This window comes from Pseudomonas fluorescens (genome assembly GCF_001708445.1).
Lineage (GTDB): Bacteria > Pseudomonadota > Gammaproteobacteria > Pseudomonadales > Pseudomonadaceae > Aquipseudomonas > Aquipseudomonas gorinensis.
The window spans coordinates 3,256,995-3,372,337 of sequence record NZ_CP015637.1; the positions used below are offsets into that span (position 1 = coordinate 3,256,995).

At 60.5% G+C, this 115,343-nt stretch carries 91 protein-coding genes, 1 tRNA gene and 1 pseudogene (2 of these 93 cut by a window edge); 62 read left to right on the plus strand and 31 right to left on the minus strand.

Going from position 1 to position 115,343, the window contains the following annotated elements:
- Positions 1 to 126, minus strand: partial view of a hypothetical protein gene (locus A7317_RS14450; protein ID WP_069076135.1) — the 5' end (the start) only. The gene continues 1,386 nt to the left of window position 1, outside the view; only the first 126 of its 1,512 coding nucleotides appear in the window; it begins with the start codon at positions 124 to 126; its stop codon lies beyond the left edge, outside the window.
- Between the two features lie 268 nt (positions 127 to 394).
- Here A7317_RS14450 and A7317_RS14455 point away from each other — a divergent pair, with 268 nt between their 5' ends.
- Positions 395 to 3,307, plus strand: coding sequence for a hypothetical protein (locus tag A7317_RS14455; protein WP_069076136.1), 2,913 nt, complete (start codon positions 395 to 397; stop codon positions 3,305 to 3,307).
- Between the two features lie 307 nt (positions 3,308 to 3,614).
- Here A7317_RS14455 and A7317_RS14460 read toward each other — a convergent pair whose 3' ends face one another.
- The 3 genes from A7317_RS14460 to A7317_RS14470 form a co-directional block, all read right to left on the minus strand.
- Positions 3,615 to 4,565 carry an alpha-E domain-containing protein gene (locus A7317_RS14460; RefSeq protein WP_010169366.1) on the minus strand — a complete coding sequence of 317 codons (951 nt, stop codon included), beginning with the start codon at positions 4,563 to 4,565 and terminating at the stop codon, positions 3,615 to 3,617.
- Positions 4,566 to 4,567: 2 nt separating this feature from the next.
- Entirely contained in the window at positions 4,568 to 5,977 is a 1,410-nt protein-coding gene (locus A7317_RS14465; RefSeq protein ID WP_024075570.1) for a circularly permuted type 2 ATP-grasp protein, read from the minus strand.
- A gap of 760 nt (positions 5,978 to 6,737) precedes the next feature.
- Positions 6,738 to 7,433, minus strand: coding sequence for a pirin family protein (locus A7317_RS14470; protein WP_069076137.1), 696 nt, complete (start codon positions 7,431 to 7,433; stop codon positions 6,738 to 6,740).
- A 218-nt stretch (positions 7,434 to 7,651) separates the two neighbouring features.
- Between A7317_RS14470 and A7317_RS14475 the strand changes: the two genes are divergently transcribed.
- Entirely contained in the window at positions 7,652 to 10,099 is a 2,448-nt protein-coding gene (locus tag A7317_RS14475; RefSeq protein ID WP_069076138.1) for a UvrD-helicase domain-containing protein, read from the plus strand.
- Positions 10,100 to 10,171: 72 nt separating this feature from the next.
- On the opposite strand, the gene A7317_RS14480 is transcribed toward A7317_RS14475, so the two are convergent.
- The gene (locus A7317_RS14480; RefSeq protein WP_024075593.1) at positions 10,172 to 10,444 is read right to left on the minus strand and encodes a DUF1652 domain-containing protein; all 273 of its coding nucleotides are present in this window, start codon (positions 10,442 to 10,444) and stop codon (positions 10,172 to 10,174) included.
- Between the two features lie 256 nt (positions 10,445 to 10,700).
- On the opposite strand from A7317_RS14480, the gene A7317_RS14485 reads away from it, so the two are divergent.
- The 4 genes from A7317_RS14485 to A7317_RS14500 are packed head-to-tail and all read left to right on the plus strand — an operon-like array spanning position 10,701 to position 14,474.
- Entirely contained in the window at positions 10,701 to 11,510 is an 810-nt protein-coding gene (locus A7317_RS14485; protein ID WP_024075592.1) for a helix-turn-helix transcriptional regulator, read from the plus strand.
- A 49-nt stretch (positions 11,511 to 11,559) separates the two neighbouring features.
- Positions 11,560 to 12,966, plus strand: a complete 1,407-nt coding sequence (locus A7317_RS14490) for an NAD(P)/FAD-dependent oxidoreductase (RefSeq protein ID WP_069076139.1) — start codon at positions 11,560 to 11,562, stop codon at positions 12,964 to 12,966.
- A gap of 26 nt (positions 12,967 to 12,992) precedes the next feature.
- Positions 12,993 to 13,334, plus strand: a complete 342-nt coding sequence (locus A7317_RS14495; RefSeq protein WP_024075590.1) for a cupin domain-containing protein — start codon at positions 12,993 to 12,995, stop codon at positions 13,332 to 13,334.
- Between the two features lie 60 nt (positions 13,335 to 13,394).
- The gene (locus A7317_RS14500; protein ID WP_024075589.1) at positions 13,395 to 14,474 is read left to right on the plus strand and encodes a polyamine ABC transporter substrate-binding protein; all 1,080 of its coding nucleotides are present in this window, start codon (positions 13,395 to 13,397) and stop codon (positions 14,472 to 14,474) included.
- Between the two features lie 115 nt (positions 14,475 to 14,589).
- Here A7317_RS14500 and A7317_RS14505 read toward each other — a convergent pair whose 3' ends face one another.
- Positions 14,590 to 15,375 (minus strand): helix-turn-helix transcriptional regulator, encoded by a 786-nt coding sequence (locus A7317_RS14505; protein ID WP_069076140.1) that lies wholly within the window; start codon positions 15,373 to 15,375, stop codon positions 14,590 to 14,592.
- Between the two features lie 200 nt (positions 15,376 to 15,575).
- On the opposite strand from A7317_RS14505, the gene A7317_RS14510 reads away from it, so the two are divergent.
- The 10 genes from A7317_RS14510 to A7317_RS14555 all read left to right on the plus strand — a co-directional run bounded on the left by A7317_RS14510 (position 15,576) and on the right by A7317_RS14555 (position 29,053).
- Complete coding sequence (locus A7317_RS14510; RefSeq protein WP_069076141.1) at positions 15,576 to 16,940, plus strand: APC family permease; 1,365 nt, start codon at positions 15,576 to 15,578, stop codon at positions 16,938 to 16,940.
- A gap of 9 nt (positions 16,941 to 16,949) precedes the next feature.
- Positions 16,950 to 18,053, plus strand: coding sequence for a P1 family peptidase (locus A7317_RS14515; RefSeq protein WP_069076142.1), 1,104 nt, complete (start codon positions 16,950 to 16,952; stop codon positions 18,051 to 18,053).
- Positions 18,054 to 18,425: 372 nt separating this feature from the next.
- Positions 18,426 to 19,859: a serralysin family metalloprotease gene (locus A7317_RS14520; RefSeq protein WP_024075585.1), complete on the plus strand. Its 1,434-nt coding sequence runs from the start codon at positions 18,426 to 18,428 to the stop codon at positions 19,857 to 19,859.
- A gap of 49 nt (positions 19,860 to 19,908) precedes the next feature.
- Positions 19,909 to 20,277, plus strand: coding sequence for a protease inhibitor Inh/omp19 family protein (locus tag A7317_RS14525; RefSeq protein ID WP_069076143.1), 369 nt, complete (start codon positions 19,909 to 19,911; stop codon positions 20,275 to 20,277).
- Positions 20,278 to 20,380: 103 nt separating this feature from the next.
- Positions 20,381 to 22,108, plus strand: coding sequence for a type I secretion system permease/ATPase (locus A7317_RS14530; RefSeq protein ID WP_024075583.1), 1,728 nt, complete (start codon positions 20,381 to 20,383; stop codon positions 22,106 to 22,108).
- Between the two features lie 97 nt (positions 22,109 to 22,205).
- The gene (locus A7317_RS14535) at positions 22,206 to 23,498 is read left to right on the plus strand and encodes an HlyD family type I secretion periplasmic adaptor subunit (RefSeq protein WP_024075582.1); all 1,293 of its coding nucleotides are present in this window, start codon (positions 22,206 to 22,208) and stop codon (positions 23,496 to 23,498) included.
- Between the two features lie 2 nt (positions 23,499 to 23,500).
- Positions 23,501 to 24,838, plus strand: a complete 1,338-nt coding sequence (locus tag A7317_RS14540; RefSeq protein ID WP_069076144.1) for a TolC family outer membrane protein — start codon at positions 23,501 to 23,503, stop codon at positions 24,836 to 24,838.
- A 40-nt stretch (positions 24,839 to 24,878) separates the two neighbouring features.
- Complete coding sequence (locus A7317_RS14545; RefSeq protein WP_069076145.1) at positions 24,879 to 26,303, plus strand: lipase; 1,425 nt, start codon at positions 24,879 to 24,881, stop codon at positions 26,301 to 26,303.
- Between the two features lie 479 nt (positions 26,304 to 26,782).
- Positions 26,783 to 27,967 carry a thiolase family protein gene (locus A7317_RS14550; protein WP_069076146.1) on the plus strand — a complete coding sequence of 395 codons (1,185 nt, stop codon included), beginning with the start codon at positions 26,783 to 26,785 and terminating at the stop codon, positions 27,965 to 27,967.
- A 129-nt stretch (positions 27,968 to 28,096) separates the two neighbouring features.
- A complete protein-coding gene (locus A7317_RS14555) occupies positions 28,097 to 29,053 on the plus strand; it encodes a DMT family transporter (RefSeq protein ID WP_024076610.1) in 957 nt (318 codons plus the stop codon).
- Here A7317_RS14555 and A7317_RS14560 read toward each other — a convergent pair.
- Complete coding sequence (locus tag A7317_RS14560) at positions 29,050 to 30,432, minus strand: class II fumarate hydratase (protein WP_041160987.1); 1,383 nt, start codon at positions 30,430 to 30,432, stop codon at positions 29,050 to 29,052. The genes A7317_RS14555 and A7317_RS14560 overlap by 4 nt on opposite strands.
- A 192-nt stretch (positions 30,433 to 30,624) precedes the next feature.
- Between A7317_RS14560 and A7317_RS14565 the strand changes: the two genes are divergently transcribed.
- The 7 genes from A7317_RS14565 (at position 30,625) to A7317_RS14595 (ending at position 38,338) form a co-directional block, all read left to right on the plus strand.
- Complete coding sequence (locus A7317_RS14565; RefSeq protein WP_010567461.1) at positions 30,625 to 31,143, plus strand: DUF2059 domain-containing protein; 519 nt, start codon at positions 30,625 to 30,627, stop codon at positions 31,141 to 31,143.
- A 6-nt stretch (positions 31,144 to 31,149) separates the two neighbouring features.
- The gene (locus A7317_RS14570; protein ID WP_024076608.1) at positions 31,150 to 31,446 is read left to right on the plus strand and encodes a BolA family protein; all 297 of its coding nucleotides are present in this window, start codon (positions 31,150 to 31,152) and stop codon (positions 31,444 to 31,446) included.
- Between the two features lie 118 nt (positions 31,447 to 31,564).
- Entirely contained in the window at positions 31,565 to 32,506 is a 942-nt protein-coding gene (locus tag A7317_RS14575) for a rhodanese-related sulfurtransferase (protein ID WP_069076147.1), read from the plus strand.
- Between the two features lie 3 nt (positions 32,507 to 32,509).
- Positions 32,510 to 33,145, plus strand: a complete 636-nt coding sequence (locus A7317_RS14580) for a DsbA family protein (RefSeq protein WP_024076606.1) — start codon at positions 32,510 to 32,512, stop codon at positions 33,143 to 33,145.
- A complete protein-coding gene (locus A7317_RS14585; protein ID WP_069076148.1) occupies positions 33,138 to 34,955 on the plus strand; it encodes an ABC transporter ATP-binding protein in 1,818 nt (605 codons plus the stop codon). Before A7317_RS14580 ends, A7317_RS14585 begins: the two co-directional genes overlap by 8 nt.
- A 71-nt stretch (positions 34,956 to 35,026) precedes the next feature.
- Positions 35,027 to 37,489 (plus strand): EAL domain-containing protein, encoded by a 2,463-nt coding sequence (locus A7317_RS14590; protein ID WP_024076604.1) that lies wholly within the window; start codon positions 35,027 to 35,029, stop codon positions 37,487 to 37,489.
- Between the two features lie 78 nt (positions 37,490 to 37,567).
- Positions 37,568 to 38,338: a TenA family transcriptional regulator gene (locus A7317_RS14595; RefSeq protein WP_205896045.1), complete on the plus strand. Its 771-nt coding sequence runs from the start codon at positions 37,568 to 37,570 to the stop codon at positions 38,336 to 38,338.
- Positions 38,339 to 38,360: 22 nt separating this feature from the next.
- Here the strand turns inward: A7317_RS14595 and A7317_RS14600 are convergent, their stop codons facing one another.
- Together A7317_RS14600 and lldD are read right to left on the minus strand one after the other, a co-directional pair.
- On the minus strand, positions 38,361 to 39,287 hold the full coding sequence (locus tag A7317_RS14600) for a GGDEF domain-containing protein (protein WP_069076149.1): 927 nt from the start codon (positions 39,285 to 39,287) through the stop codon (positions 38,361 to 38,363).
- A 281-nt stretch (positions 39,288 to 39,568) separates the two neighbouring features.
- A complete protein-coding gene (lldD, locus tag A7317_RS14605) occupies positions 39,569 to 40,711 on the minus strand; it encodes an FMN-dependent L-lactate dehydrogenase LldD (protein ID WP_069076150.1) in 1,143 nt (380 codons plus the stop codon).
- A gap of 100 nt (positions 40,712 to 40,811) precedes the next feature.
- On the opposite strand from lldD, the gene A7317_RS14610 reads away from it, so the two are divergent.
- From A7317_RS14610 to A7317_RS14650, 10 genes and pseudogenes are all read left to right on the plus strand, one after another.
- Positions 40,812 to 41,699, plus strand: coding sequence for a LysR family transcriptional regulator (locus A7317_RS14610; protein WP_069076151.1), 888 nt, complete (start codon positions 40,812 to 40,814; stop codon positions 41,697 to 41,699).
- Positions 41,700 to 41,783: 84 nt separating this feature from the next.
- A tRNA-Asn gene (locus A7317_RS14615) sits at positions 41,784 to 41,859 on the plus strand.
- Positions 41,860 to 41,980: 121 nt separating this feature from the next.
- Positions 41,981 to 42,302, plus strand: a pseudogene (locus tag A7317_RS30035) (ParA family protein); the annotation flags it as partial.
- 237 nt (positions 42,303 to 42,539) lie between these two features.
- Positions 42,540 to 44,261 (plus strand): ShlB/FhaC/HecB family hemolysin secretion/activation protein, encoded by a 1,722-nt coding sequence (locus A7317_RS14620; protein WP_081329204.1) that lies wholly within the window; start codon positions 42,540 to 42,542, stop codon positions 44,259 to 44,261.
- A gap of 33 nt (positions 44,262 to 44,294) precedes the next feature.
- Positions 44,295 to 56,858, plus strand: coding sequence for a hemagglutinin repeat-containing protein (locus tag A7317_RS14625; RefSeq protein WP_081329203.1), 12,564 nt, complete (start codon positions 44,295 to 44,297; stop codon positions 56,856 to 56,858).
- Positions 56,855 to 57,163 (plus strand): DUF3630 family protein, encoded by a 309-nt coding sequence (locus A7317_RS14630; RefSeq protein ID WP_024076596.1) that lies wholly within the window; start codon positions 56,855 to 56,857, stop codon positions 57,161 to 57,163. Before A7317_RS14625 ends, A7317_RS14630 begins: the two co-directional genes overlap by 4 nt.
- A gap of 361 nt (positions 57,164 to 57,524) precedes the next feature.
- On the plus strand, positions 57,525 to 57,977 hold the full coding sequence (locus A7317_RS30040) for a hypothetical protein (protein WP_024076595.1): 453 nt from the start codon (positions 57,525 to 57,527) through the stop codon (positions 57,975 to 57,977).
- A gap of 99 nt (positions 57,978 to 58,076) precedes the next feature.
- Positions 58,077 to 58,490: a hypothetical protein gene (locus A7317_RS30660; RefSeq protein ID WP_143036971.1), complete on the plus strand. Its 414-nt coding sequence runs from the start codon at positions 58,077 to 58,079 to the stop codon at positions 58,488 to 58,490.
- An 8-nt stretch (positions 58,491 to 58,498) separates the two neighbouring features.
- Positions 58,499 to 58,879, plus strand: coding sequence for a hypothetical protein (locus tag A7317_RS30665; protein ID WP_143036972.1), 381 nt, complete (start codon positions 58,499 to 58,501; stop codon positions 58,877 to 58,879).
- A 1,813-nt stretch (positions 58,880 to 60,692) separates the two neighbouring features.
- The gene (locus A7317_RS14650) at positions 60,693 to 61,151 is read left to right on the plus strand and encodes an Hsp20 family protein (RefSeq protein WP_024076590.1); all 459 of its coding nucleotides are present in this window, start codon (positions 60,693 to 60,695) and stop codon (positions 61,149 to 61,151) included.
- 290 nt (positions 61,152 to 61,441) lie between these two features.
- On the opposite strand, the gene A7317_RS14655 is transcribed toward A7317_RS14650, so the two are convergent.
- The 3 genes from A7317_RS14655 to A7317_RS14665 form a co-directional block, all read right to left on the minus strand.
- A complete protein-coding gene (locus A7317_RS14655; RefSeq protein WP_024076589.1) occupies positions 61,442 to 62,719 on the minus strand; it encodes a cation:dicarboxylate symporter family transporter in 1,278 nt (425 codons plus the stop codon).
- Positions 62,720 to 62,814: 95 nt separating this feature from the next.
- Positions 62,815 to 64,023, minus strand: a complete 1,209-nt coding sequence (locus A7317_RS14660) for a pyridoxal phosphate-dependent aminotransferase (protein WP_069076152.1) — start codon at positions 64,021 to 64,023, stop codon at positions 62,815 to 62,817.
- A gap of 11 nt (positions 64,024 to 64,034) precedes the next feature.
- On the minus strand, positions 64,035 to 64,697 hold the full coding sequence (locus A7317_RS14665; RefSeq protein WP_069076153.1) for an RraA family protein: 663 nt from the start codon (positions 64,695 to 64,697) through the stop codon (positions 64,035 to 64,037).
- 122 nt (positions 64,698 to 64,819) lie between these two features.
- Between A7317_RS14665 and A7317_RS14670 the strand changes: the two genes are divergently transcribed.
- Complete coding sequence (locus tag A7317_RS14670; protein ID WP_069076154.1) at positions 64,820 to 65,716, plus strand: LysR family transcriptional regulator; 897 nt, start codon at positions 64,820 to 64,822, stop codon at positions 65,714 to 65,716.
- A gap of 149 nt (positions 65,717 to 65,865) precedes the next feature.
- Positions 65,866 to 66,921 carry an NAD(P)-dependent oxidoreductase gene (locus tag A7317_RS14675; RefSeq protein WP_024076585.1) on the plus strand — a complete coding sequence of 352 codons (1,056 nt, stop codon included), beginning with the start codon at positions 65,866 to 65,868 and terminating at the stop codon, positions 66,919 to 66,921.
- 71 nt (positions 66,922 to 66,992) lie between these two features.
- Here the strand turns inward: A7317_RS14675 and A7317_RS14680 are convergent, their stop codons facing one another.
- A complete protein-coding gene (locus A7317_RS14680) occupies positions 66,993 to 67,643 on the minus strand; it encodes a TetR/AcrR family transcriptional regulator (RefSeq protein WP_024076584.1) in 651 nt (216 codons plus the stop codon).
- Between the two features lie 122 nt (positions 67,644 to 67,765).
- Between A7317_RS14680 and A7317_RS14685 the strand changes: the two genes are divergently transcribed.
- Both A7317_RS14685 and A7317_RS14690 read left to right on the plus strand, forming a co-directional pair.
- A complete protein-coding gene (locus A7317_RS14685; RefSeq protein ID WP_069076155.1) occupies positions 67,766 to 68,977 on the plus strand; it encodes an MFS transporter in 1,212 nt (403 codons plus the stop codon).
- Positions 68,978 to 69,115: 138 nt separating this feature from the next.
- Positions 69,116 to 69,913, plus strand: coding sequence for a DNA/RNA non-specific endonuclease (locus A7317_RS14690; protein WP_069076156.1), 798 nt, complete (start codon positions 69,116 to 69,118; stop codon positions 69,911 to 69,913).
- A gap of 26 nt (positions 69,914 to 69,939) precedes the next feature.
- Here A7317_RS14690 and A7317_RS14695 read toward each other — a convergent pair whose 3' ends face one another.
- The 4 genes from A7317_RS14695 to A7317_RS14710 all read right to left on the minus strand — a co-directional run bounded on the left by A7317_RS14695 (position 69,940) and on the right by A7317_RS14710 (position 72,629).
- Positions 69,940 to 70,119 (minus strand): DUF1289 domain-containing protein, encoded by a 180-nt coding sequence (locus A7317_RS14695; protein WP_024076581.1) that lies wholly within the window; start codon positions 70,117 to 70,119, stop codon positions 69,940 to 69,942.
- A gap of 33 nt (positions 70,120 to 70,152) precedes the next feature.
- Positions 70,153 to 71,064 (minus strand): CDF family Co(II)/Ni(II) efflux transporter DmeF, encoded by a 912-nt coding sequence (gene dmeF, locus A7317_RS14700; RefSeq protein WP_069076157.1) that lies wholly within the window; start codon positions 71,062 to 71,064, stop codon positions 70,153 to 70,155.
- Entirely contained in the window at positions 71,061 to 71,336 is a 276-nt protein-coding gene (locus A7317_RS14705; RefSeq protein WP_024076579.1) for a metal/formaldehyde-sensitive transcriptional repressor, read from the minus strand. The genes dmeF and A7317_RS14705 overlap by 4 nt, the downstream gene beginning before the upstream one ends.
- Positions 71,337 to 71,411: 75 nt before the next feature.
- Positions 71,412 to 72,629: an MFS transporter gene (locus A7317_RS14710; protein WP_024076578.1), complete on the minus strand. Its 1,218-nt coding sequence runs from the start codon at positions 72,627 to 72,629 to the stop codon at positions 71,412 to 71,414.
- A gap of 80 nt (positions 72,630 to 72,709) precedes the next feature.
- On the opposite strand from A7317_RS14710, the gene A7317_RS14715 reads away from it, so the two are divergent.
- On the plus strand, positions 72,710 to 73,921 hold the full coding sequence (locus tag A7317_RS14715; protein ID WP_069076158.1) for a YeeE/YedE family protein: 1,212 nt from the start codon (positions 72,710 to 72,712) through the stop codon (positions 73,919 to 73,921).
- Between the two features lies 1 nt (position 73,922).
- Here the strand turns inward: A7317_RS14715 and A7317_RS14720 are convergent, their stop codons facing one another.
- The gene (locus A7317_RS14720; protein WP_024076576.1) at positions 73,923 to 74,084 is read right to left on the minus strand and encodes a DUF2986 domain-containing protein; all 162 of its coding nucleotides are present in this window, start codon (positions 74,082 to 74,084) and stop codon (positions 73,923 to 73,925) included.
- Positions 74,085 to 74,249: 165 nt separating this feature from the next.
- On the opposite strand from A7317_RS14720, the gene panB reads away from it, so the two are divergent.
- Positions 74,250 to 75,065: a 3-methyl-2-oxobutanoate hydroxymethyltransferase gene (gene panB / locus A7317_RS14725; RefSeq protein WP_024076575.1), complete on the plus strand. Its 816-nt coding sequence runs from the start codon at positions 74,250 to 74,252 to the stop codon at positions 75,063 to 75,065.
- Here the strand turns inward: panB and A7317_RS14730 are convergent.
- The 3 genes from A7317_RS14730 to A7317_RS14740 form a co-directional block, all read right to left on the minus strand.
- Positions 75,053 to 76,441 (minus strand): PLP-dependent aminotransferase family protein, encoded by a 1,389-nt coding sequence (locus tag A7317_RS14730; RefSeq protein WP_069076159.1) that lies wholly within the window; start codon positions 76,439 to 76,441, stop codon positions 75,053 to 75,055. The two genes, panB and A7317_RS14730, sit on opposite strands and share 13 nt — an antisense overlap.
- A 315-nt stretch (positions 76,442 to 76,756) precedes the next feature.
- Positions 76,757 to 77,983, minus strand: a complete 1,227-nt coding sequence (locus A7317_RS14735; protein WP_069076160.1) for an MFS transporter — start codon at positions 77,981 to 77,983, stop codon at positions 76,757 to 76,759.
- Between the two features lie 212 nt (positions 77,984 to 78,195).
- A complete protein-coding gene (locus tag A7317_RS14740; RefSeq protein ID WP_024076572.1) occupies positions 78,196 to 79,236 on the minus strand; it encodes an alpha/beta hydrolase family protein in 1,041 nt (346 codons plus the stop codon).
- 245 nt (positions 79,237 to 79,481) lie between these two features.
- Here A7317_RS14740 and A7317_RS30670 point away from each other — a divergent pair, with 245 nt between their 5' ends.
- The gene (locus A7317_RS30670; protein ID WP_146015743.1) at positions 79,482 to 79,988 is read left to right on the plus strand and encodes a hypothetical protein; all 507 of its coding nucleotides are present in this window, start codon (positions 79,482 to 79,484) and stop codon (positions 79,986 to 79,988) included.
- A gap of 103 nt (positions 79,989 to 80,091) precedes the next feature.
- Positions 80,092 to 81,432, plus strand: coding sequence for a hypothetical protein (locus tag A7317_RS14745; RefSeq protein WP_155766403.1), 1,341 nt, complete (start codon positions 80,092 to 80,094; stop codon positions 81,430 to 81,432).
- A 23-nt stretch (positions 81,433 to 81,455) separates the two neighbouring features.
- Here A7317_RS14745 and A7317_RS14750 read toward each other — a convergent pair whose 3' ends face one another.
- On the minus strand, positions 81,456 to 83,477 hold the full coding sequence (locus tag A7317_RS14750) for a methyl-accepting chemotaxis protein (protein WP_024076569.1): 2,022 nt from the start codon (positions 83,475 to 83,477) through the stop codon (positions 81,456 to 81,458).
- Positions 83,478 to 83,891: 414 nt separating this feature from the next.
- Between A7317_RS14750 and A7317_RS30675 the strand changes: the two genes are divergently transcribed.
- From A7317_RS30675 to A7317_RS14800, 11 genes are all read left to right on the plus strand, one after another.
- Positions 83,892 to 84,398 (plus strand): hypothetical protein, encoded by a 507-nt coding sequence (locus A7317_RS30675; RefSeq protein WP_143036974.1) that lies wholly within the window; start codon positions 83,892 to 83,894, stop codon positions 84,396 to 84,398.
- A gap of 107 nt (positions 84,399 to 84,505) precedes the next feature.
- The gene (locus tag A7317_RS14755; protein WP_069076162.1) at positions 84,506 to 85,852 is read left to right on the plus strand and encodes a hypothetical protein; all 1,347 of its coding nucleotides are present in this window, start codon (positions 84,506 to 84,508) and stop codon (positions 85,850 to 85,852) included.
- A gap of 585 nt (positions 85,853 to 86,437) precedes the next feature.
- Positions 86,438 to 87,349 (plus strand): methyl-accepting chemotaxis protein, encoded by a 912-nt coding sequence (locus A7317_RS14760; protein WP_371128932.1) that lies wholly within the window; start codon positions 86,438 to 86,440, stop codon positions 87,347 to 87,349.
- Positions 87,350 to 87,358: 9 nt separating this feature from the next.
- Positions 87,359 to 87,727, plus strand: coding sequence for a response regulator (locus tag A7317_RS14765; protein WP_024076566.1), 369 nt, complete (start codon positions 87,359 to 87,361; stop codon positions 87,725 to 87,727).
- A gap of 23 nt (positions 87,728 to 87,750) precedes the next feature.
- The gene (locus A7317_RS14770; RefSeq protein WP_024076565.1) at positions 87,751 to 88,038 is read left to right on the plus strand and encodes an STAS domain-containing protein; all 288 of its coding nucleotides are present in this window, start codon (positions 87,751 to 87,753) and stop codon (positions 88,036 to 88,038) included.
- A gap of 41 nt (positions 88,039 to 88,079) precedes the next feature.
- Positions 88,080 to 90,113 (plus strand): chemotaxis protein CheA, encoded by a 2,034-nt coding sequence (locus tag A7317_RS14775; protein WP_069076163.1) that lies wholly within the window; start codon positions 88,080 to 88,082, stop codon positions 90,111 to 90,113.
- A 29-nt stretch (positions 90,114 to 90,142) separates the two neighbouring features.
- Entirely contained in the window at positions 90,143 to 91,801 is a 1,659-nt protein-coding gene (locus tag A7317_RS14780; RefSeq protein WP_069076164.1) for a methyl-accepting chemotaxis protein, read from the plus strand.
- Between the two features lie 36 nt (positions 91,802 to 91,837).
- A complete protein-coding gene (locus tag A7317_RS14785; protein ID WP_024076562.1) occupies positions 91,838 to 92,377 on the plus strand; it encodes a chemotaxis protein CheW in 540 nt (179 codons plus the stop codon).
- Between the two features lie 9 nt (positions 92,378 to 92,386).
- Positions 92,387 to 93,196: a CheR family methyltransferase gene (locus tag A7317_RS14790; RefSeq protein ID WP_024076561.1), complete on the plus strand. Its 810-nt coding sequence runs from the start codon at positions 92,387 to 92,389 to the stop codon at positions 93,194 to 93,196.
- Positions 93,193 to 93,696, plus strand: a complete 504-nt coding sequence (gene cheD / locus A7317_RS14795) for a chemoreceptor glutamine deamidase CheD (protein ID WP_024076560.1) — start codon at positions 93,193 to 93,195, stop codon at positions 93,694 to 93,696. Before A7317_RS14790 ends, cheD begins: the two co-directional genes overlap by 4 nt.
- Positions 93,689 to 94,768 carry a protein-glutamate methylesterase/protein-glutamine glutaminase gene (locus tag A7317_RS14800; RefSeq protein WP_024076559.1) on the plus strand — a complete coding sequence of 360 codons (1,080 nt, stop codon included), beginning with the start codon at positions 93,689 to 93,691 and terminating at the stop codon, positions 94,766 to 94,768. Before cheD ends, A7317_RS14800 begins: the two co-directional genes overlap by 8 nt.
- A 94-nt stretch (positions 94,769 to 94,862) precedes the next feature.
- Here the strand turns inward: A7317_RS14800 and A7317_RS14805 are convergent, their stop codons facing one another.
- From A7317_RS14805 to A7317_RS14820, 4 genes are all read right to left on the minus strand, one after another.
- Complete coding sequence (locus A7317_RS14805; RefSeq protein ID WP_069076165.1) at positions 94,863 to 96,113, minus strand: flavin-containing monooxygenase; 1,251 nt, start codon at positions 96,111 to 96,113, stop codon at positions 94,863 to 94,865.
- Between the two features lie 101 nt (positions 96,114 to 96,214).
- Positions 96,215 to 96,655: a type II 3-dehydroquinate dehydratase gene (locus tag A7317_RS14810; RefSeq protein ID WP_069076166.1), complete on the minus strand. Its 441-nt coding sequence runs from the start codon at positions 96,653 to 96,655 to the stop codon at positions 96,215 to 96,217.
- Positions 96,656 to 96,668: 13 nt separating this feature from the next.
- Positions 96,669 to 97,649: an NAD(P)H-quinone oxidoreductase gene (locus tag A7317_RS14815; RefSeq protein ID WP_069076167.1), complete on the minus strand. Its 981-nt coding sequence runs from the start codon at positions 97,647 to 97,649 to the stop codon at positions 96,669 to 96,671.
- The gene (locus A7317_RS14820) at positions 97,646 to 98,068 is read right to left on the minus strand and encodes a RidA family protein (protein ID WP_024076555.1); all 423 of its coding nucleotides are present in this window, start codon (positions 98,066 to 98,068) and stop codon (positions 97,646 to 97,648) included. The genes A7317_RS14815 and A7317_RS14820 overlap by 4 nt, the downstream gene beginning before the upstream one ends.
- Before the next feature lie 183 nt (positions 98,069 to 98,251).
- Here A7317_RS14820 and A7317_RS14825 point away from each other — a divergent pair, with 183 nt between their 5' ends.
- The 10 genes from A7317_RS14825 to A7317_RS14875 all read left to right on the plus strand — a co-directional run bounded on the left by A7317_RS14825 (position 98,252) and on the right by A7317_RS14875 (position 108,982).
- Entirely contained in the window at positions 98,252 to 99,226 is a 975-nt protein-coding gene (locus tag A7317_RS14825) for a LysR family transcriptional regulator (protein ID WP_069076168.1), read from the plus strand.
- Positions 99,227 to 99,926: 700 nt separating this feature from the next.
- Complete coding sequence (locus A7317_RS14830) at positions 99,927 to 101,051, plus strand: IS481 family transposase (RefSeq protein WP_069076169.1); 1,125 nt, start codon at positions 99,927 to 99,929, stop codon at positions 101,049 to 101,051.
- 555 nt (positions 101,052 to 101,606) lie between these two features.
- The gene (locus A7317_RS14840; protein ID WP_069076171.1) at positions 101,607 to 102,905 is read left to right on the plus strand and encodes an NAD(P)/FAD-dependent oxidoreductase; all 1,299 of its coding nucleotides are present in this window, start codon (positions 101,607 to 101,609) and stop codon (positions 102,903 to 102,905) included.
- A gap of 318 nt (positions 102,906 to 103,223) precedes the next feature.
- On the plus strand, positions 103,224 to 103,589 hold the full coding sequence (locus A7317_RS14845; protein WP_024074627.1) for a cupin domain-containing protein: 366 nt from the start codon (positions 103,224 to 103,226) through the stop codon (positions 103,587 to 103,589).
- A gap of 56 nt (positions 103,590 to 103,645) precedes the next feature.
- The gene (locus A7317_RS14850; RefSeq protein ID WP_069076172.1) at positions 103,646 to 104,305 is read left to right on the plus strand and encodes a response regulator transcription factor; all 660 of its coding nucleotides are present in this window, start codon (positions 103,646 to 103,648) and stop codon (positions 104,303 to 104,305) included.
- A gap of 85 nt (positions 104,306 to 104,390) precedes the next feature.
- Complete coding sequence (locus tag A7317_RS14855) at positions 104,391 to 105,212, plus strand: molybdenum cofactor biosynthesis F family protein (RefSeq protein WP_069076173.1); 822 nt, start codon at positions 104,391 to 104,393, stop codon at positions 105,210 to 105,212.
- Entirely contained in the window at positions 105,205 to 106,005 is an 801-nt protein-coding gene (locus A7317_RS14860; RefSeq protein ID WP_024074624.1) for an SDR family NAD(P)-dependent oxidoreductase, read from the plus strand. The genes A7317_RS14855 and A7317_RS14860 overlap by 8 nt, the downstream gene beginning before the upstream one ends.
- Positions 105,998 to 106,768, plus strand: coding sequence for an SDR family oxidoreductase (locus A7317_RS14865; RefSeq protein WP_069076174.1), 771 nt, complete (start codon positions 105,998 to 106,000; stop codon positions 106,766 to 106,768). Before A7317_RS14860 ends, A7317_RS14865 begins: the two co-directional genes overlap by 8 nt.
- A 173-nt stretch (positions 106,769 to 106,941) precedes the next feature.
- The gene (locus tag A7317_RS14870) at positions 106,942 to 108,003 is read left to right on the plus strand and encodes an aromatic ring-hydroxylating oxygenase subunit alpha (protein ID WP_024074622.1); all 1,062 of its coding nucleotides are present in this window, start codon (positions 106,942 to 106,944) and stop codon (positions 108,001 to 108,003) included.
- Between the two features lie 28 nt (positions 108,004 to 108,031).
- On the plus strand, positions 108,032 to 108,982 hold the full coding sequence (locus tag A7317_RS14875) for a PDR/VanB family oxidoreductase (RefSeq protein ID WP_069076175.1): 951 nt from the start codon (positions 108,032 to 108,034) through the stop codon (positions 108,980 to 108,982).
- Positions 108,983 to 108,988: 6 nt separating this feature from the next.
- Here A7317_RS14875 and A7317_RS14880 read toward each other — a convergent pair whose 3' ends face one another.
- The 5 genes from A7317_RS14880 to A7317_RS14900 form a co-directional block, all read right to left on the minus strand.
- Positions 108,989 to 109,702: a GntR family transcriptional regulator gene (locus A7317_RS14880; protein WP_024074620.1), complete on the minus strand. Its 714-nt coding sequence runs from the start codon at positions 109,700 to 109,702 to the stop codon at positions 108,989 to 108,991.
- A gap of 55 nt (positions 109,703 to 109,757) precedes the next feature.
- Positions 109,758 to 111,500 carry an acyl-CoA dehydrogenase gene (locus tag A7317_RS14885; RefSeq protein WP_069076176.1) on the minus strand — a complete coding sequence of 581 codons (1,743 nt, stop codon included), beginning with the start codon at positions 111,498 to 111,500 and terminating at the stop codon, positions 109,758 to 109,760.
- Positions 111,501 to 111,533: 33 nt separating this feature from the next.
- A complete protein-coding gene (locus A7317_RS14890) occupies positions 111,534 to 112,775 on the minus strand; it encodes a thiolase family protein (protein WP_069076177.1) in 1,242 nt (413 codons plus the stop codon).
- Positions 112,772 to 114,646: a feruloyl-CoA synthase gene (locus A7317_RS14895; RefSeq protein WP_024074617.1), complete on the minus strand. Its 1,875-nt coding sequence runs from the start codon at positions 114,644 to 114,646 to the stop codon at positions 112,772 to 112,774. The genes A7317_RS14890 and A7317_RS14895 overlap by 4 nt, the downstream gene beginning before the upstream one ends.
- Positions 114,647 to 114,708: 62 nt before the next feature.
- A protein-coding gene (locus A7317_RS14900; protein WP_024074616.1) for an aldehyde dehydrogenase crosses the window boundary here: on the minus strand, positions 114,709 to 115,343 show its end. It continues 814 nt past the right edge of the window; the window shows 635 of its 1,449 coding nt (coding positions 815-1,449); its start codon lies beyond the right edge, outside the window — the gene reads right to left on this strand; it ends in the stop codon at positions 114,709 to 114,711.

The window sequence follows — 115,343 nt, forward strand, 5'->3', positions numbered from 1 at the left end:
GCCGGGGACGTAGAGTCGATCCAGATGCTTCGGGTTGTCCTTTTTTTCCAGCGTCAGGGTGTTGTTTTCAGTCGCACTTGGCGCTTCTTCGAGTGCGGCTGCAGGCTGAGTCTTCTTGGTGGGCATGATTGATCTCCTGATAGGCATCAGTGCACGTGATCGCACGTCAAACGGTGCGTTTGCCGTCATCAGATACCGGAATAAATGCATGCGCTACTGTCAGAGTTGACAGGTAGCGACCAATGGTCCTGTCAGCGTCATGGCGGTTTTCGATGAATCGATCAGCGATCATTGACCGCCCGTCGCCACCTGTTAACTCTGACAGTAGGCAAGCCATCGCAGGGGGCGTTTGATGGAGGCAAACCACTCCCGCCCGCTTGCAAGGACTCTCACCATGTCCAAAAAAGATAAGTCGAAAGCTGCTCTCCTGCCTGCCATCGTGGTGCCGCTGACGGAGCCGCCTATCGCCGGGGATATTGACGCTGCCGACGGCGGCATCGGCTTGCGTCACACCGAGTCGGCGCTGGTGGTGTATCTCGTCAATCCCAAAGACGGTGTCAGTGCCGGCAGCATCGCCTCGCTCTACTGGGGGAACCGGAATGTGCCAGTGGCGTCTACGCCCATTCGCGAAGGCGAGGAGAACCTGGACCTTATCCCGCTGACGGTGCCTGCGCACCGGATCGTCGAGTTCTGGGCCAACCCGGTGTTGGGCAAGCTGCGGCGCGCCAGCGGTAATGAAACCTTCACCGAAGAGCGCAAGTACCGGGTCATGCTGACACGCCCCGCAGGGCGCGACCCCGACGACGCGCTCCCCGGGCACCAAGGCCTGTCCTACGTAGTGCCGCCGGAAGTGTTGCTCGATGGTGTCAACGAAACCAGGGCGCTGGCCGGGATCAAGATTCTTATCCACCATTGGCTGCACATGCATGCTTACGACCTGATCATTCTGGCCTGGGGGTCGCAGCAGGTGCTGCATCGGGTCCAGCCTGGGGAGGTGGGGCGCGATATCACCCTGACCGTTGACTACGCCACGATCAGCGCCGCCGGCAACAACCCCCTGACGCGCGTGGCTTACCAGGTCAAGAACGCCGTCGGCACTCTGCCGGATGAATGGGCGCGTTGGTCGGCGGTATCGCTGATCGATGTGCATCTGCACCAGGTGCGGCCAGAGGCGCCGTGGCTGGCGTTCCCCGACACTGACAGGGTGGTCGACCTGGCCGAACTGGGCGGTTGGGACGTGGAAATCGAAACCTGGGTGACTAACGCGGAAGCCGCCGCCTATGACTACGTAAGCTTGATCTGGGCCGGTGTCGACAGTGAGGGCAACCCGTTCCCCCATACGCCGATCAAACCGTTGAACAGAGCGGGGGTGCATTCCTTCGAGGTCCCCAACGCGCTGGTCGTCGCCATTGCCGATGGGACCGTCAGCGTGCATATGCTGTTCCAGAAAGGCGTGGTGGAGCAGCCCTCGGAAAAACTCTACCTCGAGATCGTCGGCAAGGTCGTAAGATGGCCGCCACCCACGATTGACGAGGATAAGGGCGGCAAGATTGAGCCGAGTAAAGAGGCGACTGTGCGGTTTCCTCTGCAAGGGAGCTGGCCGCCCGATGGTTATCTGGAGGTTATCTTCCTCGTCAGCAGCCCCGATAACACGATCGAGCACCGTGTTGGCCGCGAGGTCGACGATGTGGACCCCACACCGGAAGGCGACATGCTGTTCACGGTGTACCCCGCCGAGCTGCAGCGTTTCGACGGTCACCTGGTGGAGGTGTTTTACGCGCACACACGGCCAGGCGGACGGCCCCAAGAGTCGCTGCGGCTGAAAATCCTCGTGGGTGAGATTCAACGCACACTGCCTGCGCCGATCATTGAAAAGATCATTGGAAGCCAGTTGAACCCGGACGATATCGAGGGCTACGCCAAGGTGTTTGCACCGGCCGGCGATACGAAGCGTGGAGACTGGGTGCGCATGTACTGGAACGGGCCGCTTGTCCGCACCAATGTGCCGGTGCAGGTGGCGGTCGATAACAGCACCACCGAGCACGATATCGATGAGTTCTATGTCAATAACAACCTCAATGAAACCGTGGCGGTCTTCTACACCTTGACACGTGGCGACGAGCTGCCGCGTTATTCGCAAGTCACGGAGGTGCTGATCAGCCGCAACCTGGGTGAACTGCTGGCGCCGACATTGCTTGAGGCGCAGATAACCGGCCCCGACACCGCCGACCTGGAGCCGCTGCGAGTGCAGCAGGGCGCCCAGTTGGTGGTGCGTTATGTGGGCATGCGTGACGATGATTGGATCAAGCCTTATATGGAGGGCGGGAGCGATGACGGCTCGCCGGATATTCCGGCCAAGCCGGGTAATCGGGTGTTGCAGGAGGTGGTGTTCGATATTACGCGGGACGCGATTAGCGCCAACATTCGGGACCGTGATGCCACGGTGGTTTTCACGTATGCCGTGACCCGGGGTGACGACACGAAGCACTCGGCGAAGCTGACGGTGACGGTGAAGCCGATACCGCTGTCGGCTTTGCCACAGGTGATCATCCACCGTGTGCCCCATAACGGGCTGCTGGACTTGAACACTATCGTCGGCAACCCCTGGGCCGCCGTGCTCAAGTGGCCATTTATTGCCACCGGACAACGCGTGTGGATAACACTCAAGTCCAGCGGACATGAACCGTTGCCGGTATTAAGCAATTATCCGATTCTCTCATCGGAATTGAATGGACTGACGAACAAACCAGTGTCACGTGATTGGTTGCAGAAAATACTGCCTGACCATCCCATCTCCGTAGAGATCAAGGTGACACTTGATGGCAGTGTTTATATGGCGAGAGCGGTTAGTTTTGCGCCTACTACTTATAAGGTAAAAAGGGTGCCTGCAGTAGATAGGACCGATTTTAGCAATAATAACTGGAATGACTGGTTCAATGTTAGTACGGACGCAGTTCTTATAAAGGAGGGTGCAAATACATATTGGCGAAGCGTACAAACAGGGCTGTCTGCCCCCCAGATTCGAAAACAATATCGAGATGAAAGCTTTATAGTCACAAAGACCATCGAAGTATCTTGCGATTATAGGCATGAGTTTGGCGCGAACGATACACGTATTCGGGTGAGAATGCTTTCCTTGGGTCCTACTTATGAAAGCCCTACATTCCCATTTTCATCCACCTGGAGGAACATGAAATATACTATGAATGTTCCGAAAATTTTTGAATACATTAGTGTCTCTATATATGTTCTTGGATCAGAAGAAAATCCAATCTCCCTGGATAATTTAGTCGTGACAGCACTATAGTTTCCCGCATCGCTTAACAGCGAAACAACCGGGACGGAATAACCGGAGCAGACTGAGTTAACAAAATAACCGAGTACCTATCCACTGCCTCAAACGGATAGGTACTCGCTGCTTTTAACCCTGAATGTGTAAAAACGCCTGCCACTCTCTCTCGCTGCCGACCTCAAGCGGAGCAGAGTGTCAAGCTACCAAGATTGATCTAGGCGTAGCACCGCCAATACCGAGCGGATCCTGGTCCAGAATGTAGCTGATGTGTTTCGGTGATTTGCTTAACTGACGCAATCGGGAGCACGCCCCCTCCCACCGTTTACACGACCTCCAGATAAGAACTATGAATCGCCCGCGCCAACTCCCTCACCGTGTCAATAAACTCCGTCAACCGGCTATGCAAACCGTCCTCCAGAATCTCATCGATCCCCGTATACCTCAGCCGCGCCTCGAACTCTGCCGCCAACCGCTGCGCGGTACGCCCATAACTGCCGGGCAGGTCCGCGAGGATATGGCTCAATTCCTCAATACACGCATGCAGCGAACGCGGCACATCGCTGCGCAACAGCAGCAGCTCCGACACCGAGCGCGCATTCAACGCATTCGGGTACAGCTCGGTATACGCTTCGAACGACGACAACGCGCGCAGCAGGGCGCTCCACTGGTAATAACCGCGGGCCGACAAGTCGCTGACTTCTTCCGATTCCTCGCCAAACATCTCATAGCGCGCATCCAGCAGGCGCAAGGTGTTGTCCGCGCGTTCGACAAAGGTGCCCAGGCGAATAAACCGATAGGCGTCATTGCGCATGATGGTGCCGGATGTGGCCCCACGAAACAGGTGCGAACGTTGCTTGACCCAATCGCAGAAGTGGCTGATGCCATGCCGCGCCAGGCCGCCGGCGGCGATGCTGCGCATTTCCAGCCAGGTGGCGTTGAGGTTCTCCCACATGTCGGCGGTGATGCGTCCGCGTACCGCGTGGGCATTGCCCCGGGCGGCGCGCAGGCAGTTATAGATACTGGCCGGGTTTTCTTCATCAAGGGCGAAGAAGTGCAGCATGCGCTCGGCGTCCAGCTGCTGGTGGCGCTCCAGGTAACTGTCCAGGGTGCCGCTGCTGAGCAACGACATCGCCAGTTCATCCAAGCCATCACTGCGCCCGGCCTGGGGCATCAGCGACAGCGAGTAACTGACTTCAAGCATGCGCGCGAGGTTCTCGGCGCGCTCCAGGTAACGGGACATCCAATACAAATCCGCGGCGGTTCTACTCAGCATGGTCAGCCCTCCACCACCCAGGTGTCCTTGGTTCCGCCGCCTTGCGACGAGTTGACGATCAACGAGCCTTCACGCAGGGCCACCCGCGTCAGGCCACCCGGCACCAGGCGGGTTTCCTTGCCGGACAGCACAAAGGGCCGCAGGTCGATATGCCGTGGCGCGATGCCGTTTTCGACAAAGGTGGGGCAAGTGGACAGGCTCAGGGTCGGTTGGGCGATATACGCATGGGGGCGCGCCTTGATGCGTTGGCGGAAGTCCTCGATTTCGGCAGCGGTGGACGCCGGGCCGACCAGCATGCCGTAGCCGCCCGAGCCCTGGGTTTCCTTGACCACCAGTTCGCCCAGGTGGGCCAGCACGTGGGACAGTTCATCCGGCTTGCGGCATTGGAAGGTCGGCACGTTTTGCAGGATGGGCTCTTCATCCAGGTAAAACTTGATCATGGCCGGCACATAGGGATAGATCGATTTATCGTCGGCCACGCCGGTGCCGATGGCGTTGGCCAGCACGACGTTGCCGGCGCAGTAGGCGGCGACCAGGCCGGGCACGCCGAGCATCGAGTCCGGGTTGAACGCCTGCGGATCGAGGAACGCATCGTCGATACGCCGGTAGATCACATCCACCGCCTTGGGCCCGTCGGTGGTGCGCATGAACACCTTGAGGTCGTGCACGAACAGGTCGGCGCCTTCCACCAGTTCCACGCCCATTTCCCGCGCCAGGAACGCATGTTCGAAGAACGCGCTGTTAAAGCGCCCAGGCGTCAGCACCACCACATTGGGGTTGTCCAGGCGGCTGGCGCTTTTCAGGGTCTTGAGCAGCAGGTTGGGGTAGTGGTCCACCGGTGCGATGCGCTGCTTGGCGAACACTTCGGGGAACAGGCGCATCATCATCTTGCGGTCTTCGAGCATGTAGCTCACGCCGCTGGGGGTGCGCAGGTTGTCTTCGAGCACGTAGTAAGTGCCGTCGCCGTCGCGCACCAGGTCCACACCGGAAATATGGGAATAAATGTCGCGGTGCAGGTCCAGGCCGACCATGGCCTTTTGATAACCCTCGTTGCCCAGCACCTGGTCGGCCGGAATGATCCCGGCCTTGATGATGCGCTGGTCATGGTAGATGTCGGCAAGGAACATGTTCAGCGCCTTGACGCGCTGGATGCAGCCGCGTTCGATCACGCTCCATTCACTGGCGGGGATGCTGCGGGGGATGATGTCGAAGGGAATCAGGCGTTCGGTGTCTTGTTCGTCGCCATACAAGGTGAAGGTGATCCCCGCGCGATGGAACAGCAAATCGGCTTCGCGGCGACGCTGGGCCAGCAATTCCGGCGGCGTATTGGCCAGCCAGCGGGAGAAATCCTGATAGTGCGCACGGCACACGCCGTTTGCGTCATTCATTTCATCGAAGAAAGATCGAGCCATTCCAGTACCTTGTCAGTGCCGAGGACAACCTTGGGTGGCACTGCCGCTTAAAAAAACGCATTTTTTATGAGCCCGTGGCAGAGGGTGCCAACAGGCCTGGTCCTTACTTTCTTATGGGGTCGGCTCTGGGTCAGGGGGTAACGAATGTTCCTGTATCGGGGCAGATGAATGGATAAAGCAATGCCTGTGCCGGAACGCGCATACCGCGCTGATTTACCCTGGTGGCAAGCCCTGATGCCAGTCAGTCAAGGAGGCACACTGTAACGGTGGCGAGCGGGCTGGCCCCGCGTTGGGTTGCGCAGCAGCCCTAAAACCTGGCGATTTAATCGGCCTGGATAAATGCGGTGGCCTGATTGGGGCCGCTTCGCGGCCCAACGCGGGGCTAGCCCTAATGCCATTCAGTTAAGCGTACATCGCCTTCTGTAGGAGCGAGGGGGACGCCTAGTTCTTGCTCGCGAAAAACGTCAACGACGTTTTTCGCGAGCAAGAACTAGGCGTCCCCCTCGCTCCTACAGAAGGCGATGTACGCTTAACTGAACGGCATTAGGGCTTGCCCCGCGTTGGGCTGCGTAGCAGCCCTGACCCAGGCGCCGCGTTCCTTCAGGCAGAACTCATTGGCTGGTTTTGGGGCCGCTTCGCGCCCCAACGCGGGGCAAGCCCGCTCGCCACAACAATCAGGCTCGCCATTTGCCCGTTCTATCTCTTGACTGACGGGCATTGGGGCTTGCCCCCCCAGGTTTGATTCAGGCAGGGCGTCAGATCAGGCCAGGTCGACCAGCACGATTTCGCTGTCTTCTATCGCGGTCACGCGCAATACCTGCTCATCCTCTACCGCTACACCATCTCGAGCTTGCGCCCGCAAGCCATTGATCTCAATCACTCCCGTTGCCGGTACCAGGTAGGCGCGACGCCCGCTGTCCAGCCGGTATTCGGCACTTTCCCCAGCCTTCAGGGTGGCCGCCACCAGCCGTGCATCAGCCCGAATACGCAGGCTTTCGCTGTCACCGGCCTTGCCGCTGGCCAACGTGACAAACCCCTCGCGATCGCCCTTGGGAAACGGTTTGGCCCCCCATGACGGTGGCAATCCGGCCTCGTTCGGGATAATCCAGATTTGGAAAATCTTGGTCGGCGTGGCTTCCAGGTTGTATTCGCTGTGAGCGATCCCGGTGCCCGCGCTCATGACCTGTACGTCGCCGGCTTCGGTACGGCCCTTGTTGCCGAGGTTGTCGGCATGGCTGATGGCACCCTCACGCACATAGGTGATGATTTCCATATCGCGGTGCGGGTGCTGCGGGAAACCGGTACCCGGAGCGATGATGTCGTCGTTCCACACCCGCAGGTTGCCCCAGTGCATGCGCTTGGGGTCGTGGTACTCGGCGAAGGAAAAGTGATGATGGGCGTCAAGCCAACCATGATGGGCGCCACCCAGAGTGTTGAAAGGTCGAAGTTCAAGCATGACGGTCTCCTATTGATGAGCCTATCTTCCCTGAGCACATGATCGATAAAAAGCGTAAAAACTGCCTTATTCCTATCTATAAAGCCGATTGATTAGTGGCGTTTTGACTTTCACTTCATCGCCTAACTGCATGAGCGCAAAGCAATTGGCTGGAACTGCGCGCCGATTCCGGCGACCATGGCGCACTCGTCAAAGCCAAGCTCACCCCAGGAGTCCGCGTGCCGCAACAACAGCCTGAACTGCCCCCAGAACTTCGCCCTTTGGCTGAAATGCCGCTGCTGAAACGCCTGGCGGCCCGTTTGTTCGGCCACGGTTTGACGCGCCTGCGCGCGCAGCACCGGTTTTCCTGGTTGCATGGGCAGGCCGATGGCTTTCGCAGCGGGCATGAGGCGGGTGTGGAGTATGGGTATCGCGAGGGTAAGGCCGATGGCCTTGAGGAAGGCCGTCAGGTCCTGTTGATCCGTGATTTCCGCCCGGACGAACACCGTGCCCCCGGCGTGGACGACAACCTGTTCGACGATTGGCGCCTGCCCCTCACCGCCGAGCTGAAGAAGCGCATCAAGGCCGACGTGGCGCGCTTGCTGCCGGCCCATGCCCAACCCAGCACTGCCCAGTGGAAGATGATCTTCAGCGACACGCCGTCCACCTCGGTGATTGCCGGCGCCGGCGCGGGAAAATCCACCTCGTTGGTGCTGCGTATCCTGTTGCTCACCCATTACCTGGGCTATGAATTGAGCTCGATGACCGTGGTGACCTTTACCCGTGAGTCGCGCAAGGACTTCATTCAAAAGCTGATGGAGATTCTCAGCTTATGGGGCCAACCTATTGAAATGAAAGAAGCCAAAGCGGTGGTGCGTACCTTTCATTCGCGCATCCTACCCATGGTGCGCAGCCTGCCGGGCTTCGAGCGGCTGCAGGCATTCGAGAACCTCGGGGCCAGCGTCGAGGACGCCGACAGTAACCCGTTCGACCTGCGCATCAACCCAGCACAGCGCCATCAGTTGAACGCCTGTTATCACCAGTTGCAGGGGCGGCATCCACGTTTCCGCGAGCTGATCGCACCGCTGGCGCGCCATGGTTTGCAGCTCAAGGAGCTGGAGCGCGATCACCCGGATGTACAAAAGCGTATGGCGGTGACCGAACTGGCAGCCAAGCGCGATGAAGAGCTGTGCGATGTGATCGAGGACCTGTGGTTTCGCGCGGGCGCCTGGCCGATCAAAGGCATTGAACCCAACCGTCAGACCGTTGAGATCAATGGTGCGCAGTTTCATTGCCATGGCTATATCCCCCAGCTGGATGCCTGGGTGGTGCTGGGCTTCGACGCGCGGGAAAACGCTCAGGTCAGCCGCCCCAATGCCAAGTTGTCGGTACGCGCAGAGTGGGCAGTGAAGCGCACACTGTTTCAAGCTTTCTGCCGTAAGCCATTGATATGGCTGGATAGTTACCAATCATCCGAGCGGCTTCTGAGTAGCCTCGCCGGTGATGCCAGCGCCGGGCCCGGCTTTGATTACAAGGTCAAAGGTGAGTTGTCGTCGGCACCGCTGCTGGACAGTTTTGTCATGGCGGCGGGCTTTATCGAGAACCTCGGTCTGGACGTGCCCACCGCTGTCGGCCAGATGAGTTTCGCTAAGGACGATCCGGACCGCTTGTTTTTCGAGGCCTTGAGCATCTTCTGGAAAGCCCTGGAAGATCATCTGCTGGACCAGACGCCACCGATCATGACCTATAACCGGATGTTCTCGCTGTTCGGCGAAAACACCCCGGAAAACCTCAAGCTGCTGAGTGATCCGCTGTTGCGGCCGTTGTCGCACCTGATGATCGACGAGTTCCAGGACGTATCGCCGCAGATCGTGTCTTGGATCCGTGCCAGCCTGCGAGAAATCCGCAGCCGTGGACCGGCCATGCACGTGGGGCGTGCGGCTCAGCATTCCTCGCTGCTATGCGTGGGCGATGACTGGCAATCGATCTACGGCTGGCGCGGCAGTTCGCCCAAGTACTTCATGGCGTTCAACCAGGAATTCCCGTCACCGAGTACCACCCGCGTGATGCTCGGCGAGAACTTCCGCAGTCACCAGCACATCATTGATGCGGCTGAACATATCGTGCGGGCGGCGCCGGCCATTCCGGGCAAGAGGGCCAAGGCCAGCGGGGCGCCGAGGGCGTTGGTGCCGGTCACCGTGCTGGCGCGGGATGATGCCGCACTCGGACGCCAGTTGCAGGCGCATTATGAAAAGGGCGAGTCGGTATTAATGCTGTATCGAAAAAACAGCGATAAGCTACTGATTCAAGAGCATATTCAGTCTGTAGTTAATCTGGATTCCAGCTTGCCGCCCGCCGCGCGACGCCTCAAGCAACTGACGTATCACAGTGCCAAGGGGCTGCAGGCGGATACGGTTTTCCTGCTTGGCGATTGCCAGCACGTGACCAGCTCGCCCTACAAGAACCAGGTGTATCGCATGGCGGGCCTGGGCAAGGACGGTGACAGCGAGCCCTATGACACGGCACAAAAGGATGAGGTACTGCGCCTGGCCTATGTGGGCATCACCCGGGCGGTGAGCCACTGCTACTGGTACGTGGAACAACCCGAGGGCCAAGCGGTGAATGTGCCCAAGGCGTCGGAGCGGGTGGATGGCAAGAAAGCGTTTTTCGATGATCAACGCAATTAGCCGGTAAATGCACCTCAGATGTGGGGGGGACAGGCTCCCTCCCACAAGGGTTTGCCGTGTGCTGGATCGGCCTCAGGCCCTCAGCGACTGCGGCGGCACAAACGAGGCCAGTTCATCCTCCACCGCCTCGATGATGCGTTCGACATCGGCGGCATTCATCACCGTGGCACAGGGGATGCCGGCGATGGCGATCAACGTCTCGCCGCTGGCCCGATCGAACAGGCGCGCGACCATGCTGCCGGGCGCGTCCATGCTGCCCTCGAAGCCCATTGGATGAAAATGCCAGCGCATCAGCTGGCAAGCGTTGGGGAACGTCACTTTGCTCATGTTGCGCACCTTGTTCATTGAGCGCTTCCTTTAGCTCGCGGCAAGGGCCAGGACCGTCACTGGTCATGGCACGTGAGAGCTTAAAAGTAGCATCCGTTCACACCCACAATGTGAGTTTTTTCGATCCGTTCGGCGGTTCTTTTCCCATTGTTTGACGTGGGTCATGTCGTACTTGAGTCTGGGCAAAAGGCCATTAGTCTGAAGTGGCGGCTGCCCATTGAAGGCTGTGTCGAAATTCGGCAATCTCCACGGTTTTCCCGCCACAGAGCCGTTCATGCCCGACAACGCCCCTGACGATGATTGCCAGCACACCCAAGCCACGAGGGCGTTAGTGCTGCGTCACCACCTATGCTGGCGTCATCGGGACCTGGACGGGGTGATGTCCTACTATCACCCGCACATCCAGTACCACGATTTCTTCCAGAACCGTGTCGTCGATTACGCGCAGTTGCGTGAGTACCTGCAAGCCAGCATGCCACGTGGCCCGGATGAAGCCATTGAGCACATGGACCGTATTCGCGCCGATGGCGATACCGCGTTTATCCAGTACCGAATTACCTTGCGCGGCGGCCAGGGCCTGGTGTCGTTTCGTACCAGCGAGGCGATCACGGTGCGCGATGGGCTGATCTGGCGGGTCAATGAGTACGCTTCGCTGGTCCACGAACAGACGCCCCAAGCCACGCGCCCAACCGTCAGCCGCCTGGGCCTGTCACCTCAGCAACTGGGGCATATGGCCAATGACCTGCAGCAATACTTCCAGCAGCAGCAACCCTACCTGGACCCCGAGCTGGACCTGCAACGGGTCGCCAAGGAATGTGGCTATAGCCGCAATCAGATTTCCTACCTGTTGAACCAGGTGCTGGGGCAAAGCTTCTATCGCTACGTCAACCAGGCGCGGCTCCAGCATTTGCTCGTCGCGCTGGAACAGGCCGCGCCGCCGATCAAAGTGGATGACCTGGCGTTTGCCGCCGGCTTCAATTCGCTCTCGGCGTTCTACAGTGCTTTTCGCCAGCACACGGGCCAATCGCCGAAGGCCTACGTCAAACAAATTTCCCTGCGTGCACGCGCGCAAGACAGCCCCTGACACCGCGCTCTAGGATCCAGCCTATCGAAACGAGGTAGGGGAACCTGGCATGCCGGCATGGCGCAATATCAGTTTATGGATGGATCAACTGGACGACCCGCTGCAGGCGCGGCCGCCCCTGGTCCATGACCTGGACGTCAACGTTGCCATCATCGGCGCCGGTTACACCGGCCTGTGGACCGCCTATTACCTGAAGCGCCAGGCGCCCGAGCTGAAAATTGCGATCATCGAGGCGCAAACCGCCGGTTTCGGTGCGTCCGGGCGCAATGGCGGCTGGCTGATGGGCAACCTGTTGGGCGAAGACCGCCTGCTGGCGGGCCTGGCGCCGCAGCAACGCCGCGCCGCGTTTGACCTGTTGCATGGCATCCCCGATGAAGTGGCCCAGGTAGTGGCCCGCGAAGGCATCGAGTGTGACTACCGCAAGGGCGGTGCGTTGTATTGCGCGGCGCGTTACCCGGAGCAGGAAGGCAGCCTGCGCCGCTACCTGGAAAAGCTCTACGCCCAAGGCCTCACCGAAGCCGATTACCGTTGGCTGAACACGCAACAGCTGGCCGAGCAGATACGCATCGCCAAGCCCTATGGCGGCATCTACGCCCCCCATGTCGCGACGATCAACCCGGCCAAGCTGGTACGTGGCCTCGCGCGCGTCGTTGAAAGCCTTGGGGTGACCCTCTATGAAAACAGCCCGGTGACCCATTGGCAGTCCGGCAGCCTGCGCACGGCCCAAGCCAGCGTGCGCGCCGGCTGGGTGGTGCCGGCCATCGAGGGCTACGCACCGACATTGCCGCCCCTGGGGCGTTATCAGCTGCCGGTGCAAAGCCTGATCGTCGCGACCGAACCGTTGCCCGCCAGCACCTGGGATGAGATCGGCCTGAATCACGGCCAGGCCTTCGGCGAGAGCAGCCGGCAGGTTACCTACGGCCAGCGTTCGGCCGACAACCGCCTGGTGTTCGGCGCGCGCGGCGGTTATCAGTTTGCCGGCAAATTGCGCCACAACTTCGATTTGACCGACAGCGAAGTCGAGCTGCGTCGCTATCTGTTCGGTGAACTGTTCCCGCAGTTGAAGAACGTGCGGATTACCCATTCCTGGGGCGGCAACCTCGGCATGTCGCGACGTTTTCAGCCGCACATGCTGTGCGATCACAAGACCGGTATCGCGCTGTCCGGCGGTTATGGCGGGGAGGGCGTCGGCGCCACCAACCTCGGCGGCCGCACCCTGGCCGACTTGATCCTGGGCCGCGACACCCCGCTGACCCATCAACCCTGGGTGATCCGCGACCGCGGCCTGGAGGCGCTCAGGGCCTGGGAGCCCGAACCGTGCCGGTGGCTGGGCTACAACGCGATCATTCGTAGTTTTGTCCATGAAGACCAGGTATTGGCCAACCCCAATACCGCGCCCTGGCGCCGCAAGCTGGCGACCGGCGTGGCGGGCTTCATGGAAGGTTTCATGCACTGAGCCGTTTCACTCACACAGGTACACCCATGAGCATTACTCAATTCAAAGACGCGCTGAACACCCACCTGCCGGACTCGTCACCGGTCGCCGTACCCCTGGGGGAGCCCATCGCGGTGGCGTCGACCTTGAGCGTGGAACGCAGCGATGGCGTCGAAACCGGCATCTGGGCCTGCACCCCGGGCCGCTGGCGCCGCCAGATCAAATCCCAGGAGTTTTGTCACTTTATCCAGGGCCGCTGCACCTTCACCCCGGACGACGGTGAAGTCCTGCATATAGAAGCCGGCGATGCACTGATGTTGCCGGCCAACAGCACCGGAATCTGGGATATCCAGGAAACCGTGCGCAAGACCTACGTATTGATCCTGTAACGCTTTGATCCTTGATCGCCTGCCATAAAAACAGCCCTAAAACCGCCAGGAAATCGAACCATGAAAGCCATTGCCCTGTTGCCCTTGATGTTGGTGGCCTCTATCAGCCAGGCCGCCGAAACGGTGAAGATCTACAACTGGTCGAGCTACATCGCGCCGGACACCACGAAGAACTTCCAGAAACAAACCGGCATCGGTTTCAGCTACGACGTGTATGATAGCAACGAGACCCTCGATGGCAAGTTGATGACCGGTAATTCCGGCTACGACGTGGTGTTCCCGTCCAACCACTTCATGGCGCGGCAGATCCAGGGTGGCGCGTTGAAAAAGCTCGACAGGAGCCAGTTGCCGAACTGGAAGAACCTCAACCCGGTACTGCTCAAGGCCCTGGAAAACAACGACCCCGGCAACGCCCACGGTTTTCCGTACCTGTGGGGCAGCACTGGCATTGGCTACAACATCGACAAGGTCAAGGCCGTGCTCGGTGACAACGCGCCGGTGAACTCCTGGGACCTGATCTTCAAGCCCGAATACATGGAGAAACTCAGCAAGTGCGGGGTGGCAATCCTGGATAACGGCCCGGAACTGTTGCCGATCGCCCTCAATTACCTGGGGCTGGCGCCGCACAGCAAGAACCCTGAGGACTATAAGAAAGCCGAGGCGCTGCTGATGAAAGTGCGGCCCTATGTGGCGTATTTCCACTCTTCGAAGTACACCGGCGACCTGGCCAATGGCGACATCTGCGTCGCAGTGGGCTTCTCCGGCGACGTGCTGCAAGCCGAAAGCCGGGCCAAGGAAGCCAAGAATGGCGTGAATATCGGTTATCAGATTCCCAAGGAAGGCGCGGCGATCTGGTTCGACATGGTGGCCATGCCCGCCGATGCGCCCGATGAAAAAGCCGGCTACGCCTTCATGAATTACCTGTTGGAACCCCAGGTAATGGCGGACATCACCAACTCGGTGCACTACGCCAACGGCAACAGCGCAGCGGATAGCCTGGTAGACCCTGAGATCAAGGCGGACACCAAGATCTACCCGAGCGACGAAATGATGGGCAAGTTATTCGCGCTGGAGGCCATGCCACTGAATATCGACCGGATTCGCACGCGGGTGTGGAACACCATTCGCACGGGTCGCTGAAGAACTAATGTGGGAGGGGGCTTGCCCCCGATGAGGGCGTGTCAGTTGATGCATCTGCAACTGACCCACAGCTATCTGAGGCCCCCCCACATTTGGATTGAGTACAACCTCGGTCTCACGGGTTTTCCAGGTCATGCCCCAACGACTGGATAAACAACGAGAACAGCTCCGGCTGTGACGAGATGTCCAGCTTCGCGTACAAATGCCGACGGTGCACTTTCACCGTATCCGGCGAGATATTCAGGCGCTCGGCCATGGCCTTGGAGGAGAACCCACGCAGCACCAGGCGGGCGATTTCCAGTTCGCGGTCCGAGAGCACGCCGCAGCCGAACTGGCTCAATGCATCCCTGATCTGGCTGTCCATCGCCGGCGCACGCTGGGTGCTTTGCTGCCAATGCTGCTGCATCAATGGCAATACCCATGCCGCCAGGGTGGTCATCAGCCCGGTTTCGTCACCACTGAACCGCCGCTGCATGCCCAACGACAGCGACAACGTTCCCGCACCGGGCAGTTGCAGAATAAATTGCACCTCGTCTTCCAGCACGTTGTCGTGGAAGTAATTGAGGAAGTATTCACTCTGGCGAAAATGATCCGGCGCCACCTCTTCCAGGCGATACACCCCGCTGGCGTAGCCTTCGCGACAGGCCTGGAAGAACGGATCGAGCAGGTACAGGCCATTGAGGTACACCAGCATCGACGCCGGCTTGCTGCTGGGCTGTGCGTCGTACTCCTCCAGCGCCTGGGGCGGGCCCTCCAGGGGGTAGAAAATCGCCAGGGCGTTATCGAAGGGCAGGCATTGGTGCAACAACAGCACCAGCTGTTTCCAGAAGCGCTCGGTGCCGATGTGTGCCAGCGTGCGCCCCAGCCCCGCATGCATGCCGATTTCCCTGAACAGGCTCATGAATCAGGCTCCCGCCATCAAAAGATCGGCCAAGGGTTCGGCTTTTTACCGGGTGTCGTCAAGGGGAGTACGCCAATAGGGGAATTGGCTGACAAGCCCCCAGCCGATAACGTCGCCATCAGTCAACGGGGAACATATCCCGGACGATCATCATTTTTCGTTTCTGCCTCACACCAAAAACAACGACAGAGGATAACGATATGAGTACTTCTCCCGCGCCAGACGGCGTGCTCAAACCCACCCTGAGCGTCTTCGATGTGGTTGCCATCACCGTTTCGGCGGTGACCCCGGCCAGTTCCGTATTTGTCATCGCGCCGTTTGCCATCCAGCAGGCGGGCAGTGGTGTGTTCCTGGCGTTTGTGATGGCCGGTTTGCTCGCGCTGATGTTCGCCTTCTGTTACGCCGAACTGGGTCGGGCGCACAACAGTGCCGGCGGTGAGTACGTGTACGCCAAGCGCGTATTCGGTGGCATGGCCGGCTACGCGACGTTTCTGACGGTGCTGGTGATGTTGCTGTTTATTCCGCCGGTGCTGGCCACCGGTGCAGCGACTTACCTCAACAACGCCCTGGGCACGAAATTCGACGCGCAAACCGTCGCCCTGGTCATCGTGGTCGGCAGCTACGCCCTGGGCATCCTCAATATCAAGCTCAACGCCTGGATCACCGGCACCTGCCTGCTGTTGGAAGTGGCGGCCTTGCTGGTCATCGTGTTTATCGGCTTCGGCCACCCGGTGCAACCGGCCAGTGTGTTGTTCCAGCCGCAGATCGTCGAAAACGGTGTGTTGCACCTGGCGCCCTGGGCCCTGGTGATCGGTGCGGTGGGCATTGGCCTGTTCTCGTTCAATGGCTATGGCCCGGCGGTGTTACTCGCCGAAGACATGAAATGCGGCGGCAAGGGCGTACACAAGGCTGTGCTGTGGTCCCTCGGGCTGGTGGTGGTGATCGAGATTGTGCCGATCACCGCGCTGTTGATTGGCGCACCGTCCCTGAGCGCGATGATCAGCAGCCCTGATCCCATCGGCTACCTGCTCACCAGCCACGGCAATGAAACCCTGTCACGCCTGGTCAGCGCGGGGATCTTCCTGTCGGTGTTCAACGCCATTGTCGCCATCGTCATCCAGATCGGCCGCGTGGTCTTCAGCAGTGGTCGCGATGCGCTGTGGACGCCGCGCATCAACCAGTTGTTCACGCGCATCCATCCACGCTGGGACTCGCCGTGGTTGGCTACGCTGTTCCTGGCGATCCCCTCGGCGTTGTTGAGTTTCAGCTCCAACCTGGCGGACCTCACGTCGTTCAGCGTGCTGCTGATCATGCTGGTGTACCTGGTGGTGGCCTTGAGCGCGCTGATGAGCCGGGTGCGGCTGCGCGACCGCGAGCATCCCTATCGCATGCCTTTGTGGCCGCTGCCGGCGTTGCTCGCGGTGCTGGGCGCGGGGTACCTGCTGGTGACCTTGCTGGTGGCTTCCTCGGTTCGCGACATCATGATCATCATCGGTTTGCTGGCGGTGTCGGTGATCCTGTATTGCATCAGTGGCCGGCTGAGTCCGGCGTTTCAGAAATTGTAAGGAGTGGGTATGCGTGCACGTCAATTGGGCATTACGTTGGGGCTGGGCACGCCCGGCGAATTGAATGCCATCACCGATGTTCCCGGCGTTCGCGTCGGCCACAGTACGCTCAAGACCCGCATCGACGGCAAGCAGGTGCGCACCGGCGTCAGCGTGATCCAGCCGCGCGCCGGGGAGGCGCGGCAACAGCCGTGTTTTGCCGGTTACCACGTGCTAAACGGCAACGGTGACGCCACCGGTCTGGAATGGATCAACGAAGCCGGTCTGTTGACGACGCCGCTGGCGATCACCAATACCCACAGCATCGGCATCGTGCGCGATACGTTGATCGCCCTGGAGCGCGAACGCCTGGCGGACCCGGCGGTGTATTGGTGCATGCCGGTGGTGATGGAAACCTATGACGGCCTGCTCAACGATATCTGGGGCCAGCACATCAAGCCTGCGCATGTGCGCGAGGCGGTGAACAACGCCGAACCGGGCCCGGTACAGGAGGGCGCTGTGGGCGGCGGCACCGGGATGATCTGCCATGAGTTCAAGGGGGGCATCGGCACGGCGTCGCGCCGCTTGCCAGCGGAGCAGGGTGGCTGGACCGTCGGCGTGCTGGTGCAGGCTAACCACGGCAAGCGCCAGGAACTGCGGGTCGACGGCTACCCGGCAGGCCGCCATTTGATGGACATCCCGTCACCGTTTGCCGAGCGTGGCACGCCGGGCATGGGCTCGATTGTGGTGATCCTGGCCACCGATGCGCCGTTGTTGCCGCATCAATGCCAGCGCCTGGCACAGCGCGCCTCCATTGGCATCGCCCGTACCGGCGGGGGGACCGAGGACTCCAGCGGTGACCTGTTCCTGGCCTTCGCCACTGGCAACCAGGATTTGCCGCCCGCGGATTACGGGCGCAAGGGCCTGCCGTTCAGCACCGCGTTGCAGATGGTCAATAACGACCATATTTCACCGTTGTTCCTCGCGGCGGCGGAGGCAGTGGAGGAGGCGATCATCAACGCCATGCTGGCTGGCGAAGACATGACGACGGACGACGGTGTGCAAGTGCCGGGCTTGAACGGCGAAACACTGTTACAGGCATTGGGCAAAACCGGCTGGAGTGTGTCCCGGTAATAGGGGGCATGTACTTAATGATGTAAGTGTAATAACGGGCTAGATGAATAGTGCCAATGACACCGTGACAATACAGTGGATCCCTTAATGGGGTTTGCCGCTCTACTTGAGCGGCTTTACCCGTATTTAATATTTAAATAACAGCCCTGGTTATTTTGTCGGACAAAAGCAATCGGCCCCCAACAAACACGGCTTATGACTTCCCTAAGTTGCTCCTCTATGATTTTTCCACTGTGTAAATAGAGGTAGACGAAAGTTTTCAAATTGTGTCAGTTTCGATACGCCTTCAAAAGAGGCGAGTGATAGGACGATCTCGCCCGCGGGGTTCCTATCGATAAAAACTGATGCACTTGCAAACAAGGAAGTACGTTTATGTCAAAAGTAAAAGACAAGGCTATTGTGTCGGCGGCGCAAGCCAGCACCGCTTACTCGCAAATCGATAGCTTCAGCCATTTGTATGACCGTGGCGGCAACCTCACGATCAATGGCAAACCCTCCTATACCGTTGACCAGGCAGCCACCCAATTGCTGCGCGACGGCGCCGCGTACCGGGACGTTGACGGCAACGGCAAGATCGACCTGACCTACACCTTCCTGACCTCGGCCTCCTCGAGCACCCTGAACAAACACGGTATCTCGGGCTTCAGCCAGTTCAACGCCCAGCAGAAAGCCCAGGCCGCCCTGGCCATGCAATCCTGGTCGGACGTGGCCAACGTGACCTTCACCGAGAAGGCCAGCGGCGGTGACGCTCATATGACGTTCGGCAACTACAGCAGCGGCCAGGACGGCGCGGCAGCCTTTGCCTACCTGCCTGGCACCGGTGCGGGCTATGACGGCACGTCGTGGTACCTGACCAACAACAGCTACACGCCGAACAAGACCCCGGACCTGAACAACTACGGCCGGCAGACCCTGACCCACGAGATCGGCCACACCCTGGGCCTGGCGCACCCTGGCGACTACAACGCCGGGAACGGCAACCCGACCTACAACGACGCGACCTATGGACAGGACACGCGCGGCTACAGCCTCATGAGCTACTGGAGCGAAAGCAACACCAACCAGAACTTCAGTAAAGGCGGGGTTGAAGCCTATGCCTCCGGCCCGCTGATCGACGACATCGCCGCGATCCAGAAGCTCTACGGTGCCAACTACAACACCCGCGCCGGCGACACCACCTACGGGTTCAACTCCAACACCGGGCGTGACTTCCTCAGCGCCACCTCCAACGCCGACAAACTGGTGTTTTCGGTATGGGACGGTGGTGGCAACGACACCCTGGATTTCTCCGGTTTTACCCAGAACCAGAAGATCAACCTCAATGAAGCCTCGTTCTCCGATGTGGGCGGCCTGGTGGGTAACGTTTCGATCGCCAAGGGCGTGACCATCGAGAACGCCTTCGGTGGCGCGGGCAACGACTTGATCATCGGCAACAACGCCGCCAACGTGATCAAGGGCGGGGCCGGCAACGACCTCATCTACGGCGGCGGCGGTGCCGACCAACTGTGGGGCGGCGCCGGCAACGACACGTTTGTGTTCGGTGCCAGTTCCGATTCCAAGCCTGGGGCGGCGGACAAGATCTTTGACTTCACCTCGGGTTCGGACAAGATCGACCTGTCCGGCATCACCAAAGGCGCGGGCCTGACCTTCGTCAACGCGTTCACCGGGCATGCCGGCGATGCGGTATTGACCTATGCCTCGGGCACCAACCTGGGTACCTTGGCGGTGGACTTCTCCGGGCACGGCGTGGCGGACTTCCTCGTCACCACGGTCGGCCAGGCAGCGGTCAGCGATATCGTCGCGTGATACAAGGGCGCGGCGTTTCGGCGCCGCGCCTGTTGGATGGAGCGTGAAGATGCAGCGTTTTTTCAACTTGATCGCCTGCGTGTTGCAGGCGATGGTCATGTCGGCAGGAGCCCACGCAATGGCGAGCAGTCTTGTTTTACCCACGAGCGCCCAATTGGCCGGGCATTGGCAGTTGCACCAGCAGGACCAGGTGTGTGCCCTCGACCTGCTGGAACCGGCCAATGCCCTGGGCGGTGATGTGGCTTGTGTGACGCAATGGCTGGGTGACAAACCCCTGAGCTGGTCGCCGACGCCCGACGGTATCTGGCTGATGAATGCCGAAGGCACCGGGATCACCCATTTGAATCGCCAGAAGGATGGCGAATACAAAGGCCGCACACCCTCCGGAACGGAAGTGGTATTGCAACGCGCCCCTTAGTTATTGGTTATAACTCGATCACTCGATGTTATTAGTTGGCTGGCCCTGACCGGGGGCTCGGGCAACTTATGCGCGTAATTTGATTCAGGGAAGAACAAGAGATATGGCCAAACCCCAAGGCGTTGCACCCTTATTCAAGGCGCTGGGTGAATACAAGAGCATTTTGATCAGCGTGGGTTGTTTTACCGCCTTGATTAACCTGCTGATGCTGGTGCCGTCCATTTATATGCTGCAAGTGTATGACCGCGTGTTGTCTTCCCAGAATGAAACGACCCTGGTGATGTTGACGCTGATGGTCGTGGGGTTCTTTGCGTTTATTGGCACACTGGAAGTCATCCGCAGTTTTATCGTGATCCGCATCGGCAGCCAGTTGGAGCGACGTTTCAACTTGCGCGTTTATAAAGCCGCGTTCGAACGCAACCTGCAACGTGGCCAAGGGCATGCCGGGCAAGCCCTGGGCGACCTGACCCATATCCGCCAATTCATTACCGGGCCGGCGCTGTTCGCTTTTTTCGATGCGCCGTGGTTTCCCATCTACCTGTTTGTGATCTTCCTGTTCAACGTGTGGTTGGGCGTCTTGGCGACGGCCGGCGCAGTGTTGCTGATTGCATTAGCGTGTCTTAACGAATACCTGACCAAAAAGCCGCTGGGGGAGGCCAGTGGTTTCTCCCAGCAATCCACCCAACTGGCCACCAGCCATTTACACAACGCCGAGACCATCCAGGCCATGGGCATGCTCGGCGCCCTGCGCCAGCGCTGGTTTGCCGTGCACTCGCAGTTCCTCGGCTTGCAGAACCAGGCCAGTGACACCGGCTCGGTGGTCACCTCAGTGAGCAAATCCCTGCGCCTGTGCCTGCAATCCCTGGTGCTGGGCCTGGGTGCGCTGCTGGTGATCCGCGGGGATATGACCGCCGGGATGATGATCGCCGGTTCTATCCTGATGGGCCGCGTGCTCAGCCCCATCGACCAACTGATTGCGGTGTGGAAGCAATGGAGTTCGGCCAAGCTGGCCTATCAGCGCCTGGATGAATTGCTGCGCGAGTTCCCGCCTGAAGTCGAGCACATGGCGTTGCCCGCGCCCAAGGGCCAGCTGAGTTTTGAGCAGGTCAGTGCTGGGCCGCCAGGGCGACGCATCGCCACCTTGCATCAAGTCAGTTTCAACCTGGGCGCCGGTGACGTGCTGGGGGTGCTCGGCGCCTCGGGCTCTGGCAAGTCGACCCTGGCTCGCGTACTGGTGGGCGTGTGGCCGACCCTGGCCGGTACGGTGCGCCTGGATGGCGCGGATATCCATCGCTGGGACCGCGGCGACCTGGGCCCGCATATCGGCTATTTGCCCCAGGACATTGAGCTATTCAGCGGCAGCATTGCCGACAACATCGCGCGCTTTCGCGATGCCGACCCCGAGCGTGTGGTGAAGGCTGCGCAACAAGCCGGTGTGCATGAATTGATCCTGCGCTTGCCCCACGGGTATGACACGGTCCTGGGCGACAACGGCGGCGGCCTGTCCGGTGGCCAGAAACAACGGGTGGCCCTGGCCCGTGCACTGTATGGCGAGCCGCGCCTGATTGTGCTCGATGAACCCAACTCCAACCTCGACACCGTCGGCGAAGCCGCCCTGGCCAGCGCCATTGTGCAGATGAAGGCCCAGGGCAGCAGTGTGATCCTGGTCACCCATCGGTCCTCGGCGCTGGCCCAGGCTGACAAGTTGCTGGTGCTTAACGAAGGGCGTTTGCAGGCATTCGGGCCAAGCCAGGAAGTACTGCGGGCGTTGTCCGGCCACAGGGAGCACCCGCCCCAAGGTAGGAGCGAGCTTGCTCGCGAAGGGCGTTAACGATGACGCGCCCTGATTGGATACACGCGGTGACGGTGAGTTTTTCGCGAGCAAGCTCGCTCCTACAGGTTTTGCGTCAAGCAGTAAGGATGTCAGCATGATTCATGAACAACGCGACGCCCGGTTCTTCGCGCGCATGGGCTGGCTGCTGAGCGTGGTCGGTGCCGGTGGCTTTTTCCTCTGGGCCAGCCTGGCGCCCCTGGACCAGGGCATCCCTGTGCAGGGCACGGTGGTGGTGTCGGGCAAACGCAAGGCGGTGCAAACCTTCAGCCCCGGCGTGGTCAGTCGGATTCTGGTGCAGGAAGGGCAGTGGGTGAAGCAAGGCCAGCCGCTGTTCCGTCTCGACCAGACCCAGCACCAGGCCGACGTGCAGTCCCTGCAAGCCCAGTACCGCATGGCCTGGGCCAGCGTCGCGCGGTGGCAGAGCGAACGCGACAATCAATCGGCCATCACCTTTCCCGCTGAGCTGAGCAACAGCCCCGACCCGGCACTGGCGCTGGTCCTCGAAGGCCAGCGCCAATTGTTCAGCAGCCGCCGCGAAGCCTTTGCCCGGGAACAGGCCGGGATTCGCGCGAATATCGAGGGTGCCAGCGCGCAACTGAACGGCATGCGCCGTGCGCGCAGCGACCTGACCGCCCAGGCCCAGTCCCTGCGCGACCAACTGAGCAACCTGCAACCCTTGGCCGACAACGGTTATATCCCGCGCAACCGCTTGATGGAGTACCAGCGCCAGTTGTCCCAGGTGCAACAGGACCTGGCGCAGAACACCGGCGAAAGCGGCCGGGTGGAGCAGGGGATCCTCGAATCGCGCCTTAAGCTGCAGCAGCACAGCGAGGAATACCAGAAGGAAGTCCGCAGCCAGCTGGCCGACGCACAGTTGCGCAGCCTGACCCTGGAGCAGCAACTCACCTCCGCCGGCTTCGATCTGCAACACAGCGAGATCAACGCACCGGCCGACGGCATCGCGGTCAACCTCAGCGTGCACACCGAGGGCGCCGTGGTGCGGGCCGGTGAAACCCTGCTGGAAATCGTGCCCCAGGGCACGCGCCTGGAAGTCGAAGGGCATTTGCCGGTGCACCTGGTGGACAAGGTCGGCACCCACTTGCCGGTCGATATCCTGTTCACCGCCTTCAACCAGAGCCGTACCCCCCGCGTGCCGGGGGAAGTGAGCCTGATTTCCGCCGACCAGATGCTCGACGAAAAAACCGGCGCCCCGTATTACGTGCTGCGCACAGCCGTCAGCGAGGCGGCCCTGGAGAAACTCCACGGCCTGGTGATCAAACCGGGCATGCCTGCCGAGATGTTCGTGCGCACCGGCGAACGCTCGTTGCTCAATTACCTGTTCAAGCCGTTGCTCGATCGCGCCGGCTCCGCGTTGACCGAGGAATGAGCATGAAGCCAGTGTTCATCACCTTGCTGCTGGCCTGCGCCAATGCCCAGGCCGCCATGGGCCCGTTCGATGTGTATGAACAGGCGCTGCGCAACGATCCGGTGTTTCTCGGCGCCATCAAGGAGCGCGACGCCGGCCTGGAAAACCGCACCATCGGCCGCGCCGGCCTGCTGCCCAAGCTGTCGTACACCTACAACAAGGGCCGCAACAACTCCCAGGCCACCTTGCCCGATGGGCGTGGCGGCAATTATCACGATGACCGCAACTACAACAGTTACGGCTCCACGTTCAGCCTGCAACAGCCGTTGTTCGACTACGAGGCTTACGCCAACTACCGCAAGGGCGTGGCCCAAGCGTTGTTTGCCGATGAGAGTTTTCGCGACAAGAGCCAGGCGCTGCTGGTGCGGGTGCTGAGTTATTACACCCAGGCACTGTTTGCCCAGGACCAGATCGATATCGCCCGCGCCAAGAAAAAAGCCTTCGAGCAGCAGTTCCAGCAGAACCGGCACCTGTTCCAGCAAGGCGAAGGCACGCGGACCGATATCCTCGAAGCCGAATCGCGCTATGAACTGGCCACCGCTGAAGAAATCCAGGCGCTGGATGAGCAGGACGCCTCGTTGAGAGAGCTGGGCGCCTTGATCGGCGTACAGAGCGTCAATATCACCGATTTGGCGCCCCTGAACCCAAGCTTCGCCGCCTTCACGCTGACGCCGGCCAACTACGACAGCTGGCATGAACTGGCGGTGAGCAACAACCCCACACTCGCGTCCCAGCGCCAGGCCCTGGAAGTGGCGCGTTACGAAGTGGAGCGCAACCGCGCCGGGCATTTGCCGAAGGTCATGGCGTATGCCAGCTCGCGCCAGCAGGAGTCCGACAGCGGCAACACCTACAACCAGCGCTACGACACCAACACCATCGGCGTCGAAGTCAGCCTGCCGTTGTATGCCGGTGGCGGTATTTCGGCGTCCACCCGCCAGGCCAGCCGCGCCATGGAGCAGGCCGAGTACGAACTGGAAGGCAAGACCCGCGAAACCCTGATCGAGCTGCGTCGGCAGTTCAGTGCCTGCCTGTCCGGTGTCAGCAAACTGCGCGCTTACCAAAAGGCCCTGACCTCGGCGCAAGCGCTGGTGGTGTCGACCCGGCAAAGCATCCTCGGTGGCGAGCGGGTCAACCTCGATGCGTTGAACGCTGAGCAACAGCTCTACAGCACGCGGCGCGATTTGGCCCAGGCGCGCTACGACTACCTGATGGCCTGGACCAAATTGCATTACTACGCCGGCAACCTGCGCGACACCGACTTGGCCAAGGTGGATGAGGCGTTCGGGCCGGCACCGCAGTAATTGACTTTCTCGACAATTCCAACAACAGAGAGGCAAGACCATGGGCGTGTTTGACTATAAAAACCTCGGGGCCGAAGGCTCCAAAGCGTTGTTCGCCGATGCCATGGCGATCACGCTGTATACCTACCACAACCTGGATAACGGCTTTGCCGTGGGCTACCAGCACAACGGCCTGGGGCTCGGCTTGCCTGCCACGCTGGTCGGTGCTCTGCTGGGTAGTACGGATTCCCAGGGCGTGATCCCCGGCATTCCCTGGAACCCGGACACGGAAAAAGCCGCCCTGGACGCTGTGCAACAGGCCGGTTGGACGCCCATCAGCGCGAGCGCCCTGGGCTATACCGGCAAGGTCGACGCCCGAGGCACGTTCTTCGGCGAAAAGGCCGGCTACACCACGGCCCAGGTCGAGGTACTGGGCAAGTACGATGACGCCGGCAAGTTGCTGGAAATCGGTATCGGTTTTCGCGGTACTTCAGGCCCTCGGGAAACGTTGATCAGCGACTCCATAGGGGATCTGGTCAGCGATCTGCTCGCCGCTCTGGGCCCCAAGGATTACGCGAAGAACTATGCCGGCGAAGCCTTTGGCGGCCTGCTCAAGAACGTCGCCGACTATGCCAGCGCCCACGGCCTCAGCGGCCACGACGTGGTGGTCAGCGGCCACAGCCTGGGCGGCCTGGCGGTCAACAGCATGGCCGACTTGAGCAGCGGCAAATGGGCGGGTTTCTACCAGGACGCCAACTACGTGGCCTACGCCTCGCCGACCCAGAGCGCCGGCGACAAGGTGCTCAATATCGGTTATGAAAACGACCCGGTATTCCGTGCACTGGACGGCTCCTCCTTCAATTGGTCGTCGTTGGGCGTGCATGACCAACCCCATGAATCGACCACCGACAATATCGTCAGCTTTAACGACCACTACGCCTCGACGCTATGGAATGTGCTGCCGTTTTCCATCACCAACCTGCCGACTTGGATCTCGCATTTGCCCACGGGGTATGGCGACGGGATGACGCGCATCGTGGAATCGGGTTTCTATGCGCAGATGAGCCGCGATTCGACGATCATCGTCGCCAACCTGTCCGACCCGGCGCGGGCCAACACCTGGGTGCAGGACCTTAACCGCAATGCCGAGGCGCACAAGGGCAACACATTCATTATTGGCAGCGACGGCGATGACCTGATCCAGGGCGGCAAGGGCGCGGACTTTATCGAGGGCGGCAAGGGCAATGACACGATCCGCGACAGCAGCGGCCACAACACGTTTCTGTTCAACGGGCATTTCGGCCAGGACCGGATTATCGGCTATCAAGCCACCGACAAGCTGGTGTTCACGGATGTGCAGGGCAGTGCGGATTATCGTGATCACGCCAAGGTGGTAGGCGCGGATACGGTGATCAGTTTTGGCGCGGATTCGGTGACGTTGGTGGGGGTGGTCGGGCTATCGGGGGAGGGGATTGTTATCGCTTGAAACTGTGGGAGGGGGCTGTTGTGGCGAGCAGGTTTGTTGTGGCGAGCGGGCTTGCCCTAATGCCGTTCAGTTAAGGCTTTTTTGTAGGAGCGAGCTTGCTCGCGAAAAACTCAACGCGGGTTTCTTTTTGGTTGGCATACATGCACCTCTTACTCATGTTATGCCCGAACACAAAATTTCTGACACCCCCAGCGGGCTTGCCCCGCGTTGGGGCGCGAAGCGGCCCTGACCCAGACGCCGCGTTTCTCCAGGCAGAACTCATTGGCTGGTTTTGGGGCCGCTTCGCAGCCCAACGCGGGGCAAGCCCGCTCGCCACAACAAGCGCTCTCCCCCACAACAAGCCCTCTGGCCACAACAGGCCGACTCACCACCGATTTATGTTCGTCACCATGTTTTTGCATACGCCGGGTGAATGATCGTCGCAGTGGGAGAGGACTGGATTTATTCTCGATCCAACAACCACAAGATCGAGGTAGCCCATGCGTGAAGTAGTGATCGTCGACAGTGTGCGAACCGGCCTGGCCAAATCCTTTCGCGGCAAGTTCAACCAGACCCGCCCGGATGACATGGCGGCCCATTGCGTCAACGCGCTGCTGGCCCGCAACGGCATCGACCCGGCCACGGTGGAGGATTGCATCGTCGGCGCCGGCTCCAACGAGGGCGCCCAGGGCTACAACATCGGGCGCAACGTGGCGGTGCTTTCGCAATTGGGTACCGGCACGGCAGGGATGACGCTCAACCGCTTCTGTTCGTCGGGCCTGCAGGCGATCGCCATCGCCGCCAACCAGATCGCCTCGGGGTGCAGCGATATCATCGTGGCGGGCGGTGTCGAGTCGATCAGCCTGACCATGAAAAGCGTCAACACCGATAACCTCATCAACCCGCTGCTCAAGGCGCAGGTGCCGGGCATCTACTTCCCCATGGGCCAGACCGCTGAAATCGTCGCGCGCCGCTACAACGTGAGCCGCGAAGACCAGGACCTCTACGCCTTGCAAAGTCAGCAGCGCACGGCCCAGGCCCAGACCGATGGCCTGTTTGACGATGAAATCGTGGCGATGGCGGTCAAGTACAGGGTCGAGGACAAGAACACTGGCGCCGTACAAATCCTCGACGGCGTCGTTGATCGCGATGACTGCAACCGCCCGGACACCACGTTGGCCAGCCTGTCTGGGTTGAAGCCGGTGTTTGCCGAAGACGGCTCGGTGACGGCGGGTAACTCGTCGCAGCTCTCCGATGGCGCCTCGATGACGCTGGTGATGAGCCTGGAGAAAGCCCTGGAACTGGGGCTCAAGCCCAAGGCGTTTTTCCGCGGTTTCACCGTGGCAGGTTGCGAGCCGGATGAGATGGGCATCGGCCCGGTGTTCTCGGTGCCCAAGCTGCTCAAGGCGCGAGGCCTGCAGGTGGCGGACATCGACCTGTGGGAACTCAACGAAGCCTTCGCTTCCCAATGCCTGTACGCGCGTAATCGCCTGGAAATTGATAACGACAAGTACAACGTCAACGGCGGCTCGATCTCCATTGGCCACCCGTTCGGCATGACCGGTTCGCGCCAGGTCGGGCACCTGGTGCGTGAGCTGCAGCGGCGCAATTTGCGTTATGGCATCGTCACCATGTGCGTGGGCGGCGGCATGGGCGCCACGGGACTGTTCGAAGCCGTGCGCTGATAAGTGTGGGAGGGGGCAAGTCGAATCGTCGCACCGCCCCCTCCCACAGGTATGCAGCGCCATATCCCAATGCGTCCACTTGCCCCTAGAATAGCCGCTCCTCCACCTCTGGCATTTTCTGGGGCACTCATGCACATCTCTTCCGGCCGCTGGGTCTACGGTTTTTTCCTGACCCTGCTGACCGCGCTGCTCTGGGGCATTCTGCCGATCAAGCTCAAGCAAGTGTTGCAGGTGATGGACCCGATCACCGTCACCTGGTTTCGCCTGATGGTGGCCGGCAGTTGCCTCTTCGTGTACCTCGCCGCGACCAAGCGCCTGCCCAGTCGTAAAGTGCTCGGCCCCAAGGGCGGCTGGCTGGTGGCGATGGCCGTGTGCGGCCTGGTGGGCAACTACGTGTTGTACCTGGTGGGCCTGAAACTGCTCAGCCCCGGCACCGCGCAGTTGGTGGTGCAGATGGGGCCGATCTTCCTGATGATCGCCAGCGTGTTTGTGTTCAAGGAACGTTTCAGCGTGGGTCAGAGCGTGGGCCTGGTGGTGCTGATCGTCGGCTTCGGTCTGTTCTTCAACCAACGCCTGGAGGAACTGCTGACGTCCCTCGGCGCTTATACCGCCGGTGTGCTGACGATCCTGCTCGCCACGTCGATCTGGGTGTTCTACGCCTTGGGCCAGAAGCAGTTGCTGACCGTCTGGAATTCGCTGCAAGTGATGATGGTGATCTACCTGTCGTGCGCCGTGCTGCTGACGCCTTGGGCGCATCCGCTGGAGGCCCTGCAACTGAGCCCGCTGCAAGGCTGGCTGTTGCTGGCGTGTTGCATGAACACACTGGTGGCCTACGGCGCATTTGCCGAAGCCCTGGCCCACTGGGAAGCCTCGCGGGTGAGTGCAACCCTGGCACTGACGCCGTTGGTGACCTTTGTCGCGGTGGCGTTGGCGGCGTGGCTGTGGCCCAACTATGTGCAGGCCGAAGAGATCAATGCCTTGGGCTATTTCGGCGCGTTGGTGGTGGTCATGGGGTCGGCGGCGGTTGCGCTGGCGCCGTCGTTGCTCGCCGGGCTCAAGGCCCGGCGGCTACGCATGGCGTCTTAGGCGCCCAGCATGTTTTCCGGGCGTACCCACTGGTCGAACTCTGCGTCGGTGAGGTAGCCCAGGTCCAGCGCCGCTTCCCGAAGGGTCAATCCTTCGGCGTAGGCCTTCTTGGCGATCTCTGCTGACTTGTCATAGCCGATGTGCGGGTTGAGCGCCGTGACCAGCATCAGCCCGCGTTCCAGGTGCTCGGCCATTTGTTCGGCGTCGGGCTCCAGGCCGGCGATGCAGTGCTCCTGGAAGTTATTGCAGCCGTCGGCCAACAGGCGGATCGATTCCAGCAGGTTGTGGATGATCACCGGCTTGTACACGTTCAACTGCAAATGCCCTTGGCTCGCCGCGATGCCGATGGTCACGTCATTGCCCAGTACTTGGCAGGCCAGCATGGACAGCGCTTCGCACTGGGTCGGATTGACCTTGCCGGGCATGATCGAGCTGCCCGGTTCGTTGGCTGGCAGTTTGACTTCCGCCAGCCCGGCGCGGGGGCCGGAGCCGAGCAGGCGCAGGTCGTTGGCGATTTTCATCAGGGCCACGGCCAGGGTTTTCAGCGCACCGTGCAAGGTCACCAGGGGTTCGTGTCCGGAGAGGGCGGCGAATTTGTTGGGGGCGGTCACGAACGGTAAGCCCGACAGCGCCGCCAGCTCGGCGGCAATCGCTTCGCCAAAGCCATGGGGCGAGTTGAGCCCGGTGCCCACGGCCGTGCCGCCCTGGGCCAGCTCGCAGACCTGGGGCAGGGCGCTGCGGATCGCGCGCTCGGCGTAATCAAGCTGGGCGATAAACGCCGAGAGTTCCTGGCCAAAGGTGATCGGCGTGGCATCCATCATATGAGTGCGACCGGTCTTCACCAGCTTCATATGCCGTGCCGACAGTTCCGCCAGGCCGCCGGACAGGTGGGTGATCGCCGGCAGCAATTGCTGGTTGACCGCCTGAACCGCCGCGATGCTCATGGCGGTGGGGAAGCAGTCGTTGGAACTCTGGGAGCGGTTGACGTGATCGTTGGGGTGTACGGGGCTCTTGCCGCCACGGGTCTTGCCCGACAGCTCGTTGGCGCGGCCGGCGATCACTTCGTTGGCGTTCATGTTGCTTTGGGTGCCGCTGCCGGTTTGCCACACCACCAAGGGGAATTGGTCGTCATGTTGGCCGGCCAGTACTTCGTCGGCGGCTTGTTCGATCAAGCGGGCGATATCGGCGGGCAGGTCGCCATTGCGGTCGTTGACCCGGGCAGCGGCCTTCTTGATCAAGGCCAGGGCGTGCAGGACCGCCAGGGGCATGCGCTGTTCGCCGATAGCGAAGTTCACCAGCGAACGTTGGGTCTGGGCGCCCCAGTAAGCGTCATCCGGGACTTGGACTTCTCCCAGGCTGTCGGTTTCGATACGGCTCATCGGGCACACTCCTTCAGGTTCGTTTGCGCAGTTTAGGCTGTGATCGGCCCGGGGGGTTCCCTAAAAGACTTTTCATCGGATTCATTCACGGCAATCCGCGCCCGCTAAGGCTCGGGGTTGAGCCGGGGCGTTTTTTAGGCGCAGAATGGGCGCCCTTGGGGTCTTACCTCGCCTGCTAGAAAAGGAAACTCGATGACTCGTCTTCGTGCCATCTGTACCGCGGTTGCTCTGGTTTGCGCCAGCGGCCAGGTTTTTGCCGATACCGCCAGCCACAACGCCAGTGCCGAAGCCTTCCTTACCCTGGCCCACGCTGACAAGCTGGGGACCCCGGTGTACATGCAAGTGCAGCAAATGTTCGCCCAGCGTTTCGAACAGACCAAGGCGCCTGCCGCCAAACAGTCCGTACTGGACAGCTACCAGGCCAAGGCCAATGCTGCCCTGGACCAAGCCATCGGCTGGCCGAAACTGAAGCCGGACATGGTCAAGCTCTACACCAGCAACTTCAGCGAATCCGAGCTCAAGGACCTGGTTGCGTTCTACCAGTCGCCACTGGGCAAGAAAGTCCTGGAGAAAATGCCGCAGCTGACCCAGCAATCGGCCCAGATGACCCAGGCCAAACTGGAAAGCGCCGTGCCGGTGGTGAACAAGCTGTTGGAAGACATGACCAACGAGCTGACGCCTAAAGCCGCCGCACCGGCCAAGAAGAAGTAAGCAGGAATGACCATGCAACAGCGTATCGAAACGGCACTTGCCGCCCTGGCCCCGGAGCACTTGAGCGTGCTGGACGAAAGCCATATGCACAGCCGTGGGTTGCAGACCCACTTCAAGGCCGTGCTGGTCAGCCAGCAGTTCGAGGGGCTCAACCGCGTCAAGCGCCACCAGAAGGTCTACGCCACCCTGGGTGACCTGATGAGCGAGTTTCATGCGCTGGCGCTGCATACCTACACGCCCGCAGAGTGGGCGAAAATCGACGCAGCCCCGGCCTCGCCGACCTGCGCCGGCGGCCATGGCTGATGACCGGGTGCCTCTGACACCTCGCATTTGCTAGAATCCGCAACGCGCCGCTTAGCCGGCGCGTTTTTTTTGCATCCGGTTCACCCCTTACGAGGGTAGCCACCTGGAGAGAACACCCATGACTCAACCGATTGTCGTGGCGGCACTGTATAAGTTCGTCACCCTCGAAGATTACGTTGCGCTGCGCGAGCCCCTGCTGCAGGCGATGGTCGACAATGGCATCAAAGGCACCTTGCTGATCGCCGAAGAAGGCATCAACGGTACCATTTCCGGCAGCCGCGAAGGCATTGACGGCCTGATGGCCTGGCTCAAGAACGACCCGCGCATGGACGACATCGACCACAAAGAGTCGTACTGCGACGAGCAGCCGTTCTACCGCACCAAGGTCAAGCTCAAGAAAGAGATCGTGACCCTGGGCGTCGAAGGCGTCGACCCGAACAAGAAGGTCGGCACCTACGTCGATCCGCAGGACTGGAACGCGCTGATCAGCGACCCCGAAGTGTTGTTGATCGACACCCGTAACGACTACGAAGTGTCCATCGGCACTTTTGAAGGCGCGATCGACCCGAAAACCACCAGTTTTCGCGAATTTCCCGACTATATCAAAGCCAACTTCGACCCGGCCAAGCACAAGAAGGTCGCCATGTTCTGCACCGGCGGCATTCGTTGCGAAAAGGCCTCGAGCTACATGCTCAGTGAAGGCTTCGATGAGGTCTACCACCTCAAGGGCGGCATCCTGAAGTACCTCGAAGAGGTGCCGCAGGCAGAGACCAAATGGCAGGGCGACTGCTTTGTGTTCGACAATCGCGTCACCGTGCGCCACGACTTGAGCGAAGGCGACTACGATCAATGTCATGCCTGCCGCACACCGGTGAGCGTGCAAGACCGCGCATCCGAGCACTATGTGGCGGGCATCAGTTGCCCACATTGCTGGGATAAGCTGCCGGAGAAAACCCGTCGCAGCGCGATCGACCGGCAAAAGCAGATTGAGTTGGCCAAGGCCCGCAATATGCCGCACCCGATCGGCTTCAACTACAAGCAAACTCCTTCCGAGGCCTGAGCCATGTCCGCGCGCCTGCTCTATGTAATGGATCCTATGTGTTCCTGGTGCTGGGGCTTTGCCCCGGTGGCGCAGGCGCTGGTTGAGCAGGCCCAGGCGGCCGGCGTGGAGCTGCACCTGGTGGTGGGCGGCTTGCGCACTGGCAGCGGCGCGGCGCTGGAGCCGACGACCCGGCGCTATATCCTGGAACACTGGCAGGCGGTCACCGACGCCACCGGGCAGACGTTCACGTTCGAAGGCGCGCTGCCCGACGGTTTTGTCTACGACACGGAGCCAGCGTGCCGTGCAATTGTCACTGCGCGCAGCCTGGCGCCGGATTGCGCGTGGAAACTGCTGGGCCTGATCCAGCATGCATTTTATGTCGAGGGGCGCGATGTGACCCTCGCCAGTGTGCTGGTGGAACTGGCCGAGGAGGCCGGTATCCCGCGTATCGAGTTTGCCGGCGCTTTCGACCGCGCCGAGCAGCATGCCGCTACCGCCGCCGATTTCACCTGGGTGCAGGACCTGGGGATCGCCGGTTTCCCGACGCTGCTGGCCGAGCGCAATGGCCAGTTGGCGTTGCTGACCAATGGCTACCAGCCGCTCTCCGAGCTGTCGCCTCTGCTCGCCCGATGGCTGGAGCGAGCTGCCTGTGCATGATCAGCCCGACCTAACGCCCACCCCTCGTGTCGACCGCTTGACCTGGGCGGAGATCCGCCGCCTGGCCCTGCGTCACAAGAAATCCCTGTGGATCGCCAACGGTGTCGCCGTCCTGGCGACCCTGTGCAGCGTGCCTATTCCGCTGCTGTTGCCGCTGTTGGTCGACGAAGTGCTGTTGGGCCACGGCGATGCCGCGCTCAAGGTGATGAACCACGCGTTGCCCCTGGGTTGGCAAAAGGCCGCTGGGTATATCGGCTTGATGCTGCTGGTGACCTTGGCCCTGCGCTGTGGTGCGCTGGTATTCAACGTGGTGCAGGCGCGTTTGTTTGCCCGGCTGGCCAAGGACATCGTCTACCGCATCCGCGTGCGCCTGATCGAACGGCTCAAGCGTATTTCCCTGGGGGAATACGAAAGCCTGGGCAGCGGCACGGTCACCACGCACCTGGTCACCGACCTGGATACGTTGGACAAGTTCGTCGGCGAAACCCTCAGCCGTTTCCTGGTGGCGATGCTCACCCTGGTGGGCACGTCGGCCATCCTGGTGTGGATGCATTGGCAACTGGCGCTGCTGATCCTGTTGTTCAACCCGCTGGTGATCTACGCCACGGTGCAGCTGGGCAAGCGCGTCAAACACCTGAAGAAACTGGAAAACGACAGCACCTCGCGCTTTACCCAGGCGCTGACCGAAACCCTCGATGCCATTCAGGAAGTGCGCGCCGGTAACCGCCAGGGCTTTTTCCTCGGGCGCCTCGGCCAGCGTGCCCAGGAAGTGCGGGACTACGCCATCCACTCCCAGTGGAAAACCGACGCCTCCAGCCGCGCCAGTGGCTTGCTGTTCCAATTCGGCATCGACATCTTCCGTGCGGCAGCGATGCTGACGGTGCTGTTCTCCGACCTCTCCATCGGCCAGATGCTCGCGGTATTCAGCTACCTGTGGTTCATGATCGGTCCGGTGGAGCAGTTATTGAACCTGCAATACGCCTACTACGCGGCGGGCGGGGCGCTGACGCGGATCAACGAACTGCTGGCACGCGCCGATGAGCCGCAATATGCCGGCGGCCAAGACCCGTTTGCCGGGCGCGAGACGGTCGGCCTTGAAGTGCGCGGCCTCACGTTCGGGTATGGCGAAGAACGGGTGCTCGATCAATTGAACCTGGCCATCGAGCCGGGGGAGAAGGTGGCAATCGTCGGCGCCAGTGGCGGCGGCAAAAGTACTCTGGTGCAACTGCTGCTGGGGCTCTACACGCCGCAAGCTGGCAGCATTCGTTTTGGCGGCGCCACCCAGCAGGAAATCGGCCTGGAGACCATTCGCGAGAACGTCGCGGTGGTGTTGCAACACCCGGCGCTGTTCAACGATACCGTGCGGGCCAACTTGACGATGGGGCGCAGCCGCACGGACCAGGCGTGCTGGCAGGCCCTTGAAATCGCCCAGTTGGATGCGACCGTCAAGGCGCTGCCCATGGGGTTGGATAGTATCGTCGGTCGCTCAGGCGTGCGCTTCTCCGGCGGGCAGCGGCAACGCCTGGCGATTGCGCGCATGGTGTTGGCCGAGCCGAAAGTGGTGATCCTGGATGAAGCCACCTCCGCCCTGGACGCCGCCACCGAGTACAACCTGCACCAGGCGTTGGCGCGGTTTCTCAGTGGCCGTACTACACTGATCATTGCCCACCGGTTGTCAGCAGTGAAGCAGGCAGACCGGGTGTTGGTGTTCGATGGTGGGCATATCGCCGAAGATGGCGACCATCAGCAACTGATCGCCGACGGCGGCCTGTACGCCAAACTTTACGGGCACCTGCAACAAGTGCGTTGATTTAGCCTACGCTGTGCTATCAGGAGCGGATGTTCGCGTGCGTTTTCAGCTGTGCATGTGCAAGGGACTTCATGAAGCAAAAGCGGACTCTCGGAACGCCACGGTTGTTGGGCATTGTCTGGCCATTTATCGCCGTCGTGCTGTTCCAGGCATTGTTGGGCAGTGTCAGTCTCTACGTACTCTCGGCCGTGCGTGGTTATGTGGCCGGCGAAAGCCTGTGGTCAAAAGGCCAGAAGGACGCCATCTACTACCTGACCCTGTACGCCGACAATCGTGACGAAGCCACCTTCCTCAAATACCAGCAGGCCATCGCCGTGCCCCAGGGCGGGCATGAGCTGCGTATCGCCCTGGACCGGCCCATACCCGATCTCTCCGCCGCACGCCTGGGGATCCTCAAGGGGGGCAACCATCCGGATGACGTCTCCAGCCTGATCTGGTTGTACCTCAACTTTCGCCATTTCAGTTACCTGGAAAAAGCCATCGAGTTGTGGACCGTGGGGGATGGCTACCTGGTGCAACTGGATGACCTGGCCCAGACGATGCACCGCGCAATCACCACCCACCAGGTCAGCGGCGACGCTGTGCGGCAATGGAAAGCCCAGATCTTTGCCATCAACGACGGCGTGACGCCGGCGGCCAAGGCGTTCAGTGATGCCCTGGGCGAAGGTTCGCGATTTATCCTGCGGCTGTTGATGATTACCAACCTGGCCACGGCCCTGGGCCTGATCGCCCTGGCTTTGCTGCGCACCCATAAGTTACTGCGCCAGCGTCATGCGTTCGCCGATGCCCTGGAATTGGAAAAGGAGCGGGCGCAGATCACTCTGGAATCGATCGGGGACGGGGTGATCACCACTGATGTCAATGGTGCCATTGCCTACATGAACCCGGCGGCCGAGGCGCTGACCCACTGGAAATCGTCCCAGGCCCAGGGCCTGCCCCTGGCTTCGCTGTTCAATTTGCTGGATGAAGACGCCCAGCCCGATGGATTTACCCTGATCGAGCACATCACCAAAGGCCAGCTCAGCGGTGGCAGTGAACACTCCAAAACCATTCAGCGCCTGGACGGCAGCACCGTCTCGGTGACCCTGGTGGGCGCGCCGATCCGTAGCGCCGGCAAGGTCAGCGGGGCGGTGCTGGTGCTGCACGACATGACTCAGGAGCGCCAGTACATTGCCAATCTGTCGTGGCAAGCCACCCACGATGCCCTGACCGGCCTGGCCAACCGCCGCGAATTCGAATTCCGCCTGGAGCAGGTGTTGCAACAGGCCGCGCGCCAGCAAAGTGGGCGCCACGCCTTGATGTTCCTCGACCTGGACCAGTTCAAGCTGGTCAACGATACCTGCGGGCATGCGGCAGGCGACGAACTGCTGCGCCACATCTGCGCCTTGTTGCAATCGGACCTGCGGGAGGGCGACACGCTGGCGCGCCTGGGCGGCGATGAGTTCGGTATTTTGCTGGAGAACTGCCCGGCGCCGGTGGCGGAAAAAATCGCCGAAAGCCTGCGCCATACCGTGCAAAGCCTGCATTTTGTGTGGAAGGGGCGGCCGTTCATGACCACGGTCAGCATTGGCCTGGTGCACCTCTCACACGCGCCGACCACCTTGGAGACATCGCTGCGGGCCGCCGATATGGCGTGCTACATGGCCAAGGAAAAGGGCCGCAACCGCGTGCAGGTCTACCATGCCGATGACTCTGAGCTGTCCTTGCGTTTCGGCGAGATGGCCTGGGTGCAGCGCCTGCACATGGCCCTGGAAGAAAACCGTTTCTGCCTGTATGCCCAGGAAATCGCAGCCTTGGGCCATACGGACCCCGGTAACGGACATATCGAGGTCCTCCTGCGCCTGCATGATGAGGCCGGTCGGATCATTCTGCCGGACAGCTTTATCCCGGCAGCCGAACGTTACGGCCTGATGACCTCGCTGGATCGCTGGGTGGTTGAGAACGTGTTCAAGATCATCGCCCGCTGCATGCATGAGCGTCCGGGCCAGCCCATGGCCATGTGTGCGATTAATCTGTCGGGAATAACCATTGGCGATGACGATTTCCTGGGGTTTCTACGTGACAAATTCGCGGCTTACAGCATTCCTGCGGAAATGATTTGTTTTGAAATAACTGAGACCAGCGCTATTGCCAATTTGGGTAGTGCAATTCGCTTTATTAATGAACTCAAAGCGTTAGGTTGCCATTTTTCACTCGACGACTTTTGTGCCGGAATGTCCTCATTCGCTTATCTGAAACATTTACCTGTAGACTTCCTGAAGATCGATGGAAGTTTCGTAAAGGATATGCTGGACGACCCGATTAACCGCGCCATGGTCGAAGTGATCAATCACATCGGCCACGTCATGGGTAAGCGCACAATTGCCGAGTTTGTTGAAACACCGCTCATTGAACAGGCGTTACTCGAGATTGGTGTGGATTACGCTCAGGGCTACGTGATTGAACGCCCGCAGTTGTTTACCCCTGATAGCTTGCAGTGTCGACCTGTGCGGCCGCAGCCCCTGTTATTCAAGGCGCCCGGCACATTCCGCTGAAACATTTGCTGGTCTGTACAATCACACTTAAAAAGGAGCCTTACAGTGATCGACACCTTCAACCGAACCGGCCCGCTTATGGAAGCCTCAAGTTACCCCGCCTGGGCACAACGACTGATCCAGGACTGTAGTGAGAGCAAGCGCCGAGTTGTCGAGCACGAACTGTACCAGCGCATGCGTGATAACACGCTCAGCGCCAAGACCATGCGCCATTACCTTATTGGTGGCTGGCCAGTGGTTGAACAGTTTGCCTTGTACATGGCACAGAACCTCACCAAAACCAAGTTTGCCCGTCATCCTGGAGAGGACATGGCGCGGCGGTGGCTGATGCGCAACATTCGCGTGGAACTGAACCACGCCGACTATTGGGTGCATTGGGCCCGCGCCCATGGCGTCAGCCTCGAAGAGTTGCAAGCGCAGAACGTACCGCCGGAGTTGCATGCACTGAGCCATTGGTGCTGGCACACAAGTTCGGCCGACTCGCTGATCGTGGCGATTGCCGCGACCAACTACGCGATCGAGGGGGCGACCGGGGAGTGGTCCGCGGTGGTATGTTCCACCGGCGTCTACGCTGCCGCCTTCCCCGAGGAAGACCGCAAGCGCGCGATGAAATGGCTGAAGATGCACGCCCAGTACGATGACGCCCACCCGTGGGAAGCGCTGGAAATCATCTGCACCCTGGCCGGGATGAACCCGACCAAGGCGCTGCAGGCAGAGCTGCGCCAGGCCGTGTGCAAGAGCTACGACTACATGTACCTGTTCCTGGAAAGCTGCATGCGCCTGGAGAAAGACAAACCTGCGGTCATGGCGGTGCGTGAACGCCCGGTTCGCGTGGCCAGCGAAGCATAAGGTCAGCGTGATGGCGGGGTCATTACCCCGCCATTGCCAAGCGGTTACGGCCTTCGCGCTTGGCCACGTACAGCGCATTGTCGGCCCGGCGCAACAGGCTGTCGGCAGACTCACCCGCCAACAAGGTCGAGCAGCCCAGGCTCACCGTCAATTCGATGCGTAGGTCATCCTCCCAGTAGTCCTGGGCCTGCGTCGCCTGGCGCAGACGCTCGCCAACCATCGCCGCGGCATCCCGGCCGGTGTTGGACAGCAGGATCAGAAACTCTTCCCCGCCAAACCGAAACACCATGTCCACGTTACGCAACTGGGCCTTGATCGCTGCGGCGACCGCGCGCAGCACGTTATCGCCGGCCGCATGCCCATGGGTGTCGTTGATCTGTTTGAAGTGATCGATGTCCAGCATCAGCAACGACAACGGGTTCAGGTGCCGCCGCGCCATATCGATTTCCCGTTGCAGGGTCTGGTCCATGGCGACGCGGTTACCGGTCTGGGTCAGCGGGTCGCGCAGCGCACTGCGGGTGGCGGCGCGGTAGAGCAGGGCGTTGCGCATCGGGTAGAGCAGGGTGGCCAGCAGGGATTCGAGTTGGCTCAGCTCTTCTTCCACCAAGCGTTGGTTGCGGCGGAACACCAGTTCACCCAAGTGCTCGCCTTCGTGACTGAGGGCATAACTGACCGAATGATGGCCGCGATGACCAAACTCCAGGCGCAGATCACTGGCCTGGTGGCGGTACAGCAGGGCATCAAGGGGTACCAGACGCTGGATCTCGCGAAAGAACAGGCCGAGGATACGCTCCGGTTCCAAGCTGACCTGCAATTGCTGACCCAGTTGCTGGCGAAGCTGGACAGTGGTGGTGGGGCGGCGCGGCAGAGAGGTTGGCTGGCCAAAGCCCAGGCGTTGCAATTTGGCCGTGTCGAAGTCGATTGCGTGGGTCTGGGTGGGTGTTTTCATAAGCAATCGGCCTCTAAGCACTTAGCTGTCTTACAGGCTCGATGAGAGTGGCGAGTGCCAAGCGTCTTACTGTTCCTTCAGTTCCGTAAAACATTGGAAACAGTTTAGACCGCTTTGTCATGGGTTATAACCCTTGGGCACTGCCGCACGTCTTGTCATCGCTTAACCTGCGTGGGAAGGGTTAGAGCGAGATTCATGCCACTTTGTTTAACTTAATTAAACTCCTTATAAATCAATGGCTGTTTTTAACACGCAAAACAGCCATTGCCGTATGGCGCCGGTTATTTGGCAGGCTGAACCAGCGTGCTGGGGTCAATCTGGTCGATCGCGGTGACGCCCGTCAGCGTCATGGCCACGCGCATCTCCTTGGCGAAGATATCCAGCAGGTTCTCCACGCCAGACTGGCCCTCGGCGGCCAGCGCATACGCCGTCGAGCGTCCCAGCAGGCAAGCCTTGGCCCCCAGGGCGAGCATGCGCACCACGTCGAGCCCGGAGCGAATGCCGGAGTCCACCAGCACCGTCAAGTCATCGCCCACTGCCTGGGCAATCGGTGGCAACGCCTTGGTGGTGGACAGCACGCCATCCAGCTGACGCCCGCCGTGGTTGGACACCACGATGCCATCGGCGCCGAAACTCACCGCATCCTTGGCGTCCTGCGGGTCGAGGATGCCCTTGATGATCATCGGGCCTTTCCAGAATTCGCGAATCCACTCCAGGTCTTTCCAACTGATCGAGGGGTCGAAATTGTTCGCCAGCCAGCCCACGTAATCTTCCAGGGTGGTGGGTTTGCCCAGGTACGTGGAGATATTGCCCAGATCGTGAGGGCGGCCGAGCAAGCCGACATCCAATGCCCATTGCGGTTTGGTCACGGCCTGCAACATCCGCCGCGTCGATGCATACGGCCCGGACATGCCCGAGTGCGCATCGCGGTAGCGTGCGCCTGGGGTGGGCATGTCGACGGTGAACACCAGAGTTGTCACGCCGGCGGCCTGTGCCCGTTCCAGGGCATTGCGCATAAAACCGCGATCCTTGAGCACATAGAGCTGGAACCAGATCGCTTGCGGGCTCTGGGAGGCCACTTCTTCGATCGAACACACCGACACCGTCGATAAGCAAAACGGGATGCCTTTGTTCGCCGCTGCCTTGGCGGCCTGCACTTCTCCGCGTCGCGCGTACATACCGGTCAGGCCCACTGGGCTGAGGATGACGGGCATAGCCAGTTCCTGGCCGAAGACGCGGGTCTTCAAACTCAAGTTATCAACGTTGCGCAAGATGCGCTGGCGCAGGCCGATCTCGGCCAGGTCCGAGCCGTTGGCGCGCATTGTGTGCTCGGCGTAGGCGCCACCATCGATATAGTCGAACAGAAAGCGCGGCAGCTTGCGCTTGGCGGCTGCGCGGTAATCGGCAGCAGACGAGATGATCATTTAGGGTGACTCCACGGGCAAGGTGGCGCCACGATAAGCAAACATCTGGCATGATAAAAACAACTTTTATCACTACTACCCAGTCGCTAAAGGAATGCTGATGAACCTGCGCACATTGCGTGCCTTTGTCGAAGTGGTGCGCCAGGGAGGGTTCTCCCAAGCGGCCGATGTGGTGTCCCTGACCCAATCCACGGTGAGCAAGGCGGTCAAGACCCTGGAGGAGGAACTCGGCGCGCCACTGCTCAATCGCCTTGGCCACCGGAACGAACTCACCGCCGCCGGCGAAATTGCCTACCGCCGTGCCCTGGTGCTGCTTGCCGAGCACCATGACCTCGTTGCCGAGATCAACGACTTGCGCGGCCTCAAGCGCGGTGTGCTGCGCATCGGCCTGCCGCCGGTAGGATGTGGCGTGCTGTTCGCTGCGATGTTCACCACCTATCGCAGTCGCTATCCAGACATCGATATCGAACTGACCGAGCACGGCAGCAAGACACTGCGCGAATGCCTGGAAGCCGGTGAGGTCGACCTGGCGGCCCTGCTGCTGCCGGTGGACGAGGGTTTCGATTACCAGCCTGTGCGTCATGAACCACTGATGGCGGTACTGCCCATGGGCCACTCACTGGCCCGGCACACTCGCATCGATTTCACCGACCTGGCGGATTCACCCTTCATCCTGTTCGAAGCCGGCTTCGCCCTGAACGCATTGATCATGGCTGCCTGCGAGCGCAAGGGCGTAACGCCCCGAGTCACCGCCCGCAGTGGCCAGATCGACTTTATCGTCGACCTGGTAGCGGCCGGCCTGGGCGTCGCGTTCCTGCCCCGCATGCTGGCGCACAAGCACCAACACGCCGGCATCGCCTTGATCCCCCTGGACGAGCCCCACACCGACTGGCACATCGCCCTGGCTTGGCGCGCCAGTGCCCACCTGCCACCGGCGGCACGCGCGTGGCTGGATTTGGCCAAGGAAATGGCCAGCCCGACGCAGTAGGGCGTCACCGGTCATCCGAATGAAACCGGCCAAATGCTACGTAATGCTTGACTTCTCCTTTTCAATCAGTAACATACGGCGCATTCCGCGATAGCTCAGTTGGTAGAGCAAATGACTGTTAATCATTGGGTCCCTGGTTCGAGTCCAGGTCGTGGAGCCAGATAGAGAAAGCCTGCAGCGATGCAGGCTTTTTTTTGCCTTGGATTTGGCCGGGGTGATCAAAGCGCACAGCGTGACCAGCATGACGCCGTCTCTAATCCTATGATTCAGAGGTCAGTACCATGAAAGTCGCAGCAGTCGTTTCAACCAAAGGCGGGCCGGGTAAGACCACGGTGGGCGCCAATCCAGGTGCGTTCTGCGCCGATGCAGGGATTCGTACCCTGTTCATTGATCCATTCCAGTGATCCGTTCAATCAGCTGGGAAATTTGTTGCTCCATGCTGCTGACGGGTGCCTTCGTCTCAAGAACCTGTTGCCGGCTTTCGAGCAGGACTTTGATCTGATTTTGATCGATACCCAAGGAGCACGCTCCATTGTGTTGGAGATGGCCTTGCTTGGGGCACAAATGGCTACTTCCCCATCCCCCCCCGATATGCTGACTGCCCTACAGGGCGCAGGTGTTCAAGTGCTGCTACTGGTGCCGACCGTGCCGCATGAAGCCTTTGAGTGGGATTCTGTGATTTCTTGCTTAAGTACATGATGTTAAACAGCTTAATTTTTCAGGCTGAAACTGATCATGTGTCGCAGCTGAACAAAGTTATACATTTAATTGACGCCACTAAAACGCCACCATAAGATCGCCGCAAATTGATGGCATAGTGCCATGTAGAGGGATCTAGCAATGTGGCGTTCGGTACCCCGGACCAGGCTCAGTCTGCTGTCCGCTTTTTTTTGCCTGGGTTTCGCCGGGACGGCTCAAGGTGCGACCCCGCAGGATACGCCGGGCGTCACTGATCTGATCCGTGATCGTCAGGATCGCCTGCTCGAAGAGCAACAGCGCCGCCTCGAAGAACTCAAGGACCTGCCCGGCAAAGCCGCCGCGCCTGCCAAACCGACGGCGCCGGCGGACACCCGCTGCTTTGCCATCAACACCATCGAACTCATCGGCGCCGACGCGCTGTCCGAAGGCGAGCGTGATCGCCTGCTCAAGCCCTATATCGGCCAGTGCCTCGGCGTACCGCAGCTCAATGATCTGCTCAAGGTCATCACCGACTACTACCTGGCCAAAGGTCTGGTCACCAGTCGCGCCTACCTGCCGCAACAGAACCTCTCCAGCGGCAATCTCAAAGTGCAGGTGGTGGAAGGGCGTCTGGAAGGCATGAAGGGCGCCGAGGGCAGCGGTATCACCGATCGCCAGCTGTTTATGAGCTTCCCAGGCAAACCAGGCGCTCTGCTCAACCTGCGCGAGATCGAGCAGATGGTCGACCAACTGAACCGCCTGCCATCGAACCAGACGCAGATGGAATTGGCCCCCGGCAAAGAAGTGGGCGGCAGCGAAGTGCTGGTCAAAAACACCCCGCAGAAACCCTGGCGCGTCGGCCTGTCACGCCACAATGGCGGCCAACGCAGCACCGGTGAACAGCAGTGGGGTGCGAGCCTCGATTGGGACAATCCGCTGGGCCTGGCCGACCAACTCTCGCTGCGCGGCGGCCACGATGCGATCAGCGATCACCAGAAAACCTCGCGTAACTCGATGCTCAACTACAGCCTGCCGTTCGGCTGGTGGAACTTCAATTACACCTACAGCGAAAGCGAATACCGCTCGCTGGCCCAGGCCAGCGGCTTCAACTTCAAGCAATCGGGCGACAGCCAAAACCACCAACTGCGCCTGGAGCGGGTGATCCACCGCGACGCCCTGAGCAAAACCTCCCTGAGCACCGGTGTGGCCTACCTGCGCACCAACAATTTCATCGAAGACAGCAAACTCGCCCTGAGCAGCAACCGCCTCAGCGAAGCCCAATTTGGCATCAACCACGGTCGACGCATTGGCGGTTCGTTCCTCAACATCGACCTGGGCATGCAGGACGGCATCGGCGCCTTCGACGCCCAGGCCAACCACAACCCGCGCCCCGGCCAGGCCGATGCGCGCTATCGCAAATACACCGCGACCCTGAGCTACCTGTACCCGTTCAAGCTGTGGGGCGAGTCGTTCAGTTTCAGCAGCCTGATGACCGGCCAGCGCAGCGAAGACGTGCTGTTCAGCCCGCAACGCATGAGCCTGGGCGGGCAGTCGTCGATTCGTGGCTACAAGGATCAAAGCCTGTCCGGCGACAGCGGCGGCTACTGGCGCAACGACCTGCGCTGGAGCCGCCCGGTGACCTGGGCCTGGATGCAGCCGGTGTTCAGCGAATACGGCACCAGCCTCGGCTACGACCAGGGCGTGATCAGCCATGGCCGCTACAACGCCGAACAGCACGGGCGCATGACCAGCAACTCCGTGGACTTGTTCGCGCGCGGCCAGAACGTCGCCGCCACGGTGACCTTTGCACACTCTTTGGAACGCCCGGGGCCGATCACTGAACGTGAAGCGCCGATCTATTTCCGCCTGGATTTCTTTCTTTAAATTTTTACTGCCCCTCGGGCATCGAGAAAACACATGGACGTTCGCCAGTTCGCCTTCCTCGCGCGCCAACCTTCTGCGGCCTTGAAAAGTCGTTCCAACTTCCTGGGGTTGCCCAAGCGTGGCTTGGCGTTGGTGCTGGCCAACGCGATGTTCTGGCAACCGTTGCTGGCCCAGGCGGACGGGATTGTGGTCAGCGCGCCGGGGACGACGCTCGGTCAGGCGGGCAATGGCGTGCCTATCGTCAATATCGCGGCGCCCAATGGCAACGGGCTGTCGCATAACCAATTCCAGGATTACAACGTCGGCCAGCAGGGCGTGATCCTCAACAACGCGACCGGTCGGACCCAGTCGACCCAGTTGGGCGGGATCATCCTCGGCAACCAGAACCTCAACGGCACAGCAGCCAGCGTGATCCTCAACGAGGTCAACGGCGGCAGCCCGAGTCAGTTGCGCGGGTACACCGAAGTGGCGGGGCAATCGGCCCACGTGATCGTTGCCAACCCGTACGGTGTCACCTGCGACGGCTGTGGCTTCATCAACACCCCACAGGCCACGCTGACCACCGGCAAGGCCGTCATCGAAAACGGCCAGATCACTCGCTACCAAGTCGACCAGGGCAGCGTCGCCATCGAAGGCGCCGGCCTGAATGCCAGCAACGTCGACCAGTTCGAAATCATCACCCGCTCGGCCAAGATCAACGCTGAGATCCAGGCCAAGAACCTGACGATCATTGCCGGTGCCAATGACGTCGACGCGAAAACCCTCAAGGCGACTGCCCGCGCCGCCGATCCGGCGAGCAAACCGCAACTGGCCATCGACTCCTCGGCCCTGGGCGGCATGTATGCCGGCGCGATCAAGCTGGTCAGCAGTGAAGCCGGTGTCGGGGTGAAACTCGACGGCAAGATGGTCGCCAGCAGCGGCGATATGCAATTGGATGCCAGCGGCAACCTTAGCCTGGTTGATACGGCGGCGGCCGGCGCGGTCAACATCAAGGCCGACAACCTGCAAGCCAAGGGGCCGGTCTATGCCGGCACTACCCTGGACGTGAAAACCCAAGGCGACCTGACCAGTCAGAACAACCTTGTCGCCAAGGACCGCATCACGCTCACCAGCGGCGGCCAGTTGCGCAATAACGGAATCATCGAAAGCGGGGTCAATGCCGATAACACCCGTAATGCCACGGGCGATGTCAGCATCAGTGCACAGAGCCTCAACAACACTGGCAAGAACATCATCGCCAGTCGTGACCTGGTTGTTAACGCAACGCAGACCCTGACCAACCAGGGTGGCACGCTCAGCGGACAAACCACCACCCTCAATGCCCAGACTCTGGACAATCAGAACAACGGGCGTGTGCTGAGTGTCAGCGCGCTGAAGGTTACGGCCGATGAGGTGTTCAATACCCTGGGCGTGATCACCAGCAGCGGTGACTTGACGGCCAATGTCGGGCACTTGAACAACCACAACGGCGAGCTTTCCAGCGCCGGTAACACCACGGTGAATGCTTCCTCGCTGGATAACAGCGATGGTCAGGTGACTGGTGACGTTGCGCTGAATATCGGCTTGATCGGCGCCCTGAACAACCAGAACGGGGTGTTGGGGTCCGGTCAGCGTGTGAGCATCACTGCCGCCAGCCTGGACAACAGCCATAACGGCAGCCTTGTCAGCGATGGCGGCTTGACCGCCCGCATTGCGGGCCTGTTCGATAACCAGAACGGTGACCTCAGCGCCAAAGGCGCGGTCGACCTGCAGACTGGCAGCCTCGATAACCGTAATGGCAGCCTGTCCGGCAAGGACCGACTGACGCTGCGCAGCGACTCGCTGGACAACCGCACCGGTAACGTACGTGCCACCAATGACCTGCAACTGAATGTCGGGCAACTCGATAACCGCCAAAAAGGGCTGCTCAACAGTCAGGCGGCGATCAATTTCACGGGCACTCAACTGGACAACCGCGGTGGGTTGTTGAGCGCAGTCGGGCCGATGCGTCTGGACGCCGCCAGTACCGATAACGGCGGCGGTCGTATTGCCAGCCAAACCAATCTGATCGCCAATGTTGCGCAGTTCGCCAACCAGGGGGGCGAACTGGTCGCTCAGGGCGCGTTGACCCTGAACGGCAAGGTACTGGATAACCGTGGCGGTGGTCTGGTAGGCGCCACAAAAGCGCTGCAACTCAACGTCGATGCAGTGGACAACCGTGGCGGGGAAATCTCCAGCGCCGTCGATGTCAGCCTGCAAGGCTCGCAACTGAACAACAGTGATAACGGCAAGATCCTCGCCGGTACCGATCTGGCCCTGCGCGTGGCACAGATCATCAACCAGACCAAAGGCCAACTGTTCAGCAAGGGCGCGACCACGGTTGTCGGACAGAGCCTGGACAACAGCGGTGGCAACCTTGTCACTCAGCAAGGTCTGGATATTCGCCTCGATAATGCCCTGAGCAACGTCGCCGGTCTGATCAGCAGTGAAGGAACCCTGGCGGTCAATGCAGGCAGTCTCGACAGCACTGGTGGTAACTTGTCGAGTGCCGGCGCGCTGGCGCTGACCACCAAGGGCGTGTTGAAAAATCAGGGCGGCTCGATCAGTACCGACGGCACCCTGACCCTCAATAGCGCCATCCTCGACAACAGCCGAAAAGGCCAGATCAGCGGTAAGAATGCGACGGTTGTGACAACCGGTGTGTTCGACAATACCCAGGCCGGGCAATTGATCAGCGGCGACACCCTTGACCTGAGCGCGACTCAGGTGAGCAACGGTGTTGCCAGCCGGATTGCCAGCGACAAGGCGTTGACCGCCAGCGTCACCGGTTTTGATCAGCAGGGCGGTCAACTGTTCAGCAAAACCTCCCTGAGCCTGGACCTGAATCAGGGGCAGTTGAACAACCAGAACGGCTTGATCAACGCGCCGTTGCTGATGCTGAAAAACCTCAAGGACATCAACAATCAGGGCGGTGAAATCTCCAGTGCCCAGGCATTCGCGCTGGACGCTCGTAACCTCGATAACGGCAACGGCAAGTTGATCAGCAATCAGGGCCTGACCCTGCGCCTCGAACAATGGCTGACCAGCGTCAAGGGCCTGATTTCCGCCCAGACCCTGGACCTGCAGAGCGCCCGTCTGGACAACACGGGTGGTCTGATCAGCAGCCGCGGCACCCTCGGGGTAACGGTAGGCGGTCAGGTCGTCAACCAGGGCGGCACCCTGATTGCAGACGGGGATATGCAGATCAGCGCTGACAGCCTGGACAACAGCGATGGCGGTCAGGTAGTTGCGCAGGGCGCGCTGGCGCTGACAGTCGATCATGTCATCAACCGCGCCAAAGGCCTTTTGTCGGGCAAGACTGACCTGACGTTGATCGGGCAGGATCTCGACAACAGCGGCGGCTCGCTGTTGAGCCAGAAAAACCTCAAGGCCGGACTCTCCGGCGATCTGACCAACAGCCAAGGCCTGTTGAGTGCTGAAGGCCGGTTGGACGTGACCGCAGCCAGCCTGAGCAATACCCTCGGCAGCCTGTCTGCGGCAGGACCGCTGACGCTGACCACCACAGGCGTCGTGCTGAACCAAGGCGGTGTGATCGTTACCGATGCCGGTCTCGTGCTCAACAGTGCCAGCCTCGATAACAGCAACAAAGGCAGCATCAGCAGCAAAGGTGCGGTGCGCGTGAACACCGGTGTGCTGGATAACAGCCACAACGGGCGGCTGAACAGTGGCGACACGCTGGACCTGACGGCTACCCAACTGACCAACCAGGACAGCGGTCGAATTGCCAGTTCCGGCGCCCTGACCGCAAACGTCACTGGCCTGGATCAACAGGGCGGTCAACTGTTCAGCAACACCGCCCTGACGCTGGACGTGAACCGGGGTCAACTGAATAACCAGAACGGGTTGATCAGCGCGCCGTTGCTGATGCTCAAGAATCTCACCGACATCAACAACGATGGCGGTGAAATCTCCAGTGTCCAAGCGTTCAACGTGACGGCTCGCAGCCTGAACAACAGCAATGGCAAGTTGCTGAGCAATCAGGCCCTGACCCTGCGCGTCGATCAGGCGCTGGCCAACCTCAAAGGGCTGATAGCTGCCGCCACACTCGACGTCAAGGCCGGCAGCCTGGACAACAGCGGCGGCACGCTGACCAGTCGTGCCAATCTGGACGTGAACCTCGACGGCCTTCTGAATAACCAGAATAAGGGCCTGATCAACGCCACCAACGGCCTGACCATTAACAGCCGCGGTATCAATAACCAGAGCGGTTCACTGTTGGGCAGCGCAATTGCCATCGATTTTGGTGCGGCCACAGCAGACCTGGACAACAGCGGCGGCCTGATCACCACCGCCGGCGTGTTGAGCATTCAGCACTTACGCGACCTGAGTAACCGCAACGGCGAAATCTCCAGCACGCAAAGCCTCGACCTCAGCGCGCGGGCACTCGACAACACGGGGGGGAAGCTGATCAGCAGCAACGTGCTGACAGTGAATGCCGACGCCGTGCAAAACCTCGGTGGCTTGCTGTCCGGCTGGCAGGGCCTGAGCCTGACCAGCAACAACCTGGATAACCGCAACAAAGGTACGCTGTCGAGCCGCGATGGCGATGTTTCCGTTGCGGTCAGCGGTGCGGTACTCAATAGCGGCGAAGGCGCAATCGTCAGCCGCAAAAACCTCAGTCTCAACGCCGTGGACCTGGATAACAGCAACGGTGGTGTGATCTCCAGTGGCGGCGCCCAGACCCTGACCCTCAGCGGTCTGCTGAAAAACGCCCAAGGCGGTTTGATCGACAGCGATGCGGCGCTGGTGATTCAGGCGATGACGCTGGGGAATGCCGGCGGCACCGTCAACGCCCAGCAGGGCCTTAGCTTCACCGGCACCGCGCTGGATAACACCGGTGGCAATCTGGTCGGCAACGCGGCAGTGACCCTCGACTTGCTCGGCGTGCTGACCAACACCAATGGCAAACTGGCCAGCGTCGGCCCGCTGCGGGTTCAGCGCTCAACGCAAATCGATAACCAGGGCGGCCAGCTCGCCAGCCAAGGCTTGATGACGCTGCTCACCGGCGGCCTGGACAATCGTAATCGGGGCACCGTTGCGGCTAACGATCTGCTGACGATCACTACACCGGGCGTGGTGCAGAACGACGCCGACGGCCTGATCTACAGCCAGAGCGGTGACCTGCAAGTCCAGGCCGGCAGCCTCAGCAATGGCAAAGGCACGCTGCAAAGTCAGGGCGCGCTGACCCTTACCACAGGCGCGGATATCAATAACCAGAGTGGCCGGATCATCGCCAAGACCGGCGACCTGAGCGTCTCCGCCGGCAATGTCGATAACCGCGGCGGCGTGCTCTCCAGCCTGCAATCGGCCTTCACTGCTCAGCTCACCGGCGTGCTGAAAAATGGCTATGACCTGAACAATAACCGTCAGGGTGGCGTGACCCAGGCACAGCGCTTGAATCTGACCGCCTTGGGTGGCATCGATAACTACGGCGGGCGAGTGTCGGCGCAAAGCGGTGACGCGATCATCACCACCGGCAACTTCGACAACCGTAACGGTGGCCTGTACGCCAAAGGCAAGATCAACGTCACCGGCAACGATTTTGACAACAGCGGCGACAACGATGGCCAGATTGCCGGTCAGCAGATCGACCTCAACCTCAGTGGCGCACTGAACAACCGGCTGGGCATCATCGAAAGCGACAGCACCCTGGCAATCAAGGCCGCGAGCCTCGATAACCAGACCGGCCAACTGCGTGTTCTGGGCGGCAGCGGTAAAACCGACTTCCAGATTGGCGGGCTGTTTGACAACCGCAATGGCACCCTGGAAAGCGCCAACACCAACCTGAGCCTGGCGGCAGGAGGCTTTCTCAATGATGGCGGCAGCTTGCTGCATGTGGGCGACGGCACGTTCGATATCTCTACCGCCAACGTCACGGGCGCCGGCGGCTCGATTGTCACTCGCGGCGGCCTGACGCTTAACGCCGATAGCTGGAGCAACAGCAACGTCATCCAGGCTGCGCGCCTGAACGTCAACGTCAATAACTTCACCCAGACCGCCAGTGGCCAGCTGTTGGCGTCCACCAGCCTCGTCGGTAGCGGCGGCAATTGGACCAACGATGGCCTGATCGCCAGTGACGGTGCGCTGAGCCTGAACCTCGGTGGCACATACGCAGGCAATGGCCGGCTCAGTAGCCTTGGGACACTCGGGCTGAGTGCCGGGCAAGTGAGCTTGAACGCGGCTTCGAGCATCGCCGGCGGCGGAGACACTACGGTGTCAGTCGGCGGCCAGCTGAACAACGTCGGTCGCCTGACCTCGGCGACCAACCTGATCGTCAACGCCGCAGGCATCAACAACCAGGGCACGCTGGGCAGCGGTCAAGGGCTGACCGTGACCACTGGCGCGCTGGTCAACGACCACGGCCTGATCTTCAGCGGCGCCGACATGAGCCTGCGCCTCGACACACTGAACAACAGCTACGCCGATATCTACAGCCTGGGCAACCTGAGCATCGACCGCGACGGGCAGGGCGGTCTGGCAACCAGCGTGATCAACAGCTCGTCGAGCATCCAGAGCGATGGCAACCTGAGCTTGGCCGCCAGCACGCTTCAGAACGTGCGTGCCGTGCTGACCACCAGTGCCGGTGGCATTTACACCGCCTCCATCACGGAGTATCCGTGCATAGAAAGCCCGAACTACGCGGGTGACTGCAGCGGCAAGCAAAACCACCTGTGGCAGATCGACCAACGCGAAAAACTCGAGGTGACCGCTGCCAGCGCCGGTTCCAGCATCACCGCTGGGAAAAACCTCAATATCGCAGGCGGTGATGTACTCAATGCAAGCAGCACCATCGGTGCTGCCGGCAACCTCAACATTACCGCCAACAACCTGACCAACAGCGGCGTTGAAACCGGCGAAACCGAAACCTGGCGGCTGTTCGTGTCCGAGCGCACCCGCAATGCCGGTATGTGGTACGACGCTGCGGCGGCGTTCAACAACCGCTATGCCATTGGCGGCGCGGGCTACAACCCCAAAGACCTGAGCGGCCTGGTTGGCGCCATGTCCTCGTTTATCGGCATGACCGAGCAAGAGCGCACAGTGTTGCGCCGGGTCACCAAGATCAGTACGGGTGACCAGACCTACGCTGCCGTGATTCAGGCGGCAGGCGCGGTGAACATAAAGGCCCAGGACGGTATCGACAACCGTGTGGCGCGGCCCGGTTTCACCTATGTAGGTGCGGGTGCGAAAACCACCACTGGCAGTGCCGGCGCCAGCGGCGCGGGGGCGTTTTCGACGCGAGTTACAGTCAATCAACAGCTGCCACCGAACCTCGCCCAGCAGCAGGTGAATCCACTGACCTTACCGGGTTTCGCACTGCCCACCGGGCAGAACGGTTTGTTCCGCCTGAGTGGTCAAGGCAGCAGTACTCCAGTGGCCAGCGGCCCGCAAAGCTGGACCATGGGCAGCGCCAGCGTCAGCCCGACCCAGCGTCAGCAAGTGCTGCCCAGCGTCCAGCCCCCGAACATTCAACTGGGCAACGACGCTCAGGCTTCGGCCAGCGGCGTAGATTTGACTGCGGCAGGTCATCAGGCGTCAAACGTCAACGTGGGAGCCAGCGCGATTAACGTCAGCCCACCGGCTGCCAGCGCTGAGGGTTCTGCACTGCCAGGCCGGTCCACGGCGTTTACCATTAATCGCGTCCAGGGCTTGCCCGCCAGCAGCGGTCAGTCCACCCCCCATAAATACCTGATCGAAACCAACCCGGTACTCACCGACCTCAAGCAGTTCATGAGCTCGGACTACCTGTTGTCCAACCTCGGTTACAACCCGGACCAAAGCGCCAAGCGCCTGGGCGACGGTTTCTACGAACAGAACTTGATTCAGCAAGCCGTAGTCGCCCGAACCGGCCAGCGCTTCATCGATGGCCAGACCTCCGACGAGGGCATGTTCAAGTACCTGATGAACAACGCCGTCGCCAGCAAACAGGAATTGAACCTGCAATTGGGCGTCTCCCTGACCTCCGAACAGGTCGCAGCCCTGACCCACGACATTGTCTGGATGGAAAACGCCGAGGTGAACGGCGAGCAAGTGCTGGTACCGGTGCTGTACCTGGCCAACGCCAACAATCGCCTGGCCGCCAACGGCGCCCTTATCCAGGGCAGCGACGTAACCCTGATCGCTGGTAAGGACCTGAGCAACGCGGGTACGTTGAAAGCTTCCAACAACCTGTCGGCGACGGCTGGCAACGACCTGGTGAACAGCGGTCTGGTCGAAGCGGGCAATCGTCTCGACCTGCTGGCCGGCAACAACCTGATCAACAAGGCAGGCGGTGTCATCGCCGGCCGCGACGTCTCACTGACGGCCGGCCGCGACGTGATCAACGAACGCACGGTTACCACCCACGAAAGCGGCAGCAGCTACCGAACCGAACGCACTGATTTCGTCGATAACGCCGCCCGCATCGAAGCCGCCAACGGCCTGACTGTCAACGCCGGGCGAGACGTCAACAACGCCGGCGGCGTGCTCAAAAGCGGCAAGGACACCACGATCAGTGCCGGACGTGACGTCAACCTTGTCTCTGCTGAACAAGTCACCAGCGGCGTGCGTGGTTTGTATACGAGTCAGGGCATTACCCAATACGGCTCGACCGTCGATGCCGGGCAGGACTTGAAAGTCAGCGCTGGCCGCGATGTCACCGCGATTGCCAGTCAGCTTGCTGCCAAGCGCGATGTGAGCATGAGTGCGGTGGGTGATCTGACCCTGGCTTCGGCGGCGGATGAGCAGCATTCGTATGGTAAGACCAAGAAGGTGACGAGTCAGGAGGATCACACCCAGCAAGTCGCGACCAGTGTTTCGGCGGGTGGCAATGTGGTGCTGGCAGCTGGCAAGGACTTGGGGTTGATAGCCAGCAAGGTCAGTGCAGGGAATGAGGCCTACCTGAGTGCGGGCGCCAACCTGACGTTGCAAGCGGCGGCCAATGAAGACTACAGCTTCTACAGTAAGGTCAAGAAAAGCTCGTCGGGTAAAAAGAGTCGACTGGATGAGATCGCCAGTACCACCAATATGGCCAGCTCGGTCACCAGTGGGATGAACAGCACGCTGGTTGCGGGTAATGATCTCATCGTCAAGGGCAGTGAGGTCGCCGCCGACAAGGGCGCAGCCAAGCTAGTCGCCGGTCATGATGTGCAGATTGTTGCGGTCACCGATTCCAATAGTGCTCGGCATGAAAGCAGCAAGAGCAAAAGCAGCTGGGGTGGGTTGAAGTCGAGCAAGGTTCAGGATGCGGTTTCTGAGACGCAGACCATGGCAAGGGGCAGCATTATCTCGGGTAACACCGTGGATGTGGCGGCTCTGCATGATGTCACGGTGAGAGGCTCCGGACTGGTCAGTACCCAGGACCTGAAGGTGCAGGCCGGTCGTGACCTGGTGATTGATGCGGCGCAAAACACGTTCACTCACAGTGAAATGCACAAGCAGAAAAATCGAGACCTGACCGGTGTGCTGACGGCCAACAACCTGGGCATTGATGACATCACCGGCAATCAGCATCTGTCCATCAGCAGCCAGAACCATACCGGTCAGTCCGCTCAGACCACATTGACCGGCAGCACCGTCGGTTCGAGCCAGGGCAATGTTGTGCTCACTGCAGGGCGTGAGCTGAGCGTAATCGCCAGCGATCTGGTCAGTACCAAAAACATGAACCTGACGGGGGCCAACGTCAACATTGCCGCTGGCATGGAAAGCGCCAGCCAGAGCAGTACCGACAAGTCCAGCAGCCTGGCAGTGGGCCGAGTGGTTGGCGGCGCTGTCGTGGATACCTTCAACTCCATCCGTGGCGCCATCAAGGCGGCGAACAACGCCGATGACCCCAAACTCAAGGCTGTGAAGCTGGCGCAGGCCGCGCTGGCTGCTTACAACCTGAACGGTATGAGTGATTCGGTTTCCGAGGGCATCAAGGACTACGCCAACAACAAAGGCGGTTCCAGCAATGGCTCATTAATAAAAATCGGTACTGAAACAGCGCTGACCCACAGTAAAAGTACTAGCGAATATGAAAGCCAGACGGCCAAGCAGAGCTCGCTCAACGTAGGCCAGGCCCTTGCTATCGAAGCCACGGGAAAGGCACTGGGCACGGTAGGTGATATCCATGTCATCGGCAGTAGCCTGAAGGCGGCCGAGACTGCACTGATCGCCAAGAACGACATCATTCTGGAAAGTGCGCAGAACACCGCTGACTGGGCAAACAAGAACTCCAACAACAGAACGGCCATAGGCGCCAGCTTCAATATTGGTCAGCAGAATGGTTTTACCATCGACCTGGGTGCCCAGATCGCCAAGGGCATGGGTAACGGTAGTTCGGTCACTCAGGTCAATACCACGCTGGATAGCGGTGCACTGACGTTGCACAGTGGCAAAGACACCACCCTTGATGGCGCGCAGGTGCGAGCCAACAAGATTGATGCACTAGTCCAGGGCAACCTGAATATCACTTCGCGCCAGGACTCCGAAACCGAAAAGAACAAGCAGGGCAGTGCGGGTGTGGGCGCCAGTATCTGCATTCCGCCGATCTGTTATGGCGCTCCGGTGACGGCATCGGCCAGCCTTTCCGCCGGCAACATGAAAAGTAACTACCAGGCTGTTACGGACCAGAGCGGTCTGTTTGCGGGCAATGGTGGTTACAACATTGTTGTCGGCGCCAACACCACGCTTAAAGGGGCAGTGATTGCCAGTGATGCGACGGCCGACAAAAACCTGCTCAGCACCGACCGATTGATAACCAGCGACATCAAGAACAAGAGCGACATCGAGAGTTCGTCTGCCAGCGTCAGCGGTTCCGCCAGTTATGGAGGGGCGGGTGGATCGGCGGCTTCCTTGGGCGGCCTGTTCGGCATGTCGCTCAATGAGTCGGACAGTAGCAAGACCCGAAGTGCGGTCAGCGAAGGCACGATCATTGTACGTAACGCCGAAGGAGCTAACGACCTGGTTGGCTTGAACCGTGACACCGCCAATGCCAACGAAAAACTGGATCGCCCTGACAAAAAGGCGATTGAAGAGCGCATGGAGCTGATTCGTAGCTCTGTGGAGTTGGTCAATGGCATCTCGGATGCAATTGCCACGGCCAAGATGAAGGCCGCCAAGGATCCGAACAGTGATGAGTCGAAGGCGGCACGTCAGCAGCTACTGGAGAAGGGCACCGCCAATCCGACTCCTGATCAGATCGATCAACAGGTCAGTCAGAACTATGGCGTCGGTAGCAGCTTCAAGAAAGCGTCTCAGGCGGTCAGCGCTGTTGTCCAGGGAATCCTGGGTGGGAACATTGGTGGTGCGTTGGCTGGCGCCGCTGCGCCCTATGTGGCTGAAAGAATCAAGAAGGCTACCGGGGACGACGACGTCGCGAACCTGATGGCACATGCGGTGTGGGGAGCGGTACTAGCCAAAGCTCAAGGTAACTCGGCGTTGGCGGGCGCTGCGGGAGCAGGTATTGGTGAATACATCGCCAAACAGTTGTATCCGAATAAACCTGTTGATCAATTAACCGAGTCGGAAAAGCAGACGATATCGGCTCTATCAACATTGGCTGGAGGACTGGCGGGTGGGCTGGCCGCTGGAGGCTTGAACAACGCGATTGCCGCTGCAGGGACCGCTAAAAACGCGGTCGAGAACAACCATCTGAACCCGATCGAAGACGCCTCCCTGGAGATAATGCGAAAGGAGTACAACTCGTCGTGCGTGGGAGTTTCGTCAGATGAATGCACAAAACTGAAGGCTGATATTGAGGCTTTGTTCAAGAAGGCCCAAAGCATACTTAAAGACGAAACCATCAGCTTGGCAAGTGATGCGACCTGGGACTCCAAGCTGGATCACAAACCTGGCGACATCGTCATGTGCAAGACGTCCTATACCTCGTTCTGTGTAGTTACAGATCAATTTGTGAAAACCGCTGACGGTAACGAGTGGTATCTGAAGCCGGCGACCGTCGAACAGGCATTGGAAGGACGAGCGAATCAGGAGAAAATGGCGAGCGACCTGAAAGCGTCGCTTAAGCAGTTTGCTGATGATTCTTTCAGTGAAGGCTGCGGTGGGATGGGCCTAATTGGCATTGGATGCCAGCTTTCGATGGCATTTGGTGTCACTAACCCGGTTACAGAGGCCAAAGCGACTACTGGAGAGAGAATTGGTTGGTTTGCGCAAGCGCTTCTGAATATAGTGGGGCTGAAGGCTGCTGTTGGTGGTGCTGCGGCGGAAGGTGCAAAAGGGACTCCTGCTTGGGATAACGCTATATCTAAAGCTGACGGAGACTTCGGGTATCTCCCGCCTGTCCGGCAAAACTATGTTAAAGATGTTTACGACTTACAAGGGGCTGTGGACAAGATGCGTGCTAGCGGTGCAAGCGCAGAAGACGTTGCAAAGTATGCGTATGGCGCAAGAAACGAGCTGAAAATGAAGTACAGGGAGTATACACCTCCGGAAATGCTTGATGTCATTGATGCAAGAAACTTGGAGCGATATGGCAACAAGATTGGACCCGCATTTGATGATCTAGTTAAAAAAGGTAAAACTTTTGATCAGATAATTGAAAGTTCTACTCGGGCTGGCGGTGGAGACCTTTTTCAATGAAGAGATTTATTGATGATAACGTTTATGCTCTTGGCCGTATGAAATCTGGAAGGTTGTATGCGGAGCTGATTTCTGATGTGGGCTGGGAAGGTTTCCCTAACTATGCGGAGGAGTTCATTAAGCTGTTCTCTGGCAGTATCATTAGTAAAAATGATTCTGTTGATACTAGAGTTTGGGGCGTGATTATAAAAGGTCAGTCCCTGCGATTGGTTTACGAAGACTTTCCCGTGATGATTAGTTTGGAGTCGCAAAGTGAAGGGGGGGACCGATTTGTCGAGGAGCTAAGAGAGATTTTGATAAGCTAGGTTAGTCCTTCGGCGCAAAAGATGTAGTACCTGATCCAGGTAAGACCGCTGTATATTCTTCGACGGCTGAAGACGGCACTGTACAGTATGTTGGTATTACCGATAATCTTGAGGCGCGGTCAGCGGCACACTTATCCCAGAAAGGCATTGAAATTGATGCAATACCAGGTCTTCAGAATATATCTCGCAGTGATGCAAGGGCAGTTGAGCAAGTGTTGATCGAATACAACGACTTAGGTAAAGATGGCGGCTCATTGATCAATAAGATCAACAGTATCTCCACAGCTAATCCGATTTATGCGGAGTCTCTCGCTAGAGGTGCCGCTCTTTTGAAATCAATTGGATATCCAGGGTTTAAATAATGATCAAAATTGGAGATGTATTTGCCATCGCAACTACGAGTGGAAAAGCATATTTCCAGTTTGTGAAAAAAATCCCTCCTATGGGTTCTTTAATCCGTGTCTTGCCAGGTACGTATCATGACGAACCAGATTTGGATGTCTTGGTAGAGGAAAAAACAAATTTCTGGATTTTTTTTCCTGCCTCGGCAGCTCTGAAGCAAGGAATTATCCAAAAAGCTAATAGTTGTACTGTTCCAACGCACTCTAAGGAGACCCCAACTTTCCGTGCTGGAGTAGTGGACCCTTCAACTGGGCGTGTCGATGCTTGGTGGTTTTGGAACGGGGAGAAAGAATGGAAAGTTGGCGAAATTACAGAAGAGCAGCGGAAGTTTCCTATACGTGGAACATGGAACGACACTCTATTGGTCCAGAGAATTGAAGAGGGCTGGTTGCCGGAAAAGGATAGGCGTTAACTCTATCGGTTTTAGTCGCATGTTGGTGCAAAAGGAGGGCCAGCGAGTAATCTGAATGCGACGAGTGCTATAACAGACGCTGAGGCTGGAACCAGTGGATTGGCAAAGATAGGTTCTTTGAAGGGAGAGCCTGAGCTGCCACCAAAAAATGCAAGTCCGGACATGATTCGATCAATTGAGCGTCAAAATGAAGCTTCGAAGGGGCTTGCTCAAGCTGGATATGATGTTGAGCAGTTGGCAAATTCTGGGAAAAAAGGAGCCAACCCTGATTTGCGGATTAATGGTGAACTAGCTGATGTTTTCTCGCCAATCACCAATAGCCCAATTTCAGTGCTGAAAACAATAACCGGTAAAGTTGAGACTCAGGCTAGCAATATTGTTGTGAATTTGGCTGACTCTCCATTGACCTTTGATCAGATAGAAAGTGCACTGCGCTCGAATCCTGTCGAAGGTTTGAAAAAGCTTTATTTGATGAAGGGCGGGGAATTTAGGGTGATAGGGGCTGCGAAGTGACAATTACAATGAATCTTGAGATTGAAGTTGGAGTTTCCTTTGAAGAAATTGCTTCAGTGCTCTCAGTGATGGGGGCTGAGCACGCAATTGAAAGTGGTTATCTAACAGGTAACTTTAAATATTCAGGTGTTTATTTTGTATTTCGTTGCTTTAGTACTCCTGAGGACGTTGCTGCTGAAGGGGTTGATGTTGATTGGAAAGCAGGTATGAGTGGAGCGTTTCATTGTCCTATAAAATATTTGCTGGAGAGTTCTGAGGATATTAAGTCTTTCCTTACGAAGCTGTCGATAGAGACGGATTTTAAATTTGTTCTTTCTTTTCAGTACGAAAGCTTGTATGTGATTCGTGATGAGTTTGGTATTAGTTTTCTGAGAAACATGGTTGATTAGTTGGTGCAAAAGCAACTGGTGGCGCTGCTGGAAAGGTAGATGATCTTGCCTCTACTGGGACACCTGTTCGTCCCACACCCCAAAAATCTGAAATTGATGTCGGCGCTGATCTTGGTGCTGGAGCTCGCCCACAAGTCAGTTATAAAAATGGACAAGAAGTTCCTTACGGCACTTCGGGTAGTGTTCGTCCAGACTGGTGTGTAGGTAACGTATGCAGTTAGGCACGAAAACGCCATTTGGTACTGCGCTAGGTATATATGTCGGCGGAGTTGGCTATAAGGGCTACGGCTTTTACGAGGAGGCTAAGGGTGACGGTAAGTAAGTTCATTTCCTCGGCGATAATGGGGGCGGGTGTTTTGGTCGTCATGTTGTCCCTAGGATGCTTGTTGGCGTTGTTGCCGGTCCTGTTTATTTCCGCAGGGTTTGAGGTGGGGTTTGATGTGGTATTTGTATGGTTGGGAATGCCATTCTCGATTTTGTTTGCGTTGAGTTGGTTTTATAAGTATGCGGACTTCGCGAAATCAATCATCTTTAGACGTTAGTGTGGTGTGTCTATGAGCAAGGCTTGGGGAAAAAGGTGGGGCTGGCTATGACGGATGGACGCCTGCAAACGCATTGATACAAGCTTTGTCAATGATGGCTGGAGTTCCGCTGGTAGCCGTTGAAGCCCCGTTGTTGGACTTACCGACGTGGCTGTGGGGGGATAAATTTCCGGTGGAGCGAATTTCAACTATCAACTGATGGCGGGAAAACTTATGGATTATGTCGATTTATCCGTTGCACGGGCGTTGGAATAGCGACCCACGACAGAAGTCTTGGGGGTTACATTGGGCACTAGCTTAAGCGGTGAGGAGTTATATTAAAAGAGAATATGCAACATACTCACTCTGGGTGACCGCTGTCGGTGGTGTGGTGGGATTCAAAAGCGGAAAGTTGGTTGCGGGGCAATTGATACCGATAATAGGTGGGGCGGTTGAGACTGTCGGCAATACCTCCGGATCTTTTCTGCCGAAGGTGGTGAATGGACAAATTAACGCATTGGGAGGGGGAGTTGATGTTTTTGGTTTGGTTAAAGGTGCTTTAGCCTATGCCATTCTAGTGGCGGTGAGGGTTTGGGTGCTGTATTTGCTCAAGGCGTGTAGAGGCCGTAAATCCCAGCGCGGTAAGATGGATAGAAAGGAATATTCTTAAACAGCTGTCTGGGGTACTGGCTGGTTAATCAAAGTAACAGAAGTTTTGGAAAGGCGAAAATTATGCCAGTAAGTATTAATAAGCGAAGCCGCATAATTTATTTTACTAAATTTAGAGTTGAGTGTCGTTTCTCAATAAGTGGAGCAACTTTATATAAGCGTATTGATGAAAGGCGATCGTTGAAGACTAAACTGTCTCTGACTAAGGGTGTCGCCTTTTCCTACAATGTATTGACTTCTCCAGCTTTGACAAGCCCACCCAACCCGACTAACTTTCCTGGCGTGACGCATTCATGCGACCCACGCTATGCAGCAACCCTATCTCCGCGCCACATTTCGTCGTGGCCCCGATGCGCCTAACAGCCAGCAAATGACTGTCAATCACTCGGTCCCTGGTTCGAGTCCAGGTCGTGAAGCCAGATAGGAAAAAGCCTGCAGAGATGCAGGCTTTTTTTCGCCTTGAATTTGACGAACACCCGGCGTGCCAGCAGCCAAAAAAACGCACAAAAAATTTTTTTAGGGTGACGCTTGAATTTTTTCCGCCTGAACCTACCTAGGGATTACGCGATGCCGAATGCGGGTCGCGTATCAAATCACTTGGAGAAAACTCAGGAGATTTTGCAATGGCTACTACTCTTTCCTTGGCCCCACTGTTCCGTCATTCCGTGGGCTTTGACCGTTTCAACGACCTGTTCGAATCGGCGCTTCGCAGCGAGGCCGGTACCACCTATCCGCCACACAACGTCGAAAAGCACGGTGACGATCATTATCGGATCGTGATCGCGGCAGCAGGCTTGGTGGAGGACGACCTGGATATTCAGGTGGAGAAAGGCGTGTTGACCGTCGCCGGCGGCAAGCGGGAACACGATGAGGGCATCACTTACCTGCACCAAGGCATCGCCCAGCGCGCGTTCCGTTTGTCGTTCCGCCTGGTCGACCACATTGAAGTGCAGGGCGCACAGCTCGCCAATGGTTTGCTGAGCATCGATCTGCTCAGGATCGTGCCCGAGGAAGCCAAGCCTAAGCGCATTGCGATTGGCGGTGCTGCCAAGGCTGAGGTGAAATCCATCAGCGAGCAATAAGGCTGGAATGAATAAAGGCGCTCTTCGGAGCGCTTTTATTCGATGTGGCGAGGTCAAAATGTGGCGCTTTTGTATGAGCGGACTTGCCCCGATGCCAGTCAGTTAAGGGCGAACACTGTACCTGGGGCGAGGGACCTTGCTCCCGTTGGGACGCGAAGCGGCCCCAAAATCAGCCTATGAGTTCTAATCGGAAAATCTCAGTGCCTTTATTGGCGCTGCTTCGCAGCCCAACGCGGGGCAAGCCCGCTCGCCACAACAGGCCCGCTTACCACAGAAGCACAGCAGTCGCTTCATTCCATCTGCACATTTTGCGCTTTCTGCTGCTGCCCAGCCCGCACCTCACGCCCCTCCCACTTGGCAATCACCAACGGCGCCAACGCATTGCCCAGCACATTCAGCGCCGTGGTCGGCATCTCCATCAAACGGTACACCCCAGCGATAAACGCGATGCCTTCCAACGGCAAACCGGCACTGGCCAGGGTGGCCGAGAGAATCACGAACATGAACCCCGGTACCCCTGCCGCACCCTTGGAGGTGAGCACCATGGTCACCACCAGCAAGGCCTGATCGCCCAGGCTCAAATCAATGCCGTACAACTGCGCGACGAACAGGGTACCGATGCCGAGGAACAGTGAAGCGCCGTCGAGGTTGAACGAGTAACCCACCGGTACCACAAAGCTCACCAGTGAAGGCGGTACGCCGTAGGTTTCGAGTTTCTTCATCAATTGCGGCATCACCGCCGCCGAGCTGGCGGTGGAGAAGGCCAGTACCAGTTCATCCTTGATATGGCGCATCAGCGCGAACAGGTTGATCCCGCAAACGCGCGCCACCAGGTTGAGCACCACCAGCACAAAGAACGCGATGGCCACATAGCTGACCATGATCAGCTTGGCCAGCGGCAGCAACGAGCTGAAACCGAAGTTGGCCACCGTCACGGCGATCATGCCGAACACGCCGATGGGCGAGTAGGCCATGATCATCGAGGTGACCTTGAACATCGCGTCGCTGACGCCACGCAACAGCGCGATGACCGGGTCTTTGCGCTCGGCGGGCAAGCGCGCCACGCCCAGGCCGAACATCACCGCAAAAAACAGCACCGACAACAGGCTGCCCTGGGCCATGGCGTTGACCACGTTGTCGGGGATGATGCCGACGATGATCTGCCCCAGGCTATGACCGGCGCCGTTGCTGGTGGGTAGGGTGATATTCGCCGCGTGCAGGCTGGACAGTTCAGTGCCAGCGCCGGGCTTGAGCAGGTTGCCCATGACCAGGCCGATGATGATCGCCAGGGTGGTGATGCAGAAAAAATAGCTCAGGGATTTGACCCCGATACGGCCCAGGGATTTGCCGTCACCGTGCCCGGCAATGCCCACCACCATGCAGGAAAACACGATGGGCACCACGATCATTTTCATCAGCTTGATAAAGATATCGCCTGCCGGTTGCAGGACATTGTCCACCAGCCACGGCCGGGATTCGGGAAAGCGGTGCAGCAGGGCACCAATGGCGATACCGGCGAGCAAGCCGATCATGATTTGCCAGACCAGCGCGATGCGGGGCGTGTGCATGGGAGTGCCTCATTTGAGATCAATGATTTTTAAGTTGTTGTTCTAGGCAGTCAAAAGGCGGCCGTCCGCTGGTCGCCGGGTGTTACGGGTGGCCGTCAGCGCAGGTCGTTGCATGCGTCTTTGAGGCGACGGCACCCTTCTTCGATCACGTCCAGCGAGCTTGCGAACGACAGGCGCACATACGGCGACATGCCGTAGGCCGCGCCGCTGACGGTGGCCAGGCCGTAGTCGCGCAATAGGTAGTCCACCAGTTGGGTGTCGCTGTCGAGGCGATCGCCTTGGGGGGTGAGCTTGCCCATCAGGCCGCTGACGTTGGCGAATACATAAAACGCGCCATCCGGTGGTGTAATGCTCAATTCGGGGATGCCCTCAAGCAGCGCCAGAATGCGCGCGCGGCGTTGCTGGTATTCCTCGCGCATGCCGGCGATAGGTGCTTGATCACCCGCAAACGCGGCCACCGCGGCCGCCTGGCTCAACGAGCTGGGGCAGGTGGTGGTCTGTGACAGCAACTTGGCGATGGCCGCGATCAACCAGGCCGGCCCCGCACCAAAGCCCAGGCGCCAACCGGTCATCGCATAGCCCTTGGACGCGCCGTTGACGATCAGCGTGCGTGGCTTGAGATCGGGCGCCAGGCGTGTCAACGGCACATGCCGGGCGTCGCCGTAGACGAAGTGTTCGTAGATCTCATCGGCCATGACCAGCACATGGGGATGACGACGCAAAACCTGCGCCAGGGCCAGCAGTTCGGCTTCGCTGTACACCGCGCCGCTGGGGTTGTTCGGGCTGTTGAGGATCACCCATTTGGTGCGTGGGGTGATCGCCTGTTCGAGCGCGGCGGGCGACAGCTTGAAACCCAGGCTTTCATCGCCCGGGATGATCACCGGTGTGGCATCGTTGAGCCGTGCGATGTCCGGGTATGAGACCCAATACGGCGTGTGCACGATGACTTCATCGCCGCGATTCAAGGTGGCGGCCAACGCGTGATAAATGATGTGCTTGCCGCCGCAACCGGCGACGACTTCGTCCAGGCCATACACCACATCATTATCTCGCTGCAGTTTCAGGCAGATGGCCTGGCGCAGGGCAAGGGTGCCGGTGGTGGCGGTGTAATGGGTATCACCGCTGTGCATCGCCAAGCTGGCGGCCTCAAGAATATGCGCCGGGGTGTCGAAGTCCGGCTCGCCCACGGTGAAGTTAACGATGTCGCGGCCCTGGGCGCGCAACTCGGTGACCAGGGCGTTGGCGGCAATGCTGGGGGAGGGCGCAATGCCCAGGACACGGTCCGACAAAAATGCAGTGCTCATCTCGGACTCCTTCATACCAGGCCGGCATTGTTGAGGGCCTTGTCGATCCAGCTCTGGCGCACTGCACCGCTGGCAATTTCTGCTTTGACCGCTTCTTCGTGCTCGGCATGTTGCGCGGCGCGGCGCAGTACTTCGGCGGCGTCGGCCTGGGAGAACGCGACCAGGCCGTCTTCATCACCCACCAGCAGGTCGCCGGGGTTGATCACCATGCCGCCGATAGACACCGGCACGTTCACTTCGCCGGGGCCGGTCTTGTACGGGCCGGTGTGCACCACGGCGCGGGCGTAGCACGGGGTGTCCTCGAAGCTGGCGACATCGCGAATCGCGCCGTCAATCACAAACCCCACGCAACCACGCTGCTGGGCGTAGAGCTTGACCAGTTCCCCGATCACCGCGTTATTGGTGTCGCCCTGGCCGTCCACCACCAGCACATGGCCCGGTTGCAGCATGCTCATGGCCTTGTAGATCAGCAGGTTGTCGCCGGGACGGGTCTTGACCGTGATCGCCGTGCCCACCAGCTTGCCGCTGCGGTTGTAGCGCGTCAGGCCACGGGCGCCGATATGACGGCCTAGGTTGTCGCTGATATGCGGCGTGACGACTTGGCCAAACGCCTCGACCAGTTCGGCCGGGGCCATGGGCGCGTTGGGAAGGATGCGTGAACCGGGCAAGGACATGGCAAATCTCCAGAATTGTTAGATAGCGATGGGCTATGGCTGGATCTTAGGAGTGATGATCGAAGAGTTTTAGCGATATTTTATGATGTGATAGCATCGCTTTTTCTCATGAATTGGCCGCGATGATCACCTTCAAGCAAATCGATGCGCTGTACTGGATTGCCGAACTCGGCAGCTTTGAAGCGGCGGCGAACAAGCTGAACATGTCTCAGTCGGCCATCTCCAAGCGCATCCAGGAGTTGGAAGACACCTTTGACGTCGAGATTTTTGACCGCAGCAAGCGCAACGCCCGGCTGACGGAGAAGGGCGGTGAGCTGCTTGACTACGCCCGCGACCTGCTCAACAGCCGCGACCAACTGCTCGAACGGGTCAGCGCCCGCGAAGTGCTGGTGCGCCGTTTTCGCCTCGGCGTCACCGAACTCACCGCATTGACCTGGCTGCCGGCGCTGGTGGATGCGCTGCGTCAGGCCTACCCCAAGGTGCAGATCGAGCCGTCAGTGGAACTGAGCAGCGAACTGTTTCGCAAGCTGGAAAGCGACCAACTCGACTTGGTCATCGTGCCGGACGTCTACAGCGACCCGCGCTTTCACAGCACGGCGCTGCAATGCGTAGAAAACGCCTGGATCTGCGCGCCCGGCCTGATCCCCCAGCCCGACCCTGTAAGCCTGGAAGTGCTGGCCGATTACACCGTTCTGACCCAGGGTTCGCAGTCGGGCACCGGCTTAATCTACGAGCGTTGGCTGGCCGCGCACAACGTGCAGATGCCGCGGACCCTCACCAGCCATAACCTGCTGGTGCAGGTGGGCTTGGCGTTGTCGGGGATCGGCGTGAGTTATTTGCCCAAGGCGTGTTTGTCCCATCTGATCGAGCACGGCGCATTACGCGCGCTGGTCACGCAGCCGGAGTTGCCGAGTATCCAGTACGTGGCATTGCACCGGGTGGACCGCCAATTCGGCTTGAACCAGGACGTGGCGCGGATGGCGCAGGGGTGCTGTGATTTTTCGCGGTTGTTGTTTTAGCGTAAGTGCACACACTGCGCTTTTTATTCCAAAAGGGTCCTTTGTCGAAAAACAGGGTCATGATTAATTCAAGCCTGGATGTAGTCAGTTCAACTTCATACTTGAAGGCGCATGAACCCAGCCTCTATCAGCCAAGAAGACCAAAATGCATGGCATTCACCACCCTGATACTGGATGCACCCGGCCCGCCGTTGCTATTCGAGGAAGTCGACCGATTCCTTGAGTTGGGCTTGGTCGTCACCCTGAATCTCTACTATTTCACGGATAAAAACAGTATCCGCAAGCACTACGGCGAGCGCATCCGATACACCGAGATCAATGGCCACGACAGGCAAGCTTTCATCGACGCCGTGACTGAGGCCGGGGGGTATAGCGTGTTCAAGACGCGCCTGAATATTCCCATTGAGAGCAAACTGATCCGCGCCGCTGCATCACCGACCCTGCCAACGCCACTGCGCGCCATCGCCCAGGCCGGTTCAGGCGTTAACCATATCGACCGGCAAGAGGCTGAACGGTGTGGCGTGACGATACTGAACACGCCGGCCTCCAACGCGGTAGCTGTGGCCGAATACGTGGTGGCCCAGACATTGTTTTTATCCCGGGACCTGGATCACTACAACGCCGAGACGCACAGTGGTCGCTGGTCCAAGGGCACTTTGGCGCCCAGCCTTGAGTTCTGCGAACTCACGTTAGGCGTGGTCGGCACTGGCAGCATTGCTCAAGAGGTCGCGCGCAAGGCCGGATCGCTGGGGATCCGGGTCATCGCCACCGGTTCAGAGCGCTTTACGGAGCAGGTCGCGCGCAGCCTTGGGCTTGAGCGACGAGAAACCCTCGAGCAATTGTTGGGGGAGGCCGATGTGGTCTCGATCCACGTACCGCTGACACCGCTCACCCGAGGCCTGTTCGGCCTTACCGAGTTCAGACAGATGCGCCAAGGTTCGATACTGATCAACACCGCTCGTGGTGACATTGTCGACGAAGCCCAGTTGGCAAGCTTCATGACGGCATTTCCCAGGCATATAAAAGCGGTCGCCATCGATACCTTCGCCCAGGAAAAAGACCGCTTCAACTCGCCGCTGGCTGGCATTCGCAACGCCCAACTGACACCCCATATCGCCGGCAACACGACGAAGGCAATCCGCAAGGCTTCACGGCAGATCGTCGACAAGATCCACGCGCTCAGCCTGGCTGCGAACGCACATTGACCACAGGACGCAAAGCGCTCTCTTGATGAACGCCTCAACGCCCTGAGTTGTAGCAAGCGCTTCCGGATGGGCTAGGGCTGCTGTGCAGCGGTCGCACGGATGGGCGGTGCGGTCGCGGCGGCAATGTCCCACGTCAGCAGGATGTGGCTGATGGCGGCATCGATGGTTGCGTGGGGCACGTTGTCCCGCGCCAATATCGAAATGCCCTGCAAGAAACTGTCAAACACCGCCGCCATCGACACCGCGGCAATCGTATCCGGCAGTTGCCCTGAGCTTATTCCACGTTCGACACACGCCACGATCCCTGCCCGCGTTCTCATACGGGACTGGGTCAATGCATCCGCCACCCGCGCATTCTCCGGGCTTGGTGCGCTCATCACGCCCAATGCCACCATGCACCCCTTGGGATGCCCGTCTTCACACTGCATGCGCGCGGATTGGCGCAATGCGGTCTCGATGGCTTTGCGCGGCAGCAGGCTTTCATCCCATAGGCATTCGGTCACTTGAGCGTAGGTTGCCAGATAGCGCTGCACGCACTCATCGAACAGCGCTTCCTTGGAGCCGAATGCGGCATAAAAACTCGGTGCGGAGATACCGCCGCCCAGGCCGGCCTTGAGCTGGGCGAGGGACGTGGCGTCGTAGCCATGCTGCCAGAACAGGTGCATGGCCTGTTCCACGGCGTGGTCACGGTCGAAGGTACGGGGACGGCCCATTTGTGCCATTTCATAAAACTCCCTTGGCAGACCAGATAAATACTAGTCGATACATAAGTCGTTGACAACGTGCGACAGCTGCCCGCAACATTTGTATCGATCAGTATCTAAATTGCCTCAAGGAGTTTCCCGTGACCCCCTCACTCTGCGTATCCGCGTCTTCTGAACGCCTGCCTATCGGCGCCTTGCTCGCGCTGGCCATGACCGGTTTCATCTGCATCGTCACCGAAACCCTGCCGGCCGGGCTGTTGCCGTTGATCGGCGATGGCCTGGGGATTTCCCCGTCCATGGCCGGGCAGATGGTCACCGCCTATGCGCTGGGCTCGGTGCTGGCGGTGATTCCCATGACCATCGCCACCCGTGGTTGGCGCCGCCGCAATGTGCTGCTGCTGACCATCGTCGGCTTCCTGCTGTTCAATTCCATCACGGCATTGTCGTCCCATTACGGTGTGACGCTGGTGGCGCGTTTCTTCGCCGGGGTCGCCGCGGGGTTGGCCTGGAGCCTGCTGGCCGGTTACGCCCGGCGCATGGTCGCGCCCCATCAGCAGGGGAGGGCGCTGGCGCTGGCGATGGTGGGTACTCCGATTGCGCTGTCACTGGGTGTACCGCTGGGCACCTGGCTTGGCGGCCTGGTCGGCTGGCGTACCACCTTTGGCCTGATGTCGGTACTGACCCTGGTGTTGATCGCTTGGGTGCTGGTGAAAGTCCCGGACTATGCGCCACAGCCCGCGCACCAACGCCTGCCGTTGCGCAAGGTCCTCACCACGCCAGGGGTCAGGCCGGTACTGGCGGTGGTGATCAGCTGGATGCTCGCCCACAACGTTCTCTATACCTACATCGCCCCGTTCGTGGCGCGTGCAGGCTTGGCCGCGCGGGTGGACCTGGTGTTGCTGGTATTCGGCATTGCGGCATTGGTGGGGATCTGGCTGACGGCCAAGCTGGTCGAGCCGTTATTGCGCCAGACGGTGTTGGTCAGCCTGGTGGTGTTTGCCGCGATTGCGCTGGTGTTTGGCGTATTGGGCAACGTGCCTGAAGTGATCTACCTTGGCGTCGCCGTGTGGGGCCTGAGCTTCGGCGGTGCCGCCACTTTGCTGCAAACGGCTCTGGCCGACGCGGCGGGCGATGGCGCCGATGTGGCGTTGTCGCTGAACGTCGTGGCGTGGAACAGCGCCATTGCCGCCAGCGGTGTGGTGGGTGGCGTATTACTCGATCGCTGGGGCGTGGGGGCATTTCCGTGGGCGATGCTGGTGTTGATCGGCGTGGCGCTGGGGATCGCGTGGGGCGCGCGTGACCACGGCTTCAAGCCTGGGCGACGGTCCGGCGTTGCAATAGTGTCTCACTGAACCTTCGGGTGAGCGCGATAGGGGAGCGGAGCGCGACAAGATCGGTAAGCCTGCGGCACCAAACGGATTTATCAGGGTCCATACGCCCCGCGCGATCATTCGCGCTCATCCGTTTACCCTCACCTTAAGATCTAAAGCATGTACCTACGCAACATTGCAGTCGGGCTGGCAGCCCTCGTTTTAGTCTCTACCGCCGTAGACGCTCGCGGCCCGGCAAACCCCTACACGTCCACGCAGCAACGTATCTCGTTTGACGGTTGCGCCGAACTCTTCCCCGCCGCGACACCGATCAACACGGCCACGGTGCCAGCCAGCATGAGGCCAATGGCCCTCTGTTCCGACCACTTCGCGGTGCTCTATTCGCAAACCAGCAAGACCCCGCTGGTGGTGGTCGAGCGCCTGAATGCCGCCCAGTTGAACGACGCCAAAGGCGAGGAGCGCACCAACCAGTTTTACCCCGACCCACGCATTCCCAAAGGTGGGCGCGCCGAGTTGAGCGACTACCGCAGCCAGCACCCGGCGATGGACCGTGGCCACCAATCCCCAGCCGCCGACGCGCCGAATGCCCATGCCATGGCACAGTCTTTCGCGCTGTCGAACATGGTGCCGCAAGACCCTACCAACAACCGCAAGATCTGGAGCAAGGTCGAAGCGGATGTGCGCAAGTTTGCCAAGCGCGCGGGCGGCGACGTGTATGTGTTCACCGGGCCGCTGTTCGATGCGGGCTACAGCACCATCGGCGACAACAAGGTCTGGGTGCCGACGCGCCTGTTCAAGTTGGTGTACGACGCCTCAAGCAAACGCGCCTGGGCCTACGTGTTGCCCAATGCCGAAACCCGTATCCAGAAACCGATGGACTACGACACCTTCGTGAAGAGTACCGGGCTCAAATTACTCGGCAACCTGCCGGTGACGGGTTCGGTGGGGCGTACGTGATGCTGGGTTGAGCGATACGCCCAGCGTTACTTGCCTTTTTTCAACGCCTTCAAGCGCGCTGTCGCTCGCTGCACGGCGGCCATTTTCTCGGGGCGTTTCATCCGTTTCCATTTACGGATGTCGTCCTTGGTCCGCCCGCAGCTGACGCACAACTCGCCACTCAACTGGCAGGTCGAGACACACGGGTTTTCGATTTCTTTAGCCAAGATTTCACCTGGGGATACCGTCAAGGGGCGCCGCTACGCGGCACGAAATTCAACCGTGAGGTGGCTCACTTCATGGACCGGCTTGAGGCGCAGGCGAATGCTCTCGGCATCCGCTGTCGGTTGGCCGACCACGCTGACGATGGCCGCATGCACACCGGGCCCGACCTGCCAGACGTGCAGGTCGGTAATCGTTGCATCGCCGGGTTGCTCCACCCGCTCGCGGATCTCGGCGGCGACGTGTTCGTCGGTCTGGTCCAGCAACACGCCGGCGGTCACGCCCATCAGGCTCCAGGCCCAGCGCGCAATCACGATGGCGCCGACGATGCCCATCACCGGGTCCAGCCATACCCAACCCAGGTACCGACCCGCCAGCAATGCGGCGATCGCCAGCACGGAGGTCAACGCATCGGCAAGCACGTGGATGTAGGCTGACCTGAGGTTGTTATCGTGGCCGTGGTGGTGATGGTCGTGATCATGGTCATGGCCGTGGCTATGCCCATGGCCCAACAGCAACGCACTGACGATATTGACCACCAGCCCGACGATAGCAATCAGGGTCGCCGTACCAAATTGCACTTCGGTCGGCTGGAGCAGGCGCATGAACGATTCGATACCGATGCCCAGGGCGACCAGCGCCAGGATCAGCGCCGAGGCGAAGCCGCCCAGGTCACCCACTTTGCCGGTGCCAAAGCTGTAGCGAGGGCTGTTCGCATGGCGCTTGGCGTAGGCATAGGCCGCCGCCGCAATGCCCAATGCGCCCGCATGGGTGGCCATATGAAAACCGTCGGCCAGCAGGGCCATGGAACCGGTCAGGGCGCCAGCGGCAATTTCCGCCACCATCATCACCACGGTCAGTATCACCACCCACAGCGTGCGCCGGGCGTTCTCGTCGTGGGCAGCCCCCAGGAAGACATGCTCGTGTGCCTGGCTATTCGTGAGGGTCATTTGGAGTAGCGCCGAATGGCTTCAAGCAATTCTTCGACGCCCTGGTTGCGCGCCTCTGTACTCAGTGACGGGTCAGCCACATGCGCCCTGGCGTGGTCCTCGATGATCTCTTCCATCAAACCGTTGATAGCACCGCGCGTGGCGGCCACCAGGTGCAGTGTCTTGGCGCAGTCGGCGTCTGACTCCAGCGCTTTTTCCAGCGCCTGAATCTGCCCGGCGATGCGTTTGACGCGTTTGATCAGGCTGTCTTTGTTTGCGGCTAGATGACCCACGGCATACCCCCCCTACCTATAATGCGGCGGATCATTGCATACCCCACCCCCCTATACAAGAAGGCTGTTGCAACGCTACTTCGGCCGGTGCAACTGGCGCCTTAGGGTATACAGCGCCACGCCCACCGCCAGCACACCGGATAACGCGCCCACCCCCAGCGCCCAGCGCGGGCCCAGGTGGTCGGCGACCCAACCGACGATGGGCGCCCCAATCGGCGTGCCGCCCAGGGCGACGCCCACGCGCAGGGCGATCACGCGGCCGCGCATGGCGGGGTCGGTGCTCAGCTGCATCAGGCTGTTGGTGGTGTTGCTGAAGGTCATCGCACCCACGCCGATAATCACCAGCGCCACGGCAAACAACCAGTAGTTCGGGGCCAGGGCTGCCAGTGTGCAGCCCGCGCCGAACACTGCTGCACCCGTGAGCAGCGACTTGAACTGCGGGCGTTCGCGGCCGGCGGCGAGCAGGGCGCCGGCGATCGTGCCGATGGCCAGGGTCGAGCTCAGCAGGCCGTAGGCGCGGGCATCGGCATGGAACACGCTGACTGCCATGGTCGAGATGAAAATCGGGAAGTTCATGCCGAAGGTGCCGATCAGGAACAGCATCAGCAGGATCGCCTTTAAGTCCGGTCGCGCCCACACATAGCGCAGCCCTTCGGTCAGGCTGCCCTTGGAGCGCAGCGCTCGCACCTTCACCGGCTGGCCGGACACCCGCAGGAAAAACAGCGAAGCCAGCACCGCAAAAAAGCTCGTGCCATTGAGCAGGAACGCCCATCCGGTGCCTACCGATGCGATGGTCAAGCCCGCTACGGCCGGGCCGATCAGGCGCGCCATGTTGAACGAGGTGGAATTGAGCGCGATCGCATTGGACAAATCCTTCTCACCCACCAGCTCCGCGACGAAGATCTGTCGCACCGGTGCATCGAAAGCCGAGGCGCAACCGGACAAAAACGCGAACACATACACATGCCACAGCTCGACAAAACCGGTGATGGTGAACACCCCCAGCGTCAGCGCCAGCATGCCCATGACCGCCTGGGTGACGATCAGTAACTTGCGTTGGTCATAGTGGTCGGCGGCGAAGCCGGTCCAGGGCAGCAAGAGCAACTGCGGCCCGAACTGCAACGACATGACGATGCCGACGGCGGCCGCGTTATGCGGGGTGAGCTGGGTCAGTACCAGCCAGTCCTGGGCGGTGCGCTGCATCCAGGTGCCGATATTGGAGACCAGTGCACCCGCCGCCCAGATGCGGTAGTTGACGCTGCGCAGGGAGCGGAAGGTTCCGAGCAAACTCATGAATACTCCAAAGATAAGCCGCCCCTGGGTTTATACTCGCCCCCTCGCAATCGTCCAACTTCACCCGAACCGAGATCCCCATGAGCACCTCTCTTTCCCTGACCCCTGCGCGCAAACCGCTTGCGCCCCTGGTGGCGTTTATCCTCCTGCTGGTGGGCGCCGTGCTCCTGCAAAACACCGTCGGCGTGCGCCAGATGCTGTTGCTGGTGGTCGGCGCGGCGCTGGGCTTGACCCTCTATCACGCGGCGTTCGGCTTCACCTCGGCCTGGCGCGTATTTATCAATGATCGGCGTGGCGCCGGCCTGCGCGCGCAGATGGTGATGTTGGCGGTGGCGGTGCTGCTGTTCTTCCCGGCATTGGGGGCAGGCACGTTGTTCGGGCAACCGGTGGTCGGGCTGGTGGCGCCGGTCGGGGTGTCGGTGGTGTTTGGCGCATTTATCTTCGGCATTGGCATGCAACTGGGCGGCGGTTGTGCGTCGGGCACCCTGTTCACCGTGGGCGGCGGCAATGCGCGCATGTTGGTGACGTTGCTCTTCTTCATTTGCGGTTCGTTGATAGCTACGCACCATGTGGACTGGTGGTTTGCGCTGCCTGCGTTCCCCGCGACGTCCATCGTCAAAAGCTTCGGCGTGGTGCCGGCCTTGCTCATGAGCCTGGCGGTATTTGCGCTCATCGCGGTGGTGACTGTGCGGCTGGAAAAAGCCCGTCATGGTCAGCTTGAAGCGGGCGTGACCAGCGAACACCCAGGGCTGCGCCGCTTCCTGCGCGGGCCGTGGCCGCTGGTCTGGGGCGCGATTGGCCTGGCGCTGCTCAACTACGCAACGTTGGCCCTGGCCGGGCGGCCGTGGGGCATTACGTCGGCGTTCGCGTTGTGGGGGGCCAAGGCGGCGAGCGGGCTGGGGGTGGATGTGGCCAGTTGGGCGTTCTGGCAAATGCCTGGCAACGCCAAGGCCCTGGCCGCGCCAGTGTGGGAAGACATCACCAGCGTCATGGACATCGGCATCGTCCTCGGTGCGCTGCTGGCGGCCGGCCTGGCCGGGCGTTTCGCTCCCAGCCTGAACATCCCGGCACGCTCACTGGTAGCGGCGGTGATCGGTGGCCTGTTGCTCGGCTACGGCTCACGCCTGGCCTACGGCTGCAATATCGGCGCGTACTTCAGCGGTATCGCCTCGGGCAGCCTGCATGGCTGGGTTTGGCTGGTGGCGGCGTTTATCGGCAATAGCGTGGGTGTGCGCTTGCGGCCGTTTTTCTTTGCCGGTGAGCGGCCGCAGGTGGCGTTGAGCGGTTGCTGAGTCAACGTTCAGGGGAAATGTCTGGCGCCTGAGCGGCTTCAGCCGCCAGCTTTTCCCGCTCTGCTTTGCTGATGTATCTGTCTTTGCTTTTCGGCGCCAATTTGGCACTGGCCTTTTTCGCCTTGGCCTTGAATAGCTGCTGCAGTTTTTTCTGGCGGTTCATGTCGTCTTACCCGGTTGGTACAGGCTCGGGATGATACCAGCTTAAAAACCGCGGCCGTTCCCTGGGTCGCTTTTTCACGCCGATCTGTGCATTGAATCGCCTTTCCTTTCGCCAATAATCGGGCCCTGCAATCCCCCGAGTATTGAACGGCATAGGGAAGAAAAGATGAGCCTCCACACCCGTACCAAACGATTGACCGTGCCCCAACTGGTCGCCATGAAAGGCCGGCAGAAAATCGTCTCCCTCACGGCGTACACCAGTTCCATCGCCAAGCTGATCGACCCGCTCGTGGATTTCATCCTGGTCGGTGACTCCACGGCCATGGTCGGCTATGGCCGGGCTTCGACGTTGAGCATGCAGCTCGAAGAAATCATCGGCCACACCCGCGCCGTGGTCGACAGCACGCGGTTGGCGTGTGTCATCGCCGATATGCCATTTGGCAGTTATCAGGAATCCAACGAACAGGCCTTTCGCAATTGCGCCCAGGTACTGGCGCGTACCGGCTGCGATGCTGTGAAGCTGGAGGCCAACCAAGCGCTGGCAGGCACGGTTGAGTTCCTGGTGGCACGCGGTATTCCGGTGATGGCCCACGTGGGGCTGATGCCACAGTTCGTCAACGTGATGGGTGGGTTCAAGGCCCAGGGCCTCACGGCCCAGACCGCAGCAGTGGTCAGCAACGATGCCCGTGCCAGCCTGCAGGCGGGCGCCTTCAGCCTGTTGCTGGAAGGGGTGGCCGAAGGCGTGGCACGCCAGATCACCTTGGACTCGGCCATGCCCACCATTGGCATCGGCGCTTCGCCCGCCTGCGACGGCCAGGTACTGGTCACCGAAGACGTGCTGGGACTGGGCGGCGAGCACCTGCCGCGTTTTGTCAAACAGTACGCGGATGTCAGCGCGGTGATTCGTGATGCGTGCGAGCGGTTTGCCGAAGACGTGCGCCACGGTCGCTTCCCAGAAGCTCGGCACTGTTACGGGCTTTGACGAATTGCCTGGGCCAGCTGCCTCACAGCCTGGGCGATATCCTTGCTCCAGTCGAGGGTGTAGCTCAGGCGCAGAGACTGCTTCCAGGTACCTTGCTGGCTGAATAGTTCTCCAGGGGCGATGACGATGCGCTGGGCCAGCAGGTGCTCGAATACCCAGCGCATGTCGACCGTGCGACGGGTCTGCAACCAGAAACTCGCGCCCCCACGCGGCTCGACCACTTGCCATTCGCCGAGCGCTTCCAGCAGGGCTTTCATGCGCGTCATGCGCTCCAGCAACGCCGCCCGCAGCATCACCAAGTGCTGGTCGAGACGCTTGGAGGTAAGCAGTTTGGCGATCGCCTTCTGGCGGATCGGCGAGAGGCGAAACCCGCGCTCCATAAACAGCCGCTGCAAGTGCGGCGCCTGCCCGCGACACAGTACATAACCGTAGGGCGCTTCCGAGCCGATCACCTTGTCGAAGGTTGAAAACACCACCAGTCTTTGCGGGTCGGCATAGTCGCGATAGCGCGCGGGCCGAGGTTCGAAATACAGCTCGCCGTAGGTGTCATTCTCGAACAACCAGATATCCCGCTCTGCCAGCCAGCGGCAGACCTGCTGCTTGTCTTGCGCCGGTACCACGCCACCCTGGGGTATGTTGACCGTCGATGACAGCACTGCCAGGCGAATCGGCTCCTGTTTGAGCAATTCATGGAAGGCCGGCATGTTGAAGCGCCCGTCTGCTCCGAGGGGCACTTCGATCACGCGGATATTCGCCGCCTGCAACTGGCGCAGGATCGCCCACGAACACGGCGACTCCACCAGCGCCACCGTACCTCGCAGTTCGAGGGCGCTGAGTGACACGTCCAGCACAGTGTGCAGGTCTGAACCGATATACACCTGTTCGGCCTGCCAGTAAGGGGCTGTGGAGCAGGTGTAACGCTCGGCCAACGCCGTGCGCAACTCGGGCTCGCCGAATGGCAGGTACAGCGGCGTGAGTGAGCGCGGGTACTGGCGGGCTATTTCGCGCTCTATCATCAGTAAAGGGTTTTCCAGCGACAGCAGCATCGCCGGGGCGTCGCTGCTCAGGGCCAACATGCCGGGCTGGCGCGCGTTGGCGAACACCTGGTCGAGCAGGTTGGGCGAGTGTTCAGTCGATAAAGGCGCCGGTATCCACCGGGTGAAGTAACCGGACTTGGGTTTGGCGTAGATCCGTCCTTGATCCTCAAGCAGCGAGTAAGCGTACTTGGTTGTCGACACCGACACGCCCAGGCGTTGGGCCAAATGGCGCAGGGACGGCAGTTTGCGTTCGCCTTGGGAAGGGCTGGCTTCGATCCATTCGACGAGGTAGCGGTACACCGCCTGATAGGCAAAAGAGGCGTCTTTAGGTTTATCCATGATCCTTTGAGCCGCTCGACCTGCGATTACGGGAAGACTTCGGATGTGGGGCCGGTCCAGTATCACGCAAGGCGATGGAATACGGAAACTTAACGCAGAGGCCTATGATCAAGCCCTATACCCTCGCCATACCGGCCACGTGACTGGCTGCCGTCAAGGCCAACGTCGCCGCGCTCCCATGCCGAAAAAACCTGCACTATCGTGCATGGGTGCGACATGCCGGCTGACAGGCACGTGGCGGCGTGGGAGCAACCGGCGTCGCGGTTGGCGCGATGGCGGGCATTTATTGCGAAGGTCTCGGGTTGCAGGGCAGGCCTAGCCAGGCTGGGCCGCCAAGCTATTGCTGACATTACGCCCCAGCACCAGCACCGTCACAAAACCGCAGCCCACCAGGGCCGTGGCCAGGCTCAACAGCACCGAGCTGCCCAGTTGGTCGACGATCCGCCCGCCAAAGAACGAGCCCAAGGCAATGATTACCTGGAACAAGGCGACGAACAGCGGCATGCCGCGTTCGACATCCTTGGGCGCCACCACAAACATCCAGATACTGGCACAGGCCGGGAAGGCGCCGAAGGCGAAACCCCACAGCCCGATCAGCATCGCTGCGCCGGTCATCCCGGTGGCGAAGTGAGGGAACAGGGCGGTGCTGGTGCCGATCATCAGCGCGACCAGCAACAGGGTGTGACGCACGCTGCGGTTGGCGGTGAAACCGGCAAAGATATTACCGAACACCCCGGCCACGCCGAAGAGCAGCAACAGCGAGCCGATCGTCGGCCCGTCGAAGCCGGAGCTGTATTTGAAGAACGGCGCGACATAGGTGTAGGCCGCAAAGTGCGCCAAGCCGATCAACAGCACCGCGATCAACCCGACCCGCGCCTGTGGGTTGATAAACAACGCCGGCAGGTCGCTGATGCGAATGGCCTTCTCCGGGGTGAGCCGAGGCAGCAGGAACACCTGCGCCAGCAGCACCGGCACGCCCAGCAGCGCGGTGACCAGGAACGTCATGCGCCAGCCCATCAGGCCGCTGAGCCAGGTGCCGACGGGCACGCCGAGCACGGTGGCCAGGGTCACGCCCATCATGATGATCGAGGTGGCCTTCGCGACATCCACACCCTTGGGCGCCAGGCGCCCACTGAGGGCAATGGCCGTGGCCCAGAACCCGCCGATGCTGATGCCCAGCAAGACACGGCCGAACAGCAGCAGGTTGAAGTCACTGGCAAAGGCCACGACCGAGTTGGCGATGATCATGATCAACGTCAGGCCGATCAGCAGGTAGCGACGGTCCATCGCGCCAATGCTCACCGACAGAAACGGCGCGGCGAGGGCGGCCATGATGCCCGGCAGGGTCACCATCAGCCCGGCGTGGCCGGCAGTGATACCGAGGTCGGCGGCGACGTCGTTGAGTACGCCCACCGGCAGGAACTCACTGGTCACCAGGGCGAAGGCGCCCACCGCGACCGAGAGAATCGCCAGCCACTGCTGTTTGACGCTTTGTTGATTATGTTCGGGACGGCCGCTGGGGGCCTGGAGGGCGCTTGGCATGATGCTGGGTTCCAAGGGGGATGTCGCCTGAGGCCAGGCGAAGGGGAAGAATTGGGAGGCGATTATAGGAATCGGGTTTGGCCACCCCATAGGCGAGCGGTTCGATAGTAATCATCAGTGTTATCGATGCGAGGCTGTTGAGCGGGATTGCCCAGGTCCGCCCATGTAGCCTGACTGATTGGCTGGCCGCCGTCTGTCCAGGGGGGATTTGTTTAACGCTGAAACGTCTGCGCCAGAAAGTCGCTGATCAGCGCTGTCACCTGTTTTTGAATCTGCGCCCGTGGTCGTGCGCCCTCACCATCTCGACAAATCATGCCGTCGCCTGGCGAACGCTCTTCGATCAATGCGACCGCCCCCGGCTTGCAGATCGACATAAAGCTGAAATGGTTGGCGTCGCTGATCGCCACGTAGCGCGTCGAGGCGGTTGGCAGGCGCTTGGCCAGGTCGGCAGACTCCAGTTCGGCAGGCATATCCTCCGACGGTACCCCGCCTGCAATCACCAAAACCGGCACCCGTAGCGCCGCCAGGCTCGCGTCGGTCATGCCGCGTGACAGGCCCAGGTCCAATGACACTATGGCGGTGACGCGTTTATCGCTCAAGTCAGCGGCCAGTCGCGCCTTCCCGTCAGGTGTCCCTGCGGGGTTCATCTCCTGGTAGCCGATGCAACCGCCCAGCTTGGGGTGGGCGCCGCAGTCGCGGCTGAACAGGTCGGGGTCGAAACGCGCGCCGGCGATCTCCAGTACGGTCCAGCCGCCGAGGGAGTGGCCTGCCGCGGCAATCTGGTTTTTCGCCACCGCGCCAAATTGCTTCGGTTGCGCCAGGACTGCGTCGATGGCACGGCTCAGGTCGGCCGGGCGCTGCCATAACGCTGCGGCGGCCTGGGGGCTGCGGTCTTTGCTGGTAGTGCCGGGATGGTTGACCGCCGCCACGATATAACCCTGGTGCGCCAAAGCACTGGCCAGCCACACCTGTTTACCCCAATTACCGCCGTAACCATGGGAGAGCACAACCAGGGGATGTTCGCCGCTGGCCGGTGGTGCGTCGGGTACGGCGAGGGCGCCGATGAAGACGACGGAGTCGGCGATCAGCGTTGGCGTGGCGGTGGTGTTGGCGGGGTACCAGACCGCCAGTTCCAATGGGCGAGCGTGGTGGGCGTCGGGCAGGGTGGTGCTCTTGAAGCCGATGAGGGGGGCGTCAGCGAATGCGGGTGTGGCCAGGCAGGTCAGGAGCAGGGCGGCGAAGGTGGTTTTCACTGTTTTTATCGTCCTTGAAGTGAGGCGCGCATCATGACTTTAACCACTTGGTTTGAATAGTGTGCACGCGGGATTAGGACGTGGCTGACGTCATCCTACTGTTAAGTATGACGGAGCGGTCCTTAGTGTTTTTAGGAAGCGGCTGGCTTACCCGGGATAATAAATCGTGCATGTTAGGGGCGTCGTTCCTACTGCTGGCTTGTTAGCAAGCCGAGAGAGTAATTCCTGACGCTATGGTGATCACTATGAAACGCTCAACGGTGTTTTTGTTGTTGGCGTCTTGCATGAATGCAAGACGAGCCCTGCTTGCTGTGTTGGCTGTTTGCGTACTGGTTTTAGATAACGCAGCCTACGCGATAGATCGATCTATTACTAAAACCCAAACGCCGGACCCCGTTCTTGTGATATCGAATAATGCGGGTGTCGGATTAGCATTTTTTAACTTGGCTACCTCAGATTTCCCCAGTGGTACGCTACCCTATCCTAAACAATTATTAGGGGTCGACTGGAAGACGACCTACTATCCTCAGAGTATTAGCGAGTCGGTCGAGTTGTGCTACTACCGCCCCTACAGTTCTGAAAAGAACTGTGTTGCTATTAACCCGAACTCTTCCGGAACACTATCAGACTTTAATGGTGAGGCGTTCAACCATGGTTCGCGTGTCACCATCGGTCATACGGTACTAGGAGGAGTCCCTCCCTATGCTCGTCCTGCCGGCGTTGATTCAGTGACCTTTCGATATAGAGACTAGTCAGGTGCCCGCTCAGGGGGCACTTTTACTGCGGCCTTCTGTGCTGACAATTGAACATTTTGAATGTAGGCAAGTTACAGCCGCCTCTACGGGGTGAGATTTTATGATTAACCTGACTTCTTATGCTTCGATAGCTCATGGTCGCCTGACAGGCAGTCCGGTGAATGTTGTTAGCCCGCCAACGCAACACAAGACTGATGCATCCTTGGCTACAAGCAGTCGCGTTACCAACAGCACCGTATCGACGCTCGCCCATCAATTAAGCGAAGCCGCCACGCGCGCTGAAGCCCGTCGCGGTCAAAACACCCCCCACCCACTCGACTCGATTACGGGCGACACCTACCTCGCCAACAAAACGCAGCACGACGCAGAGCTTCCAAAGACCGCCACCCCAGAATTGCTGGCTCGCGCCCGTCAAGCAACCGCCTTCGTCAATGGGGTCGACAGCAACCCCTTCAAAGGCCTTGCGCGCGATCAATTGAGCTTGATCGCCCACGACGAGGGCGGCGCCTTTACCACCCATGAGCGACGTGCCGCGTTGCAGGAGATGCAAACTGTCGCTCCCCCAGTGGCGAGTAGCCCCAGGTCGGCAGGCATCAATGGCCGTGACCTGATGATCTCCCGCTTGTTCGGCCACCGTGAGCCGTCGGTTGCCCAGCCTCCGGCGACCTTTGAGAACACCACTCAAAGCGCTTTTGAATTCCTCAATCGCGATGATCGTGCCTTGATCTCGGATATGTATGCTTATGCGCAGGCGGAAGGTGCGGATCTGGGCTATGTGGATCGCCTGGCTTGGTCACTTGGCCACTACCGTCATTTGAGCGATGGGCGCCAGCTCTTGAGCGGCAACAATGGCTACGATTCGGAGGGGTATCGAGTGACTTACAACTTCAAGGAAGAAGATGCTGCAATTGCCTCACGTATCCTGAAAGGTTCGGCGATCAACAGCACCCGTCTCGACCCAGGCTATTTGCGGCATATCCTGAATCCGGATTACGGAGCACTCTCAAATACAGGTGGTATGCCGTTCCTTGAACAGATGGTCATCAAATTCTCTGGCGAAGGGGCTTCACTGCCCTCGCTGGGCAATGAGTTCGCCACTTTAAAAACCGTCAAGATCAACGACAATATTGTGATCACCACGAATAAGAACATAAAACTACCGCCCTCCAAGGTACTCGCCGCTAGCGTCAACGGTACCTGGAGCCTCACCGAAGAAGGCAAAGCCGCCGGCTACACGTTAGACAAGGCCACCGGCAAGTTGCAACGGGCGACTGCCGCTGCAGACAATCCAGCGCCACACGGCTCCACCTCGCCTGTCCCCGTCGACAAAGCCCCCCATCGCACCCTCCTGGAGGCCCTCGCCACCAGCCGCAATCGGGCGCCTATGGGGGTGACCGGACCCGGTTATCTGTTCACGGTGATGAGAGCTATCAACCCCTGATGCGGCGGTCGTCGCCCTATACCCTAGGCATGGGTCAGCCCCGTCAACGTATCCGCAATGGTCTTGGTCCGTTGCGCCGTACCCTCCGTCGCACGGCTCGACGCCTCCAGCACATCCAGCATCTCCCGCAACGCGCCCACCCCGGTGGACTGGTCTTCAATCTGCTGGGCCACGCGCTGGATCTCACTCGACAACAGGTCAATATCCACACCGATTTCCGCTGCATTCTTACGCGTGATTTCCGCCAGCTTGCGCACCTCGTCCGCCACCACCGCAAAGCCTCGGCCCAGGTCGCCCGCGCGCGCCGCTTCAATCGCGGCGTTGAGCGCCAGCAGGTTGGTCTGCCCGGCGATCTGCTGGATCACCTGCACAATCGACTGGATACGCAAACTCGACCCCGCCAGCGTGCGCGCGCCCTGCACCGCGACATCCGCCTGGCTGGACAGGCCCTCCACCGTGGCCCCGGCCTGGGCAGACACCGTGTTCTGCTGGCCAATCGTGCCCACCAGTTCATCCATCGAGGCGTGTAACTCACCGGAGTAGTGCTTGAGCTGCGAAGCGATGTCCTCCTGTTGGCGCTCGGCCTGGGCCAACACCAGGCCCAAGTCGGCCAGGCCTTCGAAGACTGGCAGGATATTGCGGTCCAGGCCTCGGGTATTCAGGGTGTCGGTGAAATCATTGTTCTTGAACGCCGCAATCTGCTTGACCACCACATGGTTCAACCCCGCCAGCTTCTTCACCTGACGCCGCAGGAAAAATGCCTTGAACTCGCCGTAATGGGCGATGAAATTGTCCACGTACTCATCACTGAAACTCGCACCCTTGGCCACCCGAAAGAAGAAAATCGCCGTCAGCGTCTGATTCAGGTTCAAGCCCAGAATCTCCCCGAAGGTCGAAAACCCCGCCAACGGCACATCCCCAAAAATGCCGGCCATGCTGCCCAGCTCGGCGCCGTTATTCAGTCGGCGCAAAATGCAGTCATTCAAAATCCCCGCCACCGGCTGGCCGCCCTTGCCACGCAAAAACTGCTCGTAGTCCAGGCGTGTGGCCTCACGCAATGGCGTACGCCGCACCATCACCAGCTCTTCGCCCGGCGCCACGTCGCAAAACAGCTGCACGATCTGCTGTTCATAGTCGATGCGTGCGATGGAGCGCACAAACAACTCACTGCCCACCCGAATCGCGAACGAGTAATCCGCCAGCTTCGACTCCAGTGCCTGGGGGGCGCAATTGAACGCGTCACACAGCGCCTGCACCATGCTCTTGATATTGCCGCTGCTGTCGATCACCTGGTCAATCGTGCGGTCTTCCACCGAGGCGGTCAGCACACTGAAGGTCAAATCCGCGGCCTTGAAGTTTTGGCTTTTAAACACGCCAAAGCGCACATGGGCCGCGGTCTTGAGGAACACAATCTGTGCATGGTTCTGATAACTGCGCTGGCCATCGTGGATCAGCGTTTTCTGGAAATCCGACTTACCCCCAGCCGACCCGCCTACGAACAAGCATGGAAAACGCCCGGACTCATACAGCGCCTCCATGAAAAACGATTCCGACGCCGACAACCCATCGAACACCACGTAGGCCAAGGTGTCGCGGTGATCGATCGAGGTGTGCACCTGCACCCGCTTGATATTGGCCACCAACTTGGCGATCCGCTCCTGCATCCCCAAGCGCTTGCCGCCGCTGCGAATGTCCTCACACTCCAACGGCACCATCACCACCTCGGCAGAGGCAATCACACTGTCATCAAACAGCTGCAACACCATCCGGTCCCAGCGCTCGCCGGTCGCGCAATACAGCGAATCGGCGGCGTTGCACAACTCACCGGAGGTGGTGCACAGGCTGATGGCGGTTTGCGGAAAGCGACGCTTGAGCTTGGCGGCGACCTGGTCGATGTCCAGGTGGGGGGAGATGAAACCGGTGATCAGGGTGGGTGTGATGCGCAGGGTGGCCAATGAAGACTCCAATTCATTGGCGGTGCAGGTGAGGGTGGCGGTGCCTTGACGATCGGCCCGGGCTTTTTTTAGAAGGGAAAGTGGGTTCATAGGGCTGGCTCGAACGGGTGGAGGGGCGCAGGTCATAGGCATGCGGTTAGTAGGGTTATCGGCGGGTTCGGTGAGGGCTGGAGGGGAGGACGCAAAGATGCGACGAATGAGCGCAGGGCACTCCCTCTTTGGGTTTGTCAGTCAGAAAGACAAGAAATAACCGGTTCATCATTCAGGTGATTTGAACGGCCATTCGCTGGAAGATGGGTTAAGGGGCTTCCGAGCGGTAATGCTGGCGGGACTAGGAAGTTACTTACGAATTCCTACTTTCATGTATGACAGTGCTGTCCTTCGTGTTTTTAGGAAGTGCTTGGCTTTCTACGGTTATTAAATCGTGCAATGGTAGGGGCGTGATGCTTACAGCTGGATTGATTTGAACCTGACATGTTAATAACTGACTCTAGGGTGATGATTATGAAAGGCACGATTGTATGGGCGCGCGGTATTACTCAAAGACGAACGTTGCTCGCTTTGTTAGCGGTTTTTGTAACGTCTACTCATGGGACTGCTTTTGCGGCAGAAAACGCTATTACTAAAACAGCAGCGCCCAACCCCGTTCTTGTTTTATCTAACTCTGACACCCAGCCAGGCGTCGGGCTTGCGAGTTTCAATGTTTTGGCTGCGGATATTCCCCAAGGTACACTCATTGATCCCAAACAGTTGTTAGAGATTCAATGGAATACAACTTATTATCCTCAGGGCATTAGAGAAGTGGTACAGCTGTGTTACTCCCGGCCGTTCAGCTCTCAAGAGGACTGTAGGGAAATCTATCCAAATTCATCCGGGACATTGTCAGACTTTAATGCTCAGGCTTTCGGTCATGGCTCACGAGTCGTCATCTACCATCGTGTATTTGGCGGTACACCACGTTATGTAAATCCTGCCGGCACCGACTCAGTGACATTCCGATATCGATATTAATAAAACAAAAAGTACTCGCAGCCTATTTGGCTGCGGGTTGCTTTCCAGTTTTGACAATAGACTTTTCATCGCACCGTTGCTGTTTTCCCAAGCCAAGGTGAATGCTCATGGTCATTATCAATCCTGCCGCATCGTCGGCTTACAACCCCGTGGCAAACAGCTCAGTCAACGCCACGCCTCGCTCTTCGGTGTCGCCAGGCGATGAAGTCAAACCCGATACCTATGGTTCAGCAACCGATAGTGGCACCTTCAGCTCAGTCTCAATCCTGGCTCAGCAATTGAGTGAAGCCGCAACGCGTGCCGAAACCCGCATCGGCCAAAACGATACCAGCCTGCTCGACTCGATTACCGGCGATCAGTACCTCATCAACCAAGCGCAGCACGACGCGCAGGTTCCCTCTACCGATAACCCGGATCTCCTGGCACGGGCTCGACAAGCGACCGGCTTCGTCAACGGTTCTGATACCAACCCGTTCAAGGGCCTCACACGCGATCAACTCCAGCTGATTGCCCACGACGACGGCGGGCCTTTCACCCTCAATGAGCGACGTGCCGCATGGGAAGAGCTGCGATCGATGGAGCCTCCGGCGCCGGCCAAGTCCAATTCCCACCGTGACCTCATGATTTCGCGCTTGTTTGGTAGCAACACCGAGCCACCGGTCGCCAAGCCACCGTTTACCTACCTCAATGGCACCCTGAACTCTAACCTTTTCCTTAACCGCGAGGATCGTGCCTTGTTCGCGGATATGTATGCTTATGCGCAGGAGCAGGGAGTGGATTTGGTTTATGTCGATGCATTGGCCATGACATTCGGTATTTATCGTCACTTCAGCGATGGCCGCCAGCTCTTGGGGGGCAACACCGGCTATGACGCGGAGCGGTATCGAGTGACTTTCGATTTCAAGCCGGAAGATGCTGCAATCGCCTCACGCATCCTCAATGGTTCGGCGATCAACAGTACCCGTATCGACCAGGGTTTTTTGCGATACATCCTGCATCCAGACCATGGAGCGTTCATGAACATCGGGGGGATACCGTTCCTGGAGAAGATGGTGAACAAGTTCTCCAGCGAGGGCGATCAGCAACCGCCGCTGGGCAGCGAGTTCGCCACCTACACGCGAGTCCGGATCGAGGATCACATTGTTCGCACCACGGACAAGTCCATAAGGCTGCCGCCCTCCGAAGCGCTCTCGGGTATCGTTAATGGCGTATGGGGACTGACCGAAAAAGGCAAGGCGGCTGGCTATAGCATCGACCCGGTCACCGGCCTGATGAGCAAGCCAGCCAAAGCCCCTGATGATCAAGCGTCGCCGCCCTCTACCCTGAATGCCCCTGTGGATACGGCGCCCAATCGCAATGCCTTCGACGCCCTCGCAGACACCCGCGACCAGCCCACCGCACGATGGATCTGGCCCGGCCATCTGTTCAAATTGATGAGGGGGTTCAAACCTTGAGGCTTGGGTGAAGACGGTCAATGGCGGTCCTCTATCACCGCCGGTTGGGGGGCAATGGCGCAAGAGCGCGGCGTAGCCAGCCCCCGAGGCTTCTCAACGTCATGAGCGGACGTTAACGGCAGCGATTCGAAAGGCGCAGCGTCAGCGGTACTGAACACCGTGGACGTTCATCCGTTGGTCATAAATCAGACGGAAGGCACATAAGGTGTCTAAAGTTGTTCTGTACTGCGCAGATAAACCCTATGTCGTTTATATCCGCAACAACGTTCAAGGATCGAACTCATGACCCAGCGTCAAGCCAGCCGCATTTCCCCTACCGGTCATCCGCGTTTTCGCTGGTTTGCTTTCATCCCGGTCCTGCCCGCCGTCGTGTGGATACTGGTGCAATCAACTTCTGCGGCCAACCTGGCGGCCTGCGCGGTACTGGTGTTGATCGGCTTCGGTGCCTGTGCCTGGAGCGCGGGTTCGCAGCGTGACGCCACGCGGCGAGCCATTGCGCGTGCGCAGGCGGATCAGGCCGACGCGGACGCGGCACATAACGGCATGGCCGCGCGGGCACAGCTTGATGAAGTGTTGCTGGGCGCCATGCCGATCTGGGCCAAGCAGGTGGAAAGCTCGCGCCATCAGACCGAAGAAGCCATTGTGAGCCTGGCCAACCGTTTTACCGGCATTGCCGCACGGTTGCAGGAAACGGTACAAGCCTCGCAGCACGCTGCGGGTGAGCTGGATGGCCAGGCCGCCGACGGCGCGCTTGAGGTGCTGGCGCGCAGCGACAGTGAGCTGAGCCAGGTGATCAATTCGCTCAAGGCGACCCAAAGCAGCCGTGACCAAACCCTGGCCCAGGTCCGTAGCCTCACCGCCTATACCGGTGAACTGCGCACCATGGCCGCCGACGTGGCGGCGATTGCCGCGCAAACCAACCTGCTGGCGCTCAACGCGGCCATCGAGGCGGCGCGGGCTGGCGAAGCCGGTCGTGGTTTCGCCGTGGTGGCCGATGCGGTGCGCAGCCTGTCGAGCAAATCCAGTGAAACCGGCCAACAGATGTCGGCCAAGGTCGACATCATCAATAACGCCATTACCCAACTGGTACAGGCCGCGTCCAGCAGCGCCGACCAGGACAGCCACTCGGTGGCGGCGTCCGAAAACAGCATTCAAGTGGTGCTCGAGCGCTTCCAGAACATCACCGGGCGCCTGGCCGAGTCCGCCGACCTGCTCAAGCAGGAAAGCTACGGCATTCGTGATGAGATGACCGAGGTGCTGGTCAACCTGCAATTCCAGGACCGGGTCAGCCAGATCCTCAGCCACGTGCGAGACAACATGCACGCCTTGCATGACCACCTCCTGCAGGCCAGCCAGGCCCCTGACCAGGCGGTCGCCGTCGACGCCCGGCAGTGGCTGGCGCGCATGGAAGCCACTTATGCCACCGACGAGCAACGGCGCATCCATCATGGCGAAGCGGCCGTGCAGCAGAATTCTCAAGACATTACCTTCTTTTAGGAGCACCTCATGGCGAAGAATGTATTAGTGGTCGACGACTCCAGCAGTGTGCGGCAAGTGGTCGGCATTGCCTTGAAAAGCGCCGGTTACGACGTGATCGAAGCGTGCGACGGCCGGGATGCCCTGGGCAAGCTCACCGGGCAGAAGGTGCACCTGATCATCAGCGACGTAAACATGCCCAACATGGACGGCATCACCTTCGTCAAGGAGGTCAAGAAGCTGGCCAACTACAAGTTCACCCCGATCATCATGCTGACCACCGAGTCCCAGGAATCGAAGAAGGCCGAGGGCCAGGCCGCTGGCGCCAAGGCGTGGGTGGTCAAGCCGTTCCAGCCGGCACAGATGCTGGCAGCGGTCTCAAAACTGATTCTGCCCTGACACCCGGCGCCAGGGAGGCTCCCATGCCCATCACCCATGAAACATTCGATGACACCACCCGCGTGTGCATTGACGGCGAACTGACGATCTACACCGTCGCCGAGCTGGCGGGCGCGCTGCTGCCGCAGCTGGGCGCGACGCCACGCATGGCGCTGGACCTGTCACAGGTCACGGAACTGGATGGCGCCGGCCTGCAATTGCTCGCGGTCATCCAGCGTGAAGCCGGCATCGCCGGCACAGCCTTGAGCGTGATCGGCCAGAGCCAGGCAGTCACGCAGGCACTCCAACTGTGTCGAGGCGCGGTCTTGTAGTCAGCGCCACCCACGTTCATTGATCGACAAGGAAAGTTCAGGTGAGCATCAATCTCGATCAGGCACAGCAGACATTCATCGTCGAGGCGCGCGAGCTGTTGCAAGCCATGGAGCAATCCTTGCTGCAACTGGAAAGCGAACCCGGCGACCAGGATGCCATTGGCGCGATTTTCCGTGCCGCCCACACTATCAAGGGCTCCGCCGGCCTGTTCGGCCTGGAGCCAGTCGTGAGTTTTACGCATATTGTCGAGGACGTACTCGACCGCCTGCGCGACGGCAGTGTGGCGGTCGATGCCACGCTGATCGCGATGTTGCTCAAGTGCGGCGACCATATGCTCGAGTTGATCGACGTCGTCGCCCATCGGGGCGAAACGTTGCAGCCCGAGGCCCTGGAACGTGAAGCGGCATTGCGCGAGGCGCTGAGCACGTATCAGGCACCTGGCACCCCGGCCCAACGCGTCGAAACTGCGGCGGCCTGCACGGGCACTCCCACCGACGTGCTGTGGCACATCTCCCTGCGTTTCGGCGCGGATGTGTTCCGCAATGGCATGGACCCGCTGTCGTTTCTGCGTTACCTCGAGACCTTGGGGCAGATGATGCAGGTCACGATCCTCACCGATAGCATCCCGGCCTTGGAAAGCTGGGACCCGGAGAGCTGCTACCTGGGTTTCGAGATCGACCTGCGCTCGACAGCCAGCCATGCCACCCTCAACGAAGTGTTCGACTTCGTGCGTGACGATTGTGAAGTGCACATCGTTGCCGTCGACCCCACGCCCGACAGCGACCTGGGCAGCGAACAGGTCACGGCGGCAGAGCAAGGCGCCATCACGGCTTCGGCGCAGCGCCAGCCGGCCGCCAGCGAGGCGAAACCCCGGGACGGTAATTACGTGCGGGTCAACGCCGACAAGCTCGACGAGTTGATCAACCTGGTCGGCGAGCTGGTGATTGCCAGTGCCGGTGCGAGCCTGCTGGCCCGCTCCTGTAACAACGACCCTCTGCAAGAGGCCACCTCGACGGTATCGGGGTTGGTGGAAGAGATCCTCGATGGCGCCCTGCACTTGCGCATGATCCCCATCGGCGACACGTTCAACCGCTTCCGCCGCGTGGTGCGCGATATCAGCCAGGAGCTGGGCAAGGACATCGAACTGATCATCAGCGGCGCGGAAACCGAACTGGACAAGACGGTTGTCGAGAAAATCGGCGACCCACTGATGCACCTGCTGCGCAACGCCATGGACCACGGTATCGAAAGCGCCGATGCCCGGCGTGCGGCCGGTAAGTCGGCCAAAGGCCATTTGAGCCTCAATGCGTACCATGACTCGGGGAGCATCGTCATTGAAATCGCCGACGATGGCGCCGGGCTCAACCGTGAACGCATCCTGGCCAAAGCCCAGGAGCGCGGGCTGGTGGCCAGCGGCGCGGTGCTCACCGACCAGGAGATCTACAACCTGATCTTCGAAGCGGGTTTCTCCACCGCCGAGGCCGTGACCAATCTGTCCGGGCGTGGCGTGGGCATGGACGTGGTCAAGCGCAATATCACCCTGTTGCGCGGCACCGTCGACCTGGACAGCCGCCCCGGCCAGGGCACCGTGGTGCGCATCCGCCTGCCGCTGACGTTGGCGATCATCAATGGGTTTCTGGTGGGCATCGACCAGTCCACTTATGTGATTCCGCTGGACATGGTCCAGGAATGCATCGAACTGGATGAGCGCCAGCGCCAGTCCAGCCGCGACAAGGGCTACCTGGACCTGCGTGGCGAAGTGTTGCCGCTGGTGGACCTGCGCGACCACTTCAGCCACGAAGGCCCCGCCTCGCGCCGCCAGAATGTGGTGGTGGTGCGCTACGCCGAGCACAAGGCCGGGCTGGTGGTCGATGAGCTGCTCGGGGAGTTCCAGACCGTGATCAAACCCCTGGGCAAGTTGTTTGGCGCACTGCGCGGCATCAGCGGCTCGACCATATTGGGCAGCGGCGCGGTGGCCCTGATCCTGGATATACCGGCACTGCTCAACCAAATCGTACAACTGGAAGCCCGCACGCCCCAGGTGCCTCAATCGCCACCGGCCGTCGCTCGCTGACGTATTCGCAACTCCATGGAGGTTCCCCGATGAAATGGTTCTACGATCTTAAGATTTCCACCAAGTTGATCAGCTCGTTCCTGGTGGTCCTGGCGCTCACTGCGGCCATGGGCGGCTTCGCCATCCTCCAGCTCGGTGCGGTCAACCAGGCGGCCCAGGACATCAAGGGCAACTGGATGCCCTCCATGCGCGCAGCGGCCGGCATGCGTTTTTTTGCCGCCAACTATCGCTTGAAAGAAAACCGCCACATCGGTACCGAGATTGCCGAGGAAAAGGCCCAGGCTGAACGTGAGGCCGTCGACTCGCGCCAACAGTTCGAAACCCGCCTCGGGACCTATGAGCAGTTGCTGTCCAACGACGAAGACCGTCAGCTCCTGGCCAGCGTGAAAAGCGCCTGGACGTCCTACCTGGCGGCCAGCAAGCAGTTGTTCGAGCTGTCCCGGCAGAATCAGGAAGCCCAGGCGCGCGGTTTGCTCAGGGGCGAGTCCAAGGAGCATTTCGATGAAGTGACCAGCCGCTTGCAGAAAATGGTCGAGCTCAACGACGGCGGGGCGACCATTGCGGGTGACAAGGGCGCGGCGCTGTACGAAAGCGCACGCGTGTCGATCATCGCGGTGCTGATCGCCGCCTTGTTGATTGGCCTGGGCCTGGCGATGTTCATTGCGCGGATCATTTCCCGTCCGTTGAAGCAAGCCGCGACTGCCGCCGAGCAATTGGCCGAAGGCAACCTCAACGCCCACATCGAGCCGGGTGCCAAAGATGAAACCGGCATGGTGCTCAACGCCATGCGCAACATGGTCGGCAAGCTGGCACATATCATCGGTGAAGTGCGCAACGCCGCCGATAACCTGGCCAGCGCCTCCGAGGAGGTCAGCGCCACCGCGCAATCGATGAGCCAGGCCACCAGTGAACAGGCCGCCAGCGTCGAGGAAACCAGTGCATCGGTCGAGCAGATGAGCGCCAGCATCAACCAGAACACTGAAAACGCCAAGGTCACCGACGGCATGGCCAGCAAGGCCGCCAAGGAAGCCACCGAGGGCGGCGAATCGGTACAGCAGACCGTGGTGGCGATGAAGAAAATCGCCCAGCGCATCAGCATCATCGATGACATCGCCTACCAGACCAACCTGCTCGCCCTCAATGCCGCCATCGAAGCCGCTCGGGCCGGTGAGCATGGCAAGGGGTTCGCCGTGGTGGCGGCCGAAGTGCGCAAGCTGGCCGAACGCAGCCAGGTCGCCGCCCAGGAAATTGGCGAACTGTCCTCCAGCAGCGTGGACATGGCCGAGAAGGCCGGCAAGTTGCTTGACGAAATGGTGCCCTCGATCAACAAGACTTCCGACCTCGTGCAGGAAATCAGCGCCGCGTCCGAGGAACAGGCCGCAGGTGTCGCGCAGATCAATACGGCGATGACCCAGCTCAACCAAGTGACCCAGCAGAACGCGTCAAGCAGCGAGGAACTGGCCGCCACCGCCGAAGAAATGAGCAGCCAGGCCGAGCAACTGCAACAGGCCATGAGCTTCTTCGTGCTGGATTCAACGCCCAAGGCCGCGGTTCAAAGCAGCAGCGTGGACAGCCCTGGCAGCAAGCCCAACCGTCAGCCGCCACGGCCAAAACCACAGGCGCCGCGCAAGGCCTTCGCCTACAGCATGGCCAGTGCCCCGGACGAATCGGAATTCACCCGCTTCTGATCACAAGAATCGATGCGGGCCTACAGGGAGAATGACATGGGCGCAGTGATGACGACTCGGCATGCCGCGGTTGCGGTGGACGAGGACGCGCAATACCTGACCTTTATGCTCGGCGGCGAAATGTTTGCCCTCGGCATTCTGGGGATCAAGGAAATTATCGAATACGGCAGCCTGACCGTGGTGCCGATGATGCCCGCCTTCGTGCGCGGGGTGATCAACCTGCGTGGCGCGGTGGTGCCGGTGGTCGATTTGTCGGCGCGCTTCGGCCGGGCCAATTCGGCGATCACCCGGCGTTCCTGCGTGATCATCATCGAGGCGAGTACCGAAGATGGCCAGCCCCAGGACATCGGGCTGCTGGTCGATACGGTGTCTGCCGTGCAGGAGATCCCCGCCACGCAGATCGAGCCGCCGCCCAGCTTCGGTGCGCGGATTCGCGCCGACTTCATCAGCGGCATGGCCAAGGTCGATGGCAAGTTCGTGATTGTGTTGGAGGTGGACAAGGTGCTGTCCATCGATGAGATGTCCAGCCTCGCCGAGGGCGGCCAGGCGCCGGCTCTCGACCTTGACCTGCGTTGAGGCCCGACCATGCCAGACACCGCCGTTATCGACGATCGTGAATTCGGCCAGTTCCAATCCTGGCTGTACCGCGCTGCCGGCATCAACCTGTCGCCGGCCAAGAAAGCCCTGGTGGCCGGGCGCCTGTTCAAGCGTCTCAAGCACTATGAGCTGCAGAGCTATGGTGAGTATTTCAAGCTGATCATGAATGACCAACGCACGGGCGAACTGCAGGTTGCCCTGGATTTGCTGACCACCAACGAAACCTATTTTTTCCGTGAGCCCAAGCACTTCGACTTCCTGCGTCAACAGGTGCTGCCCAAGGTCGTGCCGGGCAAGGTGTTTCGTGTGTGGAGTGCGGCCAGCTCCTCGGGCGAAGAACCCTACAGCCTGGCGATGACCCTGGCCGAGAGCCTGGGCACCACCCCCTGGGAAGTGGTCGGTTCGGACATCAGTACCCAGATGCTGGCCAAGGCGCGCAGTGGTCATTACACCATGGAGCGCACCGAGACGCTGCCCCAGCCGCTGCTGACCAAGTACTGCCTCAAGGGCATTGGTCGCCAGGAAGGCACCTTCCTGATCGACAAGACCTTGCGTAACCGGGTCAATTTTGTCCAGGTCAACCTCAACGAAGCGCTGCCCGCACTCGGCGAGTTCGAGGTGATCTTCCTGCGCAACGTGATGATTTATTTCGACCAGCCGACCAAGAGCCAGGTGGTTGCGCGCCTGTTGCCGCTGCTCAAGCCCGGCGGTTACTTCATCATCAGTCATTCGGAAAGCCTCCACGGTGTGAATGACACCTTGAAGCTGGTGGCACCGTCGATTTACCGCAAGCCATGAAAAAGCCTGTCGGCGTGGCCGAAGTGGTATTGGCACCTGGGCAGGTCAGCTTTGCGACGCGGCCGACGCGCCTGCGCACTTTGCTCGGTTCCTGCGTAGCTATCACCTTTTGGCACCCGCAACGGCAGATCGGCGGCATGTGCCACTTCATGCTGCCGGGGCGCTTGCGCAACCATCAGTCCCTGGACGGCAAGTATGCCGATGAGGCCCTGGAACTGCTGGTGCAACACGCCCACCTCAATGGCACGCAGGCACAGGATTACCAGGTCAAGCTGTTCGGTGGCGGCAGGATGTTTCCCGAACAGCAACGCCAGCGGCCGACGCAGGACGTGGCCAGCCTGAATATTCGCGCGGCGCTGGCCTTGGCCGAGCGCTATCACCTGCACTTGGCGGCCCAGGACATGGGCAGTACCGGTTACCGCACGATCATGTTCGACCTGTGGAACGGCAACGTCTGGGTTCGGCACCAACCAATGGGAACACTTCAACAAAATGCCTAACAAAAAAATCAGTGTGCTGCTGGTCGATGACTCGGCCGTAGTACGCCAGGTGCTGCTGGCGATTCTCAGCGATACACCGGATATCCACGTGATGGGTGCCGCCTCTGACCCGATCTTTGCCATGGACAAACTCGCCCGGGAATGGCCGGATGTGATCGTACTGGACGTGGAAATGCCGCGCATGGACGGCATCACCTTTCTGAAGAAAATCATGAGCGAGCGGCCGACGCCGGTGGTGATCTGTTCCTCGCTGACCCAGAAAGGCGCGGAGACCTCCCTGCAAGCGCTGTCGGCCGGTGCCGTGGAAATCATCACCAAGCCCACGACCGGGCTGAAGAGTTTCCTGATCGAGTCGGCGGCCGAGTTGGTGGCCGCGATCCGTGCCGCGGCGAACTCCAACGTCAAGAACCTGGGAAAGCGCGCCGCCAGCCCGGCGCCGTCACTGGCCCCGCCCAGCAAGCTCAGTGCGGATGCGATCCTGCCCGCCAATGGCCACGCCATGGCACAGACCACGGAACGTATCGTCGCCATTGGCACCTCCACCGGCGGTACCCAGGCACTGGAGGCGGTGCTGACAGCATTGCCGAGGGTGTGCCCCGGCATGGTGATCGTGCAGCACATGCCCGAGAAATTCACCGCCTCCTTTGCCGAGCGCCTCAACAGCGTCTGCGAGATCGAGGTACGCGAGGCGCGCAACAACGACCGCATCCTGCCCGGCCTGGCCTTGATCGCGCCTGGCGGCAAGCACCTGATGGTCACCCGCAGTGGTGCCTATTATCACGCCCAGGTGATCGACGGGCCGCTGGTCAACCGGCATCGGCCGTCAGTGGATGTGCTGTTTCGCTCGGTGGCCAAGTTCGCCGGCAGGAATGCCACCGGCATCATCATGACCGGCATGGGCGACGACGGCGCACGCGGGCTCAAGGAGATGCTTGAGGCCGGAGCCGCCACGGTGGCCCAGGACGAGGCCAGTTGCGTGGTGTTCGGCATGCCCAAGGAGGCGATCAAGCTCAACGCCGCCCAGCGCATCATGGCGCTGGAGGACATTCATCAGGCGATCTTGTACAAGTGAAGGTGAACGCCAGCCAGTCATAAACATCGGCGAGTCCCACTCAAGCGCACAAACCGGCGGATCTGGACGCAACTGCAGGCTACGGGGCAAGGCGCTAAGGCTTCTTGTAGGCCATGTACTCGTTCTGCAACACGATGTGATCGGCCAGGTACTTCGCGTCATGCCAAACCCCATAGATAAACGACGATGCGCGGTTCACCAGGTTTGGCAGGCCCAGGAAGTAGATGCCGCTCTGCGCCGAGATCCCGCGTTTGTGGAACGGCTCGCCGTTCTCGTCGAATGCATCCACCTTCAACCAGCCGAAATCAAACGTGAAGCCAGTGGCCCAGAGGATCGTGGTCACGCCGGCTTCGGCCAGGTTCAGGCTGAGGGTCGGGTTAATCAGGCATGCCGGGTCGGGCAGCAGCTTCCAGGCTTCGGGTTCCTGTGGAAATGCCAGGCCGTTCGACTCGATATAGGCATCCGCCTCACGCAGGACGTCAAAGTACGCACGATCCCCTTCGGCCACGTTCTCGGCCAGGCCGGGTTGGAAGGTCATGATGCCGTCGTTCCAGCCCTGGGTGACGCCCACCAGGTGGATGCCTTGGTGCGCCAGGCGCCGGAAGTCGACGGTCTTGCCCCCTTCGTAGCCGCTGACGGCGAAGGCAACGTGTTTTTTCTTCGGCTGGATTTTGACTTCGTCCCACAGGCCTAGGGCGCCGAGCCACCAGCAGTAGTCGCGGCCGCGGTAGGCGCGGGGAGGGCGGTAGTGTTCGCCGACCGAGAGGTACACGGTCTTGCCGGCCTTTTGCAGTTCTTCGGCGATTTGCGCGCCGGAGGCGCCGGCACCGACTACCAGGACGGCGCCTTCGGGCAGTTGGCCGGGGTTTTTATAGGTGGAGGAGTGCAGTTGGTGCAGCGGTGCGGTGGCGGGGACGATGTTCGGGATGGCGGGGCGTTGGAACGGGCCGGTGGCGGCCACCACGTTGGCAGCCTCGATCACGCCGGCCGAGGTGGTGACTTTGAAGCCGGGGCGGCCGACATGGCGCTCCACTTGGTGCACTTCTACGCCGGTGCGCACGGGCGCCTGTAACCGCTCGACGTACGCTTCGAAGTAGTCAGCCATGCGCTCCTTGGGCGGGAAGGCTTCGGGGGAAATGCCTTCGAACGTCAGGCCGGGGAAGCGGTCGTGCCAGGCCGGGCCATTGGCGACCAGCGAGTCCCAGCGCTCCGAACGCCAACGTTCGGCGATGCGGTGGCGTTCCAGCACGATATGCGGCACGCCCATCAGGGACAGGTGTTCGCTCATGGCGACACCGGCCTGGCCTGCGCCGACGACCAGGGTGTTGATGGTTTCTACTGACATGTGCGTTTCCTGGAAAGTGAGAGGTTTATCAGCGACGCCGACGTTCCAATGCGAGCGTTGTCGAGCGCCCGCGGGGAGCTGCTGTGTTTTCGAGTGCGCATTCAAGGCTTGAGCAACTCGGCCACGGCGGTAAGTGCCAGTTCGTAACCCAACGCCCCGAGCCCGGCGATGACGCCGGTGGCGGCCTTGGAGAGGTAGGAGTGATGCCGGAAGCGTTCGCGCTTCCAGATATTGCTCATGTGCGCCTCGATGATCGGGCCGTCGAAGGCCAGCAGCGCGTCGAGGATCGGCACCGAGCTGTAGCTCAGCCCGGCGGCGTTGATCACAAGGGCGTCAGCGTGCAGGCGCGCTTCTTGAATCCAGTCCACCAGCACGCCTTCGTGGTTGCTCTGGCGAAAGTCCAGGCTCAAGCCCAGTTCGGCGGCGTGGCGTTGGCAGCGTGCTTCGATGCTGGCAAAACTCTCATTGCCGTAGGTGCCGTTGCTATCCAACCCATACAGGTTGGCGTTGGGCCCATTGAGGAAATACACGGTGTGGGGCATGGGGTTCTCCTGCTTAGTGCGCGACGCTCAGCACGACTTTGCCGATATTGGCGTTGGCTTCCAGCAGCCGATGAGCTTCGGCAGCCTGGGCGAGGGGGATTTGCGCATGCAGCTGCGGGCTGACCAGGCCGGACGCCAGCCAGGGCAAAACGCGGGAGCGGATGCACACCGCCAGGCGGGCTTTTTCGGCGTGGCTTTTAGGGCGTAGGGACGATGAGGTGAGGCTCAGGCTTTTGCGCATCAACAGGCCCAGGTCCAGCTCGATGTGCGCGCCTTGCAGGAACGACAGGCTCACATGCCGTCCCCCCACCGCCAGCGCCGCCAGGTTGCGCGCCACGTAGGGGCCGCCGACGTTATCCAGGACCACGTCCACGCCGCGATCTTCGGTGCAGTCCTGCACCACCCGGACGAAGTCTTCCGTGTGGCGGTCGAGCGCGCGCCAAACGCCGAGCGCTTGCAGCATCGCGACTTTCTGCGCGCCGCCAGCGGTGGCGATCACCCGCGCACCGGCAGCCTGGGCGCACTGCACGGCGAAGCTGCCGACGCCACTGGCGGCGCCGTGGATCAGCACGCTGTCGCCACTGCGCAGGCGCCCCAGTTCAAACAGGTGGTGCCATACCGTAAACGCGGCTTCCGGTATGCCGGCGGCGTGGTGCAATGACACGCCCACGGGTACCGGCAGGCAGTGCGCCGCCTCGGCCACACAGTACTCGGCGTAGCCACCGCCGTTGAGCAGCGCCATCACGCGATCGCCCACGGCAAATTCGTCCACATCGCAACCCCGTGCAACCACGATGCCTGCCGCTTCCAGGCCCAGTACGTCGGTGACACCGGGCGGTGTCGGCAAGCCGCTGCGTTGCATCAGGTCCGGGCGGTTGACACCCGCGGCCGCGACACGAATCAGCACTTCGCCAGGCTGGGGCGACGGCACCGGGCGTTGCACTAACTGCAACACCTCTGGCCCACCGGGCTCGCGGGCGATCACCGCGTTCATACGGTCCAATCGTCCGGCACCACGGCGATCACATCGATCTCCATCAGCCACTCGGGCTGGCCCAGGCCGGAAATCACCAGCCCGGTGGAAATCGGGAACACGCCCTTGAGCCATTTGCCAACCTCCTGGTACACCGGCTCGCGGTAGCGCGGGTCGATCAAATAGGTGGTGGTCTTGACGATGTGCGACAGGTCGGAACCGGCTTCTTCCAACAGTTGCTTGACGTTTTTCATCGCCTGTTCGGCCTGGGCGCGCGGGTCGCCGAGGCCGACCAGGTTGCCGTCGAAGTCGGTGCCGATCTGGCCGCGCACATAGATGGTATTGCCGGCGCGCACGGCCTGGCACAGGTCGTTGTCCAGCGCCTGGTTGGGGTAGGTTTCTTTGGTATTGAACATGCGGATACGGGTGTGGGTCGGCATAGCAGGCAACTCATTGCAAGCGGGATGAGTTCAGCTTCACATCGCCTCCGTTCTCGCGAAACCAGCATTTGCGCGGGGTAGTGCTTAGGAAAATCCGAAGCCCGTGCAGGTCATCGGCGCGCGCAGGACCCGGCACGAACCCTGCAACGTCGCCTGCACAGTCATTGTTGAGGGGCAGGTGTGATGCTCAGTCGTATTACTCAGCGTCAACTGGAGTATTTTGTGGCGTCGGGAGAGGCGGGCAGCATCAGTGCGGCCGCTGAGCGCATTCATGTGTCATCGCCGTCGATCTCGGCGGCGATCACCCATATGGAAGCCGAACTGGGCATCCAGTTGTTTATCCGTCATCACGCCCAGGGTATTTCCCTGACCGCCGTGGGGCGCTTGGTGATGCAAGAGGCCAAGCAGATCCTGGAGCAGATGAGCAACCTCTATACCATCGCCTCGGAATCATTGAACACGGTGCGCGGGCCGTTGCGGGTGGGCTGCCTGGAGTCGCTGGCGCCGATGATCACGCCCGAATTGGTGTTTGGTTTTGGTCGCGCGTTTCCCGGCGTGCGGTTGACCCAAACCGAAGGCAACCATGAGGAACTGCTGGAAAAACTGCGCAGCGGCGAGCTGGATATCGCCCTGACCTACGACCTGGTAACCAGCCCGGACATCGACTTCCAACCCCTCGCGCACCTGCCGCCCTATGTGATGGTCGGCGAGTATCACCCGTTGGCCAGCCTGTCGGCGGTCAGCATGCAGGACCTGGAAGCGTACCCGGTGGTGCTGCTCGACACGCCCTGGAGCCGCGACTATTTCCTCAGCCTGTTTATGCAGGCGGGCACCACGCCGAACATCATCATGCGCTCCACCAACCTGGAAACGGTGCGGGCGATGGTGGGCAATGGCATTGGCTATTCCTTCGCGAATGCGCGGCCCAAATCGAACATGTCCCAGGACGGCAAGCGGGTGATCCGCCTGCGCCTGGCTGGGGCGCATCGGCCGATGAAGCTGGGCTATGCCACTGCGAGCAACACCCAGCTGTCGCGCGTGGTGTCGGCATTTGCCGAGCGCTGCCGCATGTTTGTGTCCGACCAGTACATCCCCGGCATGGCGCCGCCGAGCTTTTTTGACCCCCATGCGGTGCGCTCGCTCAGCAGTGTGAACTGAGAACGCACCAGAAGGTGGCGTTCGCGGCACGCTGAATTGCAGCGTGCACCCTTTTAGCCAAACCACACAGTCTGTTCACTGTAGGAGGGGGCTTGCTCCCGATTGCGGAGGGGCAGCCGGATGATGGGGTGCTGATGCACCGCTATCGGGGCATGGGTATCTACACAACTTTTGGCATGGCCCTGAACCTGTGGCGAGGGAGCTTGCTCCCGTGACGGCTCGGGAGCCGACGACTATCTAACTGATGCATCGCGACCTAAATGTGGGAGCGGGCGGTGCGACGATTCGACTTGCCCCCGATGGCGGCCTCTGGGCCGACTATTTTTTTGGTTTGGACCGAGTACATATCCGTTGCTGCGGTAACGGCCACTTAGGGTTCCGCCCTTACGGCGGCTCACTTTGGAAAAGCCCCAAAGTAAGCAAAGGGCTCTTGCCCCACCACTCGGCACCTCGCCCAGGCTCGGTGTGCCCGCAATCCGACATTGATTTGGGGGGCCGCCGCCACGCGCCATCCATGGCGCGGGGCGGCTAAACCGGCATCCCTGCCGGTTTACCCCCCAAATCACTATCGAATTGCGGCCAGCGTGGTTTAACGGGGCGCCTGAGATCAAGATCAATGTATGGACCGGACACATGGTTGACGGGTGTGCGGGGACATGGTGGACACTTTTCGGCGAGCCAATTTCGCCGGAAAGCCATCATGCCCTGGGACACGAGAGATGCCATGAGCCTGAAAGAAGAGTTTGTTGCCTTAGCACGGCAACCCGGCAGCAACAAACGAGAACTATGCCGACGGTTCGGTATCAGTCCGCAGACGGCTTACAAGTGGCTTAACCGCTACGCGACGCTCGGCCATTCAGGGCTGCAAGATAAATCCCGAAAACCGGCTACCAGCCCCAAGCTGACCACGCCGGCCCTGGAAGCGCAGGTCATAGCGCTCAGACAAGACCATCCAGCATGGGGTGGGCGCACGATCAGCAGCCTCTTGAAAAAGCAGATTGCTCCCAGCACCGTTACCAATGTCCTGCACCGGCACGGGCTGATTCAGCCGACTACGAAGGAGCAAGAGGCAAAGCTGAGGTTTGAACACGAGGCGCCCAACAATCTTTGGCAGATGGATTTCAAAGGGCATTTCCCGACGCAAGAAGGCAGATGCCATCCCCTGACTTTACTGGACGACCATTCACGTTTCAGTTTGGCTATTCAAGCTTGTGATAACGAGCGTGGAGCCACGGTGAAAGAAAGGTTGACCGAGGTATTCCAGCGCTTCGGATTACCGGCTCGCATCAACGTTGATAACGGACCGCCTTGGGGCTCTCCACGTAACCCTGGTGAAATCACAGAGCTGAGTATCTGGTTGATTCGTCTGGGTATTCGGATCAGTTTCAGCCGCCCTTACCACCCACAAACCAATGGAAAGATTGAGCGTTTCCATCGCTCACTCAAGGCCGAAGTACTTGAAGGGCGTCAGTTTTCCACGCTCAAGGAAGCTCAAGCAGCATTTGATCGGTGGCGTGATGTTTATAACCTGCAACGGCCCCATCAGGCGCTGGACTACAAGGTGCCTATGGACCGGTATAGAGCCAGCCCATGGGCTTATCCGCAACAGTTACCAACCTTTGAGTACGGACCGGACGACGTATTAGCCAAGACTTATCACAGCCGTTTTCGTTTTCAGAAACGCTACTTCAGCATCGCCAAAGGTTTGGCTGGGCATCACATCGCAATACGGCCCAACACTGAAGGTGATGGACTGTTTGACGTGTTTTTCTGCCATCACTTCCTACGAACGATCGACGTGAGCAAACCTGACTATGGTCCATAATGTGTCAACCATGTCCCCGCACATGTGTCCACCATGTGTCCGGTCCATACAGAAGAGCGCCAAAAGTAACCAAAAACGCTTTGCCCCACCACTCGGCACCTCGCTCAGGCTCGGTGTGCCCGCAATCCGACATTGATTTGGGGGGCCGCCGCCACGCGCCATCCATGGCGCAGGGCGGCTAAACCGGCATCCCTGCCGGTTTACCCCCCAAATCAATATCGGATTGCGGCCAGCGTGGTTTAACGGGGCGCTTGAGATCAAGATCAAGATCAAGATCAAGATCAAGAGCGAGAGCGAGAGCGGCTCGCTTCGCATCGTGAATACGTTTGCGCGACTTGGACAGGGGGGGCAATCAGTCAGCGATCGACAATCGATTGCTGTGTGCAGCTTTACTGCCAGGCCGGATTCATGGTTGATGGTGGCAGCCACGGTCAAGACTGGCGGCACACAGCGTCAAGACATCTGCCGCTCGGAAGGGACTTAATAGCACCTGAGCGGAACAGAGCCTCCCGTCGGCTCTGCAGCGAGTTTTCTTTCACTTTTCCAGGCTGCGCCATGATCAATATTGAAACGCCTACCTATTATTCGGCGACCAAGAAATACAACCTCAGCTTCCCCACACTCGAGCAGGACGTGGAAGCGGATGTCGTGGTGATTGGCGGTGGTTTTTCGGGGATCAATACCGCACTCGAACTCGCCGAAAAAGGCATCACCAATATCGTGGTGCTGGAAGCCCGCTACCTGGGCTTCGGCGGCACGGGCCGCAACGGTGGCCAGATCATGGCGGGGATCGGCCACGACCTGGAGAAAATCAAGCAGCAGGTGGGCGAGCAAGGGCTGCGCGAGATCTTTGAAATCAGCGAGCTAGGTGCTGGCATCATCAAGGATCGCATCGCCAAGTACTCGATCGACGCAGACTTCTGCCACGGCTATGGCTATATGGGCTTCAACGCCCGCCAGGAAAAAACCCTGCGCGCCTGGGAGAAGGACTTCAAGTCGATCAATACCCAGGACGAAATCCGCTTTATGGCGGGGTCCGAGGTCAAGCAGATCATCGGTTCCGACGCTTACAGGAGCGCGCTGTTGCACATGGGCGGCGGGCATGTTCACTCACTGAATCTGTTGCTGGGCGAAGCCAAGGCGCTGGTCGGACACGGCGTGCGTATCTATGAACACAGCCCGGCCCTGGAAGTCAGCTATGGCGAGCGCATCACCGTGCGCACAGGCCGGGGCTCGGTGAAAGCCTCCAAATTGTTGTGGGCCTGCGACAGCTTCCTCAACAAACTGGAACCCGAGCTGCACAAGACCACCCTAAACACCTACGCCTTCCAGTTGATGACCGAACCGCTGTCGGACGAGATGATCCGCCGAATCAGCCCGATACGCGGCGCCTACAGCGACATTCGACCGGTGATCGACTACTACCGGGTCACCAACGAAAACCGCCTGCTGTTTGGTGCCGCCACGCCTTTTGTCGAGCACATTCCGCTGGACCTCAAAGCCTGGAACCGCAACCTGATGCTGAAGATTTTCCCGTACCTCAAGGACGTGAAAATCGACCTGGCGTGGGGCGGGCCGATGGCGACCGGGGCCAACTTGTTCCCGCAGATCGGCACGCTCAGCGGGCGCCCCAATGCCTTTTATGTGCAGGGCTACGCGGGCTTCGGGGTCACCCCGAGCCACATCATCTGCAAGGTATTGGCCGAAGGCATGAGCGAAGGCTCTTCGCGCTACGACCTGATCAGCTCGGTCAAGCATGCGCAGATTCTGGGCAAGGACCACATACGCCCGTTGCTGCTGACAGCCGGCAAAAGCCTTCATCAACTATCAGGCTATTTCAACGGTCGCCGTTGAGCCTGATGCCCGTCAGTCAAGGAGGAACACTGTAACTGTGGCAAGCGGACTTACTGTGGCGAACGGGCTTGTTGTGGCGAGCGGGCTTGCCCCGCGTTGGGCTGCGAAGCAGCCCCAATAAGGCCGCCGCATTTCTTCTGGTGGAACCGGGAGACTGGTTTTAGGGCCGCTACGCGCCCCAACGCGGGGCAAGCCCGCTCGCCACAACAATCCCGTTCGCCACAACAAGCTCGCTCGCCACAGGTGACTGTTTGCCCGTTCTATCTCTTGACTGGCATTAGCCGTTAAGCCCCCTTTTTCATTCACAGGAGAACCGCCATGCCCGTTACCACCCTCAAGAAAGATGTCCAACTGTCGGACCTGGATGCCTGGGGCACGGTTGCCGACCTGGGCTCCGAGATCCTCGAAGGTGAGGTCAAGGCCTTTGGCAAAATGACCTTCGGTGCCCCCACCGACCCCGTCAGCAGCGCCTATTTCGGCACCACCCAAGGCAAGTTCCGGATGACCTACCCGTTCGCCGAGCAAGCCACGGTGGTCACCGGCGAAGTGGTCTTGACCGACGAAAGCACCGGCCAGAGCACCCGCTACAAGGCCGGCGACAGCTGGTTCGTGACCAAGGGCACGCCGGTGCTGTGGGAGGTGGTGAGCGAGAGTTTTGTGAAGCACTATTTCGCGGTAGCCTGATCGCCCCCCTCTGCCGGCTTCGGCCGGCAGCGTTTCTTCCGACCAGGTGACCGACCATGCACGCCATCCCCGCTCAGGAAGTCGCCGGCCATTGCCTGAAGGCGTTCACTCAACTGGTGCCCGCCAGCCAGGCAGCGTTCTATTGCGTCGACCGCCAGTTGCAAGCGCATGATTTCAGGCTGCAAGGCATGAGCGGTAAGATGCATCGCGACTACCTCGACAACTACCGCCAATTCGACCCGTTGCAACCGCGCAATTGCCTGTCCAGCGGGCTGGCGGTGGTACCGCTGGTTTTCGCCATGGCCCGCCAGCCGCTACGTGACAGCCGCCGCTATCAAGACTTCCTGCAACGCTACGGCGTGGTCGATGTGGTGGAGATCGTCGCCCATCGCGCCGACCAGCCTCAGGCGGCTATCTCCTTGCTGCGCACGGCGGAGCAAGGGGTGTTCACCACCGACCAACTGACTCAGCTCAACGCCTTGCAGGCCTTGTTGCAAATGGCGGTGGCCAATATGCAACCCTGCGACGATGCACTGGCCGGGCTCACGCCCAAGGAGCGCCAGATTGCCTGGTTGTTGCGTCAGGGCGCGAGCAACAAGCAACTGGCCCTGGAGCTGGATGTCGGCCTGCCCACCATCAAGACCCACCTGATCCACCTGTTCCGCAAGACGGGCGTCAGCAGCCGTACCGAACTGGTCGCCGCGCTGTTTCTCTAAGCCGCCTCAACCCTTCGGTTGATAGCCGAGCCTCGCGCGCCACCCCATGATCCGGGTTGTTTATTCCATCAACCGGAGTCATGCAATGGCCACACCCTCCAACTGGATCACCGTAGGCGCCCTCGCCGACGGTTTTGCCCCCGACGCGTTTATCCTGCCCAACCTTGCCGACCTCAGCGGCAGGACCTTCACGCTGAACTTCGCCAACGGCTGGCAGATCGAACATCGTTTTGACACCGAGGCCCTGCACTGGAACGCCGCCGACGGTCATTCCAGCGGCTCGGCCGTGTACCGCGCCACGTCCGTGCGCCCCGGCCTGTATCTGGTCGACTTCATCAAGCACGAAGCCACTCAGGCCTGGTCGATCAGCCTGGTGCTGGATACCACCACGTCGTCGTTCACCGCCGTGATCGGCCGCCTGCCGGACCGCGCGCAAACCGAAGAAGGTTTGTACAGTCGCGCCCTGGCCGGCAAGGCCCTGACCTCGGTTGAAGTGGAGTTCCTGCACGGCAGCCTGGATCAGCCCTGGCAGGCGGGCCTGTGCCCCCACGGGCCCACCCAGGAACTGACGGGCCTGCGCAACCTGTATCGCTACAGCCCCAGCGAAGTGTACGAACACGTCTATCTGAACGATCAGTTCTATGCCTGGCAGTGCCTCAAGGGCGTCGAGCAAGGCCTGTGCGATACCGACCGCTGCCACGCCTACAAGATTGCCGATCAACTGTACCTGTTCGTCTGGCGTGAAAAGATCATCCCGACCCTCGGCCTGGTGTTGATCGACCTGCAGCAGCACCGCAGCGACGGCAAGATCTTCGGGTATGCCGGTGCGTCCTTCGACGCCCTGTCCAATTTCCCGGTCAGTTCCTACTGCCAGGTCCTGAACCGCACGGAGTATCCCGATGCCTGATCCACGTACCGTCGTCATCACCGGTGCCGGCACAGGCATCGGTGCCGCCTGCGCCCGCCTGTACGCCGCCGAAGGTGCCAACCTGGTGTTGATCGGCCGTCGGCGCGCGCTCCTGGAGCAGGTTGCGCAGACAACCGGAGGCCTGATCCTGGTGGGCGATGCCGCCTGCCCAGACACCTGGGAGGGTTTTATCGCGCAGATTCAAGCCCACTACGGTCGCCTCGATGTGCTGCTGGCCTGCGCCGGCGGGCATGGCCTGGGCAGCGCCACCGAGACCCGCCCGTCGAGTTGGGAAGCCGCGTTGCGCAGCAACCTGGACAGCGCGTTCTACAGCGCCCGGGCCTGCCTGCCGCTGCTGATCGCCAGTGCCGGCAACATCGTTCTCCTCGGCTCCCTCGCCTCGTTGGCCGCCGGCCCCGACGTGTGCGGCTACACCACCGCCAAGCACGCACTGCTCGGGCTCAATCGCTCCCTGGCCCGCGACTACGGGCCACGTGGGGTGCGCGTCAACGCGGTGTGCCCAGGCTGGGTCACCACACCGATGGCTGACGAAGAAATGCAGCCATTGATGAATTTCCATGGCGAAACACTGCAACAAGCCTACGCACGCGTATGTGCCGATGTGCCGTTGCGTCGCCCGGCCAGCGCAGAAGAAATCGCCAGGGTATGCCGCTTCCTGGCCGGCCCCGACGCCTCGATCATCACCGGTGCGAGCGTCGTCGCCGATGGCGGTTCGAGCATTGTCGATGTACCGACGCTGGCCTATGCCCGCCTGGAGCACACACATGCATGAAGCATTGGATTTCAGCGCAAAGACGGTACTGGTGACCGGTGGGGCGCAGGGTATCGGCCGCGCCATCGTCGAAGCGTTCGCCTGGCGTGGCGCGCGGGTGATGATCGCCGACCTGCGCGTCACGCAAGCCCAGGCGCTGGCCGCAGAGCTGACGGCACACGCGTGCCGGGTCGAGGCCACAGTCGTTGATATGGCCGATGCGGCAGCGGTGTTCGAGTTGGTTGGGGAGATAGAACGACGCTGGGGGCGCCTGGATATCCTGGTGCACAACGCCGGCTACTTTCCGTTGACAGCGTTCGCGCAGATCACCCCGTCCATGCTGGAACGCACACTGGCAGTCAATCTTTCGGCGCTGTTCTGGTTGACTCAGGCAGCCCTGCCCATGTTTCAGCGCCAAGGGGGTGGCTGCGTGCTGGTCACTTCATCGGTCACCGGGCCAAGGGTCGCCTACCCAGGGCTCAGCCATTACGCAGCCTCAAAGGCCGGGGTGAATGGTTTCATTCGCAACGCCGCACTGGAACTGGCCACCTACCAGGTGCGCGTCAACGGTGTCGAGCCGGGGATGATCGCCACGCCGGCCATGGACAACCTTGGCGACGCGCAGGTCAACGCCGACATCACCGGCCGAGTCCCCCTGGGGCGGCTCGGCGCCCCTCAGGATATTGCCGGGGCCATGCTGTTCCTGGCGTCTGACCTGGCGGCTTACATCACCGGGCAAACCCTGGTGGTGGATGGGGGCTCTACGTTGCCTGAAGTGAAATGAAACAGCGTTTGCCGAACAACTCAAGGCAGTGATGAACGCCGACCAGTGGATCCAATAACTTAAAAAATGATCGATAATCGCCCGATAAAAAGCGATTCAAGATTGACTCTCCATTCGAGCACTCATTTAATGGATCCATTAAATAAGAATAATCACTCGCCTGGAGAGTCGCCATGTACCCCAAGAACACTTGGTATGTTGCCTGCACCCCCGATGAAATCGCGCAAAAGCCGTTGGGTCGACAGATCTGCGGTGAAAAAATGGTGTTTTATCGTGGGCTGGAAGGCGCCGTCGTGGCGGTCGAGGACTTCTGCCCCCATCGCGGTGCGCCGCTCTCGCTGGGCTATGTGGAAAACGGCAACCTGGTCTGCGGCTACCACGGCCTGGTCATGGGCGGCGATGGCAAGACCGTGGAAATGCCCGGCCAGCGGGTGCGCGGCTTTCCCTGCAACAAGACGTTCGCCGCCGTCGAACGCTACGGCTTCATCTGGGTGTGGCCCGGCGATCAGGCCCAGGCCGATCCGGCACTGATCCATCATCTGGAATGGGCGGTGAGTGATGAATGGGCCTATGGCGGCGGGCTGTTCGATATCCAGTGCGACTACCGCCTGATGATCGACAACCTGATGGACCTGACCCACGAAACCTACGTCCACGCCTCCAGCATCGGCCAGAAGGAAATCGACGAAGCGCCACCTGTCACCACGGTCGAAGGCGACGAAGTGGTCACCGCGCGGCATATGGAAAACATCATGGCCCCGCCGTTCTGGCGCATGGCCCTGCGCGGCAATAACCTGGCCGATGACGTGCCGGTGGACCGCTGGCAGATCTGCCGCTTCACCCCGCCCAGCCATGTGCTCATCGAAGTCGGCGTGGCCCACGCCGGCAAGGGCGGCTACCACGCCGCGCCCGAGCACAAGGCGGCAAGCATCGTGGTCGACTTCATCACCCCGCAAACCGAGACCTCCATCTGGTATTTCTGGGGCATGGCGCGCAACTTCAACCCCCACGATGAAGCACTGACCGCCAGTATTCGCGAAGGCCAGGGCAAGATTTTCAGCGAAGACCTGGAGATGCTTGAACGCCAGCAACAGAACCTGCTGGCCCACCCGACGCGCAACCTGCTCAAACTGAATATCGATGCCGGCGGCGTGCAGTCACGCAAGATCCTGGAGCGACTGATCGCCAAGGAACGCGCCCTCGAACCGCAACTGATCGCCACGACCACCGCCTGAACGGCACAACCCCTTGCGAGGACTGAAGATGATCGATGTGGTGGTGGTATCGCGCAACAACGAAGCCCAGGATATTTGCAGCTACGAACTGGCCAGCGTCGACGGCAAACCGCTGCCGGCCTTCAGTGCCGGCGCGCATATCGACGTGCACCTGCCGGATGGACAGGTGCGCCAGTATTCGCTGTGCAATCACCCTGAAGAACGCCATCGCTACCTGATCGGCGTGCTCAAGGACCCGGCTTCCCGGGGCGGCTCGCGCAGCCTGCACGAACGGGTGCACGAGGGCACACACCTGACCATCAGCGAACCACGCAACCTGTTTCCCCTGGCCCACGACGCACGGCGCAGCCTGCTGTTTGCCGGTGGCATCGGCATCACCCCGATCCTGTGCATGGCCGAGCGCCTGTCTCACGCGGGTGCCGACTTCGAATTGCATTATTGTGCCCGCGCCGAAGAACGCGCGGCGTTTGTGCAGCGTCTGAAAACATCGCCATTTGCCGAGCGGGTGTTCCTGCATTTCGATGAGCAGCCCCACACGGCCTTGAATGCCGCCCAGGTACTGGCGAAGCCCGAAGCCAACGTCCACCTGTATGTGTGCGGCCCCGGCGGTTTTATGCAGCATGTGCTCGACAGCGCTCGGGCCCAGGGCTGGCAGGAGGCATGCCTGCACCGCGAATACTTCACCGCGGCGCCGGTGGACAGCAGCCTCGACGGGGGCTTTTCGGTGAAGGTCGCCAGCAGCGGCCGAGTCTTCGAAATCCCGGCCGACAAGACGGTGGTCCAGGTCCTGGAAAGCCACGGTATCGAGATTGCCGTGTCGTGCGAACAAGGCATTTGCGGCACCTGCCTGACCCGCGTGCTGGAAGGCATACCGGAACATCGCGACCTGTTCCTCACCGAGCAGGAACAGGCGTTGAATGATCAGTTCACGCCCTGCTGCTCACGCGCGAAGACCGCGCTGCTGGTGCTCGATATCTGACAGGTGTCACGACGCGGGCAAAATCACCTTCATGCGCGCGTCGGCGGTGGCCGAGCTGAAGATCTCGGCATAGCGCAAGGTCGCATTGGCGTGCTCGCGCATGATGGCTTCGGCCCGCGCGCCCTGGCGATTGACCAGGGCATCAAAGACCGAGTGGTGTTGCATGTGGGCATAGTTGAAGCGCCGGTATTCGCGGGCCATGTCCTCGCGATCCACCGCCAGCGCGGTCACCGACGCAAACGGCAGGTGATCGTTGCGTGCCAGGGCGTCGGCGATCGCCGGGTTATGGCTGCCTTCGACGATGACGTGGTGAAAGCGCATGTTCAGGTCGTGATAGACCTCCAGGTCGTCTTCGGTCACGTAGCCCTTGTCGAACAGTTGGTCGCCTTCTACCAGGCAGCGCTCCAGTGTCGCGCGCGCCGCAGCAGATAAACCGCGCTCGGCGGTTTGACGCGCCGCCAGGCCCTCAAGCACGCCACGCACTTCGACGGCGCCGGCAATGTCGTCCGGGCTGACCGAACGGACCTGATACCCACGCCCGCCGAACGGCACCAGCAACCCTTCCTGTTCGAGGGTACGAAACGCCATGCGCACGGGCATGCGCGACACACCGAACCGCTGCGCCGTGGGAATCTCCATCAGGCGCTCCCCCGCCGCCAACTCCCCGCTGGCGATCATCTTGCGCAGTGCAACCAGCACCAATTGACCGGGTTTACTCATCCAGGCAACTTCCAGAAAACGTGAGTCGCCATAGTACCGCAAGCGCCCGGCGCCGTCAGACGAACGCCAGCGCTGCGCGCGCGCCGTCGATTGCCCCGAGGTGCTGCGCCAAACGCGACGGCAGGTAATCGAAAAAGAACCCGGCGCTTTGCAGCTTGGCGGCTCGCAATGGATCGTCTTCGGGCAGTGCCCTGGAGACCCGTGCGGCCCGCGCCCAGGCAAAGGCCAGCAGCGCCACGCCACATAACTGGAGAAAGTCCGGCGCGGCCCGATAGGGGTACTCGCTGTCATCCAGCGCTCGTTCACCGATGGCCTCGACCACACTCGCCAACGCGTCACACAGGCTGCCCAGTGCCTGGGCAAAACCGGCACACTCGCCGCACTCCCCGCCCTGCGCGGCTTCCGTGCGCAACTCGGCCAGCAGCAGGCCGAAGGCGCGGCCCTCATCCGCCAGCACCTTGCGCAGCAGCAGGTCATTGGCCTGGATCTCGTTGCTGCCCTCATAGATCATCGCGATGCGGCTGTCGCGCAGGGTTTGCTCGATGGCGAACTCGGTGACGTAGCCGTAACCGCCGAACACCTGCAGCGCATGGCTGGCCTGGCGAAAGCCCTGTTCGGTGAAAAACGCCTTGATGATCGGCGTCAGCAACGGCGCCAACTGGGCGGCCGACGAGTGCGGGTCATGCTCGGCCTGATCAAGCAGGTGCGCGGCCCAATAGCCAATCGCGCGCATCCCCTCGCTGGTGGCGCGCAACTCCAGCAACACGCGGCGCATGGCCGGGTGATAACGGATCGGATCAGCCGCCTGGGCCGCCACTTCTTCCGGCCTTGACGGCGCGCGCATCTGCACGCGTTCGGCGGCGTATTGCCGGGCGTTCTGCCAAGCGGCCTCGACATGCCCCAGGCCTTGCAGGCCCACATGCAGGCGCGCCGAGTTCATCATCACGAACATCGCCGCCAGGCCGCGATTGACGTCGCCGATCAGCCAGCCTTGGGCGGCGTCGAACACCAGGGAGCAGGTGGCACTGCCCTTGATGCCCATCTTGTGTTCGATGCCATCGCAGTGCACGCCATTGGCCTGGCCATCGTCCAGTTGCTTGGGCACCAGGAACAGCGAAATGCCTCGACTGCCCGGCGGTGCATCGGGCAGGCGCGCCAGCACTAGGTGCAGGATATTGGCCGTGAGGTCGTGCTCGCCGCCGGAGATAAACAGCTTGCTGCCGTTGAGGCGATAACTGCCATCTGCCTGGGGTTCAGCACGACAGCGCAGCAAGCCGACATCGCTGCCGGCCTGGGGCTCGGTCAGGCACATGGTGGGCAAGACCTGGCCACTGACAATGTCGGGCAGGTAGCGCGCCTGCAACCACGGAGCAGCGTGGGCCTTGAGGCACAGGTAGGCGCCATGGGCGATCCCGGTGTACATGGCCCAGGCATGGTTGCTGGCGTAGAGCATCTCTTGCAGCGCCGCGTCGAGCAATTGCGGCAAGCCCTGCCCGCCCTGCTCCTCGGCACACGCCAGCGCCGGCCATCCGCCCTCGACATAGGCGCGATAGGCCGCGACGAAGCCGTCCGGGGTGCTGACCTGGCCCGCCTGCCAGCAGCAGCCCTGGCGATCACCGTGGCCGTTCAACGGCGCCAGCACACCTTGACTGAAGCGTGCCGCCTCCTCCAGCACTTGTACCGCCAGCGGCAGATCCAGGGCCGCGAACGCCGGGTTACGCTGCCAGGTATCGGGCGCCTGCAACCAGTGTTCAAGGACAAATTGCATATCGCGCAGGGGCGCCTCATAGCTCCACATCGGGACACCTCATCGACAAAAAAAATCGCGCACTCAAGCGCGATAGGTAGGGTTCTCGATCAGCAACGCCATGCCCTGCCCGCCGCCCACACACGCCGAGGCAATCCCGTAGCGCAGGTTGTGCTGGCGCAGTTGCCGGGCCAGGGTCATCACCAGGCGCAGGCCGGTGGCGGCCAGTGGATGCCCCAGCGCAAGCGAGCCGCCCTGGACGTTGAGGCGGGTGCTGTCCAGCTCCAGTTCATGGGCCACCGCCAGTACTTGGGCGGCCTGAGCTTCGTTGATCTCGAAGCGGTCGATGTCGCCCAGGTTCAACCCGCTGCGTTGCAGCAACAGGCGGATCGCCGGTGCCGGGCCGATGCCCATGAACTCGGGGGCCACACCGACCACCGCGCTGGCCAGCAGCCGGGCCAGGGGCGGATGCGTACAGGCCGAGGCGCGCCCCACCAGCGCCGCCGCCGCGCCATCGACCACCGCGCAACTGTTGCCGGCGGTTTGCACGCCGTCTGGATGCACGGTGCGCAAGCGCGCCAGGGCCGCAAGGTCGGTGGGTCGTGGGTGGCTGTCGACGCTGACGGCACCGGCCCGACGCGCGAGGCTGATGCCCCTGGGCTGATACCCCTCAAGCTCGAACACCTGGTTGTCGACCGTGACGATTTCTTCCGCCCAGGCGCCGTTACGTTGCGCCTGCAAGGCACGCTGATGGCTGTCGCAGGCGTGACGGTCCACGGCCTCGCGGCTCAGGCCATAACGGCGCGCCAGGTTGTCGGCGGTGGCGATCATGTCCAGGTCCGGGGCCGGGTCGTACAGGGCCTCCCAGAGGAAATCCTTGAATTGCACCTCGCCACCGAGACGAAACCCATCCCGGTGGGTGTAGGCCGCAATCGGGTTGCGCGACATGGACTCACCGGCCACGCACAACGCCAGTTGCACCTCGTCGCGCAGTTGTTCAGCGGCCTGGCGCAACAGCTCGAAACCGGTGGCGCAGATGCGCTGCACCCCCAGTGCCGGGACCGCTTGCGCCACACCGCTGTACAAGCCGATATGCCGTGGCAGCAAGTAGGCATCGAAGCTGGCCTGGGCCATGGAGCCGGCCAGTACGCTGTCCACTGCCAAGGGGTCGATGCCGGCGCGGGCCAGCACTTCACGGCCGACCTTGATCCCAAGGTCGATGGGCGACACCTGGGACAGTGCTCCGCCCAGGTCCACCCATGGCGTGCGCACTGCCTCGAAAATCGCCACGTCGGCAAACGCCGAGTACTGCCCGACGCGGTTCAAGGCTGGCGCTCGGCGCGCAGGATCGACGCGTCTTCACCGCGATACAACGCCTCGACCTTGGCCGCGCGCCATTGCAGTACCGCACGCTGGTTGATCGAGCCTTTGTCGGTGATTTCCCCACGGTCGATGGACGCGGGCTCGTCGAGCAGGGCAATCCATTCCAGGCGACTGGCATTGCCGGTGGCCTCGCGGTTGAGGCGCTGCAGCCACTCGCCGAACCACTGGCGCACCGGCGCGCTGGCGAGCACTTCGGCGTCGCTGGCGGCCGCGTCCAGCCCCGCCAGCCGACGGCACTCGTAGAGCCGGGGGAATACCAGGGCGCCCAGGCATTCGCGGTCCGGCGCCGCAACCACCAGGTCCTGCACCAAGGGCGAGCCTTCGAGTACCGCGCGATTGCGCAACGGACCGACGCTGACAAACACCCCGGAGGACAGCTTGAAATCCTCGGCAATTCGCCCGTCGAACATCAGCCCCAGTTGCGGCTGATTCGGGTCGGCCAGCTTGATTGCATCCCCCGAGCAATAAAAACCCTGCTGGTCGAAGACCTCGGCGGTTTGCTGGGGGGCGCGCCAGTACCCCGGCATGATGTGCGGCCCGCGAAAGCGCCCTTCGAACTTGCCGTCCACCGGCACCAGGCGTACCTCGCAGCCCGGCGCGGGCAAACCGATATAACCGGCCATGGACAGTGGCCCGGTGGTGAAGGTGCAGGATGGTGCGGCTTCGGTCATGCCCAGCCCGGCCATCATGCGGATGCGTTCACCACAGTGCAGCTCGGCCACGCGGTCAAGGCGGTCCCAGACACTTTGCGAAAGGCCGGCGGCAGCGAAGAAAAACAGTTTCATGCGCGCAAAAAAACGCTCGCGCAACTCGGCGTCCTGTTCCAGGGCGTTGACCAGTTCTTCCCAACCCTTGGGCACCGTCAAATAGGCCGTGGGCGAAACCTCCTTGAGGTTGCGCAGGGTCTCAGCAAAGCCCTGGGCCGTGGGCTTGCCATCATCGAGGTAAAAGGTGCCGCCGTTGTAGAGCACAATGCCGACGTTGTGGCTGCCGCCGAACGTGTGGTTCCACGGCAGCCAGTCCACCAGCACTGGCGGTTCTTCGCCGAACACTGGAAAGGTCTGCAACAGCATTTGCTGGTTGGCACAGAGCATGCGCTGGGTGGTAATCACCGCCTTGGGCAATTTGGTCGAGCCCGAGGTGAACAGGAACTTGGCGATGCTGTCGGGGCCGGTGGCCTGGAACGCCGCGTCGGCCTCGGCGCCGCCCGGCGTTTGCAGCAGGCTGGCGAAGCTGACCTGAGTGCGTCCAGGCACATGGCCGCGCACGCTGATCAGCGGGGTCTCGGCCGGCAAGACGGCGTCGATGGCGCGCTGGTAAGCCGCCGCGTCGCTGACGAACACCAGCCCTGGCTGCAGCAAGCCACAGACATGGCGCAGCTTGGCGAAATCCTGGGACAGCAACGAATAGGCCGGCGACACCGGGCAATAGGGAATGCCGGCGTACATCGCGCCGAGCGCCACCTGCAAATGCTCGATGTCGTTGCCCGACAGCAGTGCCAACGGTTTATCCGCCGAGAGCCCATAGTTCAACAGGCCCTGGGCAATCGCGCGCACGCTGTCGAGCATTTCCCGGTAGCTGACCCGGCGCCAATCAGCGCCGGCCTGGCGCGCCGCGATAAATGTCTGCTCGGGGCGCACTTGGGCCCAATGCACCAGGCGATCGAGCAAGCGCGCTGGCAACTCGGCCAGGGGCTCCAGGGAGCGCATATGCAGCACGCCGTGTTCTTCAGTGACCGCCACCGGTGCGTGGCCGATGGAGACCTCGCGGTAGCGCGGTGCGGGCTGGGGTTGCGGTCTGAATTCGGAACTCACAAGGGTGTCCTCCAGCAAGGCGGATCAAAGCCGCCTCGTTATTGTTATGTCGCGACGCCTGTTCAGATCGGGTAATGCCGTGGCCCGTTCTGCAAGGTCACCCAGCGCAATTGCGTGAAGTGCTCGATCGAGGCCTTGCCGCCAAAGCTGCCGTAGCCGCTGGATTTGACGCCACCGAACGGCATCTGCGCCTCGTCATGCACAGTCGGGCCGTTGATATGGCAAATGCCCGACTCGACCCGTTGCGCCAGGGCCAGTGCACGCCCGGTGTCACGGCTGAAGATCGCCGCCGAAAGGCCGAACTCGGAATCGTTGGCCAGGCGCAGCAAGGCTTCATCACCGTCACCGCGCAGCAGCACCGCCACCGGGCCGAAGGATTCTTCGCGGTACAAGCGCATGTGTTCGGTAACGCCATCGATCAGGGTCGGCTGCAGGATGCTGCCCTCCAGCTGGCCGCCCGTCACCAGGCGTGCGCCCTTGGCCAGGGCATCGTCGATCAGCGCCTTGATGCGTGTGCCGGCGCTGGCGTCCACCAGCGAACCCAGTACCGAATCCGGCGCAGCGGGGTCACCCGCGCGCAGGGTCGCGACCTTGGCCGCCAGCTTGGCGGTGAACGCATCGGCGACCTTGGCATCGACAATCAGGCGTTCGGTGGACATGCAAATCTGGCCCTGGTTGAAATAAGCCCCAAAGGCCG

Excerpts from the sequence above, each read along its gene's own strand:
- A7317_RS14455 (WP_069076136.1), top strand. The coding sequence starts at position 395 with ATGTCCAAAAAAGATAAGTCGAAAGCTGCTCTCCTGCCTGCCATCGTG.
- A7317_RS14460 (WP_010169366.1), bottom strand. The coding sequence starts at position 4,565 with ATGCTGAGTAGAACCGCCGCGGATTTGTATTGGATGTCCCGTTACCTG.
- A7317_RS14465 (WP_024075570.1), bottom strand. The coding sequence starts at position 5,977 with ATGGCTCGATCTTTCTTCGATGAAATGAATGACGCAAACGGCGTGTGC.
- A7317_RS14470 (WP_069076137.1), bottom strand. The coding sequence starts at position 7,433 with ATGCTTGAACTTCGACCTTTCAACACTCTGGGTGGCGCCCATCATGGT.
- A7317_RS14480 (WP_024075593.1), bottom strand. The coding sequence starts at position 10,444 with ATGAACAAGGTGCGCAACATGAGCAAAGTGACGTTCCCCAACGCTTGC.
- A7317_RS14485 (WP_024075592.1), top strand. The coding sequence starts at position 10,701 with ATGCCCGACAACGCCCCTGACGATGATTGCCAGCACACCCAAGCCACG.
- A7317_RS14490 (WP_069076139.1), top strand. The coding sequence starts at position 11,560 with ATGCCGGCATGGCGCAATATCAGTTTATGGATGGATCAACTGGACGAC.
- A7317_RS14495 (WP_024075590.1), top strand. The coding sequence starts at position 12,993 with ATGAGCATTACTCAATTCAAAGACGCGCTGAACACCCACCTGCCGGAC.
- A7317_RS14500 (WP_024075589.1), top strand. The coding sequence starts at position 13,395 with ATGAAAGCCATTGCCCTGTTGCCCTTGATGTTGGTGGCCTCTATCAGC.
- A7317_RS14505 (WP_069076140.1), bottom strand. The coding sequence starts at position 15,375 with ATGAGCCTGTTCAGGGAAATCGGCATGCATGCGGGGCTGGGGCGCACG.
- A7317_RS14510 (WP_069076141.1), top strand. The coding sequence starts at position 15,576 with ATGAGTACTTCTCCCGCGCCAGACGGCGTGCTCAAACCCACCCTGAGC.
- A7317_RS14515 (WP_069076142.1), top strand. The coding sequence starts at position 16,950 with ATGCGTGCACGTCAATTGGGCATTACGTTGGGGCTGGGCACGCCCGGC.
- A7317_RS14520 (WP_024075585.1), top strand. The coding sequence starts at position 18,426 with ATGTCAAAAGTAAAAGACAAGGCTATTGTGTCGGCGGCGCAAGCCAGC.
- A7317_RS14525 (WP_069076143.1), top strand. The coding sequence starts at position 19,909 with ATGCAGCGTTTTTTCAACTTGATCGCCTGCGTGTTGCAGGCGATGGTC.
- A7317_RS14530 (WP_024075583.1), top strand. The coding sequence starts at position 20,381 with ATGGCCAAACCCCAAGGCGTTGCACCCTTATTCAAGGCGCTGGGTGAA.
- A7317_RS14535 (WP_024075582.1), top strand. The coding sequence starts at position 22,206 with ATGATTCATGAACAACGCGACGCCCGGTTCTTCGCGCGCATGGGCTGG.
- A7317_RS14540 (WP_069076144.1), top strand. The coding sequence starts at position 23,501 with ATGAAGCCAGTGTTCATCACCTTGCTGCTGGCCTGCGCCAATGCCCAG.
- A7317_RS14545 (WP_069076145.1), top strand. The coding sequence starts at position 24,879 with ATGGGCGTGTTTGACTATAAAAACCTCGGGGCCGAAGGCTCCAAAGCG.
- A7317_RS14550 (WP_069076146.1), top strand. The coding sequence starts at position 26,783 with ATGCGTGAAGTAGTGATCGTCGACAGTGTGCGAACCGGCCTGGCCAAA.
- A7317_RS14555 (WP_024076610.1), top strand. The coding sequence starts at position 28,097 with ATGCACATCTCTTCCGGCCGCTGGGTCTACGGTTTTTTCCTGACCCTG.
- A7317_RS14560 (WP_041160987.1), bottom strand. The coding sequence starts at position 30,432 with ATGAGCCGTATCGAAACCGACAGCCTGGGAGAAGTCCAAGTCCCGGAT.
- A7317_RS14565 (WP_010567461.1), top strand. The coding sequence starts at position 30,625 with ATGACTCGTCTTCGTGCCATCTGTACCGCGGTTGCTCTGGTTTGCGCC.
- A7317_RS14570 (WP_024076608.1), top strand. The coding sequence starts at position 31,150 with ATGACCATGCAACAGCGTATCGAAACGGCACTTGCCGCCCTGGCCCCG.
- A7317_RS14575 (WP_069076147.1), top strand. The coding sequence starts at position 31,565 with ATGACTCAACCGATTGTCGTGGCGGCACTGTATAAGTTCGTCACCCTC.
- A7317_RS14580 (WP_024076606.1), top strand. The coding sequence starts at position 32,510 with ATGTCCGCGCGCCTGCTCTATGTAATGGATCCTATGTGTTCCTGGTGC.
- A7317_RS14590 (WP_024076604.1), top strand. The coding sequence starts at position 35,027 with ATGAAGCAAAAGCGGACTCTCGGAACGCCACGGTTGTTGGGCATTGTC.
- A7317_RS14595 (WP_205896045.1), top strand. The coding sequence starts at position 37,568 with ATGGAAGCCTCAAGTTACCCCGCCTGGGCACAACGACTGATCCAGGAC.
- A7317_RS14600 (WP_069076149.1), bottom strand. The coding sequence starts at position 39,287 with ATGAAAACACCCACCCAGACCCACGCAATCGACTTCGACACGGCCAAA.
- lldD (WP_069076150.1), bottom strand. The coding sequence starts at position 40,711 with ATGATCATCTCGTCTGCTGCCGATTACCGCGCAGCCGCCAAGCGCAAG.
- A7317_RS14610 (WP_069076151.1), top strand. The coding sequence starts at position 40,812 with ATGAACCTGCGCACATTGCGTGCCTTTGTCGAAGTGGTGCGCCAGGGA.
- A7317_RS14620 (WP_081329204.1), top strand. The coding sequence starts at position 42,540 with ATGTGGCGTTCGGTACCCCGGACCAGGCTCAGTCTGCTGTCCGCTTTT.
- A7317_RS14625 (WP_081329203.1), top strand. The coding sequence starts at position 44,295 with ATGGACGTTCGCCAGTTCGCCTTCCTCGCGCGCCAACCTTCTGCGGCC.
- A7317_RS14630 (WP_024076596.1), top strand. The coding sequence starts at position 56,855 with ATGAAGAGATTTATTGATGATAACGTTTATGCTCTTGGCCGTATGAAA.
- A7317_RS30040 (WP_024076595.1), top strand. The coding sequence starts at position 57,525 with ATGATCAAAATTGGAGATGTATTTGCCATCGCAACTACGAGTGGAAAA.
- A7317_RS30665 (WP_143036972.1), top strand. The coding sequence starts at position 58,499 with ATGAATCTTGAGATTGAAGTTGGAGTTTCCTTTGAAGAAATTGCTTCA.
- A7317_RS14650 (WP_024076590.1), top strand. The coding sequence starts at position 60,693 with ATGGCTACTACTCTTTCCTTGGCCCCACTGTTCCGTCATTCCGTGGGC.
- A7317_RS14655 (WP_024076589.1), bottom strand. The coding sequence starts at position 62,719 with ATGCACACGCCCCGCATCGCGCTGGTCTGGCAAATCATGATCGGCTTG.
- A7317_RS14660 (WP_069076152.1), bottom strand. The coding sequence starts at position 64,023 with ATGAGCACTGCATTTTTGTCGGACCGTGTCCTGGGCATTGCGCCCTCC.
- A7317_RS14665 (WP_069076153.1), bottom strand. The coding sequence starts at position 64,697 with ATGTCCTTGCCCGGTTCACGCATCCTTCCCAACGCGCCCATGGCCCCG.
- A7317_RS14670 (WP_069076154.1), top strand. The coding sequence starts at position 64,820 with ATGATCACCTTCAAGCAAATCGATGCGCTGTACTGGATTGCCGAACTC.
- A7317_RS14675 (WP_024076585.1), top strand. The coding sequence starts at position 65,866 with ATGGCATTCACCACCCTGATACTGGATGCACCCGGCCCGCCGTTGCTA.
- A7317_RS14680 (WP_024076584.1), bottom strand. The coding sequence starts at position 67,643 with ATGGCACAAATGGGCCGTCCCCGTACCTTCGACCGTGACCACGCCGTG.
- A7317_RS14690 (WP_069076156.1), top strand. The coding sequence starts at position 69,116 with ATGTACCTACGCAACATTGCAGTCGGGCTGGCAGCCCTCGTTTTAGTC.
- dmeF (WP_069076157.1), bottom strand. The coding sequence starts at position 71,064 with ATGACCCTCACGAATAGCCAGGCACACGAGCATGTCTTCCTGGGGGCT.
- A7317_RS14710 (WP_024076578.1), bottom strand. The coding sequence starts at position 72,629 with ATGAGTTTGCTCGGAACCTTCCGCTCCCTGCGCAGCGTCAACTACCGC.
- A7317_RS14715 (WP_069076158.1), top strand. The coding sequence starts at position 72,710 with ATGAGCACCTCTCTTTCCCTGACCCCTGCGCGCAAACCGCTTGCGCCC.
- A7317_RS14720 (WP_024076576.1), bottom strand. The coding sequence starts at position 74,084 with ATGAACCGCCAGAAAAAACTGCAGCAGCTATTCAAGGCCAAGGCGAAA.
- panB (WP_024076575.1), top strand. The coding sequence starts at position 74,250 with ATGAGCCTCCACACCCGTACCAAACGATTGACCGTGCCCCAACTGGTC.
- A7317_RS14730 (WP_069076159.1), bottom strand. The coding sequence starts at position 76,441 with ATGGATAAACCTAAAGACGCCTCTTTTGCCTATCAGGCGGTGTACCGC.
- A7317_RS14735 (WP_069076160.1), bottom strand. The coding sequence starts at position 77,983 with ATGCCAAGCGCCCTCCAGGCCCCCAGCGGCCGTCCCGAACATAATCAA.
- A7317_RS30670 (WP_146015743.1), top strand. The coding sequence starts at position 79,482 with ATGAAACGCTCAACGGTGTTTTTGTTGTTGGCGTCTTGCATGAATGCA.
- A7317_RS14745 (WP_155766403.1), top strand. The coding sequence starts at position 80,092 with ATGATTAACCTGACTTCTTATGCTTCGATAGCTCATGGTCGCCTGACA.
- A7317_RS14750 (WP_024076569.1), bottom strand. The coding sequence starts at position 83,477 with ATGAACCCACTTTCCCTTCTAAAAAAAGCCCGGGCCGATCGTCAAGGC.
- A7317_RS30675 (WP_143036974.1), top strand. The coding sequence starts at position 83,892 with ATGAAAGGCACGATTGTATGGGCGCGCGGTATTACTCAAAGACGAACG.
- A7317_RS14755 (WP_069076162.1), top strand. The coding sequence starts at position 84,506 with ATGGTCATTATCAATCCTGCCGCATCGTCGGCTTACAACCCCGTGGCA.
- A7317_RS14760 (WP_371128932.1), top strand. The coding sequence starts at position 86,438 with ATGCCGATCTGGGCCAAGCAGGTGGAAAGCTCGCGCCATCAGACCGAA.
- A7317_RS14765 (WP_024076566.1), top strand. The coding sequence starts at position 87,359 with ATGGCGAAGAATGTATTAGTGGTCGACGACTCCAGCAGTGTGCGGCAA.
- A7317_RS14770 (WP_024076565.1), top strand. The coding sequence starts at position 87,751 with ATGCCCATCACCCATGAAACATTCGATGACACCACCCGCGTGTGCATT.
- A7317_RS14780 (WP_069076164.1), top strand. The coding sequence starts at position 90,143 with ATGAAATGGTTCTACGATCTTAAGATTTCCACCAAGTTGATCAGCTCG.
- A7317_RS14785 (WP_024076562.1), top strand. The coding sequence starts at position 91,838 with ATGGGCGCAGTGATGACGACTCGGCATGCCGCGGTTGCGGTGGACGAG.
- A7317_RS14790 (WP_024076561.1), top strand. The coding sequence starts at position 92,387 with ATGCCAGACACCGCCGTTATCGACGATCGTGAATTCGGCCAGTTCCAA.
- cheD (WP_024076560.1), top strand. The coding sequence starts at position 93,193 with ATGAAAAAGCCTGTCGGCGTGGCCGAAGTGGTATTGGCACCTGGGCAG.
- A7317_RS14800 (WP_024076559.1), top strand. The coding sequence starts at position 93,689 with ATGCCTAACAAAAAAATCAGTGTGCTGCTGGTCGATGACTCGGCCGTA.
- A7317_RS14805 (WP_069076165.1), bottom strand. The coding sequence starts at position 96,113 with ATGTCAGTAGAAACCATCAACACCCTGGTCGTCGGCGCAGGCCAGGCC.
- A7317_RS14810 (WP_069076166.1), bottom strand. The coding sequence starts at position 96,655 with ATGCCCCACACCGTGTATTTCCTCAATGGGCCCAACGCCAACCTGTAT.
- A7317_RS14815 (WP_069076167.1), bottom strand. The coding sequence starts at position 97,649 with ATGAACGCGGTGATCGCCCGCGAGCCCGGTGGGCCAGAGGTGTTGCAG.
- A7317_RS14820 (WP_024076555.1), bottom strand. The coding sequence starts at position 98,068 with ATGCCGACCCACACCCGTATCCGCATGTTCAATACCAAAGAAACCTAC.
- A7317_RS14825 (WP_069076168.1), top strand. The coding sequence starts at position 98,252 with ATGCTCAGTCGTATTACTCAGCGTCAACTGGAGTATTTTGTGGCGTCG.
- A7317_RS14830 (WP_069076169.1), top strand. The coding sequence starts at position 99,927 with ATGCCCTGGGACACGAGAGATGCCATGAGCCTGAAAGAAGAGTTTGTT.
- A7317_RS14840 (WP_069076171.1), top strand. The coding sequence starts at position 101,607 with ATGATCAATATTGAAACGCCTACCTATTATTCGGCGACCAAGAAATAC.
- A7317_RS14845 (WP_024074627.1), top strand. The coding sequence starts at position 103,224 with ATGCCCGTTACCACCCTCAAGAAAGATGTCCAACTGTCGGACCTGGAT.
- A7317_RS14850 (WP_069076172.1), top strand. The coding sequence starts at position 103,646 with ATGCACGCCATCCCCGCTCAGGAAGTCGCCGGCCATTGCCTGAAGGCG.
- A7317_RS14855 (WP_069076173.1), top strand. The coding sequence starts at position 104,391 with ATGGCCACACCCTCCAACTGGATCACCGTAGGCGCCCTCGCCGACGGT.
- A7317_RS14860 (WP_024074624.1), top strand. The coding sequence starts at position 105,205 with ATGCCTGATCCACGTACCGTCGTCATCACCGGTGCCGGCACAGGCATC.
- A7317_RS14865 (WP_069076174.1), top strand. The coding sequence starts at position 105,998 with ATGCATGAAGCATTGGATTTCAGCGCAAAGACGGTACTGGTGACCGGT.
- A7317_RS14870 (WP_024074622.1), top strand. The coding sequence starts at position 106,942 with ATGTACCCCAAGAACACTTGGTATGTTGCCTGCACCCCCGATGAAATC.
- A7317_RS14875 (WP_069076175.1), top strand. The coding sequence starts at position 108,032 with ATGATCGATGTGGTGGTGGTATCGCGCAACAACGAAGCCCAGGATATT.
- A7317_RS14880 (WP_024074620.1), bottom strand. The coding sequence starts at position 109,702 with ATGAGTAAACCCGGTCAATTGGTGCTGGTTGCACTGCGCAAGATGATC.
- A7317_RS14885 (WP_069076176.1), bottom strand. The coding sequence starts at position 111,500 with ATGTGGAGCTATGAGGCGCCCCTGCGCGATATGCAATTTGTCCTTGAA.